This window comes from Roseovarius lutimaris (genome assembly GCF_900115165.1).
GTDB lineage: Bacteria > Pseudomonadota > Alphaproteobacteria > Rhodobacterales > Rhodobacteraceae > Roseovarius > Roseovarius lutimaris.
The window spans coordinates 1-113,097 of the sequence record NZ_FOVP01000012.1; the positions used below are offsets into that span (position 1 = coordinate 1).

General features: G+C 58.8%; 112 protein-coding genes and 3 pseudogenes (1 of these 115 only partly in view). 58 read left to right on the forward strand and 57 right to left on the reverse strand.

Annotation, left to right across the window (positions count from 1 at the left end):
• The 3 genes and pseudogenes from tnpA to BMZ91_RS22070 all read right to left on the reverse strand — a co-directional run.
• Positions 1-212 (reverse strand): IS200/IS605 family transposase (gene tnpA / locus BMZ91_RS11405; RefSeq protein WP_143076331.1); only part of this gene is annotated, 212 nt, incomplete at its 3' end.
• A gap of 304 nt (positions 213-516) precedes the next feature.
• The gene (locus BMZ91_RS11410) at positions 517-1,206 is read right to left on the reverse strand and encodes a CBS domain-containing protein (RefSeq protein ID WP_177193853.1); all 690 of its coding nucleotides are present in this window, start codon (positions 1,204-1,206) and stop codon (positions 517-519) included.
• A 320-nt stretch (positions 1,207-1,526) separates the two neighbouring features.
• Positions 1,527-1,604 (reverse strand): annotated as a pseudogene (locus tag BMZ91_RS22070) (IS6 family transposase); the annotation flags it as partial.
• Positions 1,605-1,754: 150 nt separating this feature from the next.
• On the opposite strand from BMZ91_RS22070, the pseudogene BMZ91_RS22075 reads away from it, so the two are divergent.
• The 5 genes and pseudogenes from BMZ91_RS22075 to BMZ91_RS11435 form a co-directional block, all read left to right on the forward strand.
• Positions 1,755-2,004, forward strand: a pseudogene (locus BMZ91_RS22075) (transposase); the annotation flags it as partial.
• A 403-nt stretch (positions 2,005-2,407) separates the two neighbouring features.
• The gene (locus BMZ91_RS11420) at positions 2,408-2,638 is read left to right on the forward strand and encodes a type II toxin-antitoxin system CcdA family antitoxin (RefSeq protein WP_092838745.1); all 231 of its coding nucleotides are present in this window, start codon (positions 2,408-2,410) and stop codon (positions 2,636-2,638) included.
• Complete coding sequence (locus BMZ91_RS11425) at positions 2,638-2,937, forward strand: CcdB family protein (RefSeq protein WP_092838748.1); 300 nt, start codon at positions 2,638-2,640, stop codon at positions 2,935-2,937. Before BMZ91_RS11420 ends, BMZ91_RS11425 begins: the two co-directional genes overlap by 1 nt.
• A gap of 182 nt (positions 2,938-3,119) precedes the next feature.
• Complete coding sequence (locus BMZ91_RS11430; RefSeq protein ID WP_092838751.1) at positions 3,120-3,455, forward strand: hypothetical protein; 336 nt, start codon at positions 3,120-3,122, stop codon at positions 3,453-3,455.
• A 154-nt stretch (positions 3,456-3,609) separates the two neighbouring features.
• Entirely contained in the window at positions 3,610-4,365 is a 756-nt protein-coding gene (locus tag BMZ91_RS11435; protein ID WP_245736331.1) for a hypothetical protein, read from the forward strand.
• Between the two features lie 201 nt (positions 4,366-4,566).
• Here BMZ91_RS11435 and BMZ91_RS11440 read toward each other — a convergent pair whose 3' ends face one another.
• The 3 genes from BMZ91_RS11440 to BMZ91_RS11450 form a co-directional block, all read right to left on the reverse strand.
• On the reverse strand, positions 4,567-4,776 hold the full coding sequence (locus BMZ91_RS11440; RefSeq protein WP_092838754.1) for a hypothetical protein: 210 nt from the start codon (positions 4,774-4,776) through the stop codon (positions 4,567-4,569).
• Between the two features lie 167 nt (positions 4,777-4,943).
• Entirely contained in the window at positions 4,944-5,201 is a 258-nt protein-coding gene (locus tag BMZ91_RS11445) for a helix-turn-helix domain-containing protein (RefSeq protein ID WP_092838757.1), read from the reverse strand.
• A gap of 124 nt (positions 5,202-5,325) precedes the next feature.
• Entirely contained in the window at positions 5,326-5,577 is a 252-nt protein-coding gene (locus BMZ91_RS11450; protein ID WP_092838761.1) for a hypothetical protein, read from the reverse strand.
• 210 nt (positions 5,578-5,787) lie between these two features.
• Between BMZ91_RS11450 and BMZ91_RS11455 the strand changes: the two genes are divergently transcribed.
• The 15 genes from BMZ91_RS11455 to BMZ91_RS11520 all read left to right on the forward strand — a co-directional run bounded on the left by BMZ91_RS11455 (position 5,788) and on the right by BMZ91_RS11520 (position 17,418).
• Positions 5,788-6,171, forward strand: a complete 384-nt coding sequence (locus tag BMZ91_RS11455; protein ID WP_092838765.1) for a hypothetical protein — start codon at positions 5,788-5,790, stop codon at positions 6,169-6,171.
• A gap of 43 nt (positions 6,172-6,214) precedes the next feature.
• A complete protein-coding gene (locus BMZ91_RS11460) occupies positions 6,215-6,835 on the forward strand; it encodes a lytic transglycosylase domain-containing protein (protein WP_092838768.1) in 621 nt (206 codons plus the stop codon).
• Positions 6,832-7,125 carry a TrbC/VirB2 family protein gene (locus BMZ91_RS11465; protein ID WP_092838770.1) on the forward strand — a complete coding sequence of 98 codons (294 nt, stop codon included), beginning with the start codon at positions 6,832-6,834 and terminating at the stop codon, positions 7,123-7,125. The genes BMZ91_RS11460 and BMZ91_RS11465 overlap by 4 nt, the downstream gene beginning before the upstream one ends.
• Positions 7,126-7,137: 12 nt before the next feature.
• Positions 7,138-7,416: a VirB3 family type IV secretion system protein gene (locus tag BMZ91_RS11470; RefSeq protein ID WP_092838773.1), complete on the forward strand. Its 279-nt coding sequence runs from the start codon at positions 7,138-7,140 to the stop codon at positions 7,414-7,416.
• A complete protein-coding gene (locus BMZ91_RS11475) occupies positions 7,406-9,781 on the forward strand; it encodes a VirB4 family type IV secretion/conjugal transfer ATPase (RefSeq protein WP_092838776.1) in 2,376 nt (791 codons plus the stop codon). Before BMZ91_RS11470 ends, BMZ91_RS11475 begins: the two co-directional genes overlap by 11 nt.
• A complete protein-coding gene (locus tag BMZ91_RS21455) occupies positions 9,778-9,945 on the forward strand; it encodes a hypothetical protein (protein ID WP_177193854.1) in 168 nt (55 codons plus the stop codon). Before BMZ91_RS11475 ends, BMZ91_RS21455 begins: the two co-directional genes overlap by 4 nt.
• Before the next feature lie 28 nt (positions 9,946-9,973).
• Complete coding sequence (locus BMZ91_RS11480; protein WP_425441568.1) at positions 9,974-11,089, forward strand: lytic transglycosylase domain-containing protein; 1,116 nt, start codon at positions 9,974-9,976, stop codon at positions 11,087-11,089.
• Positions 11,089-11,898: a type IV secretion system protein gene (locus BMZ91_RS11485; RefSeq protein ID WP_092838779.1), complete on the forward strand. Its 810-nt coding sequence runs from the start codon at positions 11,089-11,091 to the stop codon at positions 11,896-11,898. The genes BMZ91_RS11480 and BMZ91_RS11485 overlap by 1 nt, the downstream gene beginning before the upstream one ends.
• Before the next feature lie 15 nt (positions 11,899-11,913).
• Entirely contained in the window at positions 11,914-12,567 is a 654-nt protein-coding gene (locus tag BMZ91_RS11490; RefSeq protein WP_092838782.1) for a VirB8 family type IV secretion system protein, read from the forward strand.
• A 101-nt stretch (positions 12,568-12,668) separates the two neighbouring features.
• The gene (locus BMZ91_RS11495; RefSeq protein WP_092839058.1) at positions 12,669-13,364 is read left to right on the forward strand and encodes a TrbG/VirB9 family P-type conjugative transfer protein; all 696 of its coding nucleotides are present in this window, start codon (positions 12,669-12,671) and stop codon (positions 13,362-13,364) included.
• Positions 13,361-14,740: a TraB/TrbI/VirB10 family type IV secretion system protein gene (locus BMZ91_RS11500; protein WP_092838785.1), complete on the forward strand. Its 1,380-nt coding sequence runs from the start codon at positions 13,361-13,363 to the stop codon at positions 14,738-14,740. Before BMZ91_RS11495 ends, BMZ91_RS11500 begins: the two co-directional genes overlap by 4 nt.
• Before the next feature lie 4 nt (positions 14,741-14,744).
• Entirely contained in the window at positions 14,745-15,731 is a 987-nt protein-coding gene (locus BMZ91_RS11505; protein ID WP_092838787.1) for an ATPase, T2SS/T4P/T4SS family, read from the forward strand.
• The gene (locus tag BMZ91_RS11510) at positions 15,728-15,922 is read left to right on the forward strand and encodes a DUF4177 domain-containing protein (RefSeq protein WP_092838790.1); all 195 of its coding nucleotides are present in this window, start codon (positions 15,728-15,730) and stop codon (positions 15,920-15,922) included. Before BMZ91_RS11505 ends, BMZ91_RS11510 begins: the two co-directional genes overlap by 4 nt.
• Positions 15,919-16,329 carry a hypothetical protein gene (locus tag BMZ91_RS11515; RefSeq protein WP_092838793.1) on the forward strand — a complete coding sequence of 137 codons (411 nt, stop codon included), beginning with the start codon at positions 15,919-15,921 and terminating at the stop codon, positions 16,327-16,329. The genes BMZ91_RS11510 and BMZ91_RS11515 overlap by 4 nt, the downstream gene beginning before the upstream one ends.
• 12 nt (positions 16,330-16,341) lie before the next feature.
• Positions 16,342-17,418 (forward strand): TrbL/VirB6 family protein, encoded by a 1,077-nt coding sequence (locus BMZ91_RS11520; RefSeq protein WP_092838796.1) that lies wholly within the window; start codon positions 16,342-16,344, stop codon positions 17,416-17,418.
• Between the two features lie 218 nt (positions 17,419-17,636).
• Here the strand turns inward: BMZ91_RS11520 and BMZ91_RS11525 are convergent, their stop codons facing one another.
• Positions 17,637-20,282, reverse strand: coding sequence for a TrlF family AAA-like ATPase (locus BMZ91_RS11525; protein WP_177193855.1), 2,646 nt, complete (start codon positions 20,280-20,282; stop codon positions 17,637-17,639).
• Positions 20,283-20,880: 598 nt separating this feature from the next.
• Here BMZ91_RS11525 and BMZ91_RS11530 point away from each other — a divergent pair.
• On the forward strand, positions 20,881-21,831 hold the full coding sequence (locus BMZ91_RS11530; protein WP_092839064.1) for an IS481 family transposase: 951 nt from the start codon (positions 20,881-20,883) through the stop codon (positions 21,829-21,831).
• A gap of 234 nt (positions 21,832-22,065) precedes the next feature.
• Here the strand turns inward: BMZ91_RS11530 and darG are convergent, their stop codons facing one another.
• The 7 genes from darG to BMZ91_RS11570 all read right to left on the reverse strand — a co-directional run bounded on the left by darG (position 22,066) and on the right by BMZ91_RS11570 (position 31,149).
• On the reverse strand, positions 22,066-23,148 hold the full coding sequence (gene darG / locus BMZ91_RS11535) for a type II toxin-antitoxin system antitoxin DNA ADP-ribosyl glycohydrolase DarG (RefSeq protein ID WP_092838800.1): 1,083 nt from the start codon (positions 23,146-23,148) through the stop codon (positions 22,066-22,068).
• Positions 23,148-23,777 carry a type II toxin-antitoxin system toxin DNA ADP-ribosyl transferase DarT gene (gene darT / locus BMZ91_RS11540; protein WP_206054332.1) on the reverse strand — a complete coding sequence of 210 codons (630 nt, stop codon included), beginning with the start codon at positions 23,775-23,777 and terminating at the stop codon, positions 23,148-23,150. Before darT ends, darG begins: the two co-directional genes overlap by 1 nt.
• 255 nt (positions 23,778-24,032) lie before the next feature.
• Entirely contained in the window at positions 24,033-26,033 is a 2,001-nt protein-coding gene (locus tag BMZ91_RS11545; protein WP_092838806.1) for a type IV secretory system conjugative DNA transfer family protein, read from the reverse strand.
• Positions 26,034-26,041: 8 nt separating this feature from the next.
• Positions 26,042-28,375: a relaxase/mobilization nuclease domain-containing protein gene (locus tag BMZ91_RS11550; RefSeq protein WP_092838809.1), complete on the reverse strand. Its 2,334-nt coding sequence runs from the start codon at positions 28,373-28,375 to the stop codon at positions 26,042-26,044.
• Positions 28,362-28,943 (reverse strand): helix-turn-helix domain-containing protein, encoded by a 582-nt coding sequence (locus BMZ91_RS11555; protein ID WP_092838812.1) that lies wholly within the window; start codon positions 28,941-28,943, stop codon positions 28,362-28,364. Before BMZ91_RS11555 ends, BMZ91_RS11550 begins: the two co-directional genes overlap by 14 nt.
• 518 nt (positions 28,944-29,461) lie before the next feature.
• A complete protein-coding gene (locus BMZ91_RS11560) occupies positions 29,462-29,668 on the reverse strand; it encodes a hypothetical protein (protein WP_007120662.1) in 207 nt (68 codons plus the stop codon).
• Positions 29,669-30,219: 551 nt separating this feature from the next.
• A complete protein-coding gene (locus BMZ91_RS11570) occupies positions 30,220-31,149 on the reverse strand; it encodes a DUF2493 domain-containing protein (protein WP_092838818.1) in 930 nt (309 codons plus the stop codon).
• An 824-nt stretch (positions 31,150-31,973) separates the two neighbouring features.
• Here BMZ91_RS11570 and BMZ91_RS11575 point away from each other — a divergent pair.
• Both BMZ91_RS11575 and BMZ91_RS11580 read left to right on the forward strand, forming a co-directional pair.
• On the forward strand, positions 31,974-33,923 hold the full coding sequence (locus BMZ91_RS11575; RefSeq protein ID WP_092838821.1) for a TIR domain-containing protein: 1,950 nt from the start codon (positions 31,974-31,976) through the stop codon (positions 33,921-33,923).
• On the forward strand, positions 33,920-35,476 hold the full coding sequence (locus BMZ91_RS11580; RefSeq protein WP_092838824.1) for an argonaute/piwi family protein: 1,557 nt from the start codon (positions 33,920-33,922) through the stop codon (positions 35,474-35,476). The genes BMZ91_RS11575 and BMZ91_RS11580 overlap by 4 nt, the downstream gene beginning before the upstream one ends.
• A 206-nt stretch (positions 35,477-35,682) precedes the next feature.
• Here the strand turns inward: BMZ91_RS11580 and BMZ91_RS11585 are convergent, their stop codons facing one another.
• From BMZ91_RS11585 to BMZ91_RS11645, 13 genes are all read right to left on the reverse strand, one after another.
• Positions 35,683-36,411 carry a DUF736 family protein gene (locus BMZ91_RS11585; protein ID WP_092839067.1) on the reverse strand — a complete coding sequence of 243 codons (729 nt, stop codon included), beginning with the start codon at positions 36,409-36,411 and terminating at the stop codon, positions 35,683-35,685.
• A gap of 124 nt (positions 36,412-36,535) precedes the next feature.
• Positions 36,536-36,838 carry a hypothetical protein gene (locus BMZ91_RS11590; RefSeq protein WP_092838827.1) on the reverse strand — a complete coding sequence of 101 codons (303 nt, stop codon included), beginning with the start codon at positions 36,836-36,838 and terminating at the stop codon, positions 36,536-36,538.
• A gap of 100 nt (positions 36,839-36,938) precedes the next feature.
• Positions 36,939-37,400 carry a DUF6915 family protein gene (locus BMZ91_RS11595; protein ID WP_092838830.1) on the reverse strand — a complete coding sequence of 154 codons (462 nt, stop codon included), beginning with the start codon at positions 37,398-37,400 and terminating at the stop codon, positions 36,939-36,941.
• Between the two features lies 1 nt (position 37,401).
• Positions 37,402-37,788: a DUF6878 family protein gene (locus BMZ91_RS11600; RefSeq protein WP_092838833.1), complete on the reverse strand. Its 387-nt coding sequence runs from the start codon at positions 37,786-37,788 to the stop codon at positions 37,402-37,404.
• Positions 37,789-37,910: 122 nt separating this feature from the next.
• The gene (locus BMZ91_RS11605; RefSeq protein WP_092838836.1) at positions 37,911-42,173 is read right to left on the reverse strand and encodes a strawberry notch-like NTP hydrolase domain-containing protein; all 4,263 of its coding nucleotides are present in this window, start codon (positions 42,171-42,173) and stop codon (positions 37,911-37,913) included.
• A gap of 102 nt (positions 42,174-42,275) precedes the next feature.
• On the reverse strand, positions 42,276-42,428 hold the full coding sequence (locus BMZ91_RS11610; RefSeq protein WP_092838839.1) for an antitoxin PaaA2 family protein: 153 nt from the start codon (positions 42,426-42,428) through the stop codon (positions 42,276-42,278).
• A gap of 419 nt (positions 42,429-42,847) precedes the next feature.
• The gene (locus tag BMZ91_RS11615; RefSeq protein ID WP_143076332.1) at positions 42,848-43,468 is read right to left on the reverse strand and encodes a LysE family translocator; all 621 of its coding nucleotides are present in this window, start codon (positions 43,466-43,468) and stop codon (positions 42,848-42,850) included.
• Positions 43,469-43,726: 258 nt separating this feature from the next.
• Complete coding sequence (locus BMZ91_RS11620; protein WP_092838845.1) at positions 43,727-44,383, reverse strand: DUF6927 domain-containing protein; 657 nt, start codon at positions 44,381-44,383, stop codon at positions 43,727-43,729.
• Entirely contained in the window at positions 44,383-44,976 is a 594-nt protein-coding gene (locus BMZ91_RS11625) for a hypothetical protein (RefSeq protein WP_025042408.1), read from the reverse strand. The genes BMZ91_RS11620 and BMZ91_RS11625 overlap by 1 nt, the downstream gene beginning before the upstream one ends.
• A 76-nt stretch (positions 44,977-45,052) precedes the next feature.
• Positions 45,053-47,035 carry a ParB/RepB/Spo0J family partition protein gene (locus BMZ91_RS11630; protein WP_092838848.1) on the reverse strand — a complete coding sequence of 661 codons (1,983 nt, stop codon included), beginning with the start codon at positions 47,033-47,035 and terminating at the stop codon, positions 45,053-45,055.
• Positions 47,036-47,189: 154 nt separating this feature from the next.
• Positions 47,190-47,579 (reverse strand): DUF3768 domain-containing protein, encoded by a 390-nt coding sequence (locus BMZ91_RS11635; protein WP_092838851.1) that lies wholly within the window; start codon positions 47,577-47,579, stop codon positions 47,190-47,192.
• Between the two features lie 69 nt (positions 47,580-47,648).
• Positions 47,649-48,587, reverse strand: a complete 939-nt coding sequence (locus BMZ91_RS11640) for an ArdC family protein (protein ID WP_092838854.1) — start codon at positions 48,585-48,587, stop codon at positions 47,649-47,651.
• A gap of 40 nt (positions 48,588-48,627) precedes the next feature.
• The gene (locus tag BMZ91_RS11645) at positions 48,628-49,098 is read right to left on the reverse strand and encodes a hypothetical protein (RefSeq protein ID WP_092838857.1); all 471 of its coding nucleotides are present in this window, start codon (positions 49,096-49,098) and stop codon (positions 48,628-48,630) included.
• A gap of 291 nt (positions 49,099-49,389) precedes the next feature.
• On the opposite strand from BMZ91_RS11645, the gene BMZ91_RS11650 reads away from it, so the two are divergent.
• Entirely contained in the window at positions 49,390-50,592 is a 1,203-nt protein-coding gene (locus tag BMZ91_RS11650; protein ID WP_092838860.1) for a Fic family protein, read from the forward strand.
• A 212-nt stretch (positions 50,593-50,804) separates the two neighbouring features.
• On the opposite strand, the gene repC is transcribed toward BMZ91_RS11650, so the two are convergent.
• From repC to BMZ91_RS11670, 4 genes are all read right to left on the reverse strand, one after another.
• Entirely contained in the window at positions 50,805-51,860 is a 1,056-nt protein-coding gene (gene repC / locus BMZ91_RS11655; protein WP_092838863.1) for a plasmid replication protein RepC, read from the reverse strand.
• Between the two features lie 238 nt (positions 51,861-52,098).
• Positions 52,099-53,067 carry a plasmid partitioning protein RepB gene (gene repB, locus BMZ91_RS11660; protein ID WP_245736333.1) on the reverse strand — a complete coding sequence of 323 codons (969 nt, stop codon included), beginning with the start codon at positions 53,065-53,067 and terminating at the stop codon, positions 52,099-52,101.
• Positions 53,067-54,266, reverse strand: coding sequence for a plasmid partitioning protein RepA (gene repA, locus BMZ91_RS11665; RefSeq protein WP_092838868.1), 1,200 nt, complete (start codon positions 54,264-54,266; stop codon positions 53,067-53,069). Before repA ends, repB begins: the two co-directional genes overlap by 1 nt.
• A 341-nt stretch (positions 54,267-54,607) precedes the next feature.
• The gene (locus BMZ91_RS11670; RefSeq protein WP_092838871.1) at positions 54,608-55,516 is read right to left on the reverse strand and encodes a recombinase family protein; all 909 of its coding nucleotides are present in this window, start codon (positions 55,514-55,516) and stop codon (positions 54,608-54,610) included.
• A 244-nt stretch (positions 55,517-55,760) separates the two neighbouring features.
• On the opposite strand from BMZ91_RS11670, the gene BMZ91_RS11675 reads away from it, so the two are divergent.
• On the forward strand, positions 55,761-56,810 hold the full coding sequence (locus BMZ91_RS11675) for a hypothetical protein (protein WP_092838874.1): 1,050 nt from the start codon (positions 55,761-55,763) through the stop codon (positions 56,808-56,810).
• A gap of 173 nt (positions 56,811-56,983) precedes the next feature.
• Here BMZ91_RS11675 and BMZ91_RS11680 read toward each other — a convergent pair whose 3' ends face one another.
• Positions 56,984-58,303, reverse strand: coding sequence for an MFS transporter (locus BMZ91_RS11680; protein WP_092838877.1), 1,320 nt, complete (start codon positions 58,301-58,303; stop codon positions 56,984-56,986).
• Between the two features lie 266 nt (positions 58,304-58,569).
• On the opposite strand from BMZ91_RS11680, the gene BMZ91_RS11685 reads away from it, so the two are divergent.
• The 5 genes and pseudogenes from BMZ91_RS11685 to BMZ91_RS11705 all read left to right on the forward strand — a co-directional run bounded on the left by BMZ91_RS11685 (position 58,570) and on the right by BMZ91_RS11705 (position 61,929).
• Positions 58,570-59,160 (forward strand): L,D-transpeptidase, encoded by a 591-nt coding sequence (locus BMZ91_RS11685; RefSeq protein ID WP_092838880.1) that lies wholly within the window; start codon positions 58,570-58,572, stop codon positions 59,158-59,160.
• Between the two features lie 83 nt (positions 59,161-59,243).
• The gene (locus BMZ91_RS11690) at positions 59,244-59,819 is read left to right on the forward strand and encodes a L,D-transpeptidase (protein WP_092838883.1); all 576 of its coding nucleotides are present in this window, start codon (positions 59,244-59,246) and stop codon (positions 59,817-59,819) included.
• Between the two features lie 110 nt (positions 59,820-59,929).
• Positions 59,930-60,664: a DsbA family protein gene (locus tag BMZ91_RS11695; protein WP_245736335.1), complete on the forward strand. Its 735-nt coding sequence runs from the start codon at positions 59,930-59,932 to the stop codon at positions 60,662-60,664.
• Between the two features lie 126 nt (positions 60,665-60,790).
• A pseudogene (locus BMZ91_RS11700) lies at positions 60,791-60,994 on the forward strand (DUF411 domain-containing protein); the annotation flags it as partial.
• A gap of 269 nt (positions 60,995-61,263) precedes the next feature.
• The gene (locus tag BMZ91_RS11705; protein ID WP_092838892.1) at positions 61,264-61,929 is read left to right on the forward strand and encodes a L,D-transpeptidase; all 666 of its coding nucleotides are present in this window, start codon (positions 61,264-61,266) and stop codon (positions 61,927-61,929) included.
• 39 nt (positions 61,930-61,968) lie between these two features.
• Here the strand turns inward: BMZ91_RS11705 and BMZ91_RS11710 are convergent, their stop codons facing one another.
• The gene (locus BMZ91_RS11710) at positions 61,969-62,238 is read right to left on the reverse strand and encodes a hypothetical protein (RefSeq protein WP_088652213.1); all 270 of its coding nucleotides are present in this window, start codon (positions 62,236-62,238) and stop codon (positions 61,969-61,971) included.
• Between the two features lie 169 nt (positions 62,239-62,407).
• Between BMZ91_RS11710 and BMZ91_RS11720 the strand changes: the two genes are divergently transcribed.
• Both BMZ91_RS11720 and BMZ91_RS11725 read left to right on the forward strand, forming a co-directional pair.
• Positions 62,408-64,804 (forward strand): heavy metal translocating P-type ATPase, encoded by a 2,397-nt coding sequence (locus BMZ91_RS11720; RefSeq protein ID WP_456298935.1) that lies wholly within the window; start codon positions 62,408-62,410, stop codon positions 64,802-64,804.
• Positions 64,805-64,904: 100 nt separating this feature from the next.
• A complete protein-coding gene (locus BMZ91_RS11725) occupies positions 64,905-65,381 on the forward strand; it encodes a L,D-transpeptidase family protein (RefSeq protein WP_088652216.1) in 477 nt (158 codons plus the stop codon).
• A gap of 3 nt (positions 65,382-65,384) precedes the next feature.
• Here BMZ91_RS11725 and phnE read toward each other — a convergent pair whose 3' ends face one another.
• From phnE to BMZ91_RS11745, 4 genes are read right to left on the reverse strand one after another with little or no spacing between them, the layout of a single operon-like run.
• Positions 65,385-66,143: a phosphonate ABC transporter, permease protein PhnE gene (gene phnE / locus BMZ91_RS11730; protein ID WP_088652217.1), complete on the reverse strand. Its 759-nt coding sequence runs from the start codon at positions 66,141-66,143 to the stop codon at positions 65,385-65,387.
• The gene (locus tag BMZ91_RS11735) at positions 66,143-66,925 is read right to left on the reverse strand and encodes a phosphonate ABC transporter ATP-binding protein (protein ID WP_088652218.1); all 783 of its coding nucleotides are present in this window, start codon (positions 66,923-66,925) and stop codon (positions 66,143-66,145) included. Before BMZ91_RS11735 ends, phnE begins: the two co-directional genes overlap by 1 nt.
• Positions 66,922-67,797 (reverse strand): phosphate/phosphite/phosphonate ABC transporter substrate-binding protein, encoded by an 876-nt coding sequence (locus BMZ91_RS11740; protein WP_088652219.1) that lies wholly within the window; start codon positions 67,795-67,797, stop codon positions 66,922-66,924. Before BMZ91_RS11740 ends, BMZ91_RS11735 begins: the two co-directional genes overlap by 4 nt.
• Complete coding sequence (locus BMZ91_RS11745; RefSeq protein ID WP_088652260.1) at positions 67,797-69,677, reverse strand: cytochrome c peroxidase; 1,881 nt, start codon at positions 69,675-69,677, stop codon at positions 67,797-67,799. Before BMZ91_RS11745 ends, BMZ91_RS11740 begins: the two co-directional genes overlap by 1 nt.
• Positions 69,678-69,771: 94 nt before the next feature.
• Between BMZ91_RS11745 and mntR the strand changes: the two genes are divergently transcribed.
• Positions 69,772-70,242, forward strand: a complete 471-nt coding sequence (mntR, locus tag BMZ91_RS11750) for a manganese-binding transcriptional regulator MntR (protein ID WP_088652220.1) — start codon at positions 69,772-69,774, stop codon at positions 70,240-70,242.
• Between the two features lie 247 nt (positions 70,243-70,489).
• On the opposite strand, the gene BMZ91_RS11755 is transcribed toward mntR, so the two are convergent.
• From BMZ91_RS11755 to BMZ91_RS11815, 13 genes are read right to left on the reverse strand one after another with little or no spacing between them, the layout of a single operon-like run.
• Positions 70,490-71,485, reverse strand: coding sequence for a cytochrome c oxidase assembly protein (locus tag BMZ91_RS11755; RefSeq protein WP_092838895.1), 996 nt, complete (start codon positions 71,483-71,485; stop codon positions 70,490-70,492).
• Positions 71,482-73,416 (reverse strand): penicillin acylase family protein, encoded by a 1,935-nt coding sequence (locus BMZ91_RS11760; RefSeq protein ID WP_092838898.1) that lies wholly within the window; start codon positions 73,414-73,416, stop codon positions 71,482-71,484. The genes BMZ91_RS11755 and BMZ91_RS11760 overlap by 4 nt, the downstream gene beginning before the upstream one ends.
• A gap of 24 nt (positions 73,417-73,440) precedes the next feature.
• Positions 73,441-73,614 (reverse strand): hypothetical protein, encoded by a 174-nt coding sequence (locus BMZ91_RS21460; protein ID WP_177193852.1) that lies wholly within the window; start codon positions 73,612-73,614, stop codon positions 73,441-73,443.
• Positions 73,608-75,158, reverse strand: coding sequence for an apolipoprotein N-acyltransferase (lnt, locus tag BMZ91_RS11770; RefSeq protein WP_425441569.1), 1,551 nt, complete (start codon positions 75,156-75,158; stop codon positions 73,608-73,610). Before lnt ends, BMZ91_RS21460 begins: the two co-directional genes overlap by 7 nt.
• Before the next feature lie 17 nt (positions 75,159-75,175).
• A complete protein-coding gene (lspA, locus tag BMZ91_RS11775) occupies positions 75,176-75,670 on the reverse strand; it encodes a signal peptidase II (RefSeq protein ID WP_408630827.1) in 495 nt (164 codons plus the stop codon).
• Positions 75,651-76,436 (reverse strand): ZIP family metal transporter, encoded by a 786-nt coding sequence (locus BMZ91_RS11780; RefSeq protein ID WP_092838904.1) that lies wholly within the window; start codon positions 76,434-76,436, stop codon positions 75,651-75,653. Before BMZ91_RS11780 ends, lspA begins: the two co-directional genes overlap by 20 nt.
• Before the next feature lie 22 nt (positions 76,437-76,458).
• Complete coding sequence (locus BMZ91_RS11785) at positions 76,459-76,917, reverse strand: DUF411 domain-containing protein (protein ID WP_092838907.1); 459 nt, start codon at positions 76,915-76,917, stop codon at positions 76,459-76,461.
• A 3-nt stretch (positions 76,918-76,920) separates the two neighbouring features.
• On the reverse strand, positions 76,921-78,294 hold the full coding sequence (locus tag BMZ91_RS11790; RefSeq protein ID WP_092838910.1) for a M23 family metallopeptidase: 1,374 nt from the start codon (positions 78,292-78,294) through the stop codon (positions 76,921-76,923).
• Positions 78,291-78,917, reverse strand: coding sequence for an SCO family protein (locus tag BMZ91_RS11795; protein ID WP_092838913.1), 627 nt, complete (start codon positions 78,915-78,917; stop codon positions 78,291-78,293). The genes BMZ91_RS11790 and BMZ91_RS11795 overlap by 4 nt, the downstream gene beginning before the upstream one ends.
• Positions 78,917-79,384, reverse strand: coding sequence for a copper chaperone PCu(A)C (locus tag BMZ91_RS11800; protein ID WP_092838916.1), 468 nt, complete (start codon positions 79,382-79,384; stop codon positions 78,917-78,919). Before BMZ91_RS11800 ends, BMZ91_RS11795 begins: the two co-directional genes overlap by 1 nt.
• 28 nt (positions 79,385-79,412) lie before the next feature.
• Positions 79,413-80,072 (reverse strand): DsbA family protein, encoded by a 660-nt coding sequence (locus BMZ91_RS11805; RefSeq protein WP_092838919.1) that lies wholly within the window; start codon positions 80,070-80,072, stop codon positions 79,413-79,415.
• A complete protein-coding gene (locus BMZ91_RS11810) occupies positions 80,069-80,491 on the reverse strand; it encodes a disulfide bond formation protein B (RefSeq protein WP_092838922.1) in 423 nt (140 codons plus the stop codon). The genes BMZ91_RS11805 and BMZ91_RS11810 overlap by 4 nt, the downstream gene beginning before the upstream one ends.
• A 5-nt stretch (positions 80,492-80,496) precedes the next feature.
• Positions 80,497-81,072 carry an SCO family protein gene (locus tag BMZ91_RS11815; RefSeq protein ID WP_425441570.1) on the reverse strand — a complete coding sequence of 192 codons (576 nt, stop codon included), beginning with the start codon at positions 81,070-81,072 and terminating at the stop codon, positions 80,497-80,499.
• Between the two features lie 572 nt (positions 81,073-81,644).
• Between BMZ91_RS11815 and BMZ91_RS11820 the strand changes: the two genes are divergently transcribed.
• The 4 genes from BMZ91_RS11820 to ccmI are packed head-to-tail and all read left to right on the forward strand — an operon-like array spanning position 81,645 to position 85,828.
• Complete coding sequence (locus BMZ91_RS11820) at positions 81,645-83,636, forward strand: heme lyase CcmF/NrfE family subunit (RefSeq protein ID WP_092838931.1); 1,992 nt, start codon at positions 81,645-81,647, stop codon at positions 83,634-83,636.
• A gap of 1 nt (position 83,637) precedes the next feature.
• Positions 83,638-84,192, forward strand: a complete 555-nt coding sequence (locus BMZ91_RS11825; RefSeq protein WP_425441566.1) for a DsbE family thiol:disulfide interchange protein — start codon at positions 83,638-83,640, stop codon at positions 84,190-84,192.
• Positions 84,189-84,680: a cytochrome c-type biogenesis protein gene (locus BMZ91_RS11830; protein ID WP_092838934.1), complete on the forward strand. Its 492-nt coding sequence runs from the start codon at positions 84,189-84,191 to the stop codon at positions 84,678-84,680. Before BMZ91_RS11825 ends, BMZ91_RS11830 begins: the two co-directional genes overlap by 4 nt.
• A complete protein-coding gene (ccmI, locus tag BMZ91_RS11835; protein ID WP_092838937.1) occupies positions 84,677-85,828 on the forward strand; it encodes a c-type cytochrome biogenesis protein CcmI in 1,152 nt (383 codons plus the stop codon). The genes BMZ91_RS11830 and ccmI overlap by 4 nt, the downstream gene beginning before the upstream one ends.
• Before the next feature lie 99 nt (positions 85,829-85,927).
• Here the strand turns inward: ccmI and BMZ91_RS11840 are convergent, their stop codons facing one another.
• Positions 85,928-88,021 carry a protein-disulfide reductase DsbD family protein gene (locus BMZ91_RS11840; protein WP_092838940.1) on the reverse strand — a complete coding sequence of 698 codons (2,094 nt, stop codon included), beginning with the start codon at positions 88,019-88,021 and terminating at the stop codon, positions 85,928-85,930.
• 566 nt (positions 88,022-88,587) lie between these two features.
• Between BMZ91_RS11840 and BMZ91_RS11845 the strand changes: the two genes are divergently transcribed.
• From BMZ91_RS11845 to BMZ91_RS11860, 4 genes are all read left to right on the forward strand, one after another.
• The gene (locus BMZ91_RS11845) at positions 88,588-89,016 is read left to right on the forward strand and encodes a MerR family transcriptional regulator (protein WP_009820106.1); all 429 of its coding nucleotides are present in this window, start codon (positions 88,588-88,590) and stop codon (positions 89,014-89,016) included.
• A gap of 83 nt (positions 89,017-89,099) precedes the next feature.
• Entirely contained in the window at positions 89,100-89,720 is a 621-nt protein-coding gene (locus BMZ91_RS11850) for a cation efflux transmembrane domain-containing protein (RefSeq protein WP_092838943.1), read from the forward strand.
• 69 nt (positions 89,721-89,789) lie between these two features.
• On the forward strand, positions 89,790-90,560 hold the full coding sequence (locus BMZ91_RS11855) for a transglutaminase-like domain-containing protein (RefSeq protein ID WP_092838946.1): 771 nt from the start codon (positions 89,790-89,792) through the stop codon (positions 90,558-90,560).
• On the forward strand, positions 90,550-91,512 hold the full coding sequence (locus tag BMZ91_RS11860; RefSeq protein WP_092838949.1) for a cation diffusion facilitator family transporter: 963 nt from the start codon (positions 90,550-90,552) through the stop codon (positions 91,510-91,512). The genes BMZ91_RS11855 and BMZ91_RS11860 overlap by 11 nt, the downstream gene beginning before the upstream one ends.
• Before the next feature lie 20 nt (positions 91,513-91,532).
• Here the strand turns inward: BMZ91_RS11860 and BMZ91_RS11865 are convergent, their stop codons facing one another.
• Positions 91,533-92,966, reverse strand: coding sequence for an ISKra4 family transposase (locus tag BMZ91_RS11865; protein WP_092838952.1), 1,434 nt, complete (start codon positions 92,964-92,966; stop codon positions 91,533-91,535).
• Positions 92,967-93,057: 91 nt separating this feature from the next.
• On the opposite strand from BMZ91_RS11865, the gene BMZ91_RS11870 reads away from it, so the two are divergent.
• Positions 93,058-94,409, forward strand: a protein-coding gene (locus tag BMZ91_RS11870; RefSeq protein WP_425441567.1) for an IS3 family transposase whose coding sequence is annotated in 2 segments (ribosomal slippage) — positions 93,058-93,393 and positions 93,396-94,409 — 1,350 coding nt in all. Because the reading frame shifts where the segments join, the coding sequence is not laid out codon by codon here.
• Between the two features lie 100 nt (positions 94,410-94,509).
• Positions 94,510-95,463, forward strand: a complete 954-nt coding sequence (locus BMZ91_RS11875) for a Na+/H+ antiporter NhaA (protein ID WP_177193856.1) — start codon at positions 94,510-94,512, stop codon at positions 95,461-95,463.
• Here BMZ91_RS11875 and BMZ91_RS11880 read toward each other — a convergent pair.
• Entirely contained in the window at positions 95,398-95,922 is a 525-nt protein-coding gene (locus BMZ91_RS11880; protein ID WP_245736340.1) for a potassium channel family protein, read from the reverse strand. The two genes, BMZ91_RS11875 and BMZ91_RS11880, sit on opposite strands and share 66 nt — an antisense overlap.
• A gap of 364 nt (positions 95,923-96,286) precedes the next feature.
• Between BMZ91_RS11880 and BMZ91_RS11885 the strand changes: the two genes are divergently transcribed.
• A complete protein-coding gene (locus tag BMZ91_RS11885; protein WP_092839078.1) occupies positions 96,287-96,952 on the forward strand; it encodes a L,D-transpeptidase in 666 nt (221 codons plus the stop codon).
• Between the two features lie 62 nt (positions 96,953-97,014).
• Here BMZ91_RS11885 and BMZ91_RS11890 read toward each other — a convergent pair whose 3' ends face one another.
• From BMZ91_RS11890 to BMZ91_RS11900, 4 genes are all read right to left on the reverse strand, one after another.
• Complete coding sequence (locus BMZ91_RS11890) at positions 97,015-97,329, reverse strand: hypothetical protein (protein ID WP_092838958.1); 315 nt, start codon at positions 97,327-97,329, stop codon at positions 97,015-97,017.
• 432 nt (positions 97,330-97,761) lie between these two features.
• Positions 97,762-97,953, reverse strand: a complete 192-nt coding sequence (locus tag BMZ91_RS21110) for an IS110 family transposase (RefSeq protein WP_143076334.1) — start codon at positions 97,951-97,953, stop codon at positions 97,762-97,764.
• Positions 97,954-98,063: 110 nt separating this feature from the next.
• Complete coding sequence (locus BMZ91_RS11895) at positions 98,064-98,732, reverse strand: methyltransferase family protein (protein ID WP_092838961.1); 669 nt, start codon at positions 98,730-98,732, stop codon at positions 98,064-98,066.
• Between the two features lie 379 nt (positions 98,733-99,111).
• A complete protein-coding gene (locus tag BMZ91_RS11900) occupies positions 99,112-99,417 on the reverse strand; it encodes an EF-hand domain-containing protein (RefSeq protein ID WP_143076335.1) in 306 nt (101 codons plus the stop codon).
• Between the two features lie 856 nt (positions 99,418-100,273).
• Between BMZ91_RS11900 and BMZ91_RS11905 the strand changes: the two genes are divergently transcribed.
• From BMZ91_RS11905 to BMZ91_RS11965, 14 genes are all read left to right on the forward strand, one after another.
• Positions 100,274-100,885 (forward strand): RNA polymerase sigma factor, encoded by a 612-nt coding sequence (locus tag BMZ91_RS11905; RefSeq protein WP_092838967.1) that lies wholly within the window; start codon positions 100,274-100,276, stop codon positions 100,883-100,885.
• 184 nt (positions 100,886-101,069) lie between these two features.
• Positions 101,070-101,378 (forward strand): hypothetical protein, encoded by a 309-nt coding sequence (locus BMZ91_RS11910; protein WP_143076336.1) that lies wholly within the window; start codon positions 101,070-101,072, stop codon positions 101,376-101,378.
• Between the two features lie 326 nt (positions 101,379-101,704).
• Complete coding sequence (locus BMZ91_RS21465; RefSeq protein ID WP_177193857.1) at positions 101,705-101,857, forward strand: hypothetical protein; 153 nt, start codon at positions 101,705-101,707, stop codon at positions 101,855-101,857.
• The gene (locus BMZ91_RS11920) at positions 101,850-102,908 is read left to right on the forward strand and encodes a YncE family protein (RefSeq protein ID WP_092838975.1); all 1,059 of its coding nucleotides are present in this window, start codon (positions 101,850-101,852) and stop codon (positions 102,906-102,908) included. The genes BMZ91_RS21465 and BMZ91_RS11920 overlap by 8 nt, the downstream gene beginning before the upstream one ends.
• A 34-nt stretch (positions 102,909-102,942) precedes the next feature.
• On the forward strand, positions 102,943-103,551 hold the full coding sequence (locus BMZ91_RS21115) for a hypothetical protein (protein ID WP_143076337.1): 609 nt from the start codon (positions 102,943-102,945) through the stop codon (positions 103,549-103,551).
• Complete coding sequence (locus BMZ91_RS11930; RefSeq protein WP_281243362.1) at positions 103,551-105,953, forward strand: copper-transporting P-type ATPase; 2,403 nt, start codon at positions 103,551-103,553, stop codon at positions 105,951-105,953. Before BMZ91_RS21115 ends, BMZ91_RS11930 begins: the two co-directional genes overlap by 1 nt.
• A 41-nt stretch (positions 105,954-105,994) precedes the next feature.
• Positions 105,995-106,195, forward strand: coding sequence for a hypothetical protein (locus BMZ91_RS21120; protein ID WP_143076338.1), 201 nt, complete (start codon positions 105,995-105,997; stop codon positions 106,193-106,195).
• Positions 106,185-107,069, forward strand: coding sequence for a patatin-like phospholipase family protein (locus BMZ91_RS11935; RefSeq protein WP_092838985.1), 885 nt, complete (start codon positions 106,185-106,187; stop codon positions 107,067-107,069). Before BMZ91_RS21120 ends, BMZ91_RS11935 begins: the two co-directional genes overlap by 11 nt.
• Complete coding sequence (locus tag BMZ91_RS11940; protein ID WP_092838989.1) at positions 107,066-107,302, forward strand: hypothetical protein; 237 nt, start codon at positions 107,066-107,068, stop codon at positions 107,300-107,302. Before BMZ91_RS11935 ends, BMZ91_RS11940 begins: the two co-directional genes overlap by 4 nt.
• Positions 107,303-107,315: 13 nt before the next feature.
• The gene (locus BMZ91_RS11945) at positions 107,316-108,461 is read left to right on the forward strand and encodes a hypothetical protein (RefSeq protein ID WP_143076339.1); all 1,146 of its coding nucleotides are present in this window, start codon (positions 107,316-107,318) and stop codon (positions 108,459-108,461) included.
• Positions 108,458-110,533 carry an AarF/UbiB family protein gene (locus tag BMZ91_RS11950; protein WP_092838995.1) on the forward strand — a complete coding sequence of 692 codons (2,076 nt, stop codon included), beginning with the start codon at positions 108,458-108,460 and terminating at the stop codon, positions 110,531-110,533. Before BMZ91_RS11945 ends, BMZ91_RS11950 begins: the two co-directional genes overlap by 4 nt.
• Positions 110,534-110,556: 23 nt before the next feature.
• Complete coding sequence (locus tag BMZ91_RS11955; RefSeq protein WP_092838998.1) at positions 110,557-111,855, forward strand: APC family permease; 1,299 nt, start codon at positions 110,557-110,559, stop codon at positions 111,853-111,855.
• A gap of 713 nt (positions 111,856-112,568) precedes the next feature.
• Positions 112,569-112,814 carry a DUF2933 domain-containing protein gene (locus tag BMZ91_RS11960; protein ID WP_092839001.1) on the forward strand — a complete coding sequence of 82 codons (246 nt, stop codon included), beginning with the start codon at positions 112,569-112,571 and terminating at the stop codon, positions 112,812-112,814.
• A protein-coding gene (locus BMZ91_RS11965; RefSeq protein WP_092839004.1) for a methyltransferase family protein crosses the window boundary here: on the forward strand, positions 112,811-113,097 show its beginning. It continues 367 nt past the right edge of the window; only the first 287 of its 654 coding nucleotides appear in the window; it begins with the start codon at positions 112,811-112,813; its stop codon lies beyond the right edge, outside the window. The genes BMZ91_RS11960 and BMZ91_RS11965 overlap by 4 nt, the downstream gene beginning before the upstream one ends.

Sequence of the window (113,097 nt, forward strand, 5' to 3'; positions counted from 1 at the left end):
AGCTTCGGCGGCACCGACACGAACATGTGGACGTGATCGCTCGACAGCACCCCGCGCAATATGTCGACCTCGTTCTCGCGGCAGACCTGACGGCAGATGTCGCGCACCCGCAGGCGCAGCGCCCCGGTCAGCACCTTGTAACGGTACTTGGTCGACCAGACGATGTGGTAGCGGTGATAGTAAACGCAGTGTTTGCCAGTGTCATATTGCATGATCGTACCCTCGGAAAATGAGCCTCCGACCCGGCTGCGGCTCATTTTCCGAGGGTACGATCATAACACGATTCTTTCACGCTGAAGCGGGTCCGACTGGAAGTCGGAGGGTTTGCTCCAGGGCGTGGATACTAAATGATCTCACGAACTAGGAAAACTCATGCAAAATCGGGCTGTCCACAAATTGCAATATCAAGCTGACTTGCTGAGAAACACATGCTATGAACTGCCCTTTCGATGCGTGACTACTTCGAAGCGCGCAAGCAGTCTCCTCCGAGCGCGTGTTGGCAATACGTTAGCGCTTTTATTCCCACATGTAGTCAGGGATGAGACCGAGATTGACCGAAACCTCGCCGAACCCATCTATGTTATCAAGCGCCACTCGTGCAGCGTTTTCGTGGGCGTTCGTTCCGGCAATCCCCCAGACATCCACGCGGTTGCCTTCGACGACGACATTGAGATGGGCGGGGTTCAGCCCTGGCACCTCCGCCAACGCCGCGAGAGCAATCTCGCGCTTTTGGCGGTCGCTGGCAGACGTGTCGAGCGTCACGATTGTTACTGTCGCAAGCGCCTGCAACAGGTTGGCTCGACTGACAATCCCGATCAGTTGGCCATCTGTGACGACAGGAACACGCTTGATCCGTTTTTTTTCAAGCAGTCGAGCGATGTCCGAAACAGGCGTGTTGGCAGCAACGACTTCGACTTTACGGCTCATGATATCTCCGGCATGGCGGCCACGCATAACGATAAAATCTTCTGCTGTGTTGTCTGACCCTGAAAACAGTGAGAGCCACCATGATTTTTGCACTTTGCCTGGCCCTTCGACCCGACGCATCAGGTCACCCTCGCTCACAATACCGACTATGCTTCCGGCACCATCCACGATTGGTATCGCGCTTATGTGGTTGTCCATCATCAGCACGGTGACCTCTTCCACAGTCGTATCAGCAGCGGCGGTGATGACATTTTTCGTCATGACGTCTTGAGCCTGCATTTCTTTCTCCTTCTTCATATCTGCTACGAGTAGTAGACGGATAAGTTTGACCAGGACGAACCTCGGTCGTGTCTAGAATCTCGTGGAAATTCCCCGGCGGCGTTCTCCGGGCATGGGGATTTGAGCCTGATCAGGCCGCGAGGTCAAGGCTGATTGCCGCCCACGGCGCACGCACTCTTTTTCTGGCTTTGTCAGGCTTTTATGTGGCAACATGACCAAGATCCGCGTCCCATTCAGGCAACCATTTCAGTCGCATAGTTGTTCCACAGGAGTTGTCACTTTAACTTGTTCCGTCCGCAAATTGGCGCCCCAGTTGTGCATCAAGCGAGGTTGGCGGCAGCTAGCCATGCATCGAATGCTTCCAGTCGGTGGTATCGGATTGTGAGAGCGGAGCGGCGCATGAGATGGTCTCCGCACGGAGCGCATCGCGTCGCCGTCGCACGGGCTGCAGTCCTTGACGGCAGGCTGACCGTCTCAAAGATGGCCGCTTGATCACCAAGTTTTGCCCACTCCCGACGTTAACAGCCGTAAACCAGCATACCGATGCGATGATCGCCCCCTGGGTGATCAAAGGGGCAATGGATGGCGCGGCCTTCGCCGCTTACGTTGAAAAAGTGCTGGTGCCAGAACTCTCACCCGGAACCGTGGTCATTCTGGACAATCTCGCCACCCACAAAAACGCTGAAGCGGAAATGGCAATACGCAGGGCAGGATGCTGGTTCTTGTTCCTGCCGCCCTACAGTCCAGATCTCAACCCCATCGAAATGGCATTCTCAAAGCTCAAAGCACACCTGCGCCGGATCGGAGCGCGCACATTCACAGACATGTTCAACGCAATCGCTGATATCTGCGACCTATACTCACCGGAGGAATGCTGGAACGACGTCACGGCTGCCGGATATGTCGCAAGTTAAAGGCGGGACGCTTTAGCGTCGAGACACTTCTTAGAAGGAGTGCGGGGCAGAAGTGTTTCAGGGACGTGCAAGTTGGTCAAATGTTCCACCTTGGCGTTACTCAGCGAACAAACCTTGTGATGACGCCAGCAGATCGTAGCCCGGTGTTCCAAAACTTAAACCGCTCTGATGTCCCACTTTGTATGACGACGGTTACTTAACATAAGAATGATATCATGCGCAAGATATGTGCGTATGATTGACGCGCATTTTCTCGAGTGATATCCTCGCTTCAGGAGGCTTGGCCTATGAATTCTCAACCACGAAAACCTACAAACTTGTCTATGGATGTCTCTTTGCTCACAGAAGCCAAGGCGCTGAAGGTGAACTTGTCTCGCGCAGCAGAAGAGGGGGTTCGACATGCAGTTGCAGCCGCCAAAGCAGAGCAATGGAAAGCTGAGAATGCCGCCGCCCTTCGGAGCTCCAACTCCTACGTTGAGAAGCATGGCCTGCCGCTTGATGAGTTCCGCCAGTTCTGATGGCCAAGTATGACGTGTTTCCCAATCCATCAGGAGACGGCTTTCTGTTGGACGTGCAAACCGATCTACTAAGCGATTTGAATACACGTGTTGTTGTACCGCTGCTGCCAACTTCCCGTTCGCCAAAGCCCGCGACGCGGCTAAATCCGACCTTCGTGATAAACGGGGAGCCTGTCGTCATGGTAACGCAGTTCATGGCTGCAGTCCCTGCAGGGATTCTCAAGTCCTCGGTCGGAAAGCTTGATGAGGATTTTGAAATAATCACAATTGCCGTCGACATGCTTATGCAAGGCTTTTGACCCGATAACGACAAGCATCAGACGTCTCTCGTCGAGCAAGATCACCTTTCTCGGTGTTAGGCATTGCTTAGCTCGGCGACAGGATAAAGCGCATGTGGTAGTGATCGCCGCAGATCATACAATACTTGCATTTGTTCTCTTTATGTTCTAGTCATTGACTGACATGGCTGAGGAGTAGAACAATGCAGCAATCTCACCTTGATGGATCAAATGTCGCGCCGAGTAGCAATGACTATCATGTTCTGCCAGCTACCAAGAAACAGATACTATTCGCTCAGCAGATAGCAAAGCGCTTGAAAATCGACCTTCCAACTGACGCATTAGTGGATCGCCATCGCATCTCACGCTGGATCGACGCGCATAAGCCTACGGCTCCAACAATGCGGTTCTCGAATTACCCCTCGTCCAAGCAAGTAGGCTTTGCCGAAAGGATTGCGCGCATCAAACGGCGCGATATCCCGCAGGAGTGCTTTCGGGACCGTGGAATGATGTCCAAGTGGATCGATAGAAATCTGTAGGGGCATTTCGTTAAGATATTGTGATTAAGGAATTTATTCGTAAACGCATAATCCATCTTATTAACATAACCTTCATTATGCGTGCTATATACTTTGCGTTGCGTTAGTATAATATTGAATGCATACTGGGAGTCCCCTTCCAAGGACCAAGAGTATGCTTCGACCGTTCAAGAACCTTGTGGGCACGTTGTTGGTGGCTCTGTCTCTGACGAGCAATTCGCTGCCTTCAAAATTACAGGCACAGACCTATCCAATCGACTGCGCAATCCTCCTCTGTCTGTCCGGTGGTTGGCCAGCGTCTGTCCCTTGTTCTCGTGCGCGCGCTGAGTTCATCCGGCGGATCACGCCCTGGCCGGTGGAACCGCCGCTTCAGATATGGCGCTGTCCTATGGGCGCGTCCTACGAGAACGAACGTCAGTCGAGCGGAACAGACGAGATCTTCAAAGCGTTATTCCAAACCGAAGATTTTCGACCACGCCAGCCCGCTCCCGTGAACCAACGCCCACCGGACGCAATGACAGAGGCCGTCGTTTGGCGCTTCGGCGAAGCCCTCGCTGATCCTGTCCCCGTGGATTTTGCACTGCGCCTCGTCCAAGATCGCGCGGACATCGACATCAGTGGCCCGGAGTTCACTTTTGTGCGGTCTATTCGGGTATTTGACGTTCGTTTCGCGTCACAAAGAGAAGCCGGAGAAAACGATCAGTGCAGACGCTATGCACTGGTCTACCTCGGCACATATGGCACGCAGGGCGAGTTTTCATGGGCGGTCTCTACACCAACGGCTCTGCCTGATGCTCATGTCGGGCTCGAAGGGTGGGGGTCGAATTGCCCAAGCATCAATAATCGGTCGGTATTCGTGGACTGGCGAGACTACCAAGGCAATTATGGGTTCGAACAGGTGAATTACTGACCTACTGCCGTCAGCCGCAATGCGGCTGTGCCCACATGCGGGGCGAATCAACACCAACTGCGTCAGACAGTGAGCTCCAGATTTGCGCCACAATACCGATTGGATGCCTGCGGCCAACCTGCCCGCAGGTACTCCCCTATCGCTCGCACGGGAAAGTGGCAAAGCGACTGGCGCCCGCTGCTTTTAGCCCAAGCTCTTAGCCTAAATTCGGGCCAAACCATCGAAGTCGATTTCTCGCTTCTGCGCATCACTCAGGTCGGGCTGACATTTCGACACCCGCTGCGGGCCGTCGACGTCCCACCGCACCGCCAGAGCACCTGTATTCCAGCAATACACCCACCCGACAACACTACACTCATCTGTCCCGATCAGATTGGCGATCGCGACGCCTTCGATCTCATCTTCGTTCACTGTTTACTGACTTCCTACAATTCGACGTTGTGGATAGCAGCCTGGATCTGAAATCACTTGCTGCATCCGCATGCCGAGCCTCGTTAATATCGGTTACTGTTCTTCCTCGCGGTAACGAATTCACACTGGGAGAAGTCAGCTCCCGTGTTCTCGATTGATGAAATTTCTCAAATCCGGTGGTCGGGCTCCGTGGCGGCTTCCACGATCGCCAGGACCTCGAAGGGGTCAAAACCGATGGCGCGTGCCAGAACGACAAGTTCGACAACGTCGACTCGGCGCTGGCCACTTTCGAGGCGCGCAATGAGGGATTGATGGCACTTGAGCCTGTCCGCCAAGTCTTTCTGACCGAGGCCTGCCTTGATGCGGGCGTCGACCAACGCCCGGCAGAGTGCCACCTGTCCCTTGCTTCTGATTGTTTTTGCCACGCGTCACATACCTTTTGTGACGTCGCTAGCGAATGAAATCTGTTATCTAAAAAGTAGATATTTGAGGGTGTTATCGGCGTCTGGTTTCCATGGGCTGCAAGTCTGATGCTCCCGAGGTTGCCCATCAATCCCCTACCAATTGCAAAAATCGGCCATAGTCCTCGCTGACTTCCCGCGCTTCCTCGAAAGCGCGGGCCCGTTCGCTGTCGAGGCAATGGAAGTAGCTCTGGATATCCTGGATGTAATTTTCGAAGTCGCCGCGGATGATATCCGCATAGTCCCGCGCGGCCTGCGAATCACTTGGCAGGAAGGGGCTGGATGGCGCGAAGCAGGATTCCGCCAAAACCGGCCCGGGAACGCAGATCAGAAGGGCCAAAGCTTGCAATGGGAGCAGGCATGTCAACCTTGGGTTTCTCAAACCTGTTATCTCCTTGATCGCGGACACTAGCCGTGACTAATGTTTGCGTAACCAAACTACAGCTATACCGCGATATTACATCTTGCGGTTGATATTATACTATCGTAACTCTGGGCTTCAAGTAGGAATACCCGGGGTTGCGCCATTGGAGAAAGCGTGAGCCGGGCCATGAACTGGGACATCGAAGCACCAAATGTGGTTACGGAAGCCAGGTTCCGCGAGCTCGTGGAAAGCGGCTATAGCGCAGAAATCCTGTGCCAGGAGTCGGCACACAAGAAAGGCCCGAGCTATTACGGGGTCTGGATCATGCGCGTTGTCTCTGATGACGGGGTGGAAAAGCTCCTCGTCACCGCCCGTACGCGGACGACTTACAACGATATCAAGATCCGCGAGTTCAAGACGATCTCCGGTGTGGTGTCTTTCTTCATTGGCCTTGGCTTTGCACATGTCGACCTGCCGCTTGAGGCGGGTACAAGCCGCACGCACACACTCGCCCCGCCAGACAAAGCCCCATCAGACAAGGGCCCAACAGACAAGGGTACTGACAACTAGCCTCGTCTGCCTCTGGCTGTTCGCCGCGCCAGCCTCCGCGCAAATGGTCCTGGTCATGGAGAGCGACGGCTCCCTGATCCCGTCGCGGTCTCAGAGCGGTTTTGCCCGGAACTACAATGACGGCGTTGGTCAGGGATCGGCGTCCGATGGTTTGGCCATTCTTGGTGAGCCTGAAGCAACGCCCAAACCTGACGCGCTGAGGTTTGCAGCACTCGCCCAGCCAGCACCCCTGCCCCGCGCAGACGTTCTCTCGGGCATCGAGGCAACGGCCCTGCGTTATGCCGGCCATTCCGGTTTGCGCCGCGCGGGACTGTCTGTCACGGATTGGCTGGCTCTCTACCGGGCCAATATCGAGGTGGAAAGCGCCTACCGGCAGGATGCGGTCTCCCGCGCGGGCGCTATTGGCCTTGGCCAGCTGATGCCCGCCACTGCCCGTGATCTCGGCGTCGATCCGCGTGACCCCCAACAGAACCTCGACGGCTCTGCCCGTTACCTCGCGATGATGCTGGAGCGCTTCGGCGATCCGCGCCTGGCTCTGGCTGCCTACAACGCGGGGCCGGACGCCGTGCGCCAACACGGTGGCATTCCCCCTTACCGAGAAACCCAGAACCACGTGGCCCGCGTCATGGCTGTCGTGGCCCGATTGGAAGGATCAAATTCATGAAACACATATCACACCTTTTCATCGCAAGCCTGGCCCTCTTTTTAGTCATTGCCGAACCGGCCCTTGCGCAAAGCATCGATCTCTCCCCGATCCAGAGCCTGCTGCAGGGCATCGTCGATGCGCTGACCGGCCCGCTCGGCGTGGTTATCGCCACGCTCGCCGTGCTCGGCGTCTTCCTCAGCTGGTTCTTCAACATCATCGACCTGCGCCAGGCACTCTGGGTCCTTGTGGGCATCGCCGGTGTTGCCGCCGCCCCCACCATCGTTGCCGCCGTTTTCAGCGCCCCTTGAGAGACAGGTTCCTTGGCCGATCGATCTCCACTCTTCCTGGGTCTCGTGCGCCCGCCGAAGCTCCTGGGCCTGCCCATCATGTATGCGATGGTCTGGCTCTTCGGCTCGGTGCTCCTGTTCGTCTGGGTCCAGCATATCGCGGTGCTGGGTGTCGCCGCCCTACTCTATCCGGTGCTGTGGAAGGCCGCGGATTGGGACCCGCGTTTCATCGACGTGATGATGACGGCGCTGCAGGAGACGCCACCCACGCGAAACCGCAACATCCATGGCGGGGACAGCTATGCCCCGTGATGACGCCCGTGATGCTACGCTCGATGCCCGCACAATGACGCCAGACTGGTATGCGCGCGAGGCCCGCCTCGCGCATATGCTGCCCTATGTGAGCCTCGTTGACGACCAGACCGTGCGGACACGGGTGAACGAACTCTTCCGCTGCATCCGGCTCGAGGGGATCAACAGCTACACGACCGACGATGCCTATCTCGACAAGGTGACGGCGCTCTTTGCCCGCATCGTCGCGCAGCTCGGGCCGGAATTCAGCTATTACGTCCACAAGGTCTCCAAGGCCATCAAACCTGATCTCGACCCCATTCGTGAGGACAGCTTCGCAGGCGAGGTTGACCGGCGCTGGCGCGCGAAACTCGAGACCAGCGGGCTGTGCGACAAAACATTGACGCTCACCGTCATTCACCGCCCGCCCCCGAGAAGCCTCCTGCCGCATCTCGGCCGCAACGCGCCGGACCGGCTGAAGGAAGAGACCCGCAAACGCCAGCAGCGCCTCGGTGACGCCGTGAACGTCTTCCTCTCGGGCCTCACCGAGCTCAAGCCGCGCCTGTTGTCAGCCGCATCAGGCGAGCTGGTGGGGTTTCTGGGCGCGCTCAATACAGGAACCGAGCTGCCACTCTACCCGGCAAACACCTACGGCTTTTTGTCCTTCAACGTCGCCAATACCCGCGTGACGTTTCAGGGCGATCATTTCGAGCTCTCGGAAGGCGTCGTGGGGCATCGCTACGGCAAGAGTTTCACCATCGGGGAATACTCCGAAGGCACCTCCTGTACCATGTTCGACATGCTAAACCTGCCGGTCGACATGATCGTCACCCACTCCTTCACGCCGATCAACTCAAACGTGATGGCGGGCCGCATCAAACGGCAAAAGCGGCAGATGCAGGCGAGCCAGGACGCGGCCCTCTCGCTCATGGAAGCCCTCGATATCGCCGCCGATGATCTCGAGGCCAAGCGCCAAAGCTTCGGCGAACACCATATGGTCGTGACGCTCTTCTGCGACACGCTCGAAGAACTGCAAACCCTCAGCGCCGAGATCGTGAACGCCGCCGCGACCGAGGGCGTGAAGATGATCGGCGAGCGGGTCGCGGCCAAGGCGCATTACCTCAGCCAGCATCCCGGCAACCAGCCAAAGCGCGTCCGTGCCAGCGCTGTGACCAATCGCAACTTCGCAGATTTCGCGGCCTTCCACCGGACGCAGCTTGGCAAACCCGGTGCGAAAACCCCCTGGGGCCGGGTCATCACCTATCTGCCCACGCCCGAGCAGAGCGCCTACCGGTTTTCCTATCACGAACAAGGCTCGCCCGACAAAGAACCGACAAGCGGCCATACCCTGATCATGGGGCGGCCCGGGTCAGGCAAATCGGTGCTTTCGGCGTTTCTCATGACGCAAGCCCGTCGCGCAGGGGCGCGGATCTTCGTCTTCGACTACCGTCTCGGTATGGAGATGGCGGTCCGCGCCAATGGCGGGCGCTACGCCTCCCTGAACGCAGGCCAGCCCACGGGCCTCAACCCGCTCTGGACAGAGACCGATGCCCGCGGCACCGCCTGGCTCTCGGACTGGCTTGCCACCCTGCTTTACCGCGCCGACAAACCGCTGACGCCGGCGCAAACAAACCGCATCCAGGAGGTCGTGCGCCAGAACGCGCAGGCCACAAACCCGGCCCTGCGGAACTGGCGCGACTTCGCATCGCTCTTCGTCTCAACCGATGACGGCGGCGATCTGCACCAGCGCCTGCTCGAATGGACGGAAGACGGCCGCTATGGCTGGATCTTCGGGCAGAGCCTTGAGGACACGTTCTCGCTCAAAGGCGATGTGGTGGGTTTCGATCTGACCGGCATTCTCGACAGCGAGGCCGACAAGGAACGGATGGCGGTCCTCTCCTATCTCTTCCGCCGGGTCGAGCGCAAGATTGAGGACCGCCGCCCCACCATCATCGTGATCGACGAGGCCTGGAAAGCGCTCGACAACGCGTATTTCGCCGAGCGGCTGTCGAACTGGCTGGTGACCGCGCGCAAGCAAAACACCGTCGCCGTCATGATGACGCAATACGCAAGCCAACTCGAGCGTACCCGGACCGGCAAGACCATCGTCGAGGCCGTGCCGACGCAGATCCTGCTGCCCAATATCCGCGCGCAGCCTGCGGATTACGCCATGCTGAACCTCACGGAGAAGGAACTCGACGTCCTTCTCAACACGGGCAGCAACAGCCGTTTGGCGCTGATCCGCGACGATCAGGGCTCGATCGTGGTCGATGCCGATCTCAGTGCTCTCGGGCCCAATCTCACCATCCTCGGCGGCATGGAGAAAGGCGAGGCGCTCGTCGGCGCCGATTACCGCGACTGCCCCGAATTCTGGAGACTTTCATGATCCGTATCCTGTTTCTTCTCACCGCGCTCGGCGCTTTAGCCTCCTGCGCCCAGTACCAAGAACCGCAGGCCAATTGCTTCACCTTCCTAGCCTCGACAGCCCCCGTCGCGCCTGATTGCACCTTCACGCCTCTAGGTGCGCCGGAGGGCGACATTGAAGTCTAGCCTGCCTCATATCCTGGCGCTTTGCCTGATGCCCGGTCTTGGCGTCGCCCAAGGCGTGCCGACCAATGACAGTGGGCTGACCGCACGCGATATCGTCGAGACAGGCGACCGCGAAGCAGACTTGGCTGTTCAGGCCGACAAGCTTGCCGTGCGCGAACTCATCGCCGAGATCGAACGCGCGCAGTTGGAAACTCTACGACGCATCCTCGACGCGCAGACAAGCTTCGGCGGTCAGGGCTTGCCGGCTATGGTCTCGGGGCTGGAAAGCGGCAGCGGCGATCCAGATCGCTCCGTCGAGGCGGTCTATGGCTCGGGCGAGATCGACCCTAATCCGGGCGGCGCGCAGATGTTCGGCGACGCGTCTGAGACCATCGAGCAGCTCATCATCCGCGTGGCTCAGGAGACCAGCGGCTTTGCGGGTGTTGGCCGCGCAGGCCTCTCCCCCGTCCAATGGCGCGCGCTGCTGCAAGCGCTGATCTGGCAGGAAAGCCGGTTTACGATCGGGGCACGGTCTCCCGTCGGCGCCTATGGTCTCACCCAGATCATGCCCGGCACGGCCAGCGATCTGGGCATCAACCCGGAATACTACGACAGCCCCTATCTGCAGGTGCATGGCGGCGCGCGCTATCTCGCGACCCAACTCAACACATTCGATGGCAACATCATCAACGCCCTCGCGGCCTATAACGCCGGACCCGGCCGGGTCTTCGAGTATGGCGGCGTCCCACCCTTCCGCGAGACCCAGCACTACGTGTCGGTCATCCCTGAACGCTACAATCTCTATCTGAGCCGTATCGGCGGGATCGAGGCGCTTGGCACGATCGATCCGGCACTTCTCGCCAATGCCAACCTCTCGCTCACGGGTCATGGGGCGGCCCTTTATGGCAGCAACTCACCAGCCGCGATCCGCCAAGCCGCCCTGCGCATCCGCGATATCGTCGAACGGATTTCCGAAACCGAGGACGTGCAGGAGAGCGTCGCGCTGAACACCTATGCCCGCGCCGAACTCGTACGCCTCGTCGCCGCCCGCATCCGGCTTCAGGCGGCGCGGACCCGTGTCCTGAGCGCAGAAGAATTGGCGCAGGCCAGCGCCCGCATGGCCGAGGGCGCCTTCATGGAATTCACAATCAGGGAGATTGAATGATGGGACATTTGCTCATGAAGACAGCTTTGGCCACGACATTCGCGATTGGCCTGCATCTTGGCACCTTCACTCCTGCCGCAGGACAAGGCGTGCCCGTCGTCGATACCCAGAACATCGCGCAAAACATCCAGCAGCTGCGACAGATGATCGAAGACGAGATTCTGCAGAACGAGCAGCTGACGCAGCTCCGCGAACAGCTTGCCACGCTCACGGACCAACTCGCGGAGCTGCAAAGAACCTACGAGGCCCTCACCCGCCTCGCCGAGCTTCCAGAAATCATCCGCACCGAGATGGAGGACGAGCTGAACGGACTGCTCGATCAGGAGTTCGGGGACATTCTCGCCACGATTGAGGCGATCAAGACGGGGGATTTCTCCGGCCTGTCTGGCTCTGGCGCGAGCGAGATCGAAACCCAAATGGACCGGGTGCTGGCTGACCTCGGCTTTGACGAGGACACGCTCTCGGAAATGGCCACCAGCGGCAATCCCGGGGCCAACCGTGTGGCCACGCAGGCCACCACCGGCGCGCTCGTCTCGGCGGCGGCCCAGAACAGCTATGAGGATGCCGGCCAGTCGCTCGAGCGCGTAGACCGCCTTGTCGGGCTCATCGACGACATGGAAGAGCTCAAGCAAAGCGTCGATCTCAACACGCGCGTGACCGCGGAGCTCGCCATTGCGCTGGTCGCCATGTGGCAGCTCGAAGCGGTGCAGACCGTGGGCGACGGCACGGGCGGCGTGATCGATGCCGCCACCATCGCCGAAGAGCAGCGCTTCATGGATTTTACCCTGCCCGAGTTGCGTGCGGATTGAGCCGAGGTGTGACGCGTGGCGAGTGAACAGGAAATCATCGAAGAAGAACTGGTCTATGGTGCTCTGCGCCGCGAACGGCTCTGGCAACGCCTTGGCCTGACAGGCCTTGTCTTCGGCATCATCGGTTGTCTGAGCGCGGCGGCGGTCGCGATCCTCGATGTCGACCCCCCGCCCGTCGTTGTTCCCTATGATCCCGCTACCGGCTTTGCGCTCCCCGAAGCCTCGGTGGGCGCGACCTCGGTGACCGCCAACCAGGCGATCATCGAGGCGGAGGTCTTCCGCTATGTGACCCACCGGGAGGTCTACAACCAGCTCGATAATGATCTGCGCATCCGCAGCGTTCTGCGCCGCTCGGACGGGGCCGCCGAGAGCGGGCTGCGCCAGATCTGGAACAGCGCAAATGAAAATTACCCCCCTACCGTCTATGGCCCCAATGCCCGGCTCGACGTGGAAATCCTCAGCATCAACCGGATCGGTACCAACCGCGCCACGGTGCGCCTGCGCAAGCGTCTGACCTCCATCAACGGCACCCAGACCGGGCTCTTCACCGCCACGCTTCTCTTCGAGTTCCGTCCCGAGACCCGCCGCTCCATCGACGAGGTCTGGACCAACCCCTTCGGCTTCACCGTGCTCGAATATTCCATCCGCTCCGACAGATTGGAGAATTAATGCGTTTCTGGAAATCAAATCAAAATACCTTGTCGCAAATGTCCCGAGAGCGCTTGAGCCGCGGGGGTATTGGCGACGCACCTCGTTCCGGAAACGCATGGTTGATCAATAAGGTCTTTGTTGCTGCCCTATTTGTTTTGCTGCCCGGCCTTGCCTTTGCCGAAGCGATCCCGCGCGGTGGCCCAAATGACAGTCGTGTGCGGCTGGCAACATATCAAGATGGTCAGGTCTACCGCCTCAGCGTCTCGCTCACCCATGTCACCACCATCGAGTTTGGAGAGGGGGAAAGCATCCGGTCGATCATCGCGGGCGACACGGAAGGGTTTGAGATCGATGGCGTGCCCGGTGGTCAGGCATTTGCAATCAAGCCCGTCGCGCGCGGTGTCCATACCAATGTGACCGTCTACACGAACAGGCGCAGCTACTATTTCAACGTCGAGGAGGTCCGCAGCCCGACCTTCTACGTGGTGCAGTTCCGCTATCCGGACGACGCTGCGCGCCCAACACGGGCCATCGCCGCCCAAGCGCCGAACTACAATTACGGCGCCAGCGCGCGGACCGAGTTCACGCCAACGCGCATCTGGGATGACGGGACGTTCACGTATTTCGCCTTCCCGCCGAACGCGCCTGTGCCCGCGATCTTCCGCTACGCGGGCGGCCGCGAGCGCACGGTCAACACGCAAACTCCTGAAGACGGCGTGATCCGCGTCAGCGGCGTGAACCGCCAATGGGTCCTGCGACTTGGCGAAGAGGTGGTCTGCATAGAGGCGATCCCGCCCGCGGAGGCCACCTCATGAGCGATACCGAGAACACCGAACTGGAAAGGCGCCTCGCCGCCCTGGAGAAAGGCAGTGCCCGCGCGCCCATAGCGGCGCAGCGCCGGTCGCCCCTTCTCGCGCTGGTCGTGGTCCTCGTCATCGGCGCGGGTGGTGCCCTGCTTTATCTCCTCTCACAGCCCGAAGAAGAGGAAGCCTTGCCGACGGCCACTCCGGACGTCTTCCAAAACGAAGGGGATGGCTTTGGCGCTATCGAGACCTTGCCCCCGCCCGAGCCCGAGGTTGTGTTCGTCGGACCAGACCCCGTCGAGCCCAACGCGGAGCTTCTGGCTCAGATCACCGCCCTGCAGGCTCAGATCGAGGAATTGCGCAACGCCCCCGAACCGGTCGTCGAGGACAACACCGCCGCCGCAGAGGCCATCGACGCGCTGACCGCTCAGATCGCGGCGCTGCAAGCCGCCTCGGAAGCCGCACAGCAACGATTTCAGGACGAACTGACGGCGCGGGATCGCAGCCTTGAGCAATTGCGCATGGATCTGGAACTAGCCCAACTCGAGGCCAGCCGACCCCAACCCGCCCCAGCGGGCCCCACAGAAGATGAGCTGCGCGCACGCGAGCAAGAGCGATTGCGCCGCGAGGAAGAAGCCCGGCGCATGGCCGAGCTGGAGCGCCGCGCCGCGGAGGAACGCGCCTTCCAGGAGCGGCGCATCGCCTCGGCCACCATCGCTTTTGGCGGTGCCTCCGGAGCGAATGAAACGGCTCTGACCGAACGCACTTTTGGCGAGGTGACGGATTTCGTGCTGAACGGTGCGTTGCCCGCCACCGTGACGCAGGCCGAGGTGATCGCCAATCCCTCCAACACCATCATTCAGGGCACCATGATCCAAGCCGTCATGGAAACTGCCCTCGACAGCTCCCTGCCCGGCCAGACCCGTGCCGTGGTGTCCGAGGATGTCTACAGCGTCGATGGCGCGCGCCTTTTGATCCCTCGCGGCTCCCGTCTCATTGGGCGCTACCGCTCTGGCGTCGATATCGCGCAGCGCCGGGTCACGATCGCGTGGGACCGGATCATCCTGCCCGACAATCAAACCATCCGGATTAGTTCCTTCGGGGGCGATGAACTTGGCCGCTCCGGTGTCACCGGTTTCGTGGACACGCGCTTCGCCGAGCGTTTCGGGTCGGCCGCCCTGATTTCACTGATTTCCGCAGCCCCGAATGCTGCTGCGTCCAATGTAGACGATGAAGGGTCTGCAGAGGTTCTAGAAGACGTTGGCGATGATCTGGCAAATGCGACGGACAGCGTCATAGGCGATTACCTCTCCATCGGCCCCGTCATCTATGTTGACCAGGGCGCACGCGTCACCGTCATGGTCGACCGCGATCTGGAGATATTCTGAGCCCATGTCGCTGAGCTATCTCGAAACCTCGCTCGACCGGATCGACGCCGCCGCCCGCGACGATATCATCGAGATCTGCATCAACCCGGACGGGACCTGTTGGGGTGAATTCCAGGGCGATCACTTCATGCGCGCGCTGGACCAGAGGCTGACGGACGTTCAGGTCAGGGACCTCGGCAACCAGATCGCGTCCTCGGCCAATACGACGATGAGCAAGGACCGCCCCATCGTTTCAGTCTCGATCACCTACAAGGGGCGCCCGATCCGCGCACAGGTCATCACCCCGCCCGCCGTGCTCTCGGCCATGTCGATCAGCCTGCGGTTCTTCTCAAGCCTGCCACTCGAGGGCATCGCGCTCGATTTTCTCTACGGCAAGGAACGCAAGCTCGAAGACCTGCGCGTGGAAAAGAAGCGCGCCTTGCGCGCCGTGGTGGCCGCGGGTTTGATCGATGATGCGCTTGCCTTCTGCGTCGAGAACAAACTCAACATGATCGTCTCAGGTGGCACCTCCACCGGCAAAACCGTGGCCGCGCGCAAGATCCTCTCTCACGTACCAGCCGAGGAACGCATCGTGACCATCGAAGAAGCGGCCGAGCTGCTGCCGACCCAGCCAAATGCCGTGACCCTCATCGCCAATCGCGACGCGGAATTCCAGACCGCCGATGTGCTTCTCACCGCCACGCTGCGCATGCGCCCCGACCGGATCATCCTGGGCGAGGTGCGCGGCAAGGAGGCCATGACCTTTCTGGAAGCCATCAACACCGGCCATGGCGGGTCCATGACGACACTGCATGCCGAAACCCCGCAACTCGCCGTGCAACGGCTCGCGATCGCAGCACTCAAGACCGAAATCCCGATGACCTATGCCGACATGATCCAGTACATCGAGAACTCCATCGACGTGATCATCCAGGCCGGTCGCCATGACGGCAGGCGCGGCATCACGGAATTCTACCTCCCCGGCGCAACTGAGATTGGAACTTCCCCATGAAGACCTTTGAATACGACATCTTGTCCTTTGCCATGACCCGCAAAACCAGCCTTGCCGACATGCAGGCCAGCCTGAATGCCAAAGGTGCGGAAGGCTGGGAGGTCGTGTCGATCAGCTCCTCGGAATTCGCCAATGTGGGGCACACGGTCTTCCTGAAGCGTGAAACCACACCCGCTGGAGCCACGACATGAGGCGGGCGCGGTGCCTCGCCTTGGCCGCGCTGGCCCTAAGCCTGACGCCGACCCTCGCCGTTGCCGAGCGCAACCTGGTGCCGACCCTCGATCGCAGCTTCGACGTCTGTCCGGACCGGCCTGCCGAACCCGTCTGGATTCAGGAGATCCCCGTGCGTCAGGCATATCAGCGCGTGTTGGTTCAAGACATCTACCGCGCCCAGAACCTCGAGCGTATCGTCCAGACCGGCAGCTGCGACTGCGCGACCCGGTTCCCCTCTTGGGACGCGGCCGAGGCCGTGTTTCGGGAGAGCTACGCGAGCGACGAACGATGGGAAATGCTGCAAGCCTCGGACGGCTACAACCGCCGCGCCAACGCCGCCCGTCTCGAGGCCAAAGCGATCTGCGAAGCCGCGGGCAACTGGTGAGGCACAACCCCAATGAGCGTCGTCACCTATTTCGTTGAAACCTCACAGGGCTATCTCGACACCGCCGCTGAAACCCAGTTCGGATCTGTCGCGGCGACGGTTGGCACGCTGCTGGTGTTGGGCACAACGCTAGTGGTGATCCTCGTCTTCCTGAACATGATCTACCAGTACAAGGCGATGGACGGGCGCACGGCCTTTTGGCTCGCGGTCAAGATCGGGCTCATCGGGATATTTGCGACAAACTGGGTGCAATTCAACGCTCTCTCCTCCGCCATCCTCGCCGGGATCGACAGCATCGCCGGCGCGCTTGTCGCTTCGGTCGGGGGCGGCAGCCCCGGACCCTCCGGCACGTTCGCGGAAGAGTTCGATCGGCTGATCTCGGCGCTCGGCGATTACCTGAACGCCGCCGGATCCGAGCTGAACTGGATGGCCGGTGCCATGCTGGACATCGTCGGCGTACTCCTGCTTTCAATCCTCGGCGGGCTTGCCGCCTTCATCTTGGTGGCCTCTCGGCTGATGATCGCGCTCCTGATCGGGATCGCCCCAGTGATGATTTTCCTGACCCTCTTCGAAGTGACCAAGGACTATTTCGCGCGCTGGCTGTCGGCGCTGATCTCCTTCGCACTATACCCCATCGTCGTGGCCGGCGTGTTCGCGACCATCACAGGCGTCTCCTCTGCGCTCATCGGTGAACTTGGCGACCCGGAAGGCGCTTCAAACATCGGCGCGCTCATTCCCTTCTTCATGATGGTGCTCATGGCCAAGGGCTTCATTATCGCCACGCCCTTCATCGTCCGCGCGATATCCGGCAACATCATGATGCCAGCCCTCTCCGGCGGACTCGGCGGCGGCTACAGCTTCGCCCGCGCCGCCATGGGCAGCCAGCAGGCTTACAATCGCTACCTGATCGGTGGGGCAAGCGGCGCCGAATACGCAGCCCTCAGGGCGCGGCAGTTCTTTGGCGTGCAGCAGATTCCCGTGAGGCAAGGCATGGGGCAGACAGGTCAGGTAAGTGGATCAGGGTCCGCAGACTCGGGGTCAAAAATGCTGGCGCAGCTGGCGAGACTCGGACGGCTTGGGCGGCGGTGACGGTGACGGCCGGCCGTTCACCGAGTTCACTTTCGCTGTGCTGCGGCTACACCGAACCGATCATCTATGGCGGTGTGCAGCGTAGTCGGGAAAGCCAAGTGTGCCAGCGCTGCATTCGGGCCTCCGAAGTGGCCGCTCACAGCCGAGTGCAGCAAAAACCGGAGGCGAATGTAGCCGAGAGTAGAGTGGTGAAGCGTTTCGTGTTCTTTTAGATATGGTCAGACGGCACGGGCTTTCCAGATTTGATAGATTGTCTTGCGGCGCTCAAATGCCTCCGGGCCGCCCTCCATGATGGAAATGACGTTGGACTGACAGGACTTATCGTCGATATTGCCAACCGATATGGCGATGTCATCATCGCTGGCGCTGCATGTGGTGATGGTCTCGGCATCGCCAAGCACCGGAAAATTCGCGTTATGTGTCGCGAAGATGAATTGCTGGTTTGGCTTGATCCGCCGAAGCAGCTTGACCACCTCCTCGTAGACGGTCTGGCTATCAAGATCATCTTCCGGCTGGTCGATGAGCAGAAGATCATTCCCCTTCTGGCTAAGCAGGAAGAGCATCATCGCGGAGGCGCGCTGACCAAGAGAATGCGACAGAAGTGCTTTGCCGTGATACGTCACCGCATAGCTGTTGGGCACCTGATAAGAGATGAGTGCGTAGAGATTTGCTATGAAGAGCTTTTTGAAGTCCTCGCTTTTTCCCTTCGCGTGAGCACAAGCCTTTTCGAGGTCTTTGAAAATCTCGCCAAAATCGGAGTAAGCCTCTGCAAGTGCATTATAATATTCCCTGCGAAGATTATTGCCTCGAAGTAACCCGTCGATATGGGTCGTGAAGGCGTTGCGGTCTCCCTTGAACGCTGCATTTACTCTCAATGATCCTTGCGATTCGTTGATGATTTTCAGCGCCGCCGCGATTAACTTGAATTCATCGTGCCAGGCATCATTCAGCGATGTCATGGCGATCAGGACGGCTTCGAGCCTTGTTTTTTCCTTTCCCGTCCGCTTGGCCAGCTCGGCGATTTCAGCTTCAAGCTCCTGCTTGCGCTGCGTAAGCTTGATATAGGCATCCGGCTGGATCGAGGTAACGCCCTGTTCGTCCAACGCTTTGACCAGTTCCCGCTCGGTCTCGGCAAATTCTTCCTTTAGGCCGTCGCGCACGCCTTCAAGCTCTTGGCGCAGTTCATCCAGATCGCCGGACTTGGTCTTGATGGTGGCAGCAAGAGCCTTGGCTGTCGCAACCGTGCCTTTTAGCTCTTCCACCTTGGCTGCGTAGCGCGTGAAGAAATCAGCATTTTGATCGGAGGCATGAACTTCTATCAGCTTGAAATCTTCTTCGGCCTGGGTTGCAGCATCATCAATCGTCTTGCGCCAGGCCGCAGCCGTCTCGTCAATACCCTGACAGTAGGTCAGGTCCTCGCTATAGGCCAATTGCTTTTCAAGCTTGTCCTTGATGCCATGCTTGTCGAATTGCTCCAGGTTGAATTCAACATCCTTGAGTTCATCTTCCAGCGCTTGCTTGTCCTCCGCATCGCCGCGGACAGAATTGAAGCTCTCTATAGCCGACTTTAGTTCGCCCGCGCGTTCCTCGATCTTTTGCCGCACACCCTTTAGGCTATCGCCCATGAGCTTTTCGACAAGATCGTGCCCGAAGCCCTTTCCAGCAGCGGAGAGGTCCTTCTGCCCGAAGTAAAGCGGCTTGGCGATGATCGTCTCCTTAATGGAGACACCGGGGCGCAGCACGCCATCGACATAAACATCTGGCAAATGCCCCCAGATGCGCCTTACCTCATAGCGACCGCCATGCCGATCGGTCGCTTCGACAATTACCTTGCCGCCGCTTTTCAGAACATGGGGCAGGAGCTTATCCTTATATTCCTTGTCCTGTGCCTTTTCGCCAAAGGGGATATCAAGTGCGTAGCGCACGCTTTCCAGGATAGAAGATTTTCCGCTGCCCTGAATGCCAATCAGACAATTCAGATGCGGAGAGAAGGTAACACGCCTACCATCCAGCAACCCGCCTTCAAAGCGAACGGCGTTGATGTGGGAATGGCCTATGGACGGTATATCCGGCGCAACGCGGAAAGCATGATCCGTCAGGGCAAATTTCACCGCATCGAAACCAACATCGCCAAGCTTCAGATAAACCTTCTTACCTTTGCCGATTTCAGAAATTTCTTTTGCATCAGAGCCTTCCACTTCGGCTGGATAGTGATCGCCCCACCAGCCCTTGACCTTCGTGCGGCAAACGCCATCCTGCTTGTCATGGGTGCGGACCTTCTGGAAGCCAAGGGCATATTTTTGAATGAGCGGCTCAGCGGCAAGTTCGCCCATTCGCCCGCCGCTTAACTCCTTCCACAGGCCACTATTGGCCTCGACATGCGCGAAGATAATGAAGAAGTCGCGGTTGTAGGATTCCAGTTTTCTGAGCGTCTCGATCAGGTCATCATTGCTACGTCCGTTTTCCTGCTCGTATTGCGCGGGAACCTTCCCAGCAAACGCTACGCCAAGAAATTGGTTGATGTAATCCTGACCATCGGCCAACCAAGCTTCGGAAAATACCACGAGTGTGTGAACGCCGTTTGCACCGTCCTTGACGGATAGTTCCACGCCGGGGAGCACACCGATACCGAATTTGCGCGCCCTCTTGCGCAGAGCCTTGAATTCTTCCAAGTCAAATTTGTTGTGGTTGGTGATGACGGCAAGGCGTGTTCCGTTAGCTTCAAGCGCCTCGACATAGCTGGCGACGAAACGGTCAGCGTCGCCGTCATAACGAAATTCCTTATCCGCTCGAGTGTGCAGGTGGAAATCTGCCCTTACCCACTTCGTGCCATGCTCGAAGAGTTTCTGAAGTGCCTCACTCATTCGCTACATCCCTGTGATCAATTAGTTTTTCTTCCCAATGAGACCACGCAATGCGGGTCTCTGTAAAGTTAGGCGCTGACTGGCCCGCGGTTGGCCAGAACGGCGCGCGGGCGGCGGCAGTGTGACTTGCCGTAGGGTGCAAGCGCGACTACGTCCGAGCGGTCGCTGCAATTGTGTTGCAGGCCCTTAGGGGAAGTCGACGTTATACCCGTTAGGTGGTCATGAATCCGTTGCCAGCGGCCATCAATCTGAATGGCTGGTCTCACGGTTAGGCTGCGGCTGCAATGCCGCGGCGCCATGAGGCCGCTTTCCGCCCTGCGTTTCAGAGTTTGGCGCGATGCTGCGCCAGACGCGCGGGACTGCTCTCAGCGCTTTGCGGTCTTATGCCCAAACGGCTGCGACCGTTAAGGTTCAGACTTAGTCAGAATTAACCGGCCTTTCCGTCCCGAGACCCGCCATCCTACGTGGAAGTGATCGGCCTGCGAGGTTAGAAGGGCGAATTAACGAGAACCCTCTTTCATTTTTTGCGGGGGCTTGCTAGGTGTTTGATCCCATGGTTTGATGGTGCGATCCTTTCTCAGGAATGGAAGGAAGCATTATGGGCCAAGTTCGTCACGGGAGCGCCACGACCACGCACGCTGTCAGAGCAGCGATACAGCGATCGCAAGCTTCGCTCGCAGCGTTGAGCCAGGAATTGGGTATCAACCCGAAAACGGTTGCCAAGTGGCGGAAACGGACGACGGTCGAAGACCTCAAGACTGGCCCTCGTGAGCCACGGTCCACGGTGTTGTCTGAGTGTGAGGAGGCGATGATCGTCGCCTTCAGGCGGCACACATTACTGCCGCTGGACGACTGCCTCTATGCGCTGCAACCGACGATCCCGAGTCTGACGCGGTCGGCCTTGCACCGTTGCCTGCAAAGGCATGGGATCTCACGCTTGCCGGATGTTGAAGGCGACAAGCCAAAACGGCAGCGCTTCAAACGCTATCCCATTGGCTATTTCCATATCGACATCGCAGAGGTGCAGACCGCTGAAGGCAAGCTCTACATGTTCGTTGGCATTGACCGGACGAGCAAGTTCGCCGTGACCCAACTCGTTCAAAAGGCAGGGAAGATGGCCGCCGCCCAGTTCTTGCGTGACCTGATTGCTACTGTTCCTTACAGGCTGCACACGGTGCTGACCGATAACGGCATCCAGTTTACAAACCGAAGCTGCGATACAAGTGCCTTCGAACATATCTTTGACCGCGTGTGCCGCGAGCATGCAATCGGGCACAGGCTGACAAAGGTGAAGCATCCTTGGACGAATGGCCAGGTCGAGCGGATGAACCGAACGATCAAGGACGCGACCGTGAAACGTTTCCACTACGACGACCATAATCAGCTCCGCACCCACCTGGCGGACTTCATGGCAGCCTACAACTTCGCACGCAGACTCAAGACCCTCAGCGGGCTCACGCCCTACGAATACATCTGCAAGATCTGGACATCTGAGCCAGACAGATTCATCTTAAATCCGATCCACCAGATGCCGGGACTGAACACCTAGATTTGCTAGGTTTGAGGGACGGTGTGTTCCCTGGTGTGGTTTTGTTGTCACGGCGTCGCTGATCCGGTTTCCCGGTTGATTTTGCTATCGGCTTCGGTCCTGGTTTAAGTGCCATGAATGCTCTCCTTTATTGGTTTGTTGATTTGATGCTCCCACGAATGTCCGCGTTGTAACGATGCTGCGGAAGCAACGCGGCATCGCCGCATGTGTGCTTCCCGCCCACGAACTCAAAGATTAACAGGCAGGCAGCCTGTTCGATGTCTGAAGTTGGCCCAAAGCGATGGCGACCAACCGGCGATCGAAGATCTTCAATTTGCGCTGTCCAGCGACTTCCCCGCCAGCCCAGTCCTTAAGACCTTCCATCACTCCCTCAACAGTCGGTTCGATATCGTCGTGCTGCATCATCCAGTCGACAGTCGCCAGAAGTTCCATGCCGAGAGGCGACTCAAAGCCATCGATGGTGGCCGAAGCCCATTCCAGTACGCTTGAGAACTGCTTCCCTTCACCCGAGTTCAGATAGGTTTGCACTCGATCATACTTTGCGTCGTTGAACCAAATGAGATCCAAGGGATCGGCATCTGCAAGGCGCTTGTCGCACCGGAGATAACTTCCATCGAGACTGTCGAGAAGCTTCGTCAGGTTATGCGAATAAGGTCCGTACTTGTTTGCTTGGAACCTGAACTTGAGTGCGTCCGAACCCCCGAACCGTTTCACGCCGCGCTCGAGAAACCATCCCAATTTCTGCACCTCAAGAATCGAGCATTCAATCCCAAGGAGTGAGTACCGACGTACCATCTCAGCCACCAGTGCGCGTGCCGGGGTGAGCTTCTCAACACCAGTGCGCTTGGCGACATTCTGATACTTGGAAGTCGGCTCGTAGACGATGGCATTGACCCCTTCAAGTTCCGCCAATGCCGACTCGATAAGAGGACGCACATCGCGCCAGTCAAGGCCACCATTACCACAGCCAAGTGGAGGGATCGCAATTGAATTAATTCCCTTCTCACGAATTACTCGGACAAGGTCCTTCAATCCATCCTCGACCCATTCAATCTTAGTTTTCACTCGCCAATGGGTCTTTGTCGGGAAATTGATGATCCAGCGCGGCCCAAAGAGCTCCTTGTTCTCGGTAACAAACATTTTGCCAGTACGCACTTCGCCTGCATCGCAGGCGCGCGCATAAGCTTCGAAGTTTCGTGGGAATTGCTCCTTGAACATGAGGGCAATTCCTTTGCCCATGATTCCGACCGTGTTCACGGTGTTCACCACCGCGTCAACGTCAGCTTCCAGAAGATTGCCTTGCGTGTAAGTTACCATCAGAAATACCAGCCTGGTCGCGCCACGATCTTGAGATCGAGCCCAACCTCCTCCCGTTGCTGTTCAAGTGTTCCTTTTTCGTTCTCGCTCAGGCAGACTATGCCTGCAAGGTGCTCCACTGGCAAGTGCCTGTGCACGAGCGCCTCGGCCTGGTAGCGATCCGTCTTTTCGGGATCATCGACGTCGCGTTTGAAGTCTCTACGCTGCAGGATGCCCCAGTCGACCTTGTCGAGGTCGTCGAGCGAGGTGAAGAATTGCGCAGTCTGGAGGTATGCGTGGCGATCTGAAAACACCGTTGCTACGCCTCGATCCTCGAGCCCTCGAAGTGAGGACGCCATGATCACAATCTCCGTGTTCGGGAACTGGCGAATTCCTCCGTAGCCAGTCTTGATGTTGTACATCATCATCGAAAATGGCGTGAAATAGAACGGAATGTAATCTGATAGCGATCCGCCCGGTGCAACAGGTACATTCCGTGCAGTCCGACGCTGAATTAATTCGAGGTTCCCAATTCGCACGAAATTGGGGTCTTGCACTCCGGAATTCTTGCAATGAAGCCCATGCCTGAGGATCCACGGCACATTGTTGATGTGCGTAATCCTGAAGATCAGAGCTTTTTCGGCGGTCAAGTTGTTTGCCATGTCTCGATATGGATACAGTTTGGGCCAACTTCCCTCAAGATGTTATATGGTGGCCAGCGCCGTCGAGCACATAGCCGATTGACTGGTTCGCAAAACACTTGCCATTCGGTCTTCGCACGAACGCCAACCATTGGCGACGGCCAGCCCCGAATGTCCGCACCTGCTTATGGCGTTGAACCTTTTCGCACCCTTTGCAAATGTCCGGAATCCGTCCTCCCCGACAAGCAGGCGATGTCCGCCACCCTATCGAGCAACCAGCTTTTGACCACCGTTCTCTCGCAGCATCGCTTCCATTTCATCCAAGCCATCGACAGCAGAGCGCATTTGCGCCTCATCAACGACGCTCGCAGCTTCGGCATCCACGACCTGGCTGCCAAAATCCATCTCCATCTGACGCTGTTCCTCGGCGATGACGGCTTGAACGACGGGCGCCGTCTTCTTTGGAACAACATCAGATTGCCCTGAATGTTCAGCATCAGTAGGTTGGCCTGCTACGTCTACATCGGCCTCGGGTCCACTTGGCCCGTCCGGCGGCGGCGCCATCGGCATGGCGCGCACACTCAGCGGCAGCGTGCCTTGCGACCCACCTCCCCCCGGCTTCGGAAACGGCAACTCGCCTGATTGCGCCGCGTGGATCGCCTTGAACAGCCGATCGTCAAAATATTGGATCCGCTTCGCGCGGACCGGCATCTGGGCATCGATGACCATGACGATCTCGTCGAGCGGTAGGCGGCGCGCCTCATCCTCGGGCAGGAGAGAGCTTTCTTCGGTCCGGGTGGATTGGCTGCGGCCCTCGAAGGGGTTCTTGCCGATGGACTGGGATCGCGTGATGACGGTCTTCGTGGTCTTGCCAACCGCCTTGCTCAGCTCTTCGACGGTTTTTTCATCCGAAGGCGTCAGGTAGAGCTTTACGCCGGCATTGCCCTGCAGCGCGCGGCGGGTGTTCTCTCCGTAGATTTCATCGAGGGCGGGAATGGTTTGTGTGACCACGGCAAGGTGACCACGATAGGTGCGCAGGGTCTCGATGCTCTCGACCACGATAGGCATCTTGCCGAGGCGGTTGAACTCGTCGAGCATGATCATCACCGGCCAAGGCTCATCCGGCCCAGGGTCCTTTTCCTGCATGGCGGAGAGGAGATCGGAGAAGAAGAGCCGGATCAGCGGTGCCAAGGGTTTCACCATGAGGGGCTGGACGACGAGATAGACCGAGAAGGGCTTTTTCCGGATCGTGCGGAAATCAAAGTCCGACACCGCCGTCGCCTCATCGATGGCCGGGTTCTGCCATTGGTCCAGCCCCGAGGTCATCAGGAGCGAGACATAAGAGGTCAGCGTATCGTTGTTGGTCGAGGCCAACCGCGTGAAGATCAACTTGGCGGCCCTGTTATCCACCTCGTGGCCGCGCGCGAAGTATTCCTTCTGCTTGTTCCCTCCCGAGGCCGCGATGCGATAAATCTCGCCCAGAGTCGGGCGCTTGCGCTGGAACGCCAACAGGCCTGCCGCCACAAAGAGATCGATCCCGCCCTTCAGAAGGCCCTGCACCCGGTCGTTGTCGCTTTGCAGGAAGAGCGTCGCCAGGAGCTGCAATTCCATCTGCTGGCGCGCGGGATCTTTCAGTTGATAGATGCGCAGGAGCGGGTTGTAACGATGTGTGCGCTTGCCCTCCCAATCGGTGGGGGCAAAGCGATAGACCTTGTCGCCTTGGGCTGCGCGGTGCCGGGCCGTTGCCTCGAAGCATTCGCCCTTCACATCGAGCGTCACGGCGGAGCCTTGCCAGGTCAGCAGGTTCGGGATGACAAAGCCCGTGGTCTTGCCGCGGCCCGTGGGGGCCACGATCAGCGCGTGGGGGAAGACCTTCGAGCAGATGTAGTTGGCGCGGGAGCTCGGCGGCCCCAGTTTGCCGAGGATGAACCCGGTCCCGGGCGCCCCAAAGAACCCATTGGCCTTCATCTCGCGCGCACTCTGCCAATGGGTCTGGCCAAAGCGTGTCAGGGCGGACCCCGAGAGGGCGAGGCCCAGCATCAGGCCGGCAGCGGCGAAGCTGCCGATGATCAGGTGAATAAGTTGGGCGTCCTCCGGGCGGCGGTCGAGGATCGCCATGTAGTTCTGCGCGATGTAGGCAAAATCGATATCGGCCCCGAAGCCGAGATCCTGGTAGGTCAGCACCGCCGAGGCGATGGTATAGCCCATGGCCCCGGTCACCAGCGTTACCAGCAAGACCCCTGTTGCGATCCGTGCTTTTCCCATGGAGGCGCTCAATGGACCTGACCCCGCTCGGTCTCGCCATCCACGTCTGTCGCGCGGTGTTTTTCGTATTCGGCATCGGCGAGATCATCGACCACCTGGCGCAAGGCCTCCGTGTTGGCCGTCCCGGCATCGGATTGCAGGTAGACCTTGGCGACATAGAGCCGGTCGAGGCGGTCCTCGAGAACCTTTTCCAGCGCATCCGCATCGCCGGATGTGAGCCGGCCCAATTGGCGGTCATCCAGCACCCGCGCGATCTCGTCGCGAAATGCGTCCCGCTCCGCCTCGGTCTCGAAGGGCGCGGACAACTCCCCTGCCCGCTCATGGTCCAGGACACGCGCAATCTCATCTGCGAGGCGGTCGGTACGGTCAGACTGCGGCGCAGTTACATCGCGGGCTGCGAGGATGTCGTCGCGCGTGCCAGACCCAAGCCCGTCGCGCATCTCGGTTTCGCGGCGGACCTGATTGATGACCTCCGTGTCGCGTATCCGGGCGACGGCCGCGTAGGTCGCGCCAAGCCCGCGGGCGAGGTGGGACGGCATGTCCGGATAGCGCGCGCGCAAGTCATCCGTGACAGCATCTGCAACGGGCGTGCGGACGTCGCGTCCCTCCATGATGCGGTCGACCTCGCGGGTGATCTCGCTGGCGCGGGCCGCATCGGTGATGGTCTCCCTGTAGGGTTCAGACCGGTCGATCACATCGCCGGGACGTGCGAGCAGGTCCGGGTGTGCCTCGAGATACGCGCGCTGCTCCGTCTCGATCCGGCGCTCCGCCCGCGAGACAACCTCCCAGTCCCGATCCTCGATCTGCTGCGCTGTCAGGCCGTCTGCGCGCATCTCCTGACGGATTGTCCCTTCCATCGCCCGGACCGCGTCCCGGTGATAATGGAACCGCTCGCTGACCGGTTCCGCTTCCATGACACCATCCCGGCGCAGCACGTTTTCCCGTTCCAAGAGCGTGCCAAGTTCGACATGCACATCGTTGAGAATGTCGCGCGCCTGTTCCAGATCGGCGCGGCGTTCAAGGTTCAGATCGCGCGCCTCGGCCACCTTGGAGAGATCATCTGCGATCCATTGATGCTCCAGCGCGGCGCTCGAGGCCCCGGTCTCGATCCGGGCCACCACTTCCGATGTGCTGATCCCGGTGCCCCGTAGTGCCGCGTCAATCCGCGATCTCAGGTCGGGCTCGGCCAGTCGCTCGCGCTGGCTGGCGTCGATATTGGCTTCGGAATAGATCCCGCCCTCCGAGGGGGCCTCTGACAGCGAGCCTGATCGCAAACCGAGAGGCTGCATGTGCTGGACCTGCGTCTGGATCTCGATGAGGCGTTTTTCCAGCACGGGACGTTCCGCGTCAGACTTCTCTGCGATCATGCCCTGCACCCGCGCGAGCTTCTCCGCATAGAGGCTTCTCAGATCCTCGAAACTCTGATCCTCGGCCATATACACATCTCCTGTTCGGTCCACCTGTCCGCCATGCGCCAGCACCTCGCCCGCGCGGAAGAGGGCCGCCGCAATATCCTCTCGGGCCTCCCGGGAGGCCTCTGCGGCAAGCGAATGGTAGACGGTTCTGGTGTTGGCGATCTCCGCCAGCGTCCGGGTCAAGTCGGCCCCCACACGTTCCCGCTCGCGGGGCGCGCGACCCTCTTCTTTCGCCGCATAAACCTCGCTGGTGCGGGCTGGGTAATGTACCACGCCGCGATCCACCCGGCGCGTGGCTTCCAGGCGCACGCCATACTTCTCGGCCTCCTCGACCATCGCGAGGCGGAAGTCGTCATAGTTGAAGCGGTGATTGCGGCCGAGGAAGAAGAACTCGCCTTCCTGCGAGCGGCGGTTCAGCACCAGATGCGCATGGGGGTGATCGCGGTCCTCATGCACCGCGATGATATAATCGAAATGCCCCTCGTCGGTCTGGAAGAACCGCTCGGCCACATCGGTCGCGATGTCGCGCACATCCTCGCCGCGCGTGCCGATGGGGAAGGACATGAGCATGTGGGTGGTCTGCCCGAGCTTGGGTTTGAAGCCCGCATCCCACCGTTTGGCAAATCGCTCGGTCAGATCCTTGATGTCACCCGCCTCGAGCTTGGACTTGCCATCCAGGAACCCGCTACTGTCCACGATATGGGTGGACTTGGTTGTGAGGTAGTCGAGCTGGTTTGCGAGCTGCGATTTGGTATGCGTGCCCCCGCCCCGGATCGCCTTGAAGACGGCTGGCCTGTGCCCTGCAGCCGCGCGTATGAGCTGTTTCTGCTTGGCGACATGCAGCCCCTGCATTGAGCCCCGAACGCGGCTCCAGCCATCCCGAAAAACCTCGCCCGTGACGGCATGGACGGCATCATTCAGCCGCATGGGCAAACTCCCTCAGCGCGGCCGTGGCCTGCAGCTGCATCGCGTCCCGACGGCGGCGCAGGAGCAGATCGATCTCGTCAGCAGAATCCAGGATGAACCGCGCCAGCCCGCGCATCTGGGCAAGGCGCAATTCGGTGAACTCCGAGCCGGCCCCCTGCCCTTGCCGATTGGCCTGCGTCATCTGCTTGGCGATCTGCGCGACCCCATTACCGACCTCGTGCAGAGAGGCGCGGTAGCGCGCCATCTCTGCTGCCATCTGCGCGTCGGGAACGAACACCCCGCCTGCAGCCTGAATGAGCCGCCGCAGCCCCTCGGCCCGGCTCTCGATCCCCGCCTTCGCCAGCACCTCGTCGAGCGCCGCCAACTCCGCAGCCGTGACCTTCACACTGACCGCTGAGACCGGGATCGCGGCATCCGTCTGGCGCTCGGCATCGGCTTTGAGCGTGTACTGGATCGCCCGCACCGACACGCCAAACCGTTCCGCCAGCACTGAAGTGGAAACGCCTTCCGCAGCTTCGCGAACGATCTCCATGCGGTCCGCATCTGTGAGACGTTTTGAGCGCGACATGCGAAGAAAGACCCCCTATTTCCTGCCACCTTCCACCAAGGCTGCCCCTACATTACGATAATATATCGAGCTGTCAATGATATACTTACGTCGCATTCAGTCTCAGGCAGCCTTGGTGTCCGCTTCACGCCGCGGCCCGCAGGGACGCGGCTCTGCCGCCCTCACCACCGGGCGACCCACCTGTCCTTGGGGTCCCGTCCGCCAGCCCCGCCCGAGGGTCTGGCCGAACACGCATGTGTTCGGACGGAACCGCGGGCGGGCGCAAACCCCACCGACAGGGCGGACAGGCAGGGTCAAGGAGGGCCAGATTTGGGCCCCCAAATCTCTGCCGCAAAAACCGGGAGGCCCTGGCCGATAGGTTTTTGTGGATGGCCCCCTTGAGGCTGACTGGCCGGTCTGTCGCGGCCTGATCATTCCGGGCGGAGTGCGTCCGTTGAACGCGCAGGGACCGGCATCCCTGGAACAGAGATCGGGCCGCCCCAAGATCGTCCCGGGGCGGCCCATCCTCGTCAGAGGATTCAGTCCTGGGGATCCTTCGCGCTCGGCGGGAACATCACCAGCTCCGAGACCGCGACCGGGAAGTCGAGCTTGAGGCTGAAGAACTCCGAGCCGTCCCCGTTGCGGGTGTTGCGGAACATCGCGCCCACGCGCTGAAAACGGGTGCGCTCCTGGCCATCGGTGTCGGTGAACTTGACGGGGACGGTGGCGACGTAGTGGTTGGTCATTTGGGTATCTCCTTGTTGCGATGGGGATCACCCGGCACGGGGGCAAGAGGCCCGGTCGCAAGCGCAAATGCGGAGGGTCCGCGGCCAGCCGTGGAAGCCGTATTTGTGCTTGCCGAAGCGTGAGCTGAGGGCACGGACGGGCCGACCCCGTGCGATCCACATCTATGAGCAAAAAGGAGTTATCCGGATGACCCCTGCCATCACGCAGCCGCCACTATCCGCGTCCGCGTTCGCGTCCCGCCGAGCCTGGCCGGGGTGCTGACGGAGCCCGCCCGCGTGGATGCGATGTTCCGAAACACTACCCGAGGAACGCGCAGGTCTTCAGCCTCAAGTGCGACGTCTCGATCCCTCGCGTCTTGCCCTGCTGACGATGTGCGTGAGGTGCGCACCATCCCCAGCCCGTACCGATGCGGATGGGCCGCACTCTGACGGACCGGGTAGAGGGATAACGGTACTGGTCGCCGCGAGCTGCCGATCACGCGTGACCGACCGCACGCGCCATGAGACATGAGACATGACGAAAGGGCCGCGCCAAGCGCGACCCCCTCTCTTCACTCCTGCGCAGTCTTCTTCGCCGGGTCCGCAACCCGCATGACCGTCAGGCCTTTCGCTTCCGCCTTCTGCCCGAGGTTCAGCGCGACCCCGTTGCCGCCGAAGAGGACAACCCCCGTCGCCGCGAACTTGTCCTCCAGCATTTCGTCGTTGCACTTGAACGGTGCCGCCCGCCCGTGCGCGGACCAGCGCGGATCGAAGCGCGCCTGCGCGATCCCGCGTGCCCGGGCCCACCGGGCCGCAATCATCTCCGCCCCGTGCTTGCCACCCTTGTGGCAGAGGAAGATCTCCTGGTTGCGGTTCTGCTTGATCCGTTCGCGAACCTTGTCGAGCGTGTTGAAGATCACATCGACATCGGTCCAGTCGGTGGCGCCTGAGACGATCAGGGGAACCCCCTCGACTTTCGACTTCGCGGCGGTTTCGCGGTCGTGCTGCTCGAGGAGCTGCCGCGCCTCGAAGACCGCCCCGGTTTCTTGCGCCCGGACGCTTGCGCGCGACCCGGCTGCCGGGATGAAGGCGTGGCCCGTCTCGACCTCGTAGCATTCCGCTGCCGCCTCGCTCATCACCTCGATGGCGCCGACGATCTCGCGCAGCTGCAGAAAGCGCGCCTGCGCCTCCTCAATGGCGGTCTCGGCGATCTCCGATCCGTCGTGAGCTTTTGCCAGCGCGCCGATCTTGTCGGCGGTGCGGTCGACCTCCTTGCCAAGCGCCACCTTGCGCCGCTGCAGGATCGTGGCGAGCCCATGGGCCAGCGGTTCGATCTCTGCTTCAAGCCCGGTCCCGCGCAGCTGCCCGAGCAAAGCCTCGAAGCTTTCGCGGATGATGTGGTCGGTCAGGATGTGATCCTCGGGGATCGGCAGCTGCGCGTCCTTCTCGGTCAGTCCGAAAAGCTCGATGGTCTCGTAGGTGTTCGCATTGTCGTAAGCCATGACTGGTCTCCAGTATTCAGTTGCAAGGCCACCACGTGAGTGTGGGGGCATGGCCGAATGCCTGGTTTCCGAATCTGCCCGGGTCAGGGACGGCGCAGCCGCCGGCTTGCCGGGTGCAAAAGTTTTCCGAGCGCGGCACCCGACACATGCGCGCGCTCACGCACGGGAACGCCCAGCTCCAATGGCGCCTCCCTCGCCGAAAAGTTTTGCGATCCTTGACGCGGGCTGATTTGGGGGCCATCCGGAGGATATGCTTCCGCACTCATGTGTGTGTGTTTTGACGGTAGGTTTGCCCGACACGAGCAGGCAAACGGCCCGACCGGACGCGGGAGACGGATGAAGCGGCGGGATCGTTTTGGCCTCGGGCCAAAACAGACCAGAGCGCAATCCGGCGGCGCGGCCGGGGAGGGACGTGCTCGCGAGGCGGGCAAACCGGGATGCCGGGTGCTGCGCCGCGGTGAGGCCGCATGGCCGAATGCGCGACGGACCGTAGGGCCGTTCTCCCCTGTGACACGCGAAGCCGAGCAGGGGAGGCCGCAAGGCCTAAACAAGCTCGACCTGTAGGCGACTCCGCTGCCAGCTATACGAAATCCTATCACAGCATGCGACGCGGGCGGAAAGCCGACTTTCGAGGCGACACATTAGTTGTCGCTTCAACGACGTGATCGCGACAGCCCGTTCCGGAAATGACGCCTGCAGGTCTTTAGAAACAAACACAGCCAATTTGTACCTGTGCTCTAAATTTTATGTTGAGATATTAAATCGGCATGTTGGTGAGGTAAATCTTGGGTGTAAGCCGGAGTGAATGGCGATATATAGACGTTATGCTTATCGACTTCTCTGCCTTATCGCCCTCTGAGTTTGAGGCGCTTTCAGCCGACCTTATCGGTCGTGCTCTTGGCATCCGCTTCGAGCAATTCGGCGAAGGAGCCGATGGTGGAATAGATGGACGCCACGCGCCGGAGGCGGAAAGCCTGACGATTCTGCAAGCCAAGAGATACGAGAGATCTGCCATCACAGCTTTGAAGCGTGAGATGAAGAAGGAGCGAGCGAAGATCGATCAGTTGGCGCCGGATCGCTACATACTGTCGACGTCCGTAGCGATGACCCCACAACGGAAGCAGGACCTCGCGGAGATTTGCGGCCCCGCCATTCGATCTCCAGGAAACATCTTCGGGCGCGAGGATCTTGAGGCGCTGCTGCGCGCTCATCCTGACATCGAAGAGGCTCATCCCAAGCTATGGACCCCCGCGAGCGGGCGTACGCTGAAGCGAATGCTAAATGAGACGCTGGATGAGCGCGACGACCGCTTGAAGCCTCCTTCGGTACTTCAAGCGTTGCTTCCAAAGCCAGGGATCGGCAGTAATGTGGAGGCGGAGGCGGAAGCGCAACGGGATACTTTGTTCCTGGTCGGAGCACGCCCCGACCACGATCAGTTCATTCTATGGCTCGGTCCAAAGCTCGAAGCGCACGGGTATCGCGTTTTTTCCGAGATCCTGACACTCGAGCCTGGAGACAGATGGCACAAGGAGATTGGAGTGGCACTGGAGCACCGCGCTGCGAAGGTGCTAGCGGTGGCGGGCGCTGCCACTCGCGCCAACGAAGACGCTATGGATCTAATCGACAGGGCGAAAACGCTTGTGGCAAGTCTCGGCGACGCTCGCTTGATAATCCCGCTGCGGATCGAGGAGGGGGCCAAGATTGATGGACTCCGTGATGCGACGCCTGCCGATTTCTCGCGCGGTTGGGCAGAAGGACTTTCGAAGCTTCTCGAGACGCTGCGCCGCCAAGGTGTGACGTGCCGACGTGAGAACATCGCGGTCGCAGCTCAATGGGACAGCTTCCGAAAGCGTGGTGCTGTTCCGCTGGTGCGCGAGCCAGAGTCCTTGGTCTCGAATTGGATCCAGATCTTGGAAATGCCCAATGAACTCCACTTCTACGAGGCGACAGGAGCGGTTCAAAGCGACGTCCTCAAAAGGCGGGTGCGAGGGCTGTCGTTTCCCGCCGTCGCACATGAGCGAGGGGTGATCACTTTTGCAGCGCCGCCTGATGTTGAGGAAAGCCTCGGAGGTGTGGCGAAGTTGCGCCTGCGGACATCCGTGCCGGTTGAGGATGCGGTGGATAAGGGTATGCCCGAGATCGGTGTCGCGGGGCGCGATCTCTCGAACATGCTCACGGGTCTGCTGCGCGATGCCTGGGAACGGCACTGCAGGAGGATTGGCATGGTCGACTATGCTTATTCCAACGGCGATGGTTTCCATGTTGCCCCTACCCAGGTCAAAATCGGTGAACAGGTATCTTGGGGCAGGCAGGGCAAGCCGCGGCGGTCAATGCTGCGCAACATCGCCCGAAAGCATATCTGGTCCTATGGTGTGACGGCGACCCCTCGGAACTGGCCGTTCTGGCACTTCCGCCTTAAGGCGCGTGTTCTGTTCGCAAAAGACAACGGTACGGAAGAGGGCGAACGCATAGAAGACCCGAAGAAGATGCATCGTCTCCGCAGATCGGGCTGCAAGGGTTGGCGCAACAAGCAATGGCATGGACGCCTTCTGGCATTCCTTCAGCTCATGTCCAGCGAGTCGGCCTATATTCGGGTTTCGCTGGCTCCGGGCCAGGACATGCTTCTTTCATCTGAGCCCATTCTGTTCACGTCACCGGTCAGCACTGCTCTTCCTGACGTGGGCGACCCTGATGCCGAAGAGCAGGACGAAAGTACGCTCGGGCGGCCCGTAGCTGATGATGAAGATGCGGATACCGAAGGAGACGGTACATGAGGTTTCCCGAGGCAAATTTGATCGTGGATCATTTTGATGAGCCAGAACTCGACTTCTGCCATGACCAAAGAAGCCACCACCCAAAGGATGGCCTTTTTCTATACGGACCTCATGACGGGCCAAAGAAGCTTCGAGAGGTTCGGATTGGGGTTGTCGGAACGTCGGCCGGGATCGGCCACTTCCGCTCGTGGAGTCGACGACTACTTTCAGGGATACCAGTGCCGCCTCCGGGGCCAACGGAGAAGAAGGACCGTCTTCATCTCGCGGATTTCGCCGGGCTCGAAGAGACATTCGGCGTTACGTTCGATCCAAATCGGCTCAGGGCCCTGACGGTCGATTTCGACGCCATCGAACGCGCAACTAGGGTGCAGAACATACACGAAGCCGTCGATGCAGTTGCTCGTATCTACACTGAGCGCGTCAACAAGTTCAGGCGCAACGAGGAGGGATCGATCGACGTTTGGATATTCGTCGTGCCCGAGATAGTCTACGAACGCTGCCGTCCGGAATCGAGGCGGACCGGTCTAACCCTGGTCGCTGGACAAACGCCCAAGAAACAACGTGCTAGGTCACCCCAATCGTTCCTTTTCATGGACGAACGGTTCGATCCGCGCATTGAGAATGTATTTGACGATATTCCAGATTTCCGTAGGCACATTAAAGCGACCTTGCTCTCGATTGCACCCTCTCAGATCCTGCGCGAGTCGACCCTCGAGCCAACGGCGTTCCTAAACAGTGCTGGCTATCCGAAGCGAGGCACCCAAGACGCTGCGACAGTGGCGTGGAACATCGCGACCGGGCTTTACTACAAGACCCAAGATCGCCCGCCCTGGCGGCTTTCAAACGTGCGCGAAGGGGTGTGCTACATCGGGATGGTCTACAAAAACCTTCCGAACAACCGCGACAATCACGTTTGTTGCGCGGCGCAGATGTTTTTGAGTGAAGGCGATGGCGTGGTGTTTAGAGGCGCAAATGGCCCTTGGAAGACTGGCAAGTACGAGTACCATCTCAATGCTAGTGCTGCGGAAGAACTTCTAGGAACTGTGATCGAAGCGTATCGGGACCTTCACTCCGAACCGCCGAAGGAGCTCTTTATCCATGGGCAGGCATCATTCAACGACGAGGAATGGCATGCCTTCTGTCGCGCGGCACCTAAGGAAACAAATGTCATTGGCGTACGGATCAGGCCAACGGGTGGTGATGCGAAGCTCTTCCGTGAAGGCGACTACCCGGTGATCAGGGGAACGGCTCTGAATTTAGACGAGAAGAACGCCTACCTTTGGACGAGCGGTTACGTACCGCAGCTGGATACGTATATCGGGCCTGAAACACCCAACCCGCTTATGGTGACGATCTTGCGCTCAAAGCATCGTCAGCCAGAGATGCGGACGGTTCTTTCTGACATCATGGGACTGACAAAAATCAACTACAACTCGTGCAACTTCAACGACGGGCTCCCAGTAACGGTGCGATTCGCGAAGATGGTCGGCGACATCCTTGTGATGGGTTCCGCGCGGGAGGGCGGACCACAGCCATTCAAATACTACATTTAGTGGGGCTGTTTTCGGGTGTGTGCTCGGGCGCGGTGCAGTCTGTTCTAAGGGCTGCCGCCATCTTATGTTTTCGGGCCGTTCGCAACCTGGCCGCGGCAGGCAAATCACTAACGGATCTTACTTTCATGCAAACGGACATTGAAAAAGGGGAACCGTGATCCCACGGTTCCCCTTTGGGTTCAGATCGTCTCCCCCTCGCGCGCCAATTAGGCGACCAGCGACAGCCCCGCGCCCGCGTCCTGCGGCTGCTCACCGCTGTCGATGAACGGGATGATCGAGAAGGTCTGCCCGCCGCGCTGTTCTTCGTTCTGCACGGCGTTGACGCGCAGGTCGCCATCAGGCGTGTTGATCAGCAGCGACAGGTAGTCATTGCCCGTGCGGCTGCTTTTGGCCATCCACGCCGAGCCGACGCGGATCGGTGTGCCCCGGGGCGAGCTGACCTCGATCCGGTAATCGGGGTGGGTCTCCTCGGATTTGTAGCTGTTCTCGATCAGCATGAACTCCAGATCGAACATCATGTTGGCGATGTAGCCGGTGAAGGCGTTGTCGGCGTCCATGGCGGTCAGCTCGCCCGAGATCGAGCCGGATTTCATCAGGCCGTTCGAGACCAGCGGGATGATCTCAAACTCGCCGCTCTGGGCCGCACGCGCCTCTTTCGTCTGCACCGCGTTGACCCGGAACGGGCCCAAGCCGACATCGATCTGCATCGAGATGTAGGGGTTGCCGCTGGTATTGCCGGTCTCGTTCCAGGCCGTGCCGATGCGCACCTTGCGACCGGATTTGTTAACTGCCGTCACGTCAAAATCCGGGCTGCGCGCGGACATCTTCGGGCGAGTTTCAAGCTGGATGGCGATGTCAAAGCGCGTCGAGTGGATCATGCCGGTGTACTGAGCGGCTGCGGTCTCGACATTGCGGGTGAGGGTTCCTGCGAACATGGGATGGTTCCTTTCAGATTGGTCGGTGTCTGACGTTCTTGCCAGCGCATCCGGGATTGCTTTCTCGACCCCTTCAGGGATCACAAATCAGAAAGCCTGCTTTCCTTTCAGCCCCGCCCACGGGTCAGAGCTGCCGTCCGAGTGGGAGCGCCACCGCGCCTCCGGGTGCTACGCCCCTCCCCTGCCCGTCTGGTCTTGATTGGCTGCCCGAGTTTTCCGCGCCATCCTCCGATTGCGCGATGAAGAACTCCGCCGCTTTTCCGTTCGACCGGTGCCCGCCCCGGTCGGTCAGGCCGATGCAGCTGCCATTCGGCAGAAAGGTGATGAGGTACTGACCGAGCCGGTCCTTGTGGACAACGTAGCCGGTATTGGCCCAGTGCACGGTCTGGCCGGCATCGACGGCCGCCTTGATTTCATCGAGTGTCATGCGAACCTCCTTACGAAGAATGGTGGGGAAACGGCGCAAGAAGCCCGATCTTCCAACCGGGCTTCCGTGCGGCATTCAATTGGCAAAAAGCCGGGTCCTGTCAGGCACTTTGCGTGGCTTGGATCGCGCGCGCCGCCATCCAATCCTTCAGGCCAAGAACCGTTCTGCCGACGGCGACTTCGGAGGCCCAGGCAACCCTTGGGTCGCCGCAGGGCTCATCGCCGGCATGCCGGTCGATGTGGCCATTGGCCATCCATGGCTCGGGTTGAATCCGTCGCAGCCAGTCCGCCATGCTCGGAATGCGGCCCTGGCAGTCTTCGCGGATATGCTGTTCGCCGATCCAGCGCACTGGAATGTCCCGACCAGCGCTATTGGTCAGGGTCAGGCCAAAAACACGTTCAACCTCGAACAGGCCTTGCGCATGGTGACGCAAGGCTCTGTGCGTGAAGAGCGCGAGATGCTCTTTCGAGGCATCGAACCAATCGTGGATGGCCTGATAATCAGACGGCACCCCACCGAATTTTCGGGCCGAGCTTTCGGCATGATGAAGCGGATGGGCCATCTCAAAGCCCCTCATCATAGCTGTGAGAACATTCGACATAGCGGTCCGCGTGATCAAGGGTGATGCTGTCGGCTCCGATGTCCCAGGTCAGCGTGCCGTAGCCACCCTCGTTGTTCTCGAACCCCGGGCGATGGTGATAGGCGAGTGACCAGGCGAAATCACCGACCTCGGTGACAAGCGCTTCCGGCAGTTGGACCTCTTCAGGCTGCACCGTCACATCCTCGACATTGCCGGAGTCGCCATAGCCTTCGTATTCGGCGGTGACCTCGCTGATGCCAAGCGCACGTAGTTGCGCGAGCACCTCCGTTCGGGATGCCTTCAGGGTGGTTTCGCGCTCTGCACGCCACTGAGCCGCCATTGCGGCATAGTCGATCTGGGGATTGGTCATGGGTCTGTCCTCTTGTCTGAAATTGGGGGGGCCGGGCGTGGCATTGGTCAGCGCGCGCCCGGAAAGCGCAGACCGGTGAAATCCAGATCCGCGACGCCCGACCGGAAGCCCGCTTTGACTTTTCAGGCGGCTTGTTCTGCCGCTCTAGCGGCTCGCTGCCCCACGATCCGGGCCAGAATGCCCGCTGTGTCGATCCCGTCCCCGTGCGGCAGGAACACCCGCAGCTGGAAGGCGATGATCTCGGTGAAACACCCCATGGCCTTGAGGCCTTCGATCATGCCCTTGTCCGCGCCGCCAAGCTCGAGGCGCAACTCGCCTGCGACGCGGCGACGGGTCAGGGTGAGACCCCGGCCCAGATCGACAGGTGCGGTGGTGCCGAGGGCGGCGGTCAGCATCTCCTGCGGCGTTTGCGGATTGGAGACGAGGAAGCGGGCGCGCAGCGCGGCCGCTCCTTCTTCGCTCAGCGTGCGCCCAATCATGGCGGTCGCCCCTTCGGGCGTAACCCGGTAGATGCGCTCATTGGTGGTCGGAATGTCCTTCCAGATCGGCAACAAGAGCCCGGTCAGCAGGTAAAGCCTGGTCGTGGTGGTTTTTGGCAGGGACGCAGCCTCGGCATCCCAAAGCCGTGCGAACTCGGGCCTTCCAATGTCTTCCCAGGCCGAAGCCTTGAACCGCGTCTCCTCCAGATAGCTGGACCCGTTTGGCCTCACCGCCTTGCGCATGAGCGTGACGATATCCTCGTCATACATCTGCATGGGGCGCGCCGAGATCAGCGCCGCGCGGCCTGAGGCGCGATTTACCATGGGCAGCTTGTCGGGATTGCGCGAAATGGCCTCTTCGGCGTCCAGCACATACACTGGGTCAGTCACCTCAAGCCCGATGATCCGCGTCACGGCGCCGGATTTCGGGCAGGTCCAGAGATCCTCCGCGGAGACCTGCTCGATCTTTTCGCCGCGCAGGGTTTCCACGCCGAGATCGAGCGTGCCCGCCGCACGCGCCCGCTCAGACTGATCGACGATCCGGCGCATGAACTCGGCAAAGAGCGCGTTCTGCATGTGGATGGGAAGGGCAAGCACCCGGTTCAGGAACCGCTGGATCGGGGGAAGCTCCTCAAGGAGAACCCCGTCCTTGTCGATCAGCCGAAGGGCTGTCCAGTCGGTGAAGCTCTCATAGCTCATCGCCTCGGCGCGTCCGGCGGCAAGATCGGCGAAATACCCGCGCAGAGCCGCGCGCGCGATCGGGCTTTCGAGATTGTCCTCCTCGCGGAACATGCCCTGCGAGCCGGTCTCGCGCTGCCCCTTGGTCAAGGCCCCCAGCTGGTCGAGGCGTTTGGCGATTGTCGACGTGAAGCGTTTCTCGCCATGCACATCGGAGGTGCAGACCCGAAAGAAGGGCGCGCTGACTTGGGCAGAACGATGCGTGCGGCCGAGCCCCTGGATGGCCGCATCCGCGCGCCAGCCAGGCTCCAGCAGGTAGTGCCGCCGCCGCTTCTGGTTCTTCGCCGTTTGGGCCGCGTGATAGGACCGGCCCGTCCCGCCCGCATCGGAGAAGATCAGGATATCCTTTTCGCCATCCATGAAGGCCTGGGTCTCGGAGGAATTGCTGCTGGCGGCGCGCTTTTCGATGAAGAGATGGCCATCCGCGGCCTTGAGGGGCCGGATGGACCGACCCGTGACTTCAGCGACGGCCTCGTCACCAAAGGCCCAGAGGATCTGATCCAGCGCCGACGCGATCGGGGCCAGCGTCATCAACTCGATCATGGCCGCGTCACGCAAAGCGAGCGCCTCGCGCGAGACGACCAGCGCCCCGGTCTCATCCCGCAAAGGTTCCGCCACCATGTTGCCGTCGATCTCGACCAGCTTTTGCGCATGAATCGGGAAGGCCTGTTCGAGGTAGCCCAGAACGTAATCACGCGGCGTCAAGGCACCCTCGACGAGCTCGTCCTCGAGGTCCATCGTCTCAAGCCGGCGTTTCAGCAGACTCTCGCCCGTCGAGACTACCTGGATGACGCAAGCCTTGCCCGCCGCTAGGTCGTCCTTGATCGCACGGATGATGGTCGGGGCTTTCATGCCCATCAGGAGATGGTTGAAGAAGCGCTGCTTCGTGCTCTCGAAGCGGGACTTGGCCGAGGCGCGTGCGGCCGACGCATTAGTTTCCCCCGAGGCATCGTTGACGCCGGTCGCTGTCAGCGCCGCCTCGAGATTATGGTGGATGGTGCGAAACGCTCCAGCGTAGGCGTCATAGACCTCGATCTGGGCCGGGGTCAGCGCGTGTTCCAGCACATCGTATTCAACACCGTCGAAACTGAGGGCGCGGGCCGTGTAGAGCCCGAGCGTCTTGAGATCGCGCGCGACCACCTCCATGGCAGCGACACCGCCTGCCTCCATCGCCGACACAAAGCTCTCGCGGCTCGGGAAAGGGTATTCGAGGCCTTGCCCCCAGAGACCGAGACGCGCGGCATAGGCCAGGTTGTGCACGCTCGTGGCGCCCGTGGCCGAGATATAGAAGACGCGAGCGCGGGGTGCTGCCAGTTGCAGCCGGAGGCCAGCAAGGCCCTGCTGGGAGGGTTTGACCCCCCTGCCCTGCTCGGACCCTGCCGCGTTCTGCATGGCATGGGCCTCATCAAAAGCGAGGACGCCTTCAAAGTCTGCGCCCATCCAGTCGAGGATCTGGCTCAGTCGCGTGGTGCCGCATTTGCCTGCGGATCGCAGCGTGGCGTAGGTGACAAAAAGGATACCGTCGCCCATCGGGACGGGCTGGTCCGGTTTCCATTTGGAAAGCGGCTGAATGTCGGCAGGCGAGCCGCCGAGATCGGTCCAGTCGCGGATCGCGTCCTCGATAAGCGTGGCGGATCTGGAGACCCAGATCGCCTTTCTGCGCCCGGCCAGCCAGTTCACGAGAATGAGCCCCGCGCATTCGCGCCCCTTGCCGCAGCCGGTGCCGTCGCCGAGGAAATAGCCGAGGCGATAGGCCCGTGCATTAGGGTCATCATCGGCGCGCGTCAGCTTGGTCTGGTCGTCATCGATGGTGAACCGACCAGCCAGGTCGCGCCCATGGGCATCATGTGCCATGACGATGGTCTCGAGCTGCGCCTCGGAAAGATCTCCCTCCTCGATCAACCGTGCGGGCAGGCGCAAGTCATCACTGCCCGTGTTTGAGGGCACCGGCGGCGCGACCGAGGCCATGGCGATGCTCTCGACGAGCGGGGTGGGATGTTCCTGCGCACCCGCGATCTCGATCCTCTGCGGACGGTAGCGCGCATAGATGTTCGAGACCGGCGTATTGTCGCGCGGGATATTTAGGCTCGTGAAAGTTAGCGGGCAGACGGCATTGGCCCGGGCTTTGGAGGCGGCGACAGGCGCAGCGGCGGTCTTGCGCGGGGCAGAGGATGGAACGGTCGGTCGCGCAGGAGTAACCGCTGTCGGCCGTTGGGCGGGGCGCATCTCGGTCCGGGTCGCGGCCACGGCGTCGACAAAAGGAAGGGCTTCATCCAAGTCCCGGACACTGGTGCGGATCATCTCGCCGTCCTCCTGTACCTTGTCGAAGATCATGAGCTGGGTTTCGACAGAGGTGCCGAGCTTGCGGTAGACCTGCCTCGGCATCGTCAGCGCCAATCGCGGCGTCAGGAGGCCGCAGGCGCGGGACCAATGCGCACCATCACGCTCCGGACTGAACCCCGGCGGCATGATCGCCACCAGCCGCCCACCGGGCGCGAGACGCTTTGCAGCCGCGATAAGATGTTTGGCGGCGATGTGCTTGTCTCGGGAGCGATCGACCGAGGAGGCGAAGGGAGGATTCATCACCACGACGTCGGGTAGAACCGGCGTCTGCAGCAGATCGTCGATATGCTCGCCGTCATGGCCCGTCACCTCGGCACCGAAGAGGGCGCGCAGGAGGCGCTGGCGAAAAGGGTCGATCTCGTTGAGCAAAAGCGTGGCACCGGCCCGGGCGGCGAAAGCAGCCAGGGCACCGGTGCCAGCCGAGGGCTCCAGCACGGTCTCACCCTTGCGGATCGCCGCGGCCCGTAAGACCAGCGCCGCGAATGGCAGCGGCGTGGAAAATTGCTGCAGCCGGATTTGCTGCTCTGACCGGCGGGTTTCCGTCAGGAGCCGCGAGGCAAGCAGCCTTGCAGCGGCGATGTCACCTGCTGCACCGTCCCCACGCAGCAGCACCTGGATGGCCGCGGCCTGCATCAGGTCATAGGCCATGCGCCAGTCCCAGGTACCGCCGGCATCGCTGCCATGAAACGTATCGCGCATGATGCGCGCGAGCGCTGAACTGCGCAGGGGTTGGTGGTCGACCTCCGCGCCGATTTGCGCGATGGCATTGGCGAGATCACTGTCGGAGATTGGGAAAGCCGGGTTTGCCGGTTTGGGCTTGGTCATGGGGATTTCCTTTGGATCAGGGTCTGAGTTCCAAAGGACAAAAAGCCCGCTTTGACTTTTCAGGATGACTGGGTCAGACCACACTGACCTTCCAAAGCGTGCTCAGGGCTTGGATTGGCCCTGGCGCTTCGCATCAATCAGGGCCTGCGCGGCCTGCATTACCTGAACCTGTGAAGTTCCGCCGCGTGCATCCTCAAGCGCGGCCTGTACCTTCACGCGAAACCACGCGTCATAAGCATTCGCTTCAGCAGCCACGGAAATGCTCCTCGAGGCCCATATCCAGAAACTTTCCAAGGTCATCGGGCATGTCTGCAACGCGCACCGCAAATTGGCAACGCTTCCGTTTCATCTGAGACGCGCCTTGCTCATCGGTGCCGAGGTGCGGCCCTTCCTTATCCGTTGGATCCATTGCGCTTTCTCCGACTGTACTCTGGGTCGATGCTACATCACCCAGAGTGGCGCCGTAAATGGCAATGCTATTGTGGTCACATCAAGTCGGGCCACTTAGGAATCCAATGCCGGAGGTGGCAGAATCCTACGTGAAGCTCAAAGCCGCCGTTCATTGAAAGCGCGGCGAACTCTGACTCAGAGCCCAATAAGACCGATGCTGCACTCGGCATAGATGACCCCTAGTCGCGCAGAGCCGACCAAAAAGACACATCCAATATGCCGTATTAATTGCGTGCAGAGGAAGCCGTTAGCACACCCGACGCGACCATTGCACCTGCTCCGCATCGGTTCATGATAACAAGCGTTTTGTTGCTCTTTGCACCGCGGCGTAAGCCACTACCGGCAAAGGCACTCACAATCGCCGCTATCAAAGCAACGACACAGAATGTAGCACCCAAGATAGTAAACTGAGGTAATGTAGCCGCCGTTCCATCTACAAACTGTGGTAGGAAGGCGATATAGAAAATCAACGCCTTCGGGTTTAGGACCGCAACAAAAAAGGCGGGCCAAAAGAGGCTCTTCTGAGGTTTTGCATCATCATTTGTAGCTGATGGATCACCGGGCTTGGACATCCACAAACGCACTCCAAGAAAGATCAAATATCCCGCGCCGGCCAACTTTAGCACAGTGAATAGTTGTGCTGAGGCAAGCAAGACAGCACCAGCTCCCAACAGTGAAATTGTGATCGAGACCACCAACCCAAGTGCAAGACCAGGAAGGGCGGTGAAAGCTTTGTTCAAACCATCGGTCAAAGCGATCCCGATCATAAACAACATCGCAGGCCCCGGCACGAGCATCAATGCCGAGCTTGCCAAAACAAACGTCATCCAAATCTCGAAACTCACGTGCAGACCTTTCCATTATTGATCCGAGAACGCTGTCAGTTGACCACAATGTTGTCAATGTTGGGCGGTTGATGTGGCTCCAAGCCCCGAGTCCCACACGTCGGTAGATGAATAGCGTTTAATATCGGGAAGCTGTCGCGATCTGATGGAACCGGCCATTTGTCTGGGACGTTTCAATGACGGCAAAGTCCCGCACAGCTGCCTCTCGATTGATTGATGATGAAGGTCCGCTCAGACCCGCCGCCGGCTGGTTCCATTTCATTCCCCCTGCCCCGCCATAAACTCGGCCAGCACAGGACTTGCCGCGCCCTTTGCGGAGCTAAGCAGCTCCGAGCCCGCAAGCGAGGCCTTCGACAGGCGTACGAGCCCACCGGTTTCCTCGATGCGGTAGCAGCGGCGTTTTTGCCGCCCCCGCCTGAAGTGGGTCGCGGTGACGATCTGGCAGGTGCTGCCATCGGTGAGCGTCACAGGGGCTGCGAGCTTGATCTTGTCGCCTTCCTCGTAGTCCGGGATTGCAGCCCAGTCCCGGCAGCGCTGGCGCCAGGCATGGGCATAGCTGTCAGGGTCTTTCAGGTCGGAGAGCAGCGCCAGAAGGCTGAGCGGAGCGCGCGACTCGACGGGCCCCGCGCTTTCCTCCATGTCCTTGTAGCCCCAGCAGCCGTCATCATATCGGGTGAGGAAGACAGCCCCGAAAGTGATGGAGCCATCCGCATCGGTCACATAGGTCGCGTCTTCGACCGGCGAGCCATCGATACTTGTGATCTTAGCCGCCGCGTACCAAGTCGAACCCACCTTGCAGGCTTTGACCAGTTCCGTCTTGCGCGTGTCGCTCTCGAAGGTGCAGAGCCGGGCAATCTCCGCTTTCTCATCCGCGTAGGTCTGGACGCGGCGATCGGTGTAGAAGAGCCAACCCATCACGCCGCCCTCCGGTCATCGATTTCCATCAGCGCATCGAGCGGCACGCGGTAGGGCTGCATGGCGTCGAAATCCTCGCAATTGCCGCAGTTCTGCACGATCGCGAAGGTGTCGCAGGCATCCTTGAGGATTACCCGGAAGGTGCCGCCGAGGCCTGACGGCACCTCGTAGGTCCCGCCGATGAGATAATCCGAGGCCCGGCGCACGAAGACGCGGATGCTGTGGCCATCGGTGGCGAGCCGGATGGCACCCCGCCCCCGGTCGATGAGCACCTGCACGTCATCCAGGATGTCGGTGTAGAACTGGCCGGTCAGATCGCGAAACGCCATGCGGCGCTGCGCCATCCAGTCGGTGTCCCGAAATGGATTCATGCCATCGGCGAAGGCGAAGGAGGGATCGGCCTGTTCGGTGGTTACAATACGGGTGGTCGTGCCATCGATGCCGTTCGAGCGCAGATGCACACCATTGCCGACGATAAGGATCAGGGCGGGCCTGTCCACCGGTCCGTTCCAGTTGGGCAGGAAGGTTTTGCAGGCGCGCGCATGCGCGATTTGCGCCGCAACAGCGGACGCAGAGAACTTGAGAATAGCCATGGGGATGTCTTTCCGTTGGATGTGGGAGGGTCGACCCGCGCGGGTGGCATGGTCCTCGAGCGGGTCGCGTGATGGCTCAGGCCGCTTGCGCGACCTCGCTGTCAGGATCCGGGGTTTCCGCAGTGGGCTCCGCCTCATCACAGGCGACACCGGCGGTCTGCATCATCGGCGGGCACCAGGCGGCCACGGCAGCGCGCTGCGCGTCCGTGAGTGTGGCGAAGGGTTCGGCGAAGAGCTTGTCGCAGAAGGCGACGATCTCCTTCTTGCTCGACGAGGCGAGCGTTACCGCCTCCTGGGCCAGACCCAGATCTTCGCCGAGGATATTGAGGAGCCAGGCCTTCTTGAAGCGGCCCCACAGCGCCGCGTTCGGCGTCCAGTGGGCGCGAACGTCAGGCATGATCTCGATCTCGAAGTCATGCATCAGGCTGTCGCGCCGAGGATCCCGCGCGAAGCAGGACTGCGTGGTGCTGGCCGTAGCATAAGCCACGAGCTTGGCCTTCTCGCCTGCATCGAGCGCGCGAAACGCCGCGAACTGATCGGCGGGCGCGCGGGCGTCATCGAGCCACGAGAGGTCAAGCGCATCATGCGCCGCCGCCACCTGCTCGAGCGAGGTCTCGTCGATCTCGTCCATCTTGGCATGGCTGCGGTATTCCTTGCGGGCCTCGACCTTGATCGCCTGCGTGACACTCATGCCGCTGGCCAGAACGTCACTGACCAGCTTGAAGAGCGTCAGATCGAGCGTGGCCTCGGGATGTAGCGCCATCGCGGCACCGAGGGCCATGGCCCGCTCGGTCTTGAGGTCCTCAGCCAGCGAGGCCGGATAGGTGATTTCCCCGGGGTCCGGGGCTTCTTCCCCGGTCGGGTTGGCCGAGGCGCCGCGCGCGCCCTGCTCTTTCACGGTGTCCTCCGGGCGCACGAGGCCCAGATGGAGCGTGATCTGCCCACACTGCCACGACGCGATCACCCCAGACCGCGCGAGGTCCTCGGCGCTGTAGGCCTCCTGCAGATCGCGCGCTTCCTCTTCCAAGGCGTCCACACGTTCGTAGAGCGCATTGTAGGAGTCCTCCTCGAGCCCTTCATCCTCCATCTCGAGCTGCAGTTTCTCAAGCTCGGCGGTGATCTCATCGATGCGCTTCTGGGCAGCCTCATCCGGCTCGATCGGGCCGGGATAAACGCGGCCGTAGTCGGCCATGGTCGCGTAATCATAGCGCACCATCGCATCGGCCCAGGCAAAGCCCAGCTTTATGCGAGCCTCTTCGGCGGCGGCACCGAGCTTCTCGAGCAGGATGGTCTCGACCAGCGCCGCATCCTCGAGCACGGAATGCTCTTCCAGCAGATCGGCTGCGACGGCGCCGCCGCGCGCCTCGTAGTCCGCGCGCACGAAAGCCCCGATATTGTCGCTGACCTGCACACCGCGGGATTTGAGTGCCTGACGGACGGTATAGGCCTGCAGATAGCCGTCGTCTTTCGTGAGCGCCTCGAAGACCTCGCGCTGCGCCTCCTGGCTCGGATGCTCGGCGAAGGCCTTCATCGTGTCGAGCGTGATCACCTTGCCCCGGGCCGCGGCGCGGATGTCGGGGTGGATCAGGCCATAGCGCAACCGGCCTTTCACGGCCGCCACCGTGGCGCCGAAGGTCTTTGCGATCGTCTCGGGCGTCTGGCCGTCGACCTCCATCATCCGGGCAAAGGCCTCGAACTCGTCGATGGCATTCATCGGTGCCTGGGTGATGTTCTCGGCGAGCGACAGCGCCGTGGTGACGTCGCACTCCTCAGGGACAAGGCGGCAGTCCACCTTGGTTTTCGCCGTGAATCTCTTGCTGGCCTTGTCTGCGACCAGCTCCTTCAGCGCGGCATGGCGTCGGCCACCAGCGAGGACAGCATATTTGCCGTCAAGCTTCTGGACCAAGAGCGGCTGGAGCAGGCCCAACACCGCGATGCTGGCCTTCAGATGCGCGATGTTCTCGGAGTCATAGGTTTCCGGGGAGTTACTGCGCACGTTGGCGGGGTGGGCAGTCAGATCGCCAATAGCGACGGAGACGGGTTTGAAGCTTGCGGTCATGGGATGTCCTTTTCGATGGGTAGGGTGCGGCCCGCGCGCTCGCGCGTGACCAATCCCCGGGTTCAGGGATCACCACGACAAAAGGCCCACTCTCCCTTTAAGAGGGCAGTGGGCCTTCATTGCCTGGAGCGTCAGGAGGGGGATGTCCCCTGCCCTACCAGTCGCGGGCCAGCATGATGGTCAGCACGCGCATGGTGGTGGCGGGATTGTCCGGGGTCTCAGCTCCGTAGCGAAAATCGGAATCTGCCTCATAGAGATCAATTTTCCAGAACACGGTTTCGCCGCGGATCTCGACCGCCCCGAAATCGTGCCAACCTTCCGGATCATTCTCGGGCTCGAATGTGGCAAACGCCCCCGTGACATTCACCGCCTCGGCCATGAAACCGTCACCGGCCTCCATGAGCGAGCGGGTGACGTGCATCCGGCCCTGGATGGGCTGCGCGGGCGGCACCCCAAGGCATGCGAGCTTGCGAAACGCGTCGTTCTGCGCCGCGATCACGCTGGGATCTGGACGATCTGGCTGGGGTTGAACGGTCATGGACATGGGGATCTCCTTTGAAAAGTTGAAACACCCCTCCCAAAGCCTGCTTTCCCTTTGCCGACACACGCCCCCTCAAGCGGCCTGGGCGCTCTCCCCTGCCCTGCCCGCTTCCGACCGTGCGATCAGATAATTACATGCGCGCTGCGCATCGGCGGCGTGCTTGAAGATCGCGTTCTTGTCAGAGCGCAGAACGCGCAGCCAGTTGTAGAGATAGGCCGCGTTCATCTCGAGCGTATGCGCCGTGAAGCCGAGCGTCTGCCCAAGAAACACCGAGGTCAGTTCGGCGACGATCTCCTCGCGCGCGTAGGAGGTGTTACCGAACTTTGAGAGACCGAAATCACGGTTCAGTCGATGGGGAGCTTTTGTGGCATGAGCCAGCTCATGCGCCCAGACCCCGTAGAAGTTCCGCGGGTTTTCAAACCTGGAAATCGACGGCATGAACACCTTGTCCACGGGCGGCAGGTAGTAGGCTTCCGTCCCCGTGAAGACGGTCGTGATATCGATGGCATCGAAAAACGCCTGCATATGCGGGATGGGCTCGGACGGCGGGTGGTCAGGCGCCGGCTCGGGGTCCGGATAGAAGCTGTCCGGCAAGCCCTCGATCTGGCAGGCATTGAACACGCGGTAGGATTTCTGGAAGCGGAAGATACGGGCTTCCTCGGAGCGATCATCGCCATCGCTGCGGTCGTCCTCGCCGCCCGCGTCTTTCCGGCTTTGACCGTAATAAACGACGATAGAGGACTTCTCGCCCTTGCGGACCTTTGCATCCAACGCATTGGCTTGCGGCAGCGTCATCCAGAAAGGAGAGCTGTGGCCCGCCATCACGGTCCGCATTGTCAGCAGGAAGTTGTTCACTCCCTGGTAGGGTTCACCGCCCACGCGCAGGGGATGAGAACTGCCACCCGCGGTCCAGGGCTTGCGCCACGGCAGAACGCCGCGCTCGATGATGCGGATGATTTCGTTTGTGATGACCTCAGAGGCATCGAATTTGGGCGTGCGGGATCGGGCCATGGCTGGCCTCCTTTCGAGTGTTGATGAGAGTGAGTGGTGACTAGGTTGACCGACAGGAGCGCGGATCATTGGTGATGCTCGCGCCAAGCTGTTCGACAATGTCGATGTAGGTGATCAGCGATACAGAACTGCCAAGCCCCCAAGGTTCAGGGTCGGCCGATCCGTCCCGCGTCACCCGCGGCAGGTTCGCGAAGGCGATGACATCAGTGACGGGTCGGATATCGATGAACGGGGTCCCTCGTGCGACCGCAAGAGTGGCTAAGGGAAAGCGCTCGATCGGCGCGAGAGTCGAAACGGTGGTCCAACCAAGATGGATGAATGTCCCGCCCTCTCCGCAGATCACATGGGCATTCGGCAGTGTCGCCGCCTGCCTGAGATAGCCGAGATCACTCAGAACGGTCTGGCGTTCGAGCCGCTGCGCCAGCAACGTCTGGCCAGTTCGGCGCAGCTCTCTATGCCGCCGCCACGAGGCAGCGGTCGCGCGTAACACGCGCAAGACACCTGTTTGCATGGGAATGCCCTTCTCAGGAAAGACAGACCGGAATCCGGCCCGGACCCATCTGAGGGACCCCAAAGGCCCTCATCCGTCAGTCACAAAACCCGAAGAACACTTTCTCTTTTTCCGGCCCCTTTGGGCACACAACAAAACCGAAAAGCCCGGCACATCTGCCGAAGCCATTGATTTCATGCAGCAATTCTAGATCGGCAACCAAGATCGGCAACGCATATCGGCAAAACCTTGCTTGAAAGTACGAAATGTGTTTATTTTTCAATTACTTTGCAAACATGGAAGATCGGCAAAATGCTGGAAGCACCCGCCAGGATCGAACCCTGCTTCTTCGAGGAGCATATTCCTACAGAACTGGCAGACCTTTCGGTCGACATCCAGAGGGAAGCCACCGGGCTGGGACAAGGGTTGCATCCTGACAGCGCAGCCGAACTTGCCGATCTCGTCCGTGTGATGAACTGCTATTACTCCAACCTGATCGAAGGACACAACACACGCCCCCGCGACATCGAAAGGGCGCTGGCTGGCGCCGAGCTTGAGGAAGAAACTCGCCCTCTCGCCCTTGAGGCCCGGGCGCACGTCATCGTTCAACGGGCCATCGATGAGATGCATCGCATAGGCACCCTGCCCTGCCCCACATCTGTCGAATTCCTGACTTGGGTCCATAAGAGCTTCTACGACGAGATGCCTGACGAGTTTCGGGTCATCGAACATCCCGACGGCACACAAGAGTCCATCGTTCCGGGACGCATGCGCCAGGACGACGATCGAGAAGTTGCGGTCGGGCGCCACCTACCTCCATCATCGTCGCCCGTCGCGGCGTTCATGGATCACTTTGACAAACGGTTTCAAATTGCGGCGCGCTCTTCGAGCGGACGGATCATCGCGATCGCGTCTGCACATCACCGGCTGAACTACATCCACCCCTTCCCGGATGGCAACGGCCGTGTCAGCAGATTGATGTCTCATGCCATGGCCCTCACAGCAGGGATCGGTGGCCAGGGGCTCTGGTCCGTTTCGCGTGGGCTGGCTCGCGGGCTAACCGATCGGGGCGAGTACAAACGGATGATGGATCTGGCTGACAGCCCACGCCGTGGAGACCGCGACGGGCGTGGGAACCTGTCAGAAGCGGCACTGAAGACGTTCAGTGAATGGTTCTTAAAGGTGACACTCGACCAGATCACCTTCTCAGCAAAATTGTTCGATCTCGGCGGACTGGACCAGCGGTACCGACGTCTTGTTGCAGATACCATCGATGACAAGCGAGCGCCGGAACTAATCTCGGCGGTTCTTCGGCATGGCGCACTGGAACGAGGCGACGCGCAGATTGTCCTCAAGACGTCCGAGCGTACTGCTCGCAACACGCTGAGTAAACTGACCGCCGCCGGATACCTGACTTCCGTCTCGCCGAAGACACCCGTTCGTTTGGCGTTTCCGTTGGATTATCGAGAGCGGCTCTTTCCAAACCTCTTGGGAGATGGCGACCTCCCACAATAACTCCATAGATTTTGGGTGTAGTGCCTGGCCACCGATTTCTTCCATGGGCGGCGAGATTTCCAACAAGGCTCGCTCGTGTGTCACTTGTCCACCGCGGTGGACATCTGCTGATCTGAGATAAACTGAAAAACCACCACGCGCCGCTACGTGCGTTTGGACAGTTGTGATTGCCATAAGCGCTGCTTCCCGTTCGAAGTCCACCGCGGTGGACATTAGACGGTTCGCTCATTGGATTCGGACAGTCGCTTGATCAGAGCTAATGGATCAAATTGGTTTTGCCTTTGACCCAGGGTGATACTGTGAAAATACGCTCCAAAATCCCTGATGCGTTTTCCAAGCTGTAGCATGATGAAGATCGCGCATGACGCTTTCTGAGTTCCTACAGCATTCTTGGCTTTCTCGAATGTTTCTGTGTGAATGCCCATCATGGGTGCAAGTGTTCGAGCATGGTTTTCAATGTCCAACCAGTTTCTAAGTCTCTCTGTGGAGAACGATGTCGCCTGATCGCAGACTGAGGTCAGCAAGTCTGGTTTCAGGGCCTCATCGCTTATGTTGCTATCTAAATCTTTTTTTTCTTTTTTAGACTTAGATTGATGCCGGACAGTTTGTCCGTCATTGGCGGGCAATTCCATAGTTTCTGGTGGGTCATCTGGGGTAGATAAACTCTGGCATTCTGCATCTGTACTGGCGAGCAGTGCGTGATATTCGGGGAGGCTCAGCTTCCTGCGTAGAGCTTTCCGTGCGTGGTTGATGAATGTGTTGCTGGGATCATGCTCTTCCAAATGGGCGAGCTTTGTAAGGATCTGTTTGCGAATAAATATCCGATCGCGCCGGTTATTCTCTATCTCTTGCGCGATGGCGATAAGCCCGCTCGCACGTTGGAGCAGGGGGGTGAGAGACAATCCATAACTGATGCACTCCCCACCGGATGAGCGTACGCGGTAGCGCTTTCGGTTCGAGCTGTCATTGCGCTTGATGAATCCGAGTTCAACGAAGCGGTTGATGTGCCTGCGGAGTGTCCGTTCGTCGATCCCGCCAACGCGCTGGCAAATGGTGTAGTTGGACGCAAAAACCGTTTCGCCGTGGCCAGGTTTTAAAAAGCTGAGCATTGCTTGAAGGGTCTGGATGTGGCTAGGGCGAAGCCCGAACACGCTGCGCGCGTCTCTCAGGGCCCGGAAGATGGTCCAGATATCGATTTCAGATGCGGGAATTGAGCCGCATGATGCATCTGCACCAGCAGCCTCGATTGATAGTTTTGTAAATGCCATGATTTGATCACGATGACCGTTTGGCCCACAGCTTCCCTGTCTCCTCCCAAGATTTTATCTGGGAAAAGGCAATAAAAATCGGTTCACCGAATCGGTGACTCTTGACCGGCTTGCTGGAGGTTGCTACATCATGAGTGCAAATCGAATGATGAGGGCTCTCCAGGGGAAACTTTGGGGGGCTCTTTTCTTTCTGGTCTTCGCTTTTCTCCTTTGCTCGGGTTCCTCTATGTGGCCTGGGTTAGGACCCAGAGCCGCTCTCATTCCGCCACTCATCGAAGAGTTGCAAAAGCGTAGCTTCCGCACGCTCCTCGAGCCACTGGCCGAATTCCGGGTTGTCCTTTTTGGCGATCTTGATGGCGATCGCTTTCTGATCGACTGTCAGCGTTCCGACAGTGTCGCCGCTCTCATTCTTGACGACGGACGTCACGCCGCGACTGGTCGGTTTCTTGTCTGCACGCGCCTTGTGCGAGCAAGCAGAATAGACCGCCTGAAATCTCTCGGGGCTTGGAGTGTCGTCGGGCAGGGCGGCGATCACCTCTTTGGCCGAATTCACCAAGTCTACCTTTCCCGATAGGGCCGCTAAATCACCCCACTGCCGTCTTCCGATGCCATGTGCCGGCCCGATAAGCTGAACAAGCCCATCAGGCAGTTGATCGATAACGACCCGGTGGTTGGACACGCCTTGCCGGGTTAATCCCAAAGCATCCTGAATGACGCCGGGTTTATATCCAACTTCCTGCATCTCTCTGATAAATAGAGATTTTTCTATGAAAGACGGATCAAGTCGAAGGTTGTTCTCTTGACCCTGTGCGATAAGCGAGGCGTCGTCGTCCAATGTGCGAACGATTGCCTTGACCGTTCCTCCGATCTTGCGGATCGCCGCCAGTCTACGGCGACCGTAGATGATGCGGTATCTGTCGGGTTGGCCCGATGGGCGGACCATGATCGGCACTTGTTGGCCATGCTTGCGAATGCTCTCGGCAAGCTCGTCGATACTCGTATCTTCCAGCACCAACCGATCGCGAAGGCCATCCATGTCAATCTGATCGGGTTCGATGTCCCGGATCGAATTGGCCGTGATTTCGCGCAAGGAGTCCCGCAATCCGCCAACAGAGCCGGGCAGCTTTGCAGCTTTTTGCAGGGTAGGGGAGGGAGTCGCGCTCTCTTTTTCGTCCTTCGGAGGTTGGTTGAAAATGTTTCTGGCCATCAGCGACGCCCCCATGCCATTTGGATCGTCTGCTCCAGTTCATCGGCAACGCCGTTCACGCTGGTCAGAGCACGATCAATCGTTTTCCTGATGAACTGGCCGGGATCAACTTCGTAGACGGTTTGCTGGGTCATTCCGGCGTCAGAGATTGCGGTAGACTTCAGCATGGGTTCAGTCATGACCTGGCCGGCGAGAATTGATCTCAGGTAGCCAGCCATTTGGGTCTGTGGCCCGTCTGACGGCTCATACCTTGTGATCAGGAATTTGACGAAATCCCATGTCACACGCCGTCCAATCGCTTCTTCCACGGCCTTTACCGTTTCTGACGCAAGTTTCAGGAATTGGCTCATGGAAGCGATGTCGAGCATGCCTGGCACGACGGTTACCAGGAGCCCCGTAGAGGCCGCCAATGCCGTGAGAGTCAGAAAGCCGAGTTGAGGAGGGCAGTCGATCAATACGATGTCGTAATCTGCCTCTACCTCCTCGAGCGCCAAGGCGAGGCGCTCCGCAAAAATGGGCTGCATCCGACGGGCGAGCGCGTTTGCTGTCTCGGTTTCGTACTCCGAGAGCATCAAGCCCGCCGGAACCATGTCGAGTTTGTGAAAGTAGGTCTTTTGGATCACGTCAGAGAGCGGAACCTGATCCTCATATCTCAGAGCATCATAGATTGTTCCGCCCTCGGCGAACTCGAGCTCAGGCCGAAAGCCGAAAAATGTGGTCAAACTTGCTTGCGGATCGAGATCCAGGACCAAAACACGGTAGCCGCGCAAGGCATAACGCTGTGCAAGATGTATCGTCGCTGTTGTTTTCGACGAACCACCTTTGAAATTGACGACCGATAGCACCTGAAGTCGGTCGCCATCGCGTCGACCTGGCCGATACGATTCGGCGTTCTTTCCTGTGCGCTCCAAGATGTTGCGCAATTCGTCCACTTCTTGGGCTGTGTAGAACCGGTGCCCGCGGTTATCAGTATGCACTTCCGGGAAGCTACCGTCCTTGTGCCGGTTGCGCAGGTTAGACGTGCTTACGCGCAGGAGACCGGCAACTTCGGTCGAGCTGAAGCGCCGCAAGGCTTTACGCTCTTCGGGTTCGAAGGCGATCTTCATCTGCCGATCCAAGGACTCGGCCAGATTGTCAGCAAACGTGCCGATGTCAGAAGAGCCTATGCCTTGCGCATATCCAACGTTTCGATCATCCATATCCTGCCGCCCGCTCTTGGCCTCTGTTAAGGCTCTTGATCATTTTGACGACGCACAACGCGTCTGACGCAATTTGCCGTCAGAATGGGAATGCCACGATCCAGCGAGTCCGGCAAGAAGAATCTAGATGTAGTGCAAAAGTTATCCACAGCACCTATAGGTATTGCCGCGTAAAAAACACAGCAAATCATTGATATAGATATATTAAATGCAGATCTAACCGAATCGAGCCGCTACTCTGTTGAGTTGGCACAATAGCAGCTAACCCCAAGCAACTAATGGCACTTTCTGCCTCCTGCGGAGTTTTCTCCCGGTGAAATTTTTTGGATTCGGGTCAGAAGCTACACCTGATCTTGGCTCGATTCGTACGGCATGAGGCCAAGTCGTTCCGCCCGCTCCAACAGCATTTTCACCGAAGACGGCTGCCAGTTTGTCCGCCCGCGTGGCGTGTGCTCGCGCATCGCTTTCAGGCGGGTGCAGATCGCCTGGAGCGTGATGTCAGGGTCCGCACCCTTGATGCCAGCGACAATCGCGGGCAGGCGGTCGTCGGTTTGGCGTCTTCCAGCGCGACCAAGCACTTCATTGGGCAGAAACCCGTCGCGCACATAGGCTTTCACTGCGCGCAGAAGGCGGCTTTGCGTCCAGTGGCGGTCGTAGGGCAGGGGGCCATTGATGATCCGAAGCACATCTTCCCAGGCCATATCAGGTCGAAGTCGTCGGACATGTGGCACCCAGTCCTGAGCCGTCTCGTGCAGCCGCTCTATGTAGCCGTCTTGCCGCGCGAGTCGCACCTTGCGTAACGCCGCTGGATCGCGGTCGCGTAGGCCCGGGTTCCCGCCGACCCAGCCCTTGGCACGGGCGCTCGCCAGCCCCGCCTTGGTACGTTCGCGGATCAGCGCCCGCTCGAACTCGGCCGCGGCGCCCAGAACCTGCAGCGTAAACTTGCCTTGCGGGGATCCGGTGTCGATCGGGTCCTGAATGCAACGAAAGAACGCCCCCTTGGCCTCAAGCCGTTCGATCACCTCCAGCAGATGTGACAGAGACCGCGCAAGCCGGTCGATCCGAACGACAACCAGCGTGTCGCCCTCGGTAATGCGCTCCAGCACGCGGGCAAGCACCGGTCGCGCACGATTGCCGCCTGAGGCGTGTTCTTCATGGATTTCGACGCAGCCCGCAAATCTCAGAGCCTCGGACCGGGGCAGGGGGGTCTGATCCTCGGTGGATACGCGGGCGTAGCCTATCAGGGGCATGAAAACGGGCCATTTGCAGTTTTAGGTGTCACGAATAAACGACCGTTTGAAAACGAATGCAAGGGCGTGCACTGTGGCGCTGCTCAGCAGAGAACCCTTGGTTTCCATACGCTGAGCGCGATCAGCGAGCTCTCGCAGACCATCGCGCGCCCGTGCTATATAAGGTGTGCAGGCGCACTCTGACAAAACACTTTGGTAAAATGCAAAAGTGCCGTATTTTGCATACATGAAGACTCAAGTATCTATGCAGTATGATATTTTTTACGATCCTCTTGTGGATGCGGAGGGGCTTGAAGAGACGTCTGAGGACGACCTGTGGTTCCTGCCCGGTCCGATGGAAGAGGAGCCAGATTATCTGCCGCCCGGACCTAGGGCAGAGCTTCGTGAAACTGCAGTCCTCGACGATTGGCGATGCGCTGAGGCGGGCAATGCCGCCCGTCTTGCCCGCGTGGCTGGCCGGATCGGCGCGCTGGACGACCGGCTGCGCCGTGGCCCGGAAGGCTGGCGTCACAGGCTCGCGCTGATGGAGGCGGCAGACCTCAGCTGGTTTGTAGGCGACCGAATTGGCCCGGATCGGCTGGCGCTCTGGAAATCCATGCGCTTGTCCGGCGTGCAGGACGACACCGCGGCGCTCGCGCGTGTCGGATGGGCAGTGCGGCGTCTTACAGGCGGCCCTGGACCGGAAGTGGATCTGTCCGCCTTCCTCGACCGCCGCGACCCCGAGAACCTCGGCGTTGAAGCCGAACCGTTCGCGGATCGCGCGGGCGGTTGGCTCGATCTCATGGCGCAAGCCGCCGATCTTCACCCAATCACGCGCGCTTGCATGGGCTTCCATCTCTGGAGTCTCGCGGGCCTCGGGCAGCACGGCGACCGGATGGAAGCGGCGGTCACAGCCGCACGGATCGTGGCCAGTGAGGGCAAGGGGGCGCTCTTCGTGCCTTTGGCCATGGGCGGGGCAGGGGGATTGCGCTCCGGTGGCCCACCCGCTGACCGTCTGTCTCGTTGGCTTGACGGGATGGAGACCGCATGCCTGACCGCAATGCGTCACCTCGATGATATCGAGGCATGGTCGGCGAGGGCGGAAGCCGAGATGAGCCCGCTTTCCGGCCGCACGCCCCCGGCCTTGTGCGCGGTACTTACCGAATGGCCGCTCGTGTCCGCTCCGATGGCCGAGGCCCTGATCGGCGCCAGCCGGGCTGCCGTCCAGCGCAACCTTGCTTGGATGGAAGCGCGTGGTCTAATCCACGAGATGACCGGGCAGGGGCGGTATCGGATGTGGAGGGTCGCAACTTAAGCCGTGCTCTTTGTCGGGGGGCCGACAGTTTATGTTAGAATCAACGCTTCTGTCCGCCAAACTTGCAGAGAATTCGCGCATCTAGCCCACTTTGATGAATTTTGCTCGAAGCACGAATGTCCGCATGGATGAAAACGAACCGCCCGTGTCCAGTCTTCGTCACTTGCTGCGGTTTATAAATGCGTGGCCCAGCGAGGATGGCTCTCGTCAATGATCAAGGCATGGCTGTGCCTGCGATGTCCCCTTAGGTGGGGATGGTCGAGTGGCAAATTATCGTGGGTGTGCTCAAGCTCAACGGGATCGCCGGACGGCCAGAGTTTCAGCGCTGCGAGCATTCCGAAGGCGGCGATGAGGGCCAGTCCGATCAGTGTGGGAACGACACCATAGACCGTCAGCAGCCATCCCGACAGCGGATAGGTCACAAGCCAGCAGGCGTGGGACAGCGCGAATTGCGCCGCGAAGAGTGCCGGGCGGTCCCCGGCGTGGGCGGAACGGCGCAGTAGTCGGCCGGAAGGGGTGAGGACAGCGGAATATCCGAGCCCCACCAGCAACCAGGCTGTCAGAAGGATGGACCAGCCAAGGCCTGCTCCAAGGACCGTCAACGCCAGACCGACCAGAGTAGCCACCATCAGCGCGGCTCCGCCGAACATCACGGGCCGGTCCGGCAACGCATCGAGAACACGCGGCAGGACCAGCGCGGCGATCATCGATCCTGCGCCGAAGGCAAACATCGTCCAGGCCAGAGCACTTTCCGAAAGGCCGAGCGAGCCGCGCACAAGAACGACGGTGTTGACCAGCACCATCGCACCTGCCGCCGCCGCCGCGAGGTTCAATGCCAAGAGCCCGCGCAAGCGGGGCGTGGCCAGATAGATGCGGATGCCGCGCGTAGTGCGGTTATAGACACCGCGCGGCTCGGATGGGCGGGGACTGGGCAGCACGACCGAAACAACCAGAAGGGCCGATGCGGCGAAACCGAGGACCGTGCCGAGGAAAAGCGAATTGTACGACATCACCGCCAACAGAAGCGCGGCCAGGATCGGACTGACGATGTTTTCCAGATCGTAGGCCAGCCGCGACAGTGACAGAGCGCGGGTATAGCGCGCCTCTTCGGGCAGAACGTCCGGGATCGTTGCCTGAAAGGTCGGCGTGAAGGCGGCGGAAGCCGATTGAAGAAGGAAGATCAGGACGTAAACCTGCCAGACTTCGGTCACGAACGGCAGGGCCAGCGCCACACCGGCGCGCGCGAGGTCGAGCGTCACCAGAAGCGCGCGGCGCGGCACGCGGTCTGCGAAAGCCCCTGCAATGGGCGCGATGCCCACATAAGCAACCATCTTGATGGTGAAGACTGTGCCGAGGACCAGCGCCGCCCCGTCGCCCGAAAGATCAAAGGCGAGCAGGCCGAGTGCGACTGTGGCGAGTCCGGTACCCAGAAGGGCTACGACCTGTGCCAGAAACAGGTGCCGATAAGTGCGGTCGGAGAGAATATCGAGCATGGTCAGCCTCAGAGATATCGGGCGATCGCCCGCAACTCGGCGCGATCAGTTTCAGAACTTTCAACGTCGATACAATGGTCCATGTGATCATGGATCAGCGCACGCTTACGCCAGTATCCGAATTTCGGGGAGCATCTCAGACGCTATCACTCGCCTGTCGAAAATCTCAAAATTACTGACCTCACATTTTTGTGATTTTAAATTGGTTGAACCTCCAGTGGGTGAAGGTTGTAGAAACCGGAAAAGTTTAGTTTGAGGGTAGTGGAATGAAGTTTGTAAAAGATGCGGCTATCTCGCGGCGCGGTATCCTGCTTGGAGCAGCGGCGAGCGGCCTCACTCTGAAAGCGGGCACCGCATTTGCCCAAAACACGCCTCCGCTAGCATCACCGGTTGTACGTAGGAACTCGTCCGGTTTTGCTGTCGCGAATTGGGAGGATCACTTCGACAACCTGAAACATGGGGTAATACTCTGCGATATAGATTCCCGAGCGGTGCAGTATTGGTCCGAAGACCAAAGCGTTTATAAGCTTTATCCTTCCAGTGTACCTGAGTCCGAAGATCTTACCAAACGCGGGTACACTAGCGTAATCAAGAAAGTGGAAGGTCCAAGCTGGCGCCCAACTCCTTCAATGAAAATCCGCAATCCTGAATGGCCCGACTACTTTCCACCTGGTCCTGATAATCCTTTGGGCACGCACGCTCTCTACCTGTCATGGCAGTATTATCGCGTCCACGGGACAGGAGACACGCGGAAGATTGGCCGCCGATCATCAAATGGGTGCATTGGTCTTTATAACGAACATATCAAAGAATTGTTTGCTTTGGCCGAAGTAGGAACACAAGTGAAACTGTTTTGATCCCGCACTTCGCATGACTTGTTAAAGTCTGATCTCGTGTACCAGCACTCATTCTACGTTCACTACTCGAAAGCCATAGTTTCATGAAACGAAGAAAATTTCTCCTTGCCACCGGGGCTGTCGGTGCTTTGTGCAGTCAGCCCGTTTCAGCTCATGTAGTGCTGCCAAAGTATGATTTGCCGCCGGAGTACTTGCCTCAATTAGTAAGCATTCCAGCGGGCGCTGCTCCCTACGAAATTCATGTTTTCCCAAGCCAGTTTGCCCTCTTCTGGACCCAACCTGACAACACTGCAATTCGCTATACCGTTGGGATCGGTCGCCCGGGTCTTTATGAGGCAGGCGAATTCTATGTTGGGGCAAAGAAGGAATGGCCCAGCTGGACACCGACCCCGGGCATGTTACGTCGTGAGCCTCAGAAATATGAGCCGTTACGGAATGGAATGCCTGGCGGTTTGAGCAACCCTCTAGGTGCGCGGGCCCTCTACCTCTTTCAACCGGGTCGTGGCGATACCTTTTTGCGTGTGCATGGCACAAATGACCCAAGCACTATCGGCCGTGCAGTCTCGAACGGGTGCGCCAGATTGGTGAACGATCAGATTGTCCAATTTTATGATAAAGTCCCGCTGGACACCCGTGTGATCCTATACCCCGCAACTTAGAACACTGCCTTGGCGAGATCAGCGTGTTTTGGTAGCTTTTCAGCAGAAGATTTCCTAGGGAAGATAACTCATCCCCCCCGGATCTCTCTCAATCCTAGGAAGGATTCAAGATGTTATTAGCGCGACGCGGCCTGTCGAAAATTGTTCTTGCAACAGTATTAGCAGCATTTCCTGTTACTACTGTGGCCGCACAAGAACTCAATGAAGCAGATATCAAGCGTCTCGCACTTGAAGCGATCTTGGAAAAACCCGAAATTCTGATCGAAGCGCTTTCAATCCTTCAGGAACGTGAAAATGTAGCGCTCGCCGAAGCGCAGACTGACGCCCTGTCTGAGTTGCGCGATGATTTCGAACAGAATGCTCCGATCTTCGGGAACTTGGATGGCAGCGTCACACTTGTCGAGTTCTTTGACTATAACTGCGGGTATTGTCGCCGCGCTGCACCAGAGGTCAAAGCGGTACTGGAGGCAAGCAAGGATGTCCGCATTATTTATCGTGAATTCCCAATCCTAGGGCCCGGTTCCGAAGTTGCGGCGCGCGCGTCACTTGCCTCGAGAAATCAAGGTAAATATCAGCAGTTTCACGAGGCAATGATGGCATTGAACGGGCAAGCCGTTGAAGCAAGCGTTATGAAAATTGCAGGCGATGTGGGGCTCGATCTCGAAGTTTTGAAAACAGATATGCAATCTGATTCAGTGAGTGATCACATTGCGGCCTCTCTGCGTTTCGCAGAAGCTTTGGGTATAACTGGAACGCCGACGTTCGTATTGGGTGACGAAATAATCCCCGGTGTGATCGAGCGCGGCTCACTTCTTGAAAAGATAGCAGAACTCGTCCCCGAGTGAAAGGGGCGACGATTATGAGATCGGCCCTTATAGCCCTTGATCTTCCACCCGCTGGAACTCCTATCTCAGAAGTTATCTGGAGCAAGAGATCTCACTATGGAAAACGAAAAGTCATTAACCTTCGGCGGCTATATGATCGTAGGCCACGTCCCGGTCGCCGGCATTCGCCGTCTGTTGGATGAGCGCCCAAACGCTGTTGGCCTTGAAGTCCCCGGTGTGCCTTACGGATCGCCTGGGCATGGGCCAGAATCGGAACGTGAGGCCTATGTTGTACATTTGGTCAATCGAGAGGGGACCACGGAGCCGTTCACAAACTACGAGGCAGCCTGAACTCGAGACGGTGGCAATGAAGGGCGGTTGAGGCCAGAGGTTTTTGAACTGACCTAGGCACCAAGGGTTGTCCATACGTAAGTTGCGAAAACACATGCCCGTGCGGGATCAATATTTTTCTTGAACCTCTAGTAACTTTAAGAGTTAAGGCAACGATAGCGGTCGGCCCCATGGAGCATAGTTGTCTGTAATAACTTGACTCCTTCCTAGGCAGAAAAAGTCGGGATGTGGGTTGGATCGCCGCCAATAGCTTGAAAGGAAAAAGAAAGATGCTGACAAGACGACATTTCATCCAGACGACCGCTGCACTTTTCTCCGCGTCCATCTCAAGTCCGCTCCTCGCTGACACCTGGCCCACTGAAGCGGAAAAGGGTGCTTGGGATGCACAGGTAACACCGCCGGGCTATAACCCAGCCACATCAAACCCGTGGGGCTTACACCCGCGCTTTCTGCCGCAGCGGGTTGTAGCTAAAGATGGTCTTGTGGCCGGTGACATTCATGTCGACGCCGTGGCGCGCTATCTTTACCATATCGAGGAAGGCGGCACTGCGATGCGCTACGGCGTAGCGATCGCTCGTGGCAAACTTTATGAGCCGGGCGTCTATACGATCAAGCGCAAGGTCAGGTGGCCGCATTGGCAGCCAACACAGAACATGATTGACCGCGACCCGGAGCTCTATGCCGACATCGCTGACGGTATGGAACCCGGACCTGACAACGCGCTCGGGTCGCGGGCACTTTACCTCTTTGTCGGAGACCGGGATACCTATCTACGGATTCATGGCACACCGCATCCGAGTAGCATAGGCGGTCGGGCGAGTTCCGGTTGTGTCCGGATGGTCATGGCGCACATCAACGATCTTTACCCGAATGTGGAGATTGGTTCGACAGCATTCCTGTATTCGGCCGAGGACAGCGTGACCCCGCGAAGCTGACCCATGGATCGTCGGCGGTGTGACGGTCGAACGCGCCATTCAGGATTGGCGCACGGCACAGATGGGATTGCCGCCTGGCGATCGCAACGGCACCAAGGTCGTTTCCACCGGCCCGTTATGCTCATACCAATAGCAGTTATCTTCGGGACGTAGCCGTGCCGCGTTGAGATCTTGGTCGGGTGCCGCGAGGGCTGCGACAGACTCTGGAATATTCCCGATCCTGAATGGATCGTTGTCTTCCTTCGGAGGCACCGCACAGCCAGCCAGGGCCAATGTTGCAACCATGATCACCGCATATTTTTGAAGCATATCTATCTCACTCTTTGGCAGGTCAGCCGCGTCTTCAGACTTAGCGGCGCGTTTCAAGGTTCCGCAGGTCGGTGTCCTTATTTGACCAAGTTTTGGTTTTAGCTCTTGAAGCTCTAGTTACTGTAGGGGCTATGTCAATGTGGAATGAACGAATCCCGAGGTCAATCCCATGTCTTCCAATGGCCAACGCCACGACCACAAGCACAGCTCTGACTGCAGTCACGATCATGGTGATGATCACAAACATGCGAGCGGAGTTTCCCACTCTAATGGAGAAGGTGCTGCGTGCTGCGGTGCTGGAGCCAACACGAGACCGGCACAACCCATCCCGTCGAACGCACGACACTTCCAAGTCTCCGGCCTGGATTGCGCCGAAGAGGTGGCGATCCTGAACCGGGTTGTCGGGCCGAAAGTGGGCGGAACCGAACACCTGGCATTCGACGTGATCAACGGGCGAATGACCATCCTCGACAGCGCCGAGAGGATATCAGACGACGAAGTCACGCAGGTGGTCGCGACGACCGGCATGAGCGCGAAGCCATGGGATGCCGACAACGCAGCAGAGGACCAGGCGGCGCATCTGGCACGTCAGAAGCGCTTTACCTTGTTGAGCGGCGGCTTCTGGGCAGCGGGATTCCTTTTCCACATTGTCGAGACCGGCATGGGCGGCGCGCTCGGGCTCTTTGCGGGGCATGGCGAGGTGCCGATGCCTATGGCGGAAGCAGGGCTCTTCGCCGTCGCAATTCTTTTTGGCGTCTGGCTTGTCGCGCCCAAGGCTTGGTCTTCGGCGCGAAGGCTTAGCCCCGACATGAACTTGCTCATGGTGGTGGCCGTCGCGGGCGCCATCGGCCTCGGTGAGTTTTTCGAAGCGGCGACGGTCGCCTTCTTCTTCTCGCTTTCGCTTTTTCTGGAGAGCTGGAGCGTGGGGCGGGCGCGCAATGCGGTTTCCGCGCTGCTGGATCTCGCACCGCCCACGGCGCGAGTGCTTTATGACGACGGGTCGGAAGCCGACGTACCGGCCGCTGCCGTGGCAGTCAATGCAAGGTTTATCGTGCGCGGCGGCGACCGCATCCCCCTCGACGGTGAAGTCGTGGACGGGGCAGGGGCCGTCGATCAGGCCCCTATTACCGGCGAAAGCGCGCTGGTGCCAAAGGAACGCGGCGATGAGGTCTATGCTGGCACGATCAACGGCGAGGGCACGCTGACGGTGCGGGCGACCAAACCCGCGTCGGACACGGTGCTCGCAAAGATCATTCGAATGGTGGGCGATGCCCATGCCCGCCGAGCGCCAGTCGAGCAGTGGGTGGCCAAGTTCGCGCGCATCTACACACCCATCGTGATGGCTCTGGCGATCACCATCGCACTGGTGCCGCCACTCCTGCTTGGCGGCGCTTGGGACTACTGGTTCTACAATGCGCTGGTGCTTCTGGTCATCGCCTGCCCCTGTGCCCTTGTCATCTCGACACCGGTTTCCATCGTCGCGGCGCTCACCGCCTCAGCGCGGGCGGGGGTGCTGATCAAGGGCGGCGCCTATGTCGAAGCACCCGGGCGCACCACGGCGCTGGCGATGGACAAGACCGGGACGATCACCATGGGCGAACCCGAAGTGGCGGCGGTGCATCCGCTGGGCGACGCCTCCGCGCGTGACCTCATGACGCTGGCGGCAGGCCTGGAGGCAAGATCCTCGCACCCGCTGGCGCGTGCCATCCTCGCGCGTGCCGAAACGGATGGCATCGACGTATCTGCCGCGGAGGACACGCGCACCGTGCCGGGGCGCGGGCTGGAAGGACGCGCCGACGTGCGCGCGATCTGGCTCGGTTCGGATCGGTTCGCCGAGGAGAAAGGTTTCGGCAATTCCATTCCGTCGGATCTGCGGGAGCGGATCGAAGGGGCAGGGAACACCCTCGTTGCCGTGGGTGACGAGACCGGCGTGACCGGCGTACTAGAACTTCGCGACCGCATCCGCCCCGATGCCAAGGGAATCGTTGCGCGGCTGCACGCGCAGGGAGTGAAAACGATTGTGATGCTGACAGGCGACAACGAACGCACCGCGCGTGCCGTGGCGGCCGAGGTCGGCATTGACGAGGTGCGCGCCGAACTCTTGCCAGAAGACAAGGTCACGGCCATCGAGGAACTGGTCGCGAACCACGACATGGTGGCAATGATCGGTGACGGCGTCAACGATGCACCAGCCATGGCGCGCGCGCATTATGCCATTGCCATGGGGGCTGTCGGATCAGACGCGGCGATCGAGACGGCAGATATCGCGCTCATGACCGACGATCTGGCTCGGGTGCCGTGGCTGATTGCACACTCTCGCCGGACAATGACAATCATCCACCAGAATATCGGCATATCGCTGGCGACCAAGGCGCTGTTCGTCGGGCTGACCGCATTTGGCATGGCCTCGATGTGGGGCGCCATCGCAGCGGATGTGGGCGTATCCCTGTTGGTGGTCGCCAATGCGCTGCGGCTTTTGAACGGCCATCGGATCAAGGACGGGCCTTCGGGCGGTGAGCTGGTGGGCGAGCAGATAGCGAAGGGAGCACTGGCGCACGGTCATTGATCCGACGTCTTCGGTAGAGTAACGTCTGTTATCAAGCAGACCTCGCAAAAAGGGGCGTCGAGCAGTGACAAACATCAAATTTCCACGGCGTGCCTTTCTGATGGGCGGATTGGTCGCCTTTCTATCAGGCTGTGCCAGCAAGTTCCGGTCGTACAACGGACCCGAGGTGACCCGGCTGCGCATGTATAAGGCACAGCGGTCTCTGGTTCTGGACGGAACGGATGACGTCTTGCGGACCTATCCCATCGGATTAGGCTTCGCGCCCGAAGGTCACAAGCAGTTCGAGGGGGATGGCCGTACGCCGGAGGGCTCCTACGTGATTGACCGGCGCAACCCGGACAGCCTTTTTCACCTCTCCATCGGCATCTCATATCCCAACGCCGCAGACATAGCTTTGGCGCAGGCTGAAGGAAAGTCGCCCGGTGGCGACATTTTCATCCACGGCGGACCGCGCAAGGGGATCGACCCAATAAATGTCCGCGACTGGACGGCAGGCTGCATCGCCGTCACTGACCGCCAGATCGAGGAAATCTATGCCATGGTCAGGGACGGGACGCCGATCGACATTTACGCCTAAGGATCAGGTGAAGCGGCGCCGCATCGCGACGTTGATCGCCTCAATGGCGATGACCATGACGACGACGGCAACCGTGACGCTGGCCGCCTTGTCATACTGGAAAGAGCGCACGTAGGTCTGGATGTAAAAGCCGATCCCGCCCGCGCCGACAATCCCGAGGATCAGCGACTCTCGCAGGTTCAGTTCGAACCGGAAGATTGTGTCGCGGGCGACGACCGGCGCCATCTGCGGCCAGATCGCATGTCTGAGCCGCACGAGCGGCCCGGCGCCCGCGCTTTCCAGCGCAGCGATGGGCGCGCGGGAAACGCCGTCGATCGCCTCGGCATAGAATTTGGCGAGCATCCCCGTCGCATGAAACGCGACCGCGATGATGCCGGGCAGCGGCCCGAGCCCGACAGCGCCGACCATAAGCATGGCCACCAGGATCAGCGGAATCGCCCTGATGAAAGCAAGCAGCGTTCGAACCGGCCGAAAAACTGCACGCGCTACCATCGTCTCGGACGCCAGAATGCCGAGTGGGATTGACAGGATCACCGCGCCGAGAGTGCCGAGGATCGCGATCCTCAGCGTTTCCGCGCTGCCCTTCTTGATCTCAGCCATCACCGTCGGGTCAGGCGGAAACATCCGACCGAGAAAATCTGCGATCCGCGGACCGGCGGACATGAGACGCGTCAACTCGACGTCGGCCGTGGCGAAGGACCACAGGATCGCGCCGGCGATCAGGGCGCTGGTCGCGAACCCGCCGAATTCGCGAAACCGCATCAGGATACCGCCCGGAGGCCGGTACCGGGCATTGGTTCTATCTCCCTGTAGAGATCCGCTGTTGCAGCCTCGTTCAACTCGGGGGTCGGCACGTCAAAGACGATCCGCCCGCCGCGAATGCCGATGATACGCTGCGCGAAACGCCGCGCCAGGTCTGGCTGGTGCGAGGAAAACAGCGCCGTCGCTCCGCGCGCCCGCGCCGCGCCGGTCAGCAGCGACAGGATCTCGCCGGCGCGGGCGGGGTCGAGACTGCTCACCGGCTCATCGGCGAGGATCAGACGCGGTTCCTGGGCCAGACAGCGCGCGATGGCCACACGCTGCCGCTGACCGCCGCTGAGACTGTCGACCCGGCGCCCTGCGAGATCACCAATGCCGCAATCGGCAAGGGCTGCGCGCACAATCTCCAGATCATGCGCGGTTGGTGATCCCAGCAGGGCCCGTAGGGGGGGCATGCGTCCCAGGCGACCATTGAGGACGTTGCGCAGAACCGTGGAGCGTTCGACCAACGCAAACTCCTGAAACACGAAACCGGTATCCGGACGGCGCACACGCGGCGGCGGCTGGTCGGGATCGAGCGGTGCCCCCAGAACCGATACCCGCCCGCTCCAGCCCCGGAGCCGGCCGTCGAGCAGTGCCAGCAGGGTCGTTTTCCCTGCCCCGGATGGGCCCAGCAAAGCGACGCTTTCACCCGCCGGAATCGTAAGCGAAACCCGTTCCAGCGCCGGGAGGTCCGTTCCCGGATGGGTAAAGCTCAGGTCGTCGATTTGGGCGGCAATGCTCATTCCAACAGCCCGTATCGGCGCGCCATGTCGCGCACGCCGTCGTAGGCGGCGGAGTCGGACCTGACATAGCCGTCCGGGCCGTAGAGATAGCGCAGCTTTTTGCGGTTCTCTGGTGCGTTGAGCCGCAGCATCGCGTCGATGAACCGGTTCTGAAGGCCGGCGTCGAGCCCCGGGCGTGCGATCACGAGGTGACTCGGGATTGGCTCGCTTTCCACGATCCAGGTTACTTCTGCCTGCTGCCGCGGCGTCAGAAGCAGATCGGCGTATTGGCTAGCGCCTGCGGCATCGACCAGACCCTCGGCCATCGCTTGCATCGCCTGCTGGTAGCCGCCCGCGAAGAAGACGCGGCCGAAGAACGCATCCGCCGCGGTGGGGCCTTCGATCAGCCCGGCCTTAACGAATTCGGCGAGCGGATAGAGATAGCCCGATTCCGAGATTGGATCAGCGAAGGCAATGTTACGCCCGCGCAGGTCGGCGAGCGAGCCGATGCCGCTGTCGCGGCGCACGAAGATGCGGCCCGTGTAACTCGGCGCGTCGCGGTAGACCTCGGACAGAAGCGGCACGGCACCGATCTCGGCCTCGGCCAGAACGAAGGGCAGGGCGCCCATGAAGGAAATATCTGCATCGCCGTTTCTCAGTGCCTCGACCGCGGCGGCGTGGTCGATGGTGACGAACCCTTCGACGGGGACGCCGACCTCACTGGCCAGCCAGCCGGTGATGGCCTCGATATCGCCCAGCAGCTTTTCCGGGTTCTCTTGCGGGATGAAGGCTAGCCGCAACCTAACGTCCTGCGCGGCGAGCGGGGTCGCCAGAGACATAGCGCTCGCGCTGGCCAGAAGCAGGGCCGTTCTGCGGTTCACGTGCATCGCCATCAAAAGGCCCTCGCTTCGACTGTATCGGCCTCGGTCTGGAACGCGCTCCAGCTTGCTTCGGCGGCTGCCCAGTCGCCGTCACGCACGGCGGCGCCGACATCGGCCAACCGCCCGGCCAACGCGTAGACCTCGGGACGCGCAGCAAGGTTCGACATGGTACTGGCGTCAGCTGCAAGGTCGGCGGCCACGGTGTCGGTCAGCAGCAGGATATGCTCCGCGTCCCGCCGCGGCAGCAGCGTGTCGATTGTCGAGGCGAAGGTCGTCAGTTCGGCGAATGCCAGTCGGAAGGCGGTGTTCTCGGCATCGAAAGCTTCATAGGGCTCGTCCGCCGCGCCCACGGTCTGCAGATAGGCGGTCAGATCAGTTCGTTCCGCTTCGGTCAGCCCGAGCGTCTTCGTCTCGTCGAACCAGTCTACGACAGCCGCCAGGGTCGGCAGCGATCCGTCATGGAAATAGGGCGCGGTATAGGCGGTGCCGAGCAGGGTGGGGGTGTCCAGCGCACCGGCACGGGCGCCTTCATAGGCCGGCGCGACGGAGCCGATGTCGTGCGCCTGTCGGTCCAGGAAGTTGGCGTCCGGCATATGGCAACTGGCACAGGAGCGGTCGCCGAGTCCCGCGAAGGGCGTGTTGAAGATCGCTTCGCCGCGTTGCGCGGCCTCTGGGGCCGACTCGGTCAGTTGGCCGTCCGGTGTCAGCATGGAGTTGGGTAGGAAGTCGAACTCGAGCATGTAGGCGACCAGCGCGTCCATCATGAAAGGCGTCGGCTCCGCGCCGCCGAACTCGTTGACGACAACGTTGCGGGTGAAGTCGCGCAGGGAGGCAAAACGACCGTCGCGACCGTAGGGGCCGGTGAAACGCAAGCCGCGAAGGCTTGGAATGTCGAGCGGGTCGTCACGCCGGTCGTTGAATATCGGGTTGAAAAAGGCGCCGTCGACGTCGATCGCGCCCGGCTGGTGGCTGGCACCCGGAATGAACAGCCGTTGGTTGACGTCCGAGCGATTGTGACAGGTCGAGCAGGCGAGACCGAGATCGCGCGCCGGGCTGCCGAAGATTTGCGCGCTGTCGAACAGCATGTCGCCGTAGGCCACGAGCGGCAGGTCGGTCTCGTCGATGCCCTGTTCCTCGAAATTGAGAACGAGACGCGGCAGCGGATCCTGATCGAAGATGTCGGAGCCCGGTGGCAGGCTTGGCGGTACCTCAATGGCGCGACCGCTGAGTATCGCAGTTTCCGGCAAGGCGCTCAGCGTCTGACGCGGAGCAAAATCGTCAATGAGATAGTTCTGCGCGAGGTAGTCGGAGATGACCCTGCGCGCGGCCACCATCGTGTCGCGATCCGCGCTTGTGGCACCTGCGCCCAGGACCCCGACGGAACCCGTACTGCTGTTCAACTCCAGCCAGGCAAGGCCGATCTGCCGCGCGACATCAGACTCGGCGGTGGCGATACCGTCCGCAAACGCGCGATAAAGTTCCCTAGCTGTCCGCACGGCCTGCTGCGCACGCGCCGGGTCTTCGGCAGCGATAACACGGTCCAGTTCCTCTTCGATCCTGAGCGCGATCAGCCGCGTCGCCTCGACAAAGGCCGCCTGCCGGTCTTCATGCGTGATCGCGTTCAGAAGCTGGGCAGCGTCGATGTCGCTTTCGCGATCCAGCCACGTCAGGGCACCGATGGAGAATTCCGAACCCCGGTAGGGGTCCGTCCAGGCGGTCTCAATATCATCCCAGGGCAGAGGCTCGAGATTTCCAAGAAAGAGCGTCAGCCTGTAGGCCGCCGCCTCGGGAAGCCAGGGGGTCTCCTTAGCAGGTGTTGCGGCCGCAGGTCCGGACAGGACGAGCACACTGGCTAACGTGGCGAGCAACACTCCCAGGAAATTTCGTATCACCATAACCTCCAGAGACAAAAGTTAGACATGGCTAACTTATCTACCCTCAGCAAACAAGTTGTCAATCCCGCTGTTTCGCTGCAAAGTCCCAAGTATGACAAAGCTGCAATCACATGGGCGTGAACCGTTTGAAACTGTCGACAGGGCTCCCGAAGCACAGGCCGAGGGGTTTGCGACCGTGCGTCAGGCGCATGAGAGCGAAATGGCGGAGGACTACGTCGAGTTGATCGCGGAACTCATCGAGACGCGCGGAGAGGCCAGACCGGTCGAGATTGCAGAACGACTTGGCGTGAAACCGCCAACCGTGACGAAGAACATTTCGCGGCTCAAGGCCGCTGGCCTTGTTCGGAGGGAGCCATACCGCGCGATATTCCTCACCGATTCTGGCCAGGAGCTGGCGGAGGCCTGTCGACAGCGCCACCGGATCGTCGTTGCGTTTCTTTGCAGCCTCGGGATCGACGAAGAAACCGCGGAACGCGATGCGGAAGGGATCGAGCACCACGTCAGCGAAACAACGCTGGTGGCTTTCGGACAAGCGCTGAAGCAATCCTGGAAGCATGAATAGCGACTCAGCGGGCTCTCGCGATAGTGATGAGGTCACGACGACCAGGGAAGCGAGGCCAGCGGTCAAAGTCCGGGACGAGGCTTGTATGCTGACTCCGAACTCTGGCGCTAAAAGCCGATTGGGTCTTTCGTACCCAGGTAAGCCGGAGGTGGTGCGTACCTAATCCTCTCCTTAAGACTGACTGTTGGCCGAAGTTTCCGGTCGTTGGGACATGCCGTGGGCGCTACCCTGAATTTTTGTCGATCGTTCAGAGCGCGTAGACGATCGTCACGAGCGTGATCATGACAATCGAGAACATGGCGAATGCGCCCAGAGCGAGTGTTCGGCCCATGTCGCGATTTGGCTTTTCCACTTTCAGACGCAACTCCGCGGCGGTTTCCGGAAACTCGAGCGCCGCCACATTCGAACCCCGCATCAACTCGTATCGGGTGTTCCATCGGCGCACTTCCGCCGCGTTCCAGCCATTCAGCACAAGGATAATTGCCGCAATCAAAACCATCGAGGACGGGACCCAGATTGTGTAGCCACCGATTGTCTCGTCAGCCAAGGCGCTAAGTCCGCTACTGTTCCTTGCCGTTTGGTAGGACGCATAGAGACCCACCTCTTTTAGCGTCACGAGGGCGCCCAGAAAAATATTCGAAACGATTACTACAAAACCGGATATCAGCCGCGCCCCTCGCCGTGCACCATCAGGCGGATCCTTGGGGTTGAGCAGCATGCCGAAATACCAGATCCCTGCCAGCACCATCGACAGGTGCGCGAGCATCTCGATCGCCGGAACGCGCTGCGCCAGTCCGTAAAGGACAGGAACCTGCCAAACGTATAGCGCGGCAACAAGCAAGGCAGTGGCCATCGCGGGATGCGCCATGAACCGCACGATGCCACGATTGCCAAGCGCATTGAGGTGCCGTCGCCATTCTCTTGCCAGACCAGCTTGCAGTATGCGCCATGGTTGGGACACCGCGAAAAGCAGCGGTCCGGCAAGGCGGAGAAGAAGATGCTCCACTTGGTGCAGGGAGAAGAGACTGTGTCCCAACGGGGCCAGGGGCGCGTTCGTGGCGACGAGGAGGCAGGCAATGCCGGTGAAGAACTGAACCTGTCGCCAGACAGTAATCCTTCCGAGAATGCGAGAGGATCGCGCGAGGCCGCGCATGTAGACCCATGCGGCCAATCCGACGGAAACAAACGACACCGGTGAAATCGCATAGCCAAACGGATCGTAGTGGATGAGATACGTGATCATTGGCTCCTATCCTCTATCGTACTCGAGCTGTCCTCTGATTTGGGTGACAGTCGAGATGTTCCTGCGGCGCCACCGCGGGCCAAGGACAGATCCGTGCTCATCATTATGTATTCACCCTGCATCCACTTCGGAAAGAGGTTTTCGTAGAACTTTGAGAGAGGGTGCCCGGACTGACCGGCGGGCGTGATGAAATAGGAACCGCTTTCGTCCGAAAGCGACATGACCGCCTGAAAGTTGGTGCCCGCGTTGGAGACAAATGGCCGAGCATCGTCCGATGCAAATACTGTCGACATCAGAGTAAAGGGATCGCCCGGCGTTGGTGCTTCGAGAGACAACAAGTCGCTCACCATCCCGCCCGGTCTGATCGGCGACCACTGCATGTTCAAAGTATGCGCCTCACCCCAGGACCAGTCGGAGGGATCGGATCCGTAGCGGTCGACCAGCCAGTCGAGGGCATCATCCAGAGCCGCTCGAACCTGATCTTCGCAGGTTTCCATGCGTGCGGAAGGGCGGATGTCGCACCAGACAGCGCTCCCGCTGCGACCGGAAAGGACCGCGTAAAGGAAATCTGGATTCGGTCTGGTCCAAAACGCGTTCGCCGCCGGAAATTCGTCCTGAAGAATGCGTCGTTGCAAAGCACTGACCCATGCCCAGAATACGAGCGGCTCCTGTGAATAGCGATCCATGTCGCCATTCCATTGCGCAAGCTTGTCCAGTATTTCGTTGCGAAGCCTTTCAGTGCGGGTCTCTTCGATGCCGCTTGCGGACCTCACGAACCAAAGCTCTTTTGCCATCAGAGGAAGAAGGGCGCGTGCGGCTGCGCTGACAGTGTCGCGTTGAACCGCAATCGCGCCCTCGACCGAGAATATCAGCTGTCGATCATCAAGCACAGCCAAACGGGCGTCTCGAAACGATGCAGGGCGCTCGATCTCCCTTTCGGGCCAGCGGGCCAAGGTTTCACGGTCGATCGCTAGAACCTCCATTCCGGCCGATAACATTTCGGAGGTTCCGCTAAGGGCGTTGTTCGCATCGGTGGACCTCGCGAGACGGTCAAGCATCATCAGATATTCGCCAGCACCCCTGCCTGTAGGAGCTTCTGGCTCTCTGACTGCTTTTTGGGGAGTTGATCGAAACGCCCATGCGACGCGCTCGTTGCGGCCGATGACAACGAACGGCACGCCCGGCAATGTGGCGCCAATCGCGGCCCCTGTCGGAAGTTGAAGATCCGCCAGGTACCATTCAGAGGGGAGCGACAAAGGGCCAACGATGTCCGCGGCGAGAATTGGTGCCCCTGTGGCCGTTCGGTCGCCGGACAGCGCCCAAGCATTGAGGCTGACTTCGGGCGGGGTCGCAAACAACTCGGGTGTGACGGGGCGATCTGACGGGACCTGCAAATCTGACGAGACTGACAATTCTTGCCGGCTCTTGGGTCGAAGATCGCTCAAAAATGCATGGGCTATTCTGAGGCTATCGACAGGTCTCCAGGCCGCTATCATTCTCTCGTCAGCGATCAACAGTTCGGGTGAGCCCCTGCCACGCCTGCCTTCGGAAACCAGCCCAAGCCACGCGTTGACACCGGCGGCGTATGCTTCGAGCGCATCGGATGTCGAAGAGTCAATTTCGCTCGTCGGCTCCAGTGGCAACAAGTCTTTCGTTGCACGCCTTGCCCTCAACAACTGACCGAGCCTGTCTTGCGCGTGAACGAAGCCGATGGCGAAATAGACATCCTCGGCGGACCCCGCCGTGATGTGCGGTAAGGCTGAAGAATCCCGCAGGATATCGATCGGGCTATCTATGCCTGCAACGCTGAAGTCCTCGTCATAGTCGGGAACGGAGGCACGCAGCAGAAAGTAGGCGGTACCGGAAACGGCCAATCCCGCTGCGCAGGCCGCCAGGAAAGTGTAAAGCAATATGTTGAACAGTCGTTTCAATTCGGTGCCGATGCTGAAGCATTTTCAGGACGTGATGCGCAAGAGGATCACCGAGGCGAAAAAGGCGAGGAGGCCGAAGGCAATGCCGAAGCTTGTCGCATATTGAAGCATATCCAGGCGGTTTCCTTTCCGCCGCCGCGCCAGATAGCCACCCCAGATCGCACCTCCGACAAAACCCGCGAGTACCAGCATCACCATTCCTCCATTCTTGAGTTCTCCGCATTGGGCCGTCGTCCGGCCAAGCCGACGGCATAGACCAGGGTCCAGGCCGCACCGATGAGCACCAGCAATGTCCAATCGCCGAAACGTGCGTAGGGCGTGGGAGCACGCGCGCCGGGCAGGCTGGCGTCAATGACGCCTGTTTCCCCGGTATCGAGACGCGCGACGACATCTCCATTGGCGTCGATGATCGCGGATATCCCGGTGTTGGCCGCGCGGACCACGGGAAGACCTTCTTCGACCGCGCGCATGCGCGCGGCCGCGAGGTGCTGCTCGGGCCCGATGCTGGTTCCGAACCAGGCATCGTTGGTGGCGTTGAATATCCAGTCGGGGCGGAAAAGATCATCGACTACGTGGCCCGGAAAGATTATCTCGTAGCAGATCGCGACCGCGACCAGCGGCGCACCCGGGAGCGCGAGCGTGCGTGGTCCCGGTCCGGGCGTGAAATCGCCCAATCCCTCGGTCAACCGTGCGAAAGGCAGCCAGCCCCGGAAGGGAACGTATTCCCCGAACGGCACGAGATGATGCTTTGCATACCCGGTCAGTATTTCCCCGCTGCTGTCATAGGCCTGGACCGTATTGAAATAGCGAGTACCCGCATCGCTCTCCACTCGATCGGGCACTCCCGTCAGAAGCAGCGTACCTTCGGGCAGAGAACCGGTGATCCGGGCATGGGCTGCCGCGTCCTCGTCGAGAAAACCGGGAAAGGCCGTCTCCGGCCAAAGCAGAAGATCGACGTTGCCGGGACGAGATGAGAGGTCGAGGTAGAGCTCAAGGGTCGCGTCCCGGTTTCCGGGCGCCCATTTCTCCCGTTGCGGCACGTTGCCTTGCACGATGCGCAGGTCGACGCGAGGCAAGGGCGCCTCTGATCCAAGGCGGAACGTACCGGCACCCCAGAGTCCTATGATGGCCATCGCGCACAACACGAGAACGGCTGACCGTTGACGTGGCACGGCGGAATACGCAGCTCCCGGCATGACGCCGACAAGGACGGTGAGAAAGCTCAACCCGTAGCTTCCGACCCAGGCTGCCGGCTGTCGCAGCGCGGCGTGATCGACCAGAGCATAAGCGGCCAGGTTCCACGGAAAACCTGTCAGGACATGACCTCGCAACCATTCCGTCGCCACCCAGCAGGTTGCGAGAAGCAGACTTGCGGCAATGCCCCCGAGGGGTCTGCGCTGCGCGATGACGGCATAGAGCGCCGCAGCCATGGCCGGGAAAATGGCTAGGCCCGCTGACAACCCCGCGACGGCCGGGATCGCCAGCGCGGCGAAACGTTCGGCATCGACGTAAAAACTCTCGGCGATCCAAGAGATTCCGAACCCGAACTGGCCAATTCCGAAGACCCAGCCGATGAAGAAAGCGTGCGCTGTGGAAACCTGTCGGAGTATGAGAAAGAGCGCCGAGAAGGCAACCGGAACGGCGATGAGCCATGAGAACGGCGGAAGGGCTAAAACCGTCAAACCGCCCGCCACAAAACTAATTCCGGAACGCAGAGGAATGTAATGGCCCCAGACAGACATATGCGCCAAACCCGTCATCATGTGCCATTCTGAAACTTGGCGCTCAACCAAGGAGCTATGAGCAGTAGGCCCACCCCGCCGACCACGAAAACATCCGCCATGTTGAAGGCGGGCCAATGCGTGGATCCGGCGTAGAAATCGAGGAAGTCCGTCACACCCCGAAACCGGATGCGGTCGAGGACGTTGCCGAGCGCGCCACCGATAATCGCACCATAGGCGATAGCCTCAACCGGGCTGGCAGTGCGCACCAACATGACCGTCAACCAGCCACAGACAGCGAGGGCCAACACTGTAAGGCTCCACCATGGCGCTCCACTAAGTAGTCCGAATGTCACGCCATCGTTGCGCAGGTAGATGAGATTGAAACCGGGAAAGACCGGAATTCCGGCGCTCAAATCTGCCGCATTGGCGACGACAATTGCTTTTGTCACCTGGTCGACAAGAAAAGCAGTTCCAGCCGCAATGAAACCTTGGAAATGGGACTGTTTCATCTCATCCTCCCAGCCATACATCGAGGAACAACATGATCACGAGGCCGACCGCGAGACCGAGTGTCGCCCTGTTTTGATGGCCGGAACGGTGGGTTTCGGGAATGATTTCGTGGCTGATGACGTAGAGCATCGCCCCGGCGGCGAAGGCGAGGCCCCATGGCAACAGCGGCTCCGAGATGCTGATGATCCCAGCCCCAAGAAGCCCGCCTACCGGCTCGACAAGACCTGTCAGTGCGGCAATCCCCCACGCACGGCTCTTGGAATATCCCTCACCAAGCAATGAAACCGCTACGGCGAGACCCTCGGGAGCGTTTTGCAGTCCGATACCGATCGCAAGTGGCAACCCGCCCGAGAATCCATCAGCCCCGAACCCGACACCAACGGCAAGCCCTTCGGGGAAATTGTGGATCGTGATCGCGATGATGAAGAGCCAGACGCGACGCAGAGAGTCTGCATCAGGGCCCTCGCGTCCGGACTTGAAATGCTCGTGCGGTAGCTTTTCGTTCATCAAAGCAACCGCGCCCATACCGAGCAGGATCGCAAGGCAAACAATGGCTGCGGGGGCGGCAGCATTCTCGAACTGCCCTTCGGCCGCGTCGAGGGCCGGGATTATCAGCGAGAAGAACGAGGCCGCGAGCATCACACCAGCCGCGAAGCCGAGCAAGAGATCGCGTGTGGACCGGGACGGGATGCGCCCGAAAAGAACGGGGATCGCCCCGACCGCTGTCAGCGATCCGGCGGCCAGGCTTCCAAGAAAGCCAAGGGTAATTGGGGAGAAGGGTTCCAAGCGCTGAGGTCTCGCCGATACGTCAGTCAGCGGCCGAATAACTGCTAAAGATCTCGGTCGATCCATCGCCGCGGATCAGGAAGACCTCATAAGCCTCACGATCGTCTTCCGGTCCCATGCCCGGCGATCCATAGGGCATTCCGGGCACCGCCAACCCCACTGCATCTAGACGCTCATCCAACAAACGCTGAATGTCTGATGCCGGTACATGTCCTTCGATCACGTAGCCGTCGACCAAAGCCGTATGGCAGGAGACCATGCGCTGAGGCACGCCATTGTCGAGTTTGAAGCGCACAAGAGAACCCCCGAACATGTCCTCGCCTGTCGGCGCGAATCCGCTTTCCTCGAGGTGCTTCATCCAGGACAGACAACAGCCGCAGCCGTTTGTCTTCCGGACATCAATCTGGATCGCATCGGCGACAGCTTGCGCCGCGGGGAACAAAGCCAGCGTGACTGCAAGGGCGGGAGCCAGTCGTTTCATGTATTAAAGCCTTTCGGTTGTTGTTTGCACAAATTCGCTGGTGAGTCTCTCGGCCAGTAGCGTGCGTGCCTCAGCCAATCGCTCAAGTGCAGCCGTGTCATCCGCATCCCGCTCGGCCGCCTCTGCCAGTCGGTCGTCTGAGAGAGGATCCGTCGGGCGACCATCGACCAGAACCTCATAATGCAGATTTGGGCCGGTCGCGGTGCCGGTTGCACCGACGCGACCGATCATGTCTCCGGCCATCACGCGCTGCCCTTGTTCGAGTGTGTCCGGCACCTCGCTGAGATGTGCGTATCGTGTCAGGGTGTCGGAGCCATGCGCTATCTCCACCACCCGGCCATATCCACCACGACGTCCGATGAAGCTCACGCGTCCGGGCGCTGTCGCTTTTACAGGCGTACCGCGGGCCGCAGCAAAGTCGACGCCGGTGTGCATGCGCACATTCCCATAGACCGGGTGTGTGCGCCGGCCAAAGACGGAACTCAGTCGCGCTCCTTCCACCGGTTGGGCAAAGACACGCAGGACCTCTCCATCGACATAAATCGTCGCTTTACCGCTGCCGTCATCCGGCCAGACCATCTCGTAGACCGTTTCACCAAGGTCCAGTGTGGCAAAGGCAAGTTCGGGCTGACCGATCCTCTCGTTTCCGTCGCGGGCTTCGCGCCAAAGAATACGCATCGTCTCGCCACCGGAAAGTTCGCGTCGAAAATCTACTGTGCCGCCCAGCATCTGCGCCATGTCGACCGCAAAACGAGCAGGGATGCCCGCCTTGTCCAAAGCCGCGAAGACAGAGCTTTCGATCACTGCCTCGCCCGCGAACGTCACCATTTCAGGGTCTGGCTCCAACACGCGTGTGACAAGTTCTTGACCAAAGACCGTTTCGATCCGCACCCCATCGTCAACTGCCAGTTCCACGCGGCTCGGATTTCCGTCCACCTTTGAGATCACAGTGATCTCATGGCCCGGGCGCAATCGGCGCAGGTCATATTCTGCACCAAGCGCGAGCGCGATTTCGGCACGCGCAGGCGCAGCGATACCCGCGTTCGCCAGGACCGCATCCAGCGTCTCGCCCGACGCGATCTCACGCGACCAGGTGATCAAAGGCGGTTCAATCTCGGGCAATGCGGTTTCTGCGAAGACAGATTGCAAGAGCGGCAGAGGTCGCATTGGGCTAGCATTGTCGGCGTGAAATGCAGCGGGCGGTGTCACATCGTAGTCGGCGATCTGAGGCATCGAGAGCGGATCGGGAGTCCAGAGGGTCGCTTCAGCAATCGCAGGAGGCACTGGCTCTTTAGAAAGAACGCCAGAAATGGCGATGGCGGTCAGCGAAAAAGCGCCTGCGACCACAGCGCTCGCCAAAACAATTCTAATCTTCATGTTGCCCCCTCTACGACTTCTGTCAGTGCACGCCGGATCTTCGGCACTGCGAATTCTCTTGGCTCGTGATAGTCAATCATGGTGACGAGTTCACCCTTGGCATCGAACAGGAATACACTTGCCGTATGGTTCATTGTATAGTCGCCGCCTTCGGTCGGGACGCGCTCATACGAGGCACGAAATCCTTCTGCAGCGCGGGCAACCTGGTTTGCCGGCCCAGTCCAGCCGCGAATAGCCGGATGAAAATAGCCGACATATTCGGCCATGGCCTCGACCGTGTCCCGCTCCGGATCGACTGTGATGAAGACCACGTTCATCCGCGCGGCTTCGTCCCCGAGATCTTCAAGCCAACCTGAGATATCCGATAACGTCGTGGGGCAGACATCCGGGCAGTAGGTGAACCCGAAAAACACCATGGTCGGGCGTCCGATCAGGGTTTCCGGGCCCACTTCATTGCCTTCGTGATCGGTCAGTCGGAAATCCATCGCCGACAGGGGGAGAGGCCTTTGGCCGGCCGGTTTTGGTGCACCGGGACCGTCCACGCGCCACCAGCCGACGCCGAGCATCAGAGCGAGTGCGCCTGCACCGGCTGCACCGTATTGGACCACATGCCGACGCTGCATCAGCCCTCCGGCCCGCGCGCGGCAATGCCCAGGATCGGGACCTCGACAGTCACTTCGCCACCGTCCGAGAAGGTCAGCGTCAGCGGGAAGGTCTCGCCTTCGATCATCGGGTTTTGCAGCTTCATGAGCATGGCGTGCAGTCCGCCCGGTTCCAATGCCACGCTTTCCCCTGCGTCTATCGTCATCTCGCCAACAGGCGCCATAGAACTGACGCCGTCGGCGTTGGTTTTCGTCTCATGGATCTGGGGCATCACGGCCAGTGGTGTTGTAAGCCCGGTCAGCGTGACCGCTTCGTTACCCGTGTTTCGCACGGTCAAATAGGCAGCGCCCGGTCGGTTGACGCCGATTGAAGCACGGGACCACGCGTTTTCGACGACCACATCCTCCGAACCGGCAAATGCTGGAATCGACATGCCCGAGAGCAGTAAGACAAGGGTCAAACCATTGATGTAAGGTAGCTTTTTCATGATGAATTCTCCTGTATCTGGCCGAGCGTCAACTTTGGCTGGCCGCAACTTCCGCCGCCACTAGTCGCCGCAGTTCGGCCTCACCGAACGGGTCTAATGGCTTGGCGTTGACGAAGAACGTGGGCGTTTGTCGTACGCCAACCGCTTCGACATCAGCGCGGTCCTGATTGAGTACCGCCACGACACCGGGGGACAGCATCTGTGTCCGGGCAGCTTCGACATCCAGACCACCGCTTGCGGCAATCTCAAGGATCAAACCCGGTGCCGGAGTGCCATGGGACGCCCATCGGGGCTGCTCGCGCAGGACCGCTTCTAGCACGGGTTCGAACACATCCTGCATCCGCGCAGCTTCGAGAACACGGATCGCTTCTACCGACGCGTCCCCGTGAAACGCGGTATATCGAATGACGACACGGACCGCATCACCGTGCTCAGCCATGACCTCTTTGACCACGGGATAGAAGGCGCGGCAGGCCTCGCAAGCTGGATCGAAAAACTCGACAATCGTGACAGGTGCCGTTTCGGGGCCGAGGATCGGGGAATAAGGCCGGATCAGCACATCGTTCACTTCCGGCGCGACAGGGACTGCCTCTGCCATGGGTTGGGGGCGGGTGGCATACCAGGCAGCGCCGCCAAAACCTGCGGCACCAACAGCCAGAACGGATAGAATAAGGCCGCGTCGATTCATGTTTGTTTTTCCTTCAGTGAAAGGGCTGACAGCATCCCGATCATCGTGAAGGCGACAAGCGCCATCAGCGGAATCGGAATGCCGAAGATCACCTGGTTGTCGTCGGTACAAGAGGGGCCGGTCGCCGTGCAGGGCTGGATCGCCTCGGGGATCACCCCGACATAGAGGCCGATGTGATACAACGCCACTGCCGCCCCCCCAAGCGCCAGCGCAACGCCATAGCGCCCCACGCGGGGATCCTGCCACCACAGCCCGAGCCCAAGAACGATAGCCAGGGGGAACATGAAGGCGCGCTGGAACCAGCAAAGAACGCAAGGCGTTTGACCAAGAACCTCGCCAATGAAGAGCACGGCAAGCGATGCGATAAGCGCAACGCCCCACGCCAGGCCAAGTGCAGTTTCTCCAGAAAGTCGGGTCATAACGATCAGATCCTCTCTCTCAGATCGGCGAGGATCTCTTCGGCGGGCGTGCCATAGGGCCAAGAGTCCGCGAAGCCTGCCTGCGTATCGAAAAGGAAAAGATGCGACGTGTGACCCATCGTGTATCCATCCGGCGCAGTGGCCTCCTCGATCCGCTCAAAGAAAATTGGGAAGGTCTCGGATGTTGCGGCGATCTGCTCCGGCGTGCCGGTCAGCCCGATGATCCCTGCGTCGAACAGGGGCACATACTCGGCAAGTGCCATCGGCGTATCCCGCTCCGGATCAATCGTTATGAAAATCGGCTGGACCTTTGCCGCCTCGTCGCCCAAGCCCTCCATCACGGCCGCGACTTCGGACAGTGTTGTCGGACATACGTCGGGGCAATTGGTGAAGCCGAAGAAGACCAACATCCAGCGACCTTTGAAATCTTCCTCCGTTTGGATCATGCCGCGATGATCGGTCAGTTCGAAATCAGCGAAGAGCGGTGGTTCATCTTCGGCTCGGGCAAGGTCGGCACGGTAGTCGGACCATAGCAACAGCCAGATGAAAGCGAACGCTGCCACGCCCGCAAACACCCACAATACCTTTTGAAGACCTGAAAGCCTCACGCCGCTCCGCCCGAAATTGATTCTATGTTTTGTGTGTGTTTACATCCTCTAGCTACTGTAGGTTCAAGCATGATTCTGCATCTGCGACAGCGCGTCACGCACCTGTGAAGTCAATGTTCACTATTCAGCGCTTCAAAACCTGCCAACACTCAGTTTTTCCCTATTTCGTCCGACTCTAAGGGTGGCCATCAAGGGAAGATCCGAGCAGATTCCACTAAGTCAGATGCTTGAGGAAAACGGTCCCGCAGACATTAAGCTGCCAATCAGATGCACTGCAAGCATGGGTCATTTTCAAAGTTATCAGTTCAAAATAATGCTTGAACCTACAGCTACTGTAGGAGCTAGAAATGTTGCGAATCATTGATGGGGTCCTGCTCACGGCATGCAAGCACGAAATACTTCAACCCGCTTGGTTTTCCGCCCGCTTTCACCCCATTTGCAATCCACCGAAGCGCAATGGGATACTCGAAGATCATGCTGAATTCAGCCGATGCGGGAACTTTGTCCGGCTAGGATGCAGAAGCGCTACTCAGGGAGATAGAAAAATGACGCCTGAAATCGGACAATTCGCACTGATCTTGGCGCTTGCTGTCGCGATGGTCCAAAGCATCCTGCCGATTGCCGGGGCTAGCACTGGGCGCGTTCTTTGGATGGAAAGCGCCAAAACGACTGCCGCGCTTCAGGTGACGCTGGTTGCCATAGCGTTCGGCGCACTCATGCGATCTTTTGTTGTCAGTGACTTCACAATCCGCAACGTAGTGGAGAATTCCCACTCGCTGAAGCCGATGATCTTCAAGGTTGCGGGCACCTGGGGCAGCCACGAAGGGTCTCTACTTCTCTGGACCCTTATTCTCGTTATTTTCGGGGCTGGGGTCGCGCTGCTGGGCAGAAACATTCCGGCGGGTCTCAAGGCACGAACGTTGTCCGTTCAAGCCTGGATCAGCGTCGGCTTCCTGAGCTTCATGCTCTTCACGTCCAATCCGTTCGATCGGGTTTTCCCGCCGCCCCTAGATGGCACGGATCTCAACCCGCTTCTGCAGGACATCGGGTTGGCGATGCATCCCCCACTCTTATATTTTGGGTACGTCGGCTTCTCTATCGTATTCTCCTTCGCAGTCGCGGCTCTGATAGAGGGGCGAGTGGATCCTGCGTGGGCACGTTGGGTGCGGCCCTGGACATTGACGGCCTGGATCAGCCTCACTGCAGGGATCGCCCTCGGCTCTTGGTGGGCTTATTACGAACTTGGCTGGGGCGGCTGGTGGTTTTGGGATCCAGTTGAAAACGCATCCTTCATGCCATGGCTTCTGGGCACTGCACTTCTGCACTCGGCTATTGTTACGGAAAAGCGGGATACGTTCAAAAGTTGGACTATTCTTCTGGCGATCCTGACCTTTTCACTGTCACTTCTGGGGACATTTATCGTCCGGTCTGGCATTTTGACATCTGTTCACGCGTTTGCGGTTGACCCTGCGCGCGGCGTGTACATTCTCGGCCTTCTTGGTGTGACAATTGTGGGATCTCTGACGCTCTACGCATGGCGCGCGCCTCAGCTTGGATCGGGTGGCGTCTTTCGGCCAATCAGCCGCGAGGCTGGGCTTTTGCTCAACAACCTTCTGCTTGCGACCGCAACAGCGACGGTTCTTTTTGGAACACTCTATCCATTGTTTGTGGAAGCGGTGACTGAAGAAAAAATATCAGTTGGTCCACCATATTTCAACGCGACGTTTATTCCCTTCATGCTGCCCCTCGTCATCATCATGGGAGTTGGCCCGTTCCTTTCCTGGAAACGCGCTGATCTGCCCGGAATCTGGCAGCGGCTGCGTTGGGTTTTTGGTGTCGCGATTGGTGTTGCAGGGATCGTTTGGTACTTTCAAACAGACGGGCCACTGCTTGCTGTGGTCTCAATAGGGATTGCCGCCTGGGTTTTTGTTGCGACGTTGCGCGAATGGGCAATGCGCATCAAGCTCTTTGATCTACCGCTTTCTCAGTCTCTGCGTCGCGCGCGCAACCTGCCGCGCGCTGCGCACGGTATGACCCTCGCGCATCTTGGCGTTGCAATGCTTGTGCTTGGGTTCGTAGGTTCAACTGCCTGGAAGGAAGAACGTGTGCTATTCGCAAGACCGGGGACGACCGTGGAAATTGCCGGTTTTGAGGTGATATTCGACGGCGTCGAACAGTTGCGTGGTCCAAACTACATCGCACAACAAGGCCAGCTTCGCGTCTTGAAAGATGGGAGTGAGATTGCGACGCTGCATCCGGAGCGCAGAAGTTATCCGGTCGCGGGCACTTCCACGACCGAATCTGCAATCCGATCAACCCTCGTCGGAGATCTCTACGTCACCATCAGTGAGCCCGCGGCCGATACGGCGTCGGGCGAATGGAATTTGCGCATTCTCTACGAGCCACTGGTTAACTGGATATGGATCGGAGCCACGATGCTGGTGCTTGGCGGGTCCCTTTCGCTATCGGATCGCAGGTTGCGGGTGGGAGCGCCGTCGCCAAAGAGCCAGTCGTCTGCGCTTCAGCCGGCGGAATGATATGATGAAGAAAATCCTTCTCGCGATCCCTGCGCTGGTCGCAGTAGTCTTGGGTGGTTTTTTGTTCTGGGGACTCAACCCTGACCGAGATCCTAATGCAATTCCTTCTGCTTTAATCTCCGATCCAGTACCGAATTTTGAACTGCCACCAGTAGATGGCACGAAGACACCCGGCCTGTCAGCCGCAGCCCTTCGCAGCATTGGCGAGCCGTTTTTGGTCAATGTATTCGCTTCATGGTGCGTGCCATGCCGTGCTGAGCATGCGGTGCTCACCCGATTTGTCGAACAGGACGGTATCCGGCTGATGGGGATCAACTACATGGACAAACCAGCAGATGCAGCCAATTGGCTGGATGAGCTTGGCAACCCCTATGAAAGGATCGGATCAGACAGCGAAGGCCGCGTCGGGATTGAGTGGGGTATCTCCGGCGTGCCGGAGACTTTTGTGATCGATGGAATGGGGATCGTTGTCTATCGCTATGTTGGTCCCATCGTGACGCCAGAGGCACAGGCTGAAATTCGCGCGGCGTTGGCCGCAGCAGGTGGTCAATCATGAAAGGTTGGCTCGGTTCACTGGTGCTGGTGCTAGCGCTTTCCGCGACATCATCTGTGTGGGCGGTTGAACCCGATGAGCTGTTAGATGATCCGGTGCTGGAGATGCGCGCCCGGGAGCTTTCAAAGCAGCTGCGTTGCGTTGTCTGCCAAAATCAGGATATCGACAGCTCGAATGCAGGTGTTGCCAGAACGATGCGGACCTTGCTGCGCGAACGCCTGATTGCAGGTGATACCGATGGCGAGATCATCGCATTTTTCGTTGGTCGCTATGGTGATTTCGTCCTGTTCCGACCAAGGCTCAAACCCGCTACGTATCTGTTGTGGTTCGGACCTGCTGTTCTTTTTGCCGTTGGGATTGGGGTTGTTCTACTCACAATCCGGCGTGGAAGCATCGCGGTTCTTGATGGCACAGCTGATCCCCTGAGCGCTGATGAAGAACGTGAGTTCGAGGCCATTTTGCGTGAAGACAAAGGACAGAGAAATCCATGATTTGGTTCGTGTTTGGCGCGATGGCATCGATTACTGCGCTCCTGTTCTTGTCCGGTCTTTATCGAAAAGGTGAAGTCCTGAACAGAAAGGATGGGGCGTTGGCCATCCTCAAGGATCAGCTTTCCGAAATTGATGCTGATCAAGAGCGGAATCTGATATCCGGTACCGAGGCCGCCGCGGCCAAGGTAGAAATCAAACGGCGCATACTGACCGCCGGTCGGCTTGAGGCACGCAGGTCGTCGGGCGCAAGCGGGCGAAGCGCCATCCTCGCATCGGCCATTGCCGTGCCTTTGGTGACCTTCGTTCTGTATTCTCAAATCGGTTCACCGGAAATAAAAAGCCAGCCTCTGGCGTCTCGCGGAGCGGAAACCCAGGAAGCCGCAAACCTCGCGGAGCTGACCCAGAAATTAAAAGCCCGTCTTGAAGCAGACGAGTCGGGTGGTCCAAGCGAAGGTTGGCGTCTGCTCGGTCGGACTTACATGCGCATGGGTCGCTACGACGCTGCTGTCGATGCATTCGAACACGTCGCTGTTCGCGATGATGCAGGTATCGCTACTCTATTACAATTTGCCGAGGCCTTGATCGCAGCCGAGAATGGGGTCGTGACGCCGCACGCGGAGCGAGTGATCGAACAGGCTTTTGAGATGGACTCAAATGATCCGGGGGCAATTTTCTACAGGGCCCAAGCCCTTGAACAGGATGGAGTTCCAGGCGAAGCGCGAGCGCTATTGATCGACCGTCTCAAGAGGGCGGATCGCGCCTATCCGTGGATGGAGGTTTTCGTCTCTTTCGCCAACCGGTTGGGAGAACAGGTCGGGAAATATCCTGTAAATCTCGCTGACTTTCTGCCAAAACCGCAGGATGTGCGTGGTCCCAGTGCGGCCGACATCGAGGCCGCCCAGGATATGTCAGTCGAGGAGCGCAGGGCTTTTGTCCGCTCCATGGTTGACCGCTTGGCAACGCGAATGGTGGACGACCCAGACGATCTTGAAGGATGGCTACGGCTAGCGGAGGCGTACAGTGCATTGGGCGACGTTGATGCTGCTCAGGACGCGGCTACCAAAGCGCGCAACTTGGCAGAAAGCCTTCCGGAAACCGACCCTACGCGTGCCGCCACCACGGCCCGATTGGATCGGATCAAAAAATAGATTTGGGCCACGAGGTCACCGATACAAGAGAACTTTCTCCTCTCCTAAAACCAAACCTTTGCAATTTCTGCCTCTCTTGAGCAATGCAACGGCGCTGTTTCATCGTTTTCGGACAGCGCTGAGATTGGCAGTCGACAGCGCTTCGAGAACGGCATCCACGGATAGCAATTCGGATAAAATGATACCTTCAGGCGCATCTGGACCGTAAACTATGTTGAACGGAATTGCGTATCTGCCGTGCGCCTCGAGATAGGATTGGACTGTCGCGTCCGGTCGCGTCCAATCCGCGCGCATCGCAATCACGCCTTCCCCGCCAAGTGCTCCAAAAACTGGTTCACGATCCAGGACCAGCGTCTTGTTTGCTTTGCAAGTAATGCACCAATCCGCAGTAACGTCCACGAATACAGTTTTGCCCTGCGACACTTCACGCGCGATCCGGGACCGATCGAACTCGACCCAGTAAGAAGCACTTGAGTTTGTTGCGTCAGCGGGCCTATTCGGCAGCAGTGCAGGGGCCGCCAATGTCATGCCCAAAACTGCAGTCATCCCCCACAGCAAACCTCTACGGGGCTGGACCTGATAGGCTCTTGCAGTCGGTACGATAAGCCCAAGGCCCAACAGCACCAAGCCTGTGAGGGTTGGCGACGTTACACCAATCAAGACCCAGCATAGCCATACAACGGTTCCGGCAAGCAACAATCCGAGAACAATCTTTAAGCTCATCATCCAGGGTCCCGGTTTGGGCAGCCGGGAGAGGAAACCAGGCCAAACGGCAGTCAGAATATATGGCAGTGCAAGCCCAATCCCCATCGCCGTAAAAACCGCAAGTATATCTCCTGCCGTGCCGGAAAGGGCGAAGGCAATGGCTGTTCCCAGCAAAGGGGCGGAACAAGGCGTTGCAAGTACCGCAGTCAGTGCGCCGGTGGAGAAGTCTTCGACATACCCCCGCCCAAAGCGGCCAGATAGCCTAGCCATCCAGCTACTTGGCAAGGACACTTCAAAAATTCCGAACAAGTTTGCTGAGAAGAGTCCGACAACGAGGATGAGTGCGATCAGAAAATATGCATTCTGAAATTGCATACCCCATCCAACGGCATATCCGAGCGTCTGAAGCGTTATGATCGCCAAGGCCAGCACCCACATGAAAGCAACAGTTCCGCCAGCCGTGGCGAGAAATCCGGCGCGCAATTGTGAGACGGAGCGATCCTCATTTCGGAGCGCCGATCCGAATTTAATCGATAGAACCGGCAAGACGCACGGCATTATGTTCAGGATCAAACCTCCCAGGAAAGACAGCAGTATAATAAGGAAGAACTTAACGTTATCTTGACTGGTTTCGGATACGTAGGGTGGAGAAGGCGCCAAGTCGGTGGTGTTCACATCATCGAATGTCACCGCGACGTCCTCGTCTACGACGGTAATTCGAAGGGAGGATTGTTCCTCGCTCAACGCAAGAATTGGGAAGCTTGCCCAGAGACCTGTTCGATCATCTGTGAGTCGGATATCGGGCGCGCCGAATACAGTGCCTGCACCAAATTCTGGAAAAACATCGGGATTGTTCCAGCCAGAAGGCCGCGTCATCTGAATAACAAAAACTTGACCCTGCTTCAGCGCTGCGCCCGAGATCGCTATTGCACTTTCTGTTCCTGCGACAGGTACGCGAGCGGCCCATGTCGCGATTTCGGTCGCGGCTTTAGCGTCGACGCCGGATCCCAATGGAACAGGGAGAGTCAGTTCAAACCTTTCCGGAACGCACACATTGGAGCAGATCAGCAGATTGACGATTGCCTTCAGCTCGGCTGACCTATCAGAGTTCACAAGCTGCAATTGTAACGGAAATGTCACTTGCTTGGCGTAGCCGAAGTTTTCAATTCCGAAGGCTCGGAACCGCGTGGGTGCAGGCCAAAGGATTTCGACGTCTTCGAGGTTTGTGGACTCCTCCCAATCGATCTCCGGCGGCAGGCCAACCTCGCCCGGCGACCGCCAGTACGCTTTCCATCCTTCCTCCAGTTCAATCTTCAAACCCGCCGAAAGGAACCGCGACCCTGGGGCGATTCCCGCTTCCGCGACAATCAAGCGCGCAGTCAGTGCTTCGGAACGATATGCATTGGATTCCAAGGCGCGAACAGGGCTTGCCACTAAAACAACAAAGAGTGCGAGACTGACAAGCAATCCTGCCAAGGCTATACGCATATTCTGACCTCTTTTTCTTCGCGCTCGGTCTCGGGAAGTTCCTGTAACGTGCTATTTCCTAAGGCCTTTTGACGCCGTCAACCCCTTATGCGGTGAGCCCATCCAAGAGTCCGAGTAACTGGGCAACAGCGCTGTTCGTTTGAACCTCCTGTACAACAGCCGTTCTTTTGAGAACAAATTTGATCCGCTCTCCATGTGGTCGCATTTGTAGGCTAGGGTCCCTTAAAGTTCAGTCATCAGCCAGCTGTTCGCGGTACTTCCGATAGGGACCCTGTCGAGAGTCGAAGCTGGGCGATAAAATAGTCAGCCCACAGGAACAGCCAGATAGAAACGAACGCGGCCACGCCCGCAAGCACCCACAATATATTTTGAAGACCTGAAAGCCTCACACCGCTCCGCCCCAAATTGATTCTATGTTTCTGTGAGTCTACATCCTCTAGCTACTGTAGGTTCAAGCGCGATTGTCATCGATCGGCCAACAATCACCGATCTGTGAAACTCAGGTGAAGCTTGTGATGCGCACTGCATAAAGCTACACCCACTGTAGGTAATGTGGAGAGCCTGAAATGTTGACGATTGGGACGCTTGCGAAGAAGACCGGAACGAAAGTGCAGACCATCCGATATTACGAGCAGATCGGGCTCATGCCTGAGCCCGGCAGGACCGAGGGGGGCCAACGCCGCTATGGCAATGCCGAACTCGACCGTCTTTCGTTCGTGCGGCACGCACGGCAACTGGGGTTCTCGCTGGATGCGATCCGCGAACTGCTTGATCTCAGCGATCATCCAGGAAAGTCCTGCGCAGAGGCGGATGCAATTGCCCGTCGACAGCTTAAGCAAGTGGAGCAACGACTGGCTCGGCTAGAGGCGCTGCGCACGGAATTGAAGCGGATGGTGCATGAGTGCAGCGGCGGACAGACTTCTGATTGCCGTGTGCTCGAGGTGCTGCGCGACCATTCCGAATGCCTGACAGAGCATGAGGACATTGGCGCCTGAGCTATTTTGACCACCTTTGATCGGAACACAAAAAGCCCGGTGTTAGTTACTCATTGGCAATTCACTGAAATGGGACACCCGGCATGGCGGAGCAGAAGAACGCATCGGAAAGACGCACACTCTGGATCGTGCTGGGTCTCAACATCGGGCTGGCAATCGCTTTCTTCGCCTCGGGCGCATTCGGCGATTCAAGCGCGCTTATCGCCAATGGGCTCGACAATCTGTCGGATAGTTTTGTCTATGCAATCAGCCTCTTTGCACTGTCTCGTTCCGCCACATGGAAGCGCGGAGCGGCTAATGTTTCGGGCGGCCTGCTGATCCTCTTCGCCCTTGGCATCCTTTATGACGCCTGGCGCCGCTACGTTGGCGGATCGGATCCTATTGGCACTATCATGATCATCATGGCGCTGGTAGCGGCGGCGATCAACGCACTTTGCGTCTGGTTGTTGGCGCGGCTTCGCGATCCAGACGTGAACATCCGAGCGGCGAATACATTCAGCTGGAACGACTTTGCGGCCAATCTCGGAATCGTCGCCGCAGGAGGGCTCGTGGCCTGGCTCGGTACGAACTGGCCGGACCTTGTGGTGGGCGTGATTGTCGCCGGTATCGCGGCATGGGGTGGCGTCGGAATCCTGAAAGACGCGCATGGTGAACACCACAAGGCAAAGCACAATGACGACCAGGTGACCAAGGACATGACCTGAAATTGGGGCTTGAAGCTACAGTGACTGTAGCAACTACATTGTCTTGTGAACGATTCGAGGAGATATTCCGTGAACCCCGCCGACCCTCATTTGGCCAAAACCCGGCTGCTGGATTTTGACGCGCCTTCAATAGCAAAACTGATCGAAGAGCGCGGCTGGGCAGAACTTCACCGTTACAACCGAATTGAGGCCATCTACGATTTCGTCCGAAACGAGATTGCCTTCGGCTACAACCGCGCCGACGACATTCCTGCCTCTGCGGTACTGGCGGATGGTTACGGGCAGTGCAACACGAAAGGTACGCTTCTCATGGCACTGTTGCGCAGCTTGGGCATTCCCTGCCGACTGCACGGTTTCACCATCCACAAGGCGCTTCAGCGCGGCGTGGTGCCCGAATTGGTCTACCCCCTCGCACCGTCCGAAATCCTTCATTCATGGGTCGAAGTCGAAACCGATGAGGGATGGATCAATCTGGAAGGCTTCATTCTGGACGCGCGCTTCTTGCAGACGCTTCAGAAGGAGTTCAGCGACACAGAAAGCCTTTGCGGCTACGGGGCCGGAACGGATTGCCTGAGCGCGCCACCAGTCAGTTGGAGCGGCGGCAGCACTTACATTCAGAAAACAGGTATCATTAATGATTTCGGAACCTTCGATGCACCCGACGACTTTTATGTGAAATATCGCCAGAGCTTCGGATTCGCACGTGACCTGCTCTATCGCCATGTCGTTCGGCACTGGATGAATGCACGGGTGCGTGCGATTCGCCGGGGAGTTTTGCCACGGGTTCCGGGTCTCAGTCGGCCCAATCATAGCCACGAGGAGAAAAATCGTGCCGCATGATCACGGCCACGCCCACATCGATCCTGAATCTGGTGATCAACGGGTCGCCATCGCCATCTGGGCCAACGGCCTTCTGACAGTGGCGCAGATCGTCGGCGGCATTCTGTCAGGGAGCTTGGCGCTGATCGCGGATGCGCTGCACAATTTCTCGGACATGGCGTCATTGGTGATCGCCTTTGCCGCCCGGAAAATCTCGCGACGGCCCGCAGACGAGCAGATGACCTTCGGCTATGGGCGAGTCGAAATCGTTGCAGCCCTCATCAACTACACGACCCTGATCCTGATCGGCTTTTACTTGATCTATGAGGGTGGCATGCGCATGATCGACCCGCCCGCAGTGGCGGGATGGACCGTCGTGATCCTAGGCGGCATCGCGCTTTTCATCGACACACTGACGGCGATGCTCACCTATTCGATGCAGAAGGGCAGCGTGAACATCCGCGCGCTCTTCCTACACAACCTATCGGATGCTTTGGCCTCCGTGGCAGTCATCATTGGCGGATCGCTTATCCTCCTCTACGACATGCGTTGGGTCGACCCAGCAATCACCATCGGCATCGCCCTTTACATTCTCTATCTGGCTTTCACCGAGATCGGTGGTCCGATCCGGACGTTGATGCTCGGCAGCCCACCCGACATCGCCAATGAAGCCGTCGTTGAGACGATGCGGGGCGTCGATGGTGTTGCGGACGTTCATCACGTGCATCTGTGGCAGATGCAGGAGCAAGAGGCGGCGCTGGACTGCCACGTTGTGCTGACAGCTGACGGCTGGGGTCAAATCGAAAAGATCAAGGCCGCGATCAAGGACCAGCTGAAGGACGATTTCGGCATCGGCCATTCGAGTCTGGAATTCGAACACGAAGACCGCGCGCATGAAAATGCCGACCTCTACGGTCAAGGCAAGCCCGAAGAAGAGGAAGAAAACCATGTTCACCGAGACACTGACAGATGAAACCGTTCAAAACGTTGGGGTCATGCCGCTTTGAGGAGCGGCGGTGTTGGGTTCAGCAGGCTCGCCACATAGGGCGATCCGTCGGTTTCAGGCGGGACGTATCGGGTTCGATCCGGGAGATCGCCGTTCAGCATTTCAGCGCGCACTTTCAGCAGATAATGCGCACCAGTTCGTGACCATCGCATCTGTTGTTTCTTGACGAACCGCTTGGCGACGAGCGCGTTCACGCTTGCTTCTGCCGGTGATGTTGCGATGCGTCGTTCTGCGCGATGGCGTTCAGCGTAGTTGATGACCGATCGACTGTTTCGGCTAATATAGGTGTTGAGTTTCTCCAGGAGCTTGTCTGCGCGTTGATCCCAGAAACAGTGACCTGTCTCTGAGGAGAGCGCCTTTCTGACGATAGCTATCAAATCCAGAGCACGCTTCGGTTGGCCGTTCCAAAGTCTCCACTTGATACGGTCGATGTCTTGCTCGAACAGACCATAGCCCTCGGGCGCAGTCAGTGCCATTTGGGCAAGCGGCCGAAGTTTCATTGAAATATGAAACCAGTCGAAAATGTGAGTGGCCGGTTGCGGCAACATGCCGGTCAGGCGCTTGAGGCAGTCTTCGCCGTCCGATATCACTGTGATCTCCCCTCGACCAATATATCCCTGGTCTTTCAAAGCCAGTGAGGCGGTCGCATCCAACTCAGCCAACCGTGTCCCCTCGAACGCAAAGAGCGGTCCGGGGCTGTCGCCTCGCCCGCCACGTCCGCAATGACCTACAACCGCCTCAAATGTGCGCCCGCCCCAACGCTTGACCAAAGGAATATGCGCGGTGTCGACGGTGAAGACGAATTCGCGCGCGGGATCGCCCTCCATCTGCAACTCCAGCTGGGTGCGGTCTTCTTTAGCCAAGAATTCGTGCCAGCGCCGACTGCGTTCAGCGTCTTCGATACGCTTTCCAACCGAAAGCGCGCGATGGCGAAGGGTGGTAAACTTGCGCGACATTTGATCGGGCAGGAATGTTGACAGTATGTCCGATGCCTCGCGGTAGGGCAGCTTGGCACCGAGCCTCGCCGACAGCTCCATCAGTTCGGGCGTGGCGCGATCAGGACAGATATCCGCTGCTGGAGAGAACGTGAAACAGGCCCATGGCGTACATCTTTGGCAGATCATCAGGCGAGGATAGGTTGCCGGAACCGCGCCAAAAACCGTCAGTATCTTCCGTGTCCGGTAGTCCTTGATCGGCAGCTGACCCTCACAACACTGACAGACGCGCCGGTAGCGTACCCAGAGATCAAGCTCGCGCTGCACGACAGCCTTCTGGATTTCATGCATGATCTCTTTGCCGCCCTCAATCGAACAGCCGATGCGACCGTCGGTCAGGCCATCGAGATCCTTCTCAAACAGGAACTCCTGCCGATACTCCTCACCGGTCGGATCAACCGCTTCTACCGTGATGCGCCAATGCATGTTTGCCTGTCTGACGTCAGCACTCGTGGAACAGATTTGAGGTTTAGCTAACGGAGGATTTCTGGTTCATCGTCACCGTCAAGGAATGAAGATGAACAAGAAATCCGGAACCAGTAAAGCTGCGGCTGACAAGCTGGTCAAAACCATCCGCCGCAAAACGCGGCAAACCTATTCGTCTGAAGAGAAGATCCGCATTGTTCTGGCGGGTCTTCGCGGCGAGGAAACTATTTCGGTACTATGCCGCCGGGAGGGTATCTCCGAAAGCCTGTATTACAGCTGGTCAAAGGAATTCCTCGAAGCCGGGAAACGCCGTCTGTCTGGCGATACGGCCCGGCAAGCGACGTCGCCTGAGGTGAAGGAGCTGCGATCCGAGGCGACGACACTGAAGGAATGCGTCGCCGATCTGACACTTGAAAACCGTCTGCTCAAAAAAAGCATGACAGGGGCTGGGGAGTTCGAGGAATGAGGTATCCCGCATCTGAGAAACTGGAGATCATCCGCACCGTTGAGGGGTCCCATCTGCCTGTAAAGCAGACCCTCGATATGCTGGGTATCCCGCGCACCACATTCTACCGCTGGTATGATCGCTATGTTGAAGGCGGCTTTGACGCCCTGGCAGATCGCTTACCCCGGCCAAAGTCTGTCTGGAACCGCATTCCGCAAGCGAGGCGGGATGATCTGATCGAGTTCGCGCTGGAACATGAAGCGCTGACAACGCGGGAACTGGCGGTGAAATATACTGATGAGAAGAGGTATTTTATCTCTGAATCATCGGCTTACCGGTTCTTGAAGGAAGCTGACTTGATCACCGCTCCGGACTATGTCGTGATCAAAGCAGCTGATGAGTTCACCGACAGAACCACGGCGATCAACGAGATGTGGCAGACCGACTTCACCTACTTCAAGATCATTGGTTGGGGCTGGTTTTATCTCAGCACGATCCTGGATGATTACAGCCGCTACATCATTGGCTGGAAGCTCTGCACCAATATGCGGGCCGAGGACGTAACTGACACAATCGAACGGGCTCTGGCGGCGTCAGGATGCGACCATGCCGTCGTTCGCCACATGCCACGTCTGCTCAGTGACAACGGATCCTGTTACATCTCGGGCGATCTGGCCGAATGGTTGGAAGATCACAAGATGGACCATGTTCGTGGCGCTCCGTTCCATCCGCAGACCCAGGGCAAGATCGAGCGCTGGCATCAGACGATGAAGAACCGGGTTCTGCTGGAAAACTACTATCTGCCCGGCGACCTCGAACGCCAGATCGGGGCCTTCGTCGAGTATTACAACAACGAGCGATACCACGAGAGCCTGAACAACGTCACACCAGCTGACGTCTACTTCGGGCGCGACAAAGCCATCATCAGGGAAAGGGAGAAGATCAAGAAACTGACAATCCAAAGCCGCCGCTTGCAACATCAAAAACAGGCGGCATAATCAATCACGCTAACGAACCAGAGCCTCCAAAGCTCAAGCCGCTAGGATGTTCCATTTTATATGACGACGGACAGACTGGATCAATCAAGGCCTTCTGGTCGTGTTCTTTTTTCACATTGGCCTGCATACCAAACATGAGATGACATCGGGTGTTCTGGCCGCGCCGGGTCGGGCGATACTGCCGGCGATCGCGGCGTTCGGCGGTATGATCGTGCCGGCGGCAATCTATCTGACCTTCAATGCCGGCGATCCCGAAGCGATGCGTGGCTGGGCGATTCCGATCGCAACAGATGTCGTGCTTGTGCTGGGCCTGATGTCGTTTCTTGGCTCGGTGGTATCGCCGGGCCTTCTGGCCTTCGTCACAGCGGTAGCAATCTTTGACGATTTGGGCGCTGTTCTGGTGATCGCCTTGTTTTACGGTGAGGCAGAGTTCGGCTGGTCGCTCGCCGCCATTGCCGCCGGGCTCGCTGGGCTTGGCTTTCTGAACCGGCATGCGAGCGAAACCACCGCCCTTTATCTGCTCTTGGGCACGCTGCTTTGGATCGGCCTTGTCGGATCCGGCCTCGAAGGGGCGGTCGCTGGAGCTGTTACAGGGCTGGCGCTGCCACTTTCGGCCTTCAAGCGGAGTGCCGTCGAACAGGTAGAGAATCGCATCGCACCTCTTGCACTGTTCATCGTCGTTCCGGTCTTTGCGTTCTTCAATGCCGGGGTGCCCCTGACCTTTGCACCCACCAGTTGGGTGACTGATACGGTCGTAGTTGGAATTGTTCTGGGCCTGGTCGTCGGGAAACCGTTGGGTGTCGCAGTGGGAACAGGTCTTGCCTTGTGGGCCGGACTGGGCAGCTTGCCTTCCGGGACATCGTTGCAGGATACGTTGCGTGCGGCGCTTTTCGCGGGCATCGGATTCACGATGAGCCTGTTTATCGTCACCGCCGCGCTCGATGATCCCACGCGAGCGGATCCTGCGAAGGTCGCGGTAATTCTCGGCTCAAGTCTTTCCGCCATTTTCGCCAGTGTCGCCCTGCTGACGTTGCGCCGCAGGCGGTTGTCCTGACATGTCTTGCGGTGGCCCGTCCGGCCTTGCGCAAGGCTGCCAAACCCACAGGCGGTTCATCATCGCGTAAAGGAAGGATGCGGACCATGCGATCAGGAGTAGACCGATGAGTGCCTCAACGCCCGTCAGAAACCGCAAGTGCTCGGTTGGAAAGATATCGCCTATTCCGAGGGAGGTATAGGTTATTGCTGAAAAGTAGTAATAGTCGAGCAACGTCTCAATGGGTTCACCCGCAAATGCGCCGAGGTTCAACCAGCGTTCAGCCAAAGCATAGGCGATTGCGAAAACTCCGATTTCCAACATATGGACAGTGAACAGAAGGATCAAAACCACGAGGACGCGGGTGGGGGGACCCATCGGGATACGGGCCATTCCGCCACTGCACCACCTCAGAGCAGCAAGATGCATCACGGCCGTCAATAGAAATGACGATACGGATAGGGCAATAGAAAGAAGCAAGGGTGTTGTCCTTCTGTTTCAGTTGTGGCCACTTTAGACGCTATTCGCGATTTCATGCATCCCTGCCATTGCTGGCGTCCTAACGCTGACATCAGGTGAGCAACGCGAGATTGAACGTCTGACGGATCTTGGACTTGTCGGCATTGTTGGAGCGAGCTGTGCGAGGCCTCGGCGAAGCAACGAGTTTTATGGCTGTGACGCTGCAGTGCAAGATGACATTTCCGGCACAGGCTCGCAATCAATGTCCTCTCCTTTCGGAGTTGTGACTGGACCTTCGGTACGGATGTCTGCCAAAATTAACAAGAGTGGGAGGAAGCCTCTCGCATCATTGCGTTATGCAAGACGCCCGAGGGACATCTTTATCATGTTTACCAGACGCCATTTCATTGCCACGTCAGCAGCCTTGTTTTCGACACCAATATCGAGAGTTGCGCTCGCGGACCCAACTGCTCAGCAAGCGCAGTGGGCGGCATGGGATGTGCAGGTTACACCGGAGAACTACGATCCGGCGACATCGAACCCGTGGGGCCTGCAGCCGCGCTTCTTGCCGGTCCGGGTCGAGGCGAACGCCGGGCTGGTTCCTGGCGACATACATGTCGATGCCGTGGCGCGGTATCTCTACCATATCCAGGACGATGGCACGGCAATGCGGTATGGCGTTGCCATTGCAAGAGGCAATCTGTACGAGCCGGGTGTTTATTCCATCAGGCGCAAGGCCAAATGGCCGAGATGGACGCCGACGCCGAGCATGATCCGCCGTGACCCCGAGCTATACGAGCAGTTCTCGGACGGGGTGGAGGGCGGCCCGACGAACCCGCTGGGCTCCCGCGCGTTCTATCTCTTCGTCGGCGACCGCGACACGTATTTGCGCATACATGGCAGCCCTGAGTCCAGATCGATCGGCGGGCGCGCGAGCTCTGGGTGCGTTCGCATGGTGATGGCCCACATCATCGGGCTCTATGATCAGGTGTCGATCGGATCGACCGCATTTCTCTATCCCCCCGAGGAGGCTATCAGCGCGCGAAGTTGAGTGATCGGGCGCGCGCAGCTGCTCGGGTCGGGACTCGGTGTGCACCTGAGCCGCGAGGCAGATCAACCGGTGACGGCTGTCTGGTCCCGCGTGCAAATAGGATTTCCGTTGACTGTCCGAAGCGGCAGCATGGTGGTTTCGACCGGCCCGACGTGACGATACCAGTAACATCCGTCCTCCGGTGAAATGCGGACCGCCTGCAGATCCTGATAGGGGGCTACGATCGCGAGCACGCCTTCCGGCAATTCCGTAAGGAACCCGGGGTCTTCGCTCCCGGTATCGGAAAATTCCGGAACGCTGCACGCGCCCAATGTGATCAGCGCCAAGAGCGGTATCATGAGACTTTTGTTAATGAGCACGGGCCAACACCTTTTCATTGATCGTAGGTCACTTCCCAAAAAGAGTTCGCATGGTTACGCAAGCGCTGCAACAGCATCAAGTGGCTGGGTGGACGTGAATTCAGTTGTCACTGTGTCCTAATTAATCAGGATCTGGCGTAAATTTCTCCTGTGTTTTCAGTGATGATTTCTACCCATATTTTTCATATTGTACCTTTAATTACCATACTGTACCCCTAATTGGGATACGGTAGGATTTGTGGATATCAGTCGGCATCCAATGTTGCCCCCTATTGGAGTGCGCCCCTCGGGCTTGGCCAATCAGGCAGCTCTTTTTGACCGGTGCGTGGCGTTCCTTTCTTCGAACTGGTTGGGGTTCAGATAGCCGAGCGCTGAATGCAGCGCTGGTGGCGTTGTAGACGTTCTCGATGAAGTTTGGCAAATCGGCAGCGACATCAGTCGGGGCTCAAGTCAAAACCGCCCGATGTGATGCGCGCCACCGCAGGCTTCCATAGCCACAACACAGGGACGCAAGCTTTCCAGAAAATCCAGCAGTCGGTGCCGTTGAAAACGCTTGCGATATATAACTGCTCCAGTTGCGTCCAAACCTGCAAGGCTGCAAACCGTCTTGCCCAGATCAATTCCCGAAACTTCGATATCCATCTGAATGCTCTGTCTTCGACCTATGCCCGCAACAATAGCAGCGGTTTGGTGGGGAGGCAGTGCATCCCATTGGATCAGCGAGCGTGTTGCATAAGACAATAGACAATGCTTCAAGCTGCGTCATCATCACTTCTGTCTCGTGAAGCAGCGGCGAGTTGACGCCAACGTCCCCAACGAGGGATAAACATTGGCACCCGCCGCTGATAGGCGCGATATTCCTCGCCAAACTGTTTGAGTACCTGCTGTTCCTCACGCCGAGCCAGCCATGTGTAGACAAGCACAATCACTGGGAAAAGCCCGACTGAGAAAAGCGTTGGCCAATGAACCACGCCTTCTCCGAACAGAGCAATAAACAGCCCTGTGTACTGCGGATGCCGCACATACGCATACAAACCGTCTGTCACCAGACGGTTTTCATCTCGTGCCTTGTGGACCTGGTGCCACCCCCGAATAAAGAGACCTATCCCGATAACGGCGAGCGCATAGCCTAGCAGCATTGAGATCAACATGCCGGTTTCGCCGAGCCCTACCAGGGTCGACCATAGGCTGGCGCTGACATATTCGCTGTCCAAACCGAAAAAACGCACCAACAGATAGATGGTGAGCGGAAAGCCGTACATTTCTGCATAGAGCGCGATGATAAACGCCTGAACCACCCCGGCGCCGGCCCATTCCCGCCAGTTTTTCGGCGCGAAATATCGATAGAAGAACCAAGACGCCAACACGATTACGATCAATGTGATGCCCCAGGCTCCGGCATGGTTAAACGGTTCATTCATGGTTGGATCCTTGGGATATTGGTCAGATAATAGGGTTCATGGAACAGGGCCGAGAATGCGATGGCCCCGAGTGAATGCGCGGCCGCCGCGATAGATTTTTACGATGCACGGCAGCAAGCAGGGTCGTGCGATCATCTGCCAGGTCCAGCCTGTGCAACTCACAGACAATGTTAAAGCTGCGCAAAGCAGAGACGTTTGCAGGGCCAATTGTCATTTGCGCAAATATTTCAGCAAGGCTGCGATAGCTAAGCCACCGACAACCAGAATGATAATCATCCCCAAGCCGCCAAACCCCATACCGATTCCATACATGATTCAGACCTTTCTGTTTTGTGGTGGCCTTCCCCCCGCCGCAGATGCAGCAGGGGCAAAACGGATGTCAGTTGTCACTCATCATGCCTTGCCCCGTTCCCGGCATCTCTTGCAGCGGACCAGCCATCTGGCTCTGCATCATGGCGGCCATTTCGGCCGCAATCACCTGTGAATCGCCATCGATATCGTGCATCTGAAACGCCCGAACCGTCATCGGCCGCATGAATGCCGCCTGCAGAACGGCAAACTCATCCAACGACAGCATGCCGTTTGCCTTCGAGCACATGTTCATAGCCTCCATCAGGATTTGGTTTCTGTAGAGTTTAGACGCTCCGGGTGGCCCGACATTACAGACAGCGACCAACTCAAACACCTTCAGCGCCCTTCAAAAGGCAGTCGCAACTTGCCGGTGTGTTTGGGCAGATCATTTTCACCTCGGAAGCTTCGGCAAGCTGACAGATGCCCCTGCCATCCTCGGGACCACGCCGGGACGCGCGTCCTATCGGACTCACCTGAAGTATCTCTCATGCGAAATGTCCAAGGAACGACAACACAAGGAGATCAATCTCCGGCATAAAGTGACGTGTATTTTTTATAAAAAACAAAATCCTGCACCAATTCTCGGGGTTGAGTTTCCAATGTCGGCCTGAGGGTCCAGCTCCAACGCACGAATGTGCAAATAAAAGAAAGGAAAGTCGATGCCACTGGGCAATATGTGGCTGACCCGGATCTTGGAGATTGATTGAAGTCAAAGTGAACTGTTGTAGAGGCGCCTAGGTCTGAATACATTATGGATGGGAGAAATGGACGAATGTTCAGATCAATGCGAGCGAAGTGGACTGTTCGATTGCACGTGGTGACTATCACCGCTGTGATCGTAGCAGTTCTTTTTTCCGCTTTGATGATACCTTCTGAAGTCGATCATCACGTTCCGCCCTCGCATCAATCCCTTGAATTAGCTGCCGACATAGGGGGCAGCGGCGACGCTCCGGCACATACCCAGTCAGACAAGAGTTGCCATATTGGGCACAGCTGTCTGCTTGCGATTGTTCGAAGCGACGACTTGGCGTTGGTGGGCATGGTCAAAAACCCAGAACGCCCCATCAAGCCACACTACAAACCGTCGGTGACAGGAAACCTGCTCCTCCAACCTCCGCGCACCCTTTCACAGGTCTGACTGCCCGCATCGATGTTCGATGCTGCACAAAACCATGTGAAAGGAGCGAAAAATGTTCGCAAACCAAAAACACGACGTGACAGATGTCTCGCGCAATGATGCAGAGGCAAAACTCATCGAATGCCGCAATCGGTTCCTTGGTTATCTCCGCCGACGATTGAACAGCCCGCACGACGCCGAGGACGTCTTTCAGGACTTTTGCGTCAAAGTGCTGCGCCACCATTCGCAACTCAAGGACGATGAACGGCTGGATGCCTGGCTTGGCATTACCCTGAGACACACTTTGACCGATCACTACCGCCGGAAAGCAACGAAAAACCGTGGCGCGGAGGCTTTTGCAATTGAAGCAAAAGTGACGCTGCAAGAAGTGACAGAAAAGGAAGAGTCCGCTTGCCAATGCATCGCGGTGGCAATCACCAAGCTAGAGCCCTCTCAGGCCGAATTGCTAAGACGGGTCGATTTGCAGGATGAGCCGCGCAAGTCTGTTGCTGCTGACTTCGGGCTGAGCTTGAACGCTTTGGGTGTTCGAATTCATCGCTCCAGAGTCGCGTTGAAGGCAATGATTGCGGAAATCTGCCCGGTCTGCGGGGAAGGTGGCTTTATGCAATGCGACTGTGACCATTCCCGGGAGATGCAGCCTTTGTCGCTAGCCCATCAGGGCTAAAGGGCAACCAGGGTGTAATGACCGGCTGTGCGGCGCGTCTTTAGATTAAGAAGACTAGAAGTGTGGGAGGCGCCAATGACGGGTCCGAGTCGCAGATTCCTGGAAACGCAGCCGAACAATCTGCCGAATTCGATTTGGGCCGTCGTTGAGCGCTATGACGCAACGACGGCCAAGGAATGAGTTCGTGAAACCCCTGGCTTATCCAGAATCGGCACGCGATCCTGAGCTTGACGAGTTGATATGCGACTGTCTCGACTTGCTTCTGACCACGCTTCCGCCTGAACAGGCCAACATTGTTCAGCGCATCGATGTCGAAGGCGAGATGCCCGAAGACGTTGCCCACACACTCAAGCTGAGTCTGAGCGCTGTAACCTGTCAGCTTATGTGCGGACGCCAGACCTTAAAAGAACGGTTTGCGGCGATGTACTTGGTTTGCCCAAAGCATGGGCTGGCAGCGTGCGATTGCAATCAGGTGAACAGGGAAAAAACCTAAGAGCCACTTTGCCCATGTAATGACGGCACGGTTCGCGCGTCTACACCTTACAGAAACCAATTTCAGTTGGAGAATACGAAAATGGCACCAAAGACAAATGTACCCGCCGCCGCCCCTGAGCATGCGCAAAAAGACTGTTGTTGTGTCTCGTCATCGCAAGGCCAAGGGGCCATTGCCGCGAAATCATCCCCCGAAGATCCGCCCCTCGAGGTGAATGTCGATCGTGAAAAAACCAATGTCGGCCAACCCGGCGGATGCTGCTGCGCGCACTGACCAATCGAAGCCCGGCGTTTGTCGCCGGGCTTCGGATCAAAAGGAGAATAAACATGGCACCCATTCTGCTCGTTTTGGCATACGGCCTCGTGCTCTATTCCGCGGCCCTTGTGCATTGGCGTCGCGCCGAAATCATCGCATTGGCCGCTGCCAACTGCGCTGCCCGCAACTTATCAAACACATATGAGGGAAAACGATATGCTTAGATTAAATATCGCCGGAGCGGCTGCATTGATGCTGTCTACCGTAATTGCGTACGCACAACCTATCGTTTTTGTGCCCCAAGGCAGCGCCAATACCGTGCGCATGGTCAATGCGGAAACCGGAGAAACGGTAAAGCAGATCACCGGACTTGAGGCGGTGCACGGACTTTCGGGTGCGCCCGGCGTGCCATACCTGATCGCGGGCAGCTATTCCGAGACCGACCGGGCAGAAATTGCCGAATTGACCCAACCCGAAGGTGTTTCCGAAGACGAACATGCGGCGCATCATTCAGCGGCAAAAGATGAACCAATCGGACCCTCAGATTCCGGAATCAGCATTCTCAGCGTTCTGGACGCGACCTCTGGCGAGATAATCCGGCAGATCGAGGTGCCCGGCGCGGTGCATCACACCGCTGTGTCGCCTGATGGTCGTTTCGCCGTGGCGACCCATCCCTCGGGCGACGGGATATCAGTGATTGATCTGACGACCTTCAAGTTGGTGGCATACGTTCCGACCGGCAGTATGCCAAATTATGCGGCTTTCGGCTCAGACCCTAGCGTTGTCTATGTGTCGAACACCGGCAATGGAACGATAAGCGAGGTCGACCTTGAACGAGGAATTGTAAGACGCAATATGGTGGCTGGCGTGGGTCCCGAACACATCGTCATCGACCCGATCAAGGCGGTTCTCTATGCGGCAGACGCGGATGCTGGCGACGTGATTGAACTGTCGCTTACCGATGGCACGATCTTGCGCAGCTTTGCCATCGGTGGCGAACTTCACGGGATAGACCTGTCGGATGATCGCGAAACGCTCTTTGTTGCGAGTCGTGGTAAAGACAAAATTGCAACAATCACGCTGGCCGATGGTGACGTTCAACATGCAGATCTCTCACCGGAACCCTACCATCTGACGAACATACCCGGCACCGGCACGCTCTTTGTTTCGTCTCGTGCAGAGCCAAAAATCTGGATCATTGATGAGGTGACAATGACCGCAAAGGGAGAATTCAAAATCGACGGTGAAGGGCACCAAATGGTGGCGCTGCCCTGACGCGTTTTCCGGATACGGCAAAGAAACAAATCTGATGACCCATTTCAGCATGCCTTCCTTGAGATTTCTTGGTGCAGCGGGGGACCGTGACCGGATCGCGATATCTGGTTGCGGCCAGATCTTGCGGGAACGTCATTTACACCGAGGCAAGCGTGAAGTTTTGCGATCTTATCCCGCCGGACAGCGGGCATACTCAGCAAGAAGACGCACGCTATGCCCCGCACAAGGACCGTTCAAAACACAAGGCTTGGACGCTCCTCTATACGCTGAGGGACGCAGAGACAGCGCTGAATCGTCCAATATGACGGCCCGCCCCGATATCGTGGCTGTGGCGCATGCCAACATCGACACCTTCCGGCAACCGGTCGTCTACATGCACGAAGTTTGCCAAATCGGTTGCTCCGAAGGGTTTGCTCCGCATATCCGCATCCAGATTGAGCCGACCGACGGGCACATCACGATAACGCCGAGTGGCATCACGACCACCACGATAACGCATGAAAGCGACGGGATTTCGGTAACGCCGGTTCTGGCAGTGGATGTGGAAAGAGCAGGCGAAGCAACAAGATATGGTCAGTTTTTTTGGCGCCCGAACAAGTTGCCGCGAACACAACAAACCACTGAGCAAGGACGCATCAGATGATGAAACATAAACACGCGCAAAATCCGCAGAAAACTGGACACGAAGCGACCGACACCGTTCTCGACGAACACGACGGCACTGTCTATACATGCCCGATGCACCCGGAAATTAGGCGAACCGAGCCGGGCGATTGCCCCAAATGCAATATGCATCTGGTACCCGAGGGCAGCGCAGGGGAACATGCCCATGGACATGGGCACGACGCCCATTCTCACGATCACAGCTCGACGCCAGCACCGGTGAAAGGCGGAAAATATGATACCGTACCGGCAAACTACGTCGGCGCCGTCTATACCTGTCCGATGCATGCCGAGGTGCGCCAGACCAAACCGGGATCGTGCCCCATTTGCGGAATGGGCCTGGAGCTTGAATCGGCTGCAATGGCCGAAGAAGGCCCCAATCCGGAACTGATCGATTTCACACGCCGCTTCTGGGTCGGGGCCGTCCTGACGATACCTCTGTTGATCCTCACCATGGCGCCCTATGTCGGGGCTGGCTGGATCCGTGAGATTTTTGGGGAACGCACCACCCTCTGGATCGAATTTGTCCTGGGCACACCGGTCATCCTGTGGTCGGGCTGGCCCTTCTTCACACGCGGCTGGACATCATTCCGCACGATGAAACTCAACATGTTCAGCCTGATTGCGATGGGTATTTCGGCGGCCTACGGCTTTAGTGTCGTGGCCATCCTCGCACCCGGAATCTTTCCGGACGGGTTTCGCGATGCTGACGGTCACGTCGGGGTCTACTTCGAGGCAGCGGCGGTGATTGTCACGCTCGTCCTGCTGGGTCAGGTCATGGAACTGCGCGCCCGCGAAGGCACTGGCAAGGCAATCCGGGCCCTTCTGGACATGGCGGCCAAGACGGCCCGTGTCATTCGTTCCGATGGCACCGAACAAGAGGTGCAGTTGGATGACGTGCTTGTTGGCGATCATCTGCGCGTGCGTCCCGGCGATAAGGTGCCCGTCGATGGCACCGTCATCGAGGGGCGGTCTTCGATCGACGAAAGCATGATTTCCGGTGAGCCGGTCCCTGTTGAGAAAGTGGCAGGCGACCCGGTCACCGGAGCCACGATCAACGGCACCGGATCACTCGTGATCGCTGCGACGCGGGTTGGTGCGGATACCATGCTCAGCCAGATCGTCGAAATGGTCGCCAATGCGCAAAGGTCGCGGGCGCCGATCCAGAAATATGCGGATATGGTTGCGGGCTATTTCGTGCCGGTTGTGATCCTGATCGCGGTATTGTCCTTTATCGGCTGGGCCCTTTGGGGGCCGGAACCCGCCTTGTCCTATGGGCTGATCTCGGCGGTTGCCGTGCTGATCATCGCCTGTCCCTGCGCCCTTGGCCTTGCGACGCCAATGTCTATCATGACGGCCACCGGTCGTGGCGCGCAGGCGGGTGTATTGATCAAAAATGCCGAGGCGCTGGAGCGCTTCGAGAAAATCGACACACTGATGGTGGACAAAACCGGTACCTTGACCGAGGGCAAGCCGCGCCTTGTCGCTGTGCTACCTGAACCCGGTCATGACGAGGCCGAAGTGCTCCGGCTTGCGGCCTCGCTGGAACGTGGCTCCGAGCACCCTCTGGCCGAGGCGATCGTGCGTGGTGCCGAAGAACGCGGCGTCGAGATAGCCAAGGCCGAGGATTTCGAAGCGGTCACCGGCAAGGGCGTCAAGGGCGTCGTCGATGGCAAGGCGGTGGCACTTGGCAATCTCAAATTGATCACTGACATGGGGCTCAAGGCGGATGATTTGATCGAAAAGGCCAATGCCCGCCGCGACGAGGGCGAAACCGTGATGTTTGTGGTTTTGGATGATGCGATTGCCGGTCTGGTCAGCGTTGCGGATCCCATCAAGGAAACAACACCTGCCGCCCTGAAAGCGCTGCACGACCTTGGCTTCCGGATCATAATGGCGACTGGCGACAATGAGCGCACCGCCAAAGCCGTGGCTGGCCGTTTGGGGATTGATGAAATCCGCGCCGACGTTTTGCCCGAGGACAAGGCACGCATCATCAAAGAGTTGCAGGCCGAGGGCCGTAAGGTCGCCATGGCCGGCGACGGCGTAAACGATGCACCTGCGCTGGCGCAGGCTGATGTCGGTATTGCCATGGGTACAGGTGCCGATGTCGCCATCGAAAGTGCGGGTTTCACTCTGGTTAAAGGCAATCTTGACGGTATTGTTCGCGCGCGTCGATTGTCGCACGCGACAATGCGCAACATTCGCCAGAACCTGTTCTTTGCACTGATTTATAACGCGGCTGGAGTGCCGGTGGCCGCGGGAGTTTTGTTCCCGTTTCTGGGCATCCTGATCAGCCCGATGTTTGCAGCCTTCGCCATGAGCGCATCGTCGATCTCGGTTGTCGTGAACGCGCTGCGATTACGCCGGTTGAAGTTCTGAAAGGGAGATCGCGATGAAGCCGAGCCAAACACAAAAACCGGATGCTGCTTGTTCTGGGTACTGCAGTTGTGCTGAACAGCATTGCCGAAAGTGTCTACGTCATTGTGTGGGGTGTGATCCTGTTTCCGGGTGGACGTCTGGTGGGCAAGGCCATGTGGACAGCCACTTGTGGCGTGGCGATGGGCGCTGTTGTTGGCGCTGCAACATTGCTGATTGTGAAGAGCCCGGCCCATGCTGAATGAACGATCTCGCAAGTCCCGATTGGGGTTGATTCTGGCTGGAGGTGGTGCCCGGGGATTTGCACATGCCGGATGTTTGCGGGCGCTCAACCACCTGGGAATTTTTCCAGATGTCATTGTCGGCGTTTCGATGGGTGCCGTGGTAGGCGCGACCTATGCGCTGAACGAGAACTGGTACCGCGACCTGTCCGACATGGACATTTCCGGCTTTCCAATGCTGCCCACCTTTACGGAACCGGGAGTGGTCAACTACATCAAGAACCTGCGTGTTGCCCAAAAAGTCATCACGGGCATGTACTTCGGCTGGGGCGTCGGTCAGCCGACCGTCGAATGGGGCCGGGGGATTGTGTCCCGGCTGACATTGGGTAAGCGCCTTGATGAAGGCCGGATTCCGGTCTTTGCAACGGCGACCGACATTGTGGCTGGCGAACGTGTGGTCTTTGGGTCCGGGCTCGCAACCGATGCGCTATATGCAAGCGCTGCCTTGGCCGGAATTCTGCCGCCTGCCGAAATTGACGGGCGCAGTCTGGTGGATGGCGGGTATTGCGACCTTGCCCCTGTGGATGTGGCGCGCGAGGCCGGCGCTGATGTGGTCATCGTCCTCGATGCAGCGACAAACACCAGAGCGACCAAGCCGACAAACGGGCTTCAGGCGATGCACCGGGCGATCGAAATCTGTCAGAACGAACATTCACATCTTCGGATGAAGAGGGCCGATCTGGTTATTCGACCGCGCATTGATCCCCCCGTTGGCGTTCTGGAATTCAGGCACAAGCGACGATGCGCTGCAGCGGGTGCTCGCGCGGTTTTGAGTTTGCGTGCCGAAATTCACAACCTGATCCGGATGCCGGAACCGGAAAAAAGCTATTCGGCATGACTGGATTGCCGCGCGGCAAGTTTGGCGGTGTGATCGAGTTGGACGGTAAAGAGCTGGCGGCGATCCTTGCGTTTGTCCACGACGATGAAGAACAGGCCAGGTTTTCAGAAAAAGATTTCCCGGAAGAGATCGAAGCGATGATGGGTCACATGGAAAACGATAAGGCCCATAGCGAAGGTAGGATGAACCATGCTCACCCAGCGGATAACTACGTTGAATCCAGCCGTATTTGATAAGGGGGTCAAGATGAGCTCTGCTTCCAGGCAAGACGCTGCGGGTGGTAATTCCGCTGACTTGCCCGAAGTCGTTTTGGTGGGCGGGTCTGGGGATGTCGGGGCGCGATTGGCAGAGCTTCTGTTGGAGAACACCAAGGCTGACGTCATCACGCTATCCCGGCGCGCCAAGGGGAATGCCGATCGTTTTGGAGACCGGCTGCGCCACGTTTCCCTGGACATCTCCGGCAGTGAGACACCGGCAATGTCAGCCAATGCAATCGTGGTAAATCTGACCGAAGCGACACCGCCCGAATGGATCAGACAGGTCATTGTAACCGGCGGCCGTTTTTTAGAAACATCGGCCACTCCGGATTATCTCCAGGCGATCGAGAATGCCCTGAAAGGCGCTATCGGGCAAGGAAACGCCATACTCTGCGTCGGGGTTGCGCCGGGTTTGACCAACCTTTTGGCAGCTGAGATCGGGGCCAAATGCCCGGAAACCGTTCAAATTGACATTGGTGTCGAAATGGGCCTGGGACGTCATTACGGTGCGGCTGCAACCGAGTGGTTTCTGCGCACTGCGGGACGAATCTACCCCTTGATGATCGACGGTCACTTGCAGTCGGTGGCTGCTGGCCAGCTTACGCGGAAATTTGCGTTCAAGGGAAAAGGTCGCCCACGTCATTCAATCGGCTACGGGTTTGTTGACCAGGTGATTATTGCCCGAAGCGCCGGACAACACCTCAAGACCGTGCGCAGTTTCGTGGCCCTTGATCCGCCCTGGATGACGCGTGTCCTTGCCGTCTCGCTTGCCTTTGGGTTGGGACCAGCGATGTTGCAAAACTCCAAATGGTTGACCCGTTGGATGTTGCGCCTTCCAGTCTATGGTCGTGCGCGGACGCGGGTAATCGCGCAGGGTTTTGACGGGGCCGGGCATGTAACAGGCGACATCCGCGTCGAGACTGGCGATCAGGCTCAGGCGACGGCGATCATGATATTTGCAACAGTGCAGGCAATCCTTCGGCATGACGGACCTGACCCAAACGGCGTGACGACAATCACCGATCACCTGAGCCTGGACACGGCGTTGGCGGCACTTGGTCAATTTCTGCCGGAAACACGCTCCGGGAAAGGCTTCGGTTCAAATACCGGTCTCCAAAGAGAGGTGGGGGCATGACGTGGCTACCCCATACGCGCCGTCTTGGCGTGATCTGGTGGACGTTGTTCCGGGAGTTCAGGACATTGCGCCGATTTGATCCGGTATTGGACGACGACACCAAACCGGTCCGTTTTGTCAAAAGCCTTGTCGACCTTGGCCCTGCGTTCATAAAGCTTGGCCAAATCCTTAGCACCCGGCCGGAAATCTTGCCTGATGCCTACATAACCGCGCTCGCGACGTTGCAGGAACACGCCCCGGAAGTTCCATTTGAAGTGATCAGGGCGACCACCGAAGCCGAGTTGGGCGGGGCACTATCGGACCATTTCACAAGTTTTGGCGCAGAACCGGTTGCATCGGCCTCGCTTGCGCAGGTGCATCGCGCGACCCTGGCCGATGGGACAGCAGTGGCCGTCAAAGTCCAGCGGCCTGACATCGACAGCCTGATCGCGCGAGATCTTGATGCACTGGAGCTTGGGCTTGGTTTGCTGCGAAGAATTGCGCCCCGCAAATTGCGCCGCACGAACCTGAGCGCGTTCTTTGAAGAGTTCCGTCGCTATACCATGAACGAGCTGGATTTTTCGCTCGAAGCGCAAACCATGGAACGGTTTCGCCAGAACTTTTCCGGGCACGCAATTGTTAGGATCCCCAAGACTTATCCAAAACTGACCACGCGTCGAATTCTGACGATGGATTGGGTTGACGGAATGCGGCTGAACCAGGCCGCAATTGAATTGGCTGACGACCAGAAAACCCGACTGGTCAACGGGCTGGTCGATGTCTTGTTGAAAATGTTCGTGTCGGACGGTTTGTTCCATGCGGACCTGCATCCCGGCAACATCGTGTTTCATTCGGACGGGCGGTTCACGCTGTTGGATTTCGGGATGTTCGGACAATTGACAGGCTCTCAACGGGACAGGTTCATTCTGTATTGGCTGGCGGTGGTGCAACGCCAGACGCGCCGCGCCTTTCATCACTTTCGCGCCCAGACAGAGGCATTGCCACACTCCAACGAAACGGCGTTTTACGATCGGTTCGACACGCTGGCGAATGCTTTTTACGCCTCGCCACTACGCGAAACGAGTATCGCAAAGGTGTATCTTGAGATGATGCAAGCCGGCTATCACGCAGGTTTCGTTTTCCCTGCCAGCCTGATGCTGCACGCCAAGGCCCTGACCACGGCAGAAGCCCTGTTGTTTGAATTGGCCCCCGCGGCCCGGTTCGAGCAGTTGTCACGCCCCTATATCGCGCGCGAATATGCGGCGCGCGCAACAACTCCGGGGACTCTGTCCAAACGCGTGTCGCAAATTCTGCCTGAATTGCTTCTGCTTGGTGAAATGCCGCCGCAATCGGCGATGGACCGCGATTGGGATTGGGCGGCGACCAAGGCGCTGGCAGCCGATTTTGCCGCTCAGTCGGGTCTTGGTGGTGGCGACGCCGGACGGCACATGTTGCGCGCCATCGTTGAACGTCACGCTCGCGCGGTCCTTGAGCGCGTAAGCCCCGCGTTGAACGTGCACTCCGTGCTGGATGCGACCTGGCAGCGTTACGATGAATTGGAGGCCGGATTGGCGGTGGAACCGACCGTCGGCGCTACGATCACAACCCATCTAGCGGCGCTGACGCTTGCCTGTCACGACGGCCTTGTGGCGCAAGGGCTGACCGCCGAGCAAGGCAACAGTATTGTCTACGATATCGGCTGGTCAATCTATGAACGTATGGCGCAAGCACCGCTCGTTCTGGCCAGGACCCTGTCGTCCAGCCCACAAAAGCAGATGCGCATCGCCACCAACCTGTTCCGGCATTTCCCGTTTGGAAGTCCGGCCTATGGGTGGCGCGATGTTGACACAGACCCCAAGACCGTCGGGTTCGATTGCACGAAATGCCCTGTTGCTGCGTTCTTTGAAAAAAACGGCGCGTCCGACCTCTGTGTCCAGACATGGTGTGCGCTGGACTATCCTTTGGCCGAGAAATGGGGCGGCAGGCTGGCGCGAACCGGAACAATCGCCATGGGGCGCGATCATTGCGATTTCCGCTGGCATACTGATCCGTCTGAAAAGGACGAAATTCATCACGAAGGGACAGAAATTTGAAACATGCACACGGCGATGAAGCTATGAACAAGGGCTCGATCAGTTTGGCAGGTGCCGTCGGGATGGGAACCGGCGTGATGATCGGTGCGGGCATCTTCGCTCTGACCGGACAGATAGCGCAATTGGCCGGACCTTATTTTGCCCTGTCATTCGTGGTTGGCGCCATCGTGACGTCGTTTAGTGCCTACAGCTACATCAAAATGTCGAACGCATGGCCTTCGTCTGGTGGGATCGCAATGATTTTGCAAAAGGCCTATGGGCCAGGCGCAATGGCCGCAGCGGCTGCATTGTTGATGGCGCTGTCCATGGTTATTTCGGAAAGCCTCGTGGCGCGGACATTTGCGAGCTATGTGTTGCGGCCCTTTGACATCACAGACGGCCCGCTTGTTCCAATCCTGGCGGTCGGCGTCATTCTTTTTGCTTTTTTCGTGAATATTTCGGGCAACCGGTCAGTCGGGCTTTTGTCGATCATCATGGCTGTCATCAAGATCGGAGGTATCGCGCTCTTTGGTATCATCGCTCTGTGGTCGGGCGGATTCACGTTTGCGGCCGCAAGCAGTGCGTCCACCGGCTTTGATACAACCGGTTTTGTTGCATCCGTGGCCCTGTCGATCCTGGCGTTCAAAGGGTTCACCACGATTACCAACAGTGGCGCGGAAATCACCAATCCACACCGCAACGTGGGCCGCACCATCATGATTTCGATTGCTATCTGCGTTGTGGTTTATCTGCTGGTCGCCCTGGCCGTCGGGGCCAATCTGTCGATAGATCAGATTGTCGCCGCAAAGGACTATTCGCTCGCCGAAGCCGCATCCCCCGCATTGGGTCAGTCTGGCTTTTATTTGACGGTTGTCCTGGCGGCTGTTGCCACTGTTTCGGGCGTGTTGGCAAGCGTGTTTGCGGTGTCGCGCATGCTGGCGATGCTGACGGACATGGAAATGATACCCCACAGCCATTTTGGCATGTCAGGCTCGATCCGAAGCCACACGCTGGTCTACACCGTCGTCCTTGCCTCGACGCTTGCAGTGTTCTTTGACCTGAGCCGGATCGCGTCACTTGGTGCGTTCTTTTACCTGATCATGGATGTGCTGGTGCATTGGGGTGTATTTCGGCACCTGCGCCACGAGATCGGCGCGAACGGGATCGTGTTACTTTGCGCAATGGCATTCGATGCAATCGTTCTGGCGGCGTTCACGACAATGAAATTGGGATCTGATCCGATGATCGTATTATATGCTGGTGTCGCGATTTCAGCCGTGTTCATCTATGAAAGGATCTACTTGAAGCGCTGGACTGCACCGCAGACGGAATCTGGGCACTGACCGCCTCGCACAAAACGGCGGAACGAAGAGATGACACTCATCATGTGCCTTTCGCAGTCGGCATTGTTCTTGTGGCGGGTGGCGTGCTCACAACCTCCAAAAGCGGCCCGGCTGAGATTGCCCGGTGACCCAATGCCGGAACAGATATTTTGGGATCATGCAGGCCGTCAGGCGGCGAAGAAGCAGCTATCACGTCGCCATGCTATGGCGATCTCCTTTTTCGCCCCACGTTGTATGCGAGTTAACCGATTTCCGTCACACCCTTGCAAGGTCACGTGATCAGGCGGCGAGCGGCAAAGTCGGCGTCAATGGGGCTCGGCCGGTTTTGATCCTATGTCCGGATATCTCTAACGGTCGGTTTCGCAATGCGTCTGTTCCTTGTGGTGGCGGCGCGTGGACCGGCGGTTCAAGGCATAAATACTGAAAAATGCCGCCGCATATACGCAGCGGGCTCTATCTGCCGGACAAGCAACCGAGAGACGGTCAAGCGGCTCGCACCCTGACCGAAGCATGCCATATCCAAGACACAGCATTGATCAGTAAAAGAAAAACGGCGGGCACCTGCCAGGTCGAGGTGATAAGCTGAGAAGTTTTCCGAACGAAAAGTCGGAATGTGTCTTCCGCAGTTGTGCGGCTTCGCCTGTAGGATTTTCTGTAAGGTTCTGCTTCAGGCCGCGTCTATCTAAAACAGAAACAGATTAGGAGCATTTGAAATGACGGACCCTGACCAATCAAAGCACGAACCAGCGCCTCGTTTCTGGAAGTCGCGCACAAGGGTCGCATTAATCGTTTTTGTGGCAGTTGCGGCAATACTGCTCGGTTTTGAACATCGTGTGCATATCTTTGCGGGCAACGGCCTGATCATTGCTTTGTTGCTCGGCTGTATAGTGATGCACTTCTTCATGCATGGCGGCCACGGGGGCGGCGGTCATGGCGGGCACGACGGTGACAAGTCATGAGCGACGCTGCCTCCTCCTACGGTCTGTGGCTCTTTGCCGTTCTTAACGCCGCAATCTTCATAATCTTTGCGTTCAGCTTCTTCAAACCGCAGACCGCGCGCGACTGGCGCAGCTTTGGCGCGTTCAGCGCCTTTTTGGTGGCGCTGTTCTCCGAAATGTACGGTTTTCCACTGACTATCTATCTTCTGTCGGGCTGGCTGCAGACGAGTTATCCCGGCGTCGACTGGTTTGCACATGATTCCGGGCACCTGCCTGAGATGATTTTCGGTTGGCAGGCCAACCC

What these genes read in the sequence shown, in the direction of transcription:
- BMZ91_RS11410 (WP_177193853.1), bottom strand. Translation starts at nt 1,206, where the DNA reads ATGCAGGCTCAAGACGTCATGACGAAAAATGTCATCACCGCCGCTGCT.
- BMZ91_RS11420 (WP_092838745.1), top strand. Translation starts at nt 2,408, where the DNA reads ATGAATTCTCAACCACGAAAACCTACAAACTTGTCTATGGATGTCTCT.
- BMZ91_RS11425 (WP_092838748.1), top strand. Translation starts at nt 2,638, where the DNA reads ATGGCCAAGTATGACGTGTTTCCCAATCCATCAGGAGACGGCTTTCTG.
- BMZ91_RS11430 (WP_092838751.1), top strand. Translation starts at nt 3,120, where the DNA reads ATGCAGCAATCTCACCTTGATGGATCAAATGTCGCGCCGAGTAGCAAT.
- BMZ91_RS11435 (WP_245736331.1), top strand. Translation starts at nt 3,610, where the DNA reads ATGCTTCGACCGTTCAAGAACCTTGTGGGCACGTTGTTGGTGGCTCTG.
- BMZ91_RS11455 (WP_092838765.1), top strand. Translation starts at nt 5,788, where the DNA reads ATGAACTGGGACATCGAAGCACCAAATGTGGTTACGGAAGCCAGGTTC.
- BMZ91_RS11460 (WP_092838768.1), top strand. Translation starts at nt 6,215, where the DNA reads ATGGTCCTGGTCATGGAGAGCGACGGCTCCCTGATCCCGTCGCGGTCT.
- BMZ91_RS11465 (WP_092838770.1), top strand. Translation starts at nt 6,832, where the DNA reads ATGAAACACATATCACACCTTTTCATCGCAAGCCTGGCCCTCTTTTTA.
- BMZ91_RS11475 (WP_092838776.1), top strand. Translation starts at nt 7,406, where the DNA reads ATGCCCCGTGATGACGCCCGTGATGCTACGCTCGATGCCCGCACAATG.
- BMZ91_RS21455 (WP_177193854.1), top strand. Translation starts at nt 9,778, where the DNA reads ATGATCCGTATCCTGTTTCTTCTCACCGCGCTCGGCGCTTTAGCCTCC.
- BMZ91_RS11480 (WP_425441568.1), top strand. Translation starts at nt 9,974, where the DNA reads ATGCCCGGTCTTGGCGTCGCCCAAGGCGTGCCGACCAATGACAGTGGG.
- BMZ91_RS11485 (WP_092838779.1), top strand. Translation starts at nt 11,089, where the DNA reads ATGGGACATTTGCTCATGAAGACAGCTTTGGCCACGACATTCGCGATT.
- BMZ91_RS11500 (WP_092838785.1), top strand. Translation starts at nt 13,361, where the DNA reads ATGAGCGATACCGAGAACACCGAACTGGAAAGGCGCCTCGCCGCCCTG.
- BMZ91_RS11505 (WP_092838787.1), top strand. Translation starts at nt 14,745, where the DNA reads ATGTCGCTGAGCTATCTCGAAACCTCGCTCGACCGGATCGACGCCGCC.
- BMZ91_RS11510 (WP_092838790.1), top strand. Translation starts at nt 15,728, where the DNA reads ATGAAGACCTTTGAATACGACATCTTGTCCTTTGCCATGACCCGCAAA.
- BMZ91_RS11515 (WP_092838793.1), top strand. Translation starts at nt 15,919, where the DNA reads ATGAGGCGGGCGCGGTGCCTCGCCTTGGCCGCGCTGGCCCTAAGCCTG.
- BMZ91_RS11520 (WP_092838796.1), top strand. Translation starts at nt 16,342, where the DNA reads ATGAGCGTCGTCACCTATTTCGTTGAAACCTCACAGGGCTATCTCGAC.
- BMZ91_RS11525 (WP_177193855.1), bottom strand. Translation starts at nt 20,282, where the DNA reads ATGAGTGAGGCACTTCAGAAACTCTTCGAGCATGGCACGAAGTGGGTA.
- BMZ91_RS11530 (WP_092839064.1), top strand. Translation starts at nt 20,881, where the DNA reads ATGGGCCAAGTTCGTCACGGGAGCGCCACGACCACGCACGCTGTCAGA.
- darG (WP_092838800.1), bottom strand. Translation starts at nt 23,148, where the DNA reads ATGGTAACTTACACGCAAGGCAATCTTCTGGAAGCTGACGTTGACGCG.
- BMZ91_RS11545 (WP_092838806.1), bottom strand. Translation starts at nt 26,033, where the DNA reads ATGGGAAAAGCACGGATCGCAACAGGGGTCTTGCTGGTAACGCTGGTG.
- BMZ91_RS11550 (WP_092838809.1), bottom strand. Translation starts at nt 28,375, where the DNA reads ATGCGGCTGAATGATGCCGTCCATGCCGTCACGGGCGAGGTTTTTCGG.
- BMZ91_RS11555 (WP_092838812.1), bottom strand. Translation starts at nt 28,943, where the DNA reads ATGTCGCGCTCAAAACGTCTCACAGATGCGGACCGCATGGAGATCGTT.
- BMZ91_RS11560 (WP_007120662.1), bottom strand. Translation starts at nt 29,668, where the DNA reads ATGACCAACCACTACGTCGCCACCGTCCCCGTCAAGTTCACCGACACC.
- BMZ91_RS11570 (WP_092838818.1), bottom strand. Translation starts at nt 31,149, where the DNA reads ATGGCTTACGACAATGCGAACACCTACGAGACCATCGAGCTTTTCGGA.
- BMZ91_RS11575 (WP_092838821.1), top strand. Translation starts at nt 31,974, where the DNA reads ATGCTTATCGACTTCTCTGCCTTATCGCCCTCTGAGTTTGAGGCGCTT.
- BMZ91_RS11580 (WP_092838824.1), top strand. Translation starts at nt 33,920, where the DNA reads ATGAGGTTTCCCGAGGCAAATTTGATCGTGGATCATTTTGATGAGCCA.
- BMZ91_RS11585 (WP_092839067.1), bottom strand. Translation starts at nt 36,411, where the DNA reads ATGTTCGCAGGAACCCTCACCCGCAATGTCGAGACCGCAGCCGCTCAG.
- BMZ91_RS11590 (WP_092838827.1), bottom strand. Translation starts at nt 36,838, where the DNA reads ATGACACTCGATGAAATCAAGGCGGCCGTCGATGCCGGCCAGACCGTG.
- BMZ91_RS11595 (WP_092838830.1), bottom strand. Translation starts at nt 37,400, where the DNA reads ATGGCCCATCCGCTTCATCATGCCGAAAGCTCGGCCCGAAAATTCGGT.
- BMZ91_RS11600 (WP_092838833.1), bottom strand. Translation starts at nt 37,788, where the DNA reads ATGACCAATCCCCAGATCGACTATGCCGCAATGGCGGCTCAGTGGCGT.
- BMZ91_RS11605 (WP_092838836.1), bottom strand. Translation starts at nt 42,173, where the DNA reads ATGACCAAGCCCAAACCGGCAAACCCGGCTTTCCCAATCTCCGACAGT.
- BMZ91_RS11620 (WP_092838845.1), bottom strand. Translation starts at nt 44,383, where the DNA reads ATGGGTTGGCTCTTCTACACCGATCGCCGCGTCCAGACCTACGCGGAT.
- BMZ91_RS11625 (WP_025042408.1), bottom strand. Translation starts at nt 44,976, where the DNA reads ATGGCTATTCTCAAGTTCTCTGCGTCCGCTGTTGCGGCGCAAATCGCG.
- BMZ91_RS11630 (WP_092838848.1), bottom strand. Translation starts at nt 47,035, where the DNA reads ATGACCGCAAGCTTCAAACCCGTCTCCGTCGCTATTGGCGATCTGACT.
- BMZ91_RS11635 (WP_092838851.1), bottom strand. Translation starts at nt 47,579, where the DNA reads ATGTCCATGACCGTTCAACCCCAGCCAGATCGTCCAGATCCCAGCGTG.
- BMZ91_RS11640 (WP_092838854.1), bottom strand. Translation starts at nt 48,587, where the DNA reads ATGGCCCGATCCCGCACGCCCAAATTCGATGCCTCTGAGGTCATCACA.
- BMZ91_RS11645 (WP_092838857.1), bottom strand. Translation starts at nt 49,098, where the DNA reads ATGCAAACAGGTGTCTTGCGCGTGTTACGCGCGACCGCTGCCTCGTGG.
- BMZ91_RS11650 (WP_092838860.1), top strand. Translation starts at nt 49,390, where the DNA reads ATGCTGGAAGCACCCGCCAGGATCGAACCCTGCTTCTTCGAGGAGCAT.
- repC (WP_092838863.1), bottom strand. Translation starts at nt 51,860, where the DNA reads ATGGCATTTACAAAACTATCAATCGAGGCTGCTGGTGCAGATGCATCA.
- repB (WP_245736333.1), bottom strand. Translation starts at nt 53,067, where the DNA reads ATGGCCAGAAACATTTTCAACCAACCTCCGAAGGACGAAAAAGAGAGC.
- repA (WP_092838868.1), bottom strand. Translation starts at nt 54,266, where the DNA reads ATGGATGATCGAAACGTTGGATATGCGCAAGGCATAGGCTCTTCTGAC.
- BMZ91_RS11670 (WP_092838871.1), bottom strand. Translation starts at nt 55,516, where the DNA reads ATGCCCCTGATAGGCTACGCCCGCGTATCCACCGAGGATCAGACCCCC.
- BMZ91_RS11675 (WP_092838874.1), top strand. Translation starts at nt 55,761, where the DNA reads ATGCAGTATGATATTTTTTACGATCCTCTTGTGGATGCGGAGGGGCTT.
- BMZ91_RS11680 (WP_092838877.1), bottom strand. Translation starts at nt 58,303, where the DNA reads ATGCTCGATATTCTCTCCGACCGCACTTATCGGCACCTGTTTCTGGCA.
- BMZ91_RS11685 (WP_092838880.1), top strand. Translation starts at nt 58,570, where the DNA reads ATGAAGTTTGTAAAAGATGCGGCTATCTCGCGGCGCGGTATCCTGCTT.
- BMZ91_RS11690 (WP_092838883.1), top strand. Translation starts at nt 59,244, where the DNA reads ATGAAACGAAGAAAATTTCTCCTTGCCACCGGGGCTGTCGGTGCTTTG.
- BMZ91_RS11695 (WP_245736335.1), top strand. Translation starts at nt 59,930, where the DNA reads ATGTTATTAGCGCGACGCGGCCTGTCGAAAATTGTTCTTGCAACAGTA.
- BMZ91_RS11705 (WP_092838892.1), top strand. Translation starts at nt 61,264, where the DNA reads ATGCTGACAAGACGACATTTCATCCAGACGACCGCTGCACTTTTCTCC.
- BMZ91_RS11710 (WP_088652213.1), bottom strand. Translation starts at nt 62,238, where the DNA reads ATGCTTCAAAAATATGCGGTGATCATGGTTGCAACATTGGCCCTGGCT.
- BMZ91_RS11720 (WP_456298935.1), top strand. Translation starts at nt 62,408, where the DNA reads ATGTCTTCCAATGGCCAACGCCACGACCACAAGCACAGCTCTGACTGC.
- BMZ91_RS11725 (WP_088652216.1), top strand. Translation starts at nt 64,905, where the DNA reads ATGGGCGGATTGGTCGCCTTTCTATCAGGCTGTGCCAGCAAGTTCCGG.
- phnE (WP_088652217.1), bottom strand. Translation starts at nt 66,143, where the DNA reads ATGCGGTTTCGCGAATTCGGCGGGTTCGCGACCAGCGCCCTGATCGCC.
- BMZ91_RS11735 (WP_088652218.1), bottom strand. Translation starts at nt 66,925, where the DNA reads ATGAGCATTGCCGCCCAAATCGACGACCTGAGCTTTACCCATCCGGGA.
- BMZ91_RS11740 (WP_088652219.1), bottom strand. Translation starts at nt 67,797, where the DNA reads ATGGCGATGCACGTGAACCGCAGAACGGCCCTGCTTCTGGCCAGCGCG.
- mntR (WP_088652220.1), top strand. Translation starts at nt 69,772, where the DNA reads ATGACAAAGCTGCAATCACATGGGCGTGAACCGTTTGAAACTGTCGAC.
- BMZ91_RS11755 (WP_092838895.1), bottom strand. Translation starts at nt 71,485, where the DNA reads ATGATCACGTATCTCATCCACTACGATCCGTTTGGCTATGCGATTTCA.
- BMZ91_RS21460 (WP_177193852.1), bottom strand. Translation starts at nt 73,614, where the DNA reads ATGGTGATGCTGGTACTCGCGGGTTTTGTCGGAGGTGCGATCTGGGGT.
- lnt (WP_425441569.1), bottom strand. Translation starts at nt 75,158, where the DNA reads ATGTCTGTCTGGGGCCATTACATTCCTCTGCGTTCCGGAATTAGTTTT.
- lspA (WP_408630827.1), bottom strand. Translation starts at nt 75,670, where the DNA reads ATGTATGGCTGGGAGGATGAGATGAAACAGTCCCATTTCCAAGGTTTC.
- BMZ91_RS11785 (WP_092838907.1), bottom strand. Translation starts at nt 76,917, where the DNA reads ATGAAACGACTGGCTCCCGCCCTTGCAGTCACGCTGGCTTTGTTCCCC.
- BMZ91_RS11790 (WP_092838910.1), bottom strand. Translation starts at nt 78,294, where the DNA reads ATGAAGATTAGAATTGTTTTGGCGAGCGCTGTGGTCGCAGGCGCTTTT.
- BMZ91_RS11795 (WP_092838913.1), bottom strand. Translation starts at nt 78,917, where the DNA reads ATGCAGCGTCGGCATGTGGTCCAATACGGTGCAGCCGGTGCAGGCGCA.
- BMZ91_RS11800 (WP_092838916.1), bottom strand. Translation starts at nt 79,384, where the DNA reads ATGAAAAAGCTACCTTACATCAATGGTTTGACCCTTGTCTTACTGCTC.
- BMZ91_RS11805 (WP_092838919.1), bottom strand. Translation starts at nt 80,072, where the DNA reads ATGAATCGACGCGGCCTTATTCTATCCGTTCTGGCTGTTGGTGCCGCA.
- BMZ91_RS11810 (WP_092838922.1), bottom strand. Translation starts at nt 80,491, where the DNA reads ATGACCCGACTTTCTGGAGAAACTGCACTTGGCCTGGCGTGGGGCGTT.
- BMZ91_RS11820 (WP_092838931.1), top strand. Translation starts at nt 81,645, where the DNA reads ATGACGCCTGAAATCGGACAATTCGCACTGATCTTGGCGCTTGCTGTC.
- BMZ91_RS11825 (WP_425441566.1), top strand. Translation starts at nt 83,638, where the DNA reads ATGATGAAGAAAATCCTTCTCGCGATCCCTGCGCTGGTCGCAGTAGTC.
- BMZ91_RS11830 (WP_092838934.1), top strand. Translation starts at nt 84,189, where the DNA reads ATGAAAGGTTGGCTCGGTTCACTGGTGCTGGTGCTAGCGCTTTCCGCG.
- ccmI (WP_092838937.1), top strand. Translation starts at nt 84,677, where the DNA reads ATGATTTGGTTCGTGTTTGGCGCGATGGCATCGATTACTGCGCTCCTG.
- BMZ91_RS11840 (WP_092838940.1), bottom strand. Translation starts at nt 88,021, where the DNA reads ATGCGTATAGCCTTGGCAGGATTGCTTGTCAGTCTCGCACTCTTTGTT.
- BMZ91_RS11845 (WP_009820106.1), top strand. Translation starts at nt 88,588, where the DNA reads ATGTTGACGATTGGGACGCTTGCGAAGAAGACCGGAACGAAAGTGCAG.
- BMZ91_RS11850 (WP_092838943.1), top strand. Translation starts at nt 89,100, where the DNA reads ATGGCGGAGCAGAAGAACGCATCGGAAAGACGCACACTCTGGATCGTG.
- BMZ91_RS11865 (WP_092838952.1), bottom strand. Translation starts at nt 92,966, where the DNA reads ATGCATTGGCGCATCACGGTAGAAGCGGTTGATCCGACCGGTGAGGAG.
- BMZ91_RS11885 (WP_092839078.1), top strand. Translation starts at nt 96,287, where the DNA reads ATGTTTACCAGACGCCATTTCATTGCCACGTCAGCAGCCTTGTTTTCG.
- BMZ91_RS11890 (WP_092838958.1), bottom strand. Translation starts at nt 97,329, where the DNA reads ATGAAAAGGTGTTGGCCCGTGCTCATTAACAAAAGTCTCATGATACCG.
- BMZ91_RS21110 (WP_143076334.1), bottom strand. Translation starts at nt 97,953, where the DNA reads ATGGATATCGAAGTTTCGGGAATTGATCTGGGCAAGACGGTTTGCAGC.
- BMZ91_RS11895 (WP_092838961.1), bottom strand. Translation starts at nt 98,732, where the DNA reads ATGAATGAACCGTTTAACCATGCCGGAGCCTGGGGCATCACATTGATC.
- BMZ91_RS11905 (WP_092838967.1), top strand. Translation starts at nt 100,274, where the DNA reads ATGTTCGCAAACCAAAAACACGACGTGACAGATGTCTCGCGCAATGAT.
- BMZ91_RS21465 (WP_177193857.1), top strand. Translation starts at nt 101,705, where the DNA reads ATGGCACCCATTCTGCTCGTTTTGGCATACGGCCTCGTGCTCTATTCC.
- BMZ91_RS11920 (WP_092838975.1), top strand. Translation starts at nt 101,850, where the DNA reads ATGCTTAGATTAAATATCGCCGGAGCGGCTGCATTGATGCTGTCTACC.
- BMZ91_RS21115 (WP_143076337.1), top strand. Translation starts at nt 102,943, where the DNA reads ATGACCCATTTCAGCATGCCTTCCTTGAGATTTCTTGGTGCAGCGGGG.
- BMZ91_RS11930 (WP_281243362.1), top strand. Translation starts at nt 103,551, where the DNA reads ATGAAACATAAACACGCGCAAAATCCGCAGAAAACTGGACACGAAGCG.
- BMZ91_RS21120 (WP_143076338.1), top strand. Translation starts at nt 105,995, where the DNA reads ATGCTGCTTGTTCTGGGTACTGCAGTTGTGCTGAACAGCATTGCCGAA.
- BMZ91_RS11935 (WP_092838985.1), top strand. Translation starts at nt 106,185, where the DNA reads ATGCTGAATGAACGATCTCGCAAGTCCCGATTGGGGTTGATTCTGGCT.
- BMZ91_RS11940 (WP_092838989.1), top strand. Translation starts at nt 107,066, where the DNA reads ATGACTGGATTGCCGCGCGGCAAGTTTGGCGGTGTGATCGAGTTGGAC.
- BMZ91_RS11945 (WP_143076339.1), top strand. Translation starts at nt 107,316, where the DNA reads ATGAGCTCTGCTTCCAGGCAAGACGCTGCGGGTGGTAATTCCGCTGAC.
- BMZ91_RS11950 (WP_092838995.1), top strand. Translation starts at nt 108,458, where the DNA reads ATGACGTGGCTACCCCATACGCGCCGTCTTGGCGTGATCTGGTGGACG.
- BMZ91_RS11955 (WP_092838998.1), top strand. Translation starts at nt 110,557, where the DNA reads ATGAACAAGGGCTCGATCAGTTTGGCAGGTGCCGTCGGGATGGGAACC.
- BMZ91_RS11960 (WP_092839001.1), top strand. Translation starts at nt 112,569, where the DNA reads ATGACGGACCCTGACCAATCAAAGCACGAACCAGCGCCTCGTTTCTGG.